106 protein-coding genes, 1 tRNA gene and 1 pseudogene are annotated in these 114,313 nt (G+C 55.9%); 71 read left to right on the top strand and 37 right to left on the bottom strand.

Annotated elements, in window-relative coordinates:
• Positions 1-45 precede the first annotated feature (45 nt).
• Positions 46-822: a TSUP family transporter gene (locus tag L991_RS02115; protein WP_047391713.1), complete on the bottom strand. Its 777-nt coding sequence runs from the start codon at positions 820-822 to the stop codon at positions 46-48.
• Between the two features lie 117 nt (positions 823-939).
• Here L991_RS02115 and L991_RS02120 point away from each other — a divergent pair, with 117 nt between their 5' ends.
• On the top strand, positions 940-1,359 hold the full coding sequence (locus L991_RS02120) for a hypothetical protein (protein ID WP_047391716.1): 420 nt from the start codon (positions 940-942) through the stop codon (positions 1,357-1,359).
• A gap of 177 nt (positions 1,360-1,536) precedes the next feature.
• Here L991_RS02120 and L991_RS02125 read toward each other — a convergent pair whose 3' ends face one another.
• From L991_RS02125 to L991_RS02165, 9 genes are all read right to left on the bottom strand, one after another.
• Entirely contained in the window at positions 1,537-2,154 is a 618-nt protein-coding gene (locus L991_RS02125) for a glutathione S-transferase C-terminal domain-containing protein (protein ID WP_047391719.1), read from the bottom strand.
• A gap of 16 nt (positions 2,155-2,170) precedes the next feature.
• Positions 2,171-2,980 carry a class I SAM-dependent methyltransferase gene (locus L991_RS02130; RefSeq protein WP_034619168.1) on the bottom strand — a complete coding sequence of 270 codons (810 nt, stop codon included), beginning with the start codon at positions 2,978-2,980 and terminating at the stop codon, positions 2,171-2,173.
• A gap of 11 nt (positions 2,981-2,991) precedes the next feature.
• Complete coding sequence (locus L991_RS02135; protein ID WP_047391722.1) at positions 2,992-4,605, bottom strand: arylsulfatase; 1,614 nt, start codon at positions 4,603-4,605, stop codon at positions 2,992-2,994.
• A gap of 6 nt (positions 4,606-4,611) precedes the next feature.
• Entirely contained in the window at positions 4,612-5,430 is an 819-nt protein-coding gene (locus tag L991_RS02140; protein WP_052190514.1) for an ABC transporter ATP-binding protein, read from the bottom strand.
• A gap of 69 nt (positions 5,431-5,499) precedes the next feature.
• On the bottom strand, positions 5,500-6,288 hold the full coding sequence (locus L991_RS02145) for an ABC transporter permease (protein ID WP_047391725.1): 789 nt from the start codon (positions 6,286-6,288) through the stop codon (positions 5,500-5,502).
• An 18-nt stretch (positions 6,289-6,306) separates the two neighbouring features.
• Positions 6,307-7,152, bottom strand: coding sequence for an ABC transporter permease (locus tag L991_RS02150; RefSeq protein ID WP_081986437.1), 846 nt, complete (start codon positions 7,150-7,152; stop codon positions 6,307-6,309).
• Complete coding sequence (locus tag L991_RS02155) at positions 7,149-8,396, bottom strand: MFS transporter (protein ID WP_052190515.1); 1,248 nt, start codon at positions 8,394-8,396, stop codon at positions 7,149-7,151. The genes L991_RS02150 and L991_RS02155 overlap by 4 nt, the downstream gene beginning before the upstream one ends.
• Entirely contained in the window at positions 8,396-9,466 is a 1,071-nt protein-coding gene (locus L991_RS02160; RefSeq protein ID WP_047391732.1) for an ABC transporter substrate-binding protein, read from the bottom strand. The genes L991_RS02155 and L991_RS02160 overlap by 1 nt, the downstream gene beginning before the upstream one ends.
• Before the next feature lie 34 nt (positions 9,467-9,500).
• Entirely contained in the window at positions 9,501-10,892 is a 1,392-nt protein-coding gene (locus L991_RS02165; protein ID WP_047391733.1) for a hypothetical protein, read from the bottom strand.
• Positions 10,893-11,285: 393 nt separating this feature from the next.
• Between L991_RS02165 and L991_RS02170 the strand changes: the two genes are divergently transcribed.
• The 7 genes from L991_RS02170 to L991_RS02200 all read left to right on the top strand — a co-directional run bounded on the left by L991_RS02170 (position 11,286) and on the right by L991_RS02200 (position 18,759).
• Entirely contained in the window at positions 11,286-12,260 is a 975-nt protein-coding gene (locus tag L991_RS02170; RefSeq protein ID WP_081986441.1) for a TauD/TfdA family dioxygenase, read from the top strand.
• A gap of 53 nt (positions 12,261-12,313) precedes the next feature.
• The gene (locus tag L991_RS16255) at positions 12,314-12,766 is read left to right on the top strand and encodes an OsmC family protein (RefSeq protein WP_052190516.1); all 453 of its coding nucleotides are present in this window, start codon (positions 12,314-12,316) and stop codon (positions 12,764-12,766) included.
• Positions 12,763-14,109: an LLM class flavin-dependent oxidoreductase gene (locus L991_RS02180; RefSeq protein ID WP_047391736.1), complete on the top strand. Its 1,347-nt coding sequence runs from the start codon at positions 12,763-12,765 to the stop codon at positions 14,107-14,109. The genes L991_RS16255 and L991_RS02180 overlap by 4 nt, the downstream gene beginning before the upstream one ends.
• 62 nt (positions 14,110-14,171) lie before the next feature.
• Positions 14,172-15,986: an ABC transporter ATP-binding protein gene (locus L991_RS02185; RefSeq protein WP_047391738.1), complete on the top strand. Its 1,815-nt coding sequence runs from the start codon at positions 14,172-14,174 to the stop codon at positions 15,984-15,986.
• A gap of 176 nt (positions 15,987-16,162) precedes the next feature.
• A complete protein-coding gene (locus tag L991_RS02190) occupies positions 16,163-17,113 on the top strand; it encodes a TauD/TfdA family dioxygenase (RefSeq protein WP_047391741.1) in 951 nt (316 codons plus the stop codon).
• Positions 17,114-17,205: 92 nt separating this feature from the next.
• Positions 17,206-18,024: a TauD/TfdA family dioxygenase gene (locus tag L991_RS02195; RefSeq protein ID WP_197053769.1), complete on the top strand. Its 819-nt coding sequence runs from the start codon at positions 17,206-17,208 to the stop codon at positions 18,022-18,024.
• 96 nt (positions 18,025-18,120) lie between these two features.
• Positions 18,121-18,759, top strand: a complete 639-nt coding sequence (locus L991_RS02200) for a peroxiredoxin (protein WP_047391746.1) — start codon at positions 18,121-18,123, stop codon at positions 18,757-18,759.
• Between the two features lie 248 nt (positions 18,760-19,007).
• Here L991_RS02200 and katG read toward each other — a convergent pair whose 3' ends face one another.
• Together katG and L991_RS02210 are read right to left on the bottom strand one after the other, a co-directional pair.
• Positions 19,008-21,215 (bottom strand): catalase/peroxidase HPI, encoded by a 2,208-nt coding sequence (gene katG, locus L991_RS02205; RefSeq protein ID WP_047391750.1) that lies wholly within the window; start codon positions 21,213-21,215, stop codon positions 19,008-19,010.
• 211 nt (positions 21,216-21,426) lie between these two features.
• Positions 21,427-22,245 (bottom strand): type 1 glutamine amidotransferase, encoded by an 819-nt coding sequence (locus L991_RS02210; RefSeq protein ID WP_052190518.1) that lies wholly within the window; start codon positions 22,243-22,245, stop codon positions 21,427-21,429.
• Positions 22,246-22,588: 343 nt separating this feature from the next.
• On the opposite strand from L991_RS02210, the gene L991_RS17165 reads away from it, so the two are divergent.
• The 6 genes from L991_RS17165 (at position 22,589) to L991_RS02235 (ending at position 30,740) form a co-directional block, all read left to right on the top strand.
• Complete coding sequence (locus tag L991_RS17165; protein ID WP_156128955.1) at positions 22,589-22,678, top strand: potassium-transporting ATPase subunit F; 90 nt, start codon at positions 22,589-22,591, stop codon at positions 22,676-22,678.
• Positions 22,679-24,469 (top strand): potassium-transporting ATPase subunit KdpA, encoded by a 1,791-nt coding sequence (gene kdpA / locus L991_RS02215; protein WP_047391754.1) that lies wholly within the window; start codon positions 22,679-22,681, stop codon positions 24,467-24,469. It abuts the gene before it with no gap.
• Between the two features lie 102 nt (positions 24,470-24,571).
• Positions 24,572-26,635, top strand: coding sequence for a potassium-transporting ATPase subunit KdpB (gene kdpB / locus L991_RS02220; RefSeq protein ID WP_047391757.1), 2,064 nt, complete (start codon positions 24,572-24,574; stop codon positions 26,633-26,635).
• Positions 26,636-26,685: 50 nt separating this feature from the next.
• Entirely contained in the window at positions 26,686-27,273 is a 588-nt protein-coding gene (kdpC, locus tag L991_RS02225; protein ID WP_197053770.1) for a potassium-transporting ATPase subunit KdpC, read from the top strand.
• Positions 27,270-30,038: a sensor histidine kinase KdpD gene (locus L991_RS02230; RefSeq protein ID WP_047391761.1), complete on the top strand. Its 2,769-nt coding sequence runs from the start codon at positions 27,270-27,272 to the stop codon at positions 30,036-30,038. Before kdpC ends, L991_RS02230 begins: the two co-directional genes overlap by 4 nt.
• A gap of 9 nt (positions 30,039-30,047) precedes the next feature.
• Complete coding sequence (locus L991_RS02235) at positions 30,048-30,740, top strand: response regulator (RefSeq protein WP_047391765.1); 693 nt, start codon at positions 30,048-30,050, stop codon at positions 30,738-30,740.
• 69 nt (positions 30,741-30,809) lie between these two features.
• Here L991_RS02235 and L991_RS02240 read toward each other — a convergent pair whose 3' ends face one another.
• Both L991_RS02240 and L991_RS02245 read right to left on the bottom strand, forming a co-directional pair.
• On the bottom strand, positions 30,810-31,478 hold the full coding sequence (locus L991_RS02240) for a hypothetical protein (protein WP_156128956.1): 669 nt from the start codon (positions 31,476-31,478) through the stop codon (positions 30,810-30,812).
• 14 nt (positions 31,479-31,492) lie between these two features.
• Positions 31,493-32,482 (bottom strand): 5'/3'-nucleotidase SurE, encoded by a 990-nt coding sequence (locus tag L991_RS02245; RefSeq protein ID WP_047391770.1) that lies wholly within the window; start codon positions 32,480-32,482, stop codon positions 31,493-31,495.
• 133 nt (positions 32,483-32,615) lie between these two features.
• Here L991_RS02245 and L991_RS02250 point away from each other — a divergent pair, with 133 nt between their 5' ends.
• The 6 genes from L991_RS02250 to L991_RS02275 all read left to right on the top strand — a co-directional run bounded on the left by L991_RS02250 (position 32,616) and on the right by L991_RS02275 (position 38,713).
• On the top strand, positions 32,616-33,239 hold the full coding sequence (locus L991_RS02250) for a TetR/AcrR family transcriptional regulator (RefSeq protein WP_028449443.1): 624 nt from the start codon (positions 32,616-32,618) through the stop codon (positions 33,237-33,239).
• A gap of 49 nt (positions 33,240-33,288) precedes the next feature.
• Entirely contained in the window at positions 33,289-33,765 is a 477-nt protein-coding gene (locus L991_RS02255) for a LexA family transcriptional regulator (protein ID WP_047391774.1), read from the top strand.
• On the top strand, positions 33,740-35,011 hold the full coding sequence (locus tag L991_RS02260; RefSeq protein ID WP_047391777.1) for a Y-family DNA polymerase: 1,272 nt from the start codon (positions 33,740-33,742) through the stop codon (positions 35,009-35,011). Before L991_RS02255 ends, L991_RS02260 begins: the two co-directional genes overlap by 26 nt.
• Positions 35,012-35,115: 104 nt before the next feature.
• Positions 35,116-36,696 carry an ABC transporter substrate-binding protein gene (locus L991_RS02265; protein WP_047391780.1) on the top strand — a complete coding sequence of 527 codons (1,581 nt, stop codon included), beginning with the start codon at positions 35,116-35,118 and terminating at the stop codon, positions 36,694-36,696.
• 33 nt (positions 36,697-36,729) lie between these two features.
• Positions 36,730-37,890, top strand: a complete 1,161-nt coding sequence (locus L991_RS02270; protein WP_047391783.1) for a MalY/PatB family protein — start codon at positions 36,730-36,732, stop codon at positions 37,888-37,890.
• 121 nt (positions 37,891-38,011) lie between these two features.
• Positions 38,012-38,713, top strand: a complete 702-nt coding sequence (locus L991_RS02275; protein ID WP_047391918.1) for a DUF3313 domain-containing protein — start codon at positions 38,012-38,014, stop codon at positions 38,711-38,713.
• 91 nt (positions 38,714-38,804) lie between these two features.
• On the opposite strand, the gene L991_RS02280 is transcribed toward L991_RS02275, so the two are convergent.
• A complete protein-coding gene (locus L991_RS02280; protein ID WP_047391786.1) occupies positions 38,805-39,986 on the bottom strand; it encodes a winged helix-turn-helix domain-containing protein in 1,182 nt (393 codons plus the stop codon).
• A 228-nt stretch (positions 39,987-40,214) separates the two neighbouring features.
• On the opposite strand from L991_RS02280, the gene L991_RS02285 reads away from it, so the two are divergent.
• A complete protein-coding gene (locus tag L991_RS02285) occupies positions 40,215-40,661 on the top strand; it encodes a hypothetical protein (protein WP_047391788.1) in 447 nt (148 codons plus the stop codon).
• 126 nt (positions 40,662-40,787) lie between these two features.
• Here L991_RS02285 and L991_RS02290 read toward each other — a convergent pair whose 3' ends face one another.
• From L991_RS02290 to dcd, 3 genes are all read right to left on the bottom strand, one after another.
• Complete coding sequence (locus L991_RS02290) at positions 40,788-41,504, bottom strand: SDR family oxidoreductase (protein WP_047391790.1); 717 nt, start codon at positions 41,502-41,504, stop codon at positions 40,788-40,790.
• A gap of 246 nt (positions 41,505-41,750) precedes the next feature.
• Positions 41,751-41,824 (bottom strand) — tRNA-Gly (locus L991_RS02295).
• Positions 41,825-41,848: 24 nt separating this feature from the next.
• Positions 41,849-42,424, bottom strand: a complete 576-nt coding sequence (dcd, locus tag L991_RS02300; protein ID WP_028449421.1) for a dCTP deaminase — start codon at positions 42,422-42,424, stop codon at positions 41,849-41,851.
• Positions 42,425-42,589: 165 nt separating this feature from the next.
• On the opposite strand from dcd, the gene L991_RS02305 reads away from it, so the two are divergent.
• The 3 genes from L991_RS02305 to L991_RS02315 all read left to right on the top strand — a co-directional run bounded on the left by L991_RS02305 (position 42,590) and on the right by L991_RS02315 (position 45,156).
• Positions 42,590-43,048: a peroxiredoxin gene (locus L991_RS02305; protein ID WP_028449420.1), complete on the top strand. Its 459-nt coding sequence runs from the start codon at positions 42,590-42,592 to the stop codon at positions 43,046-43,048.
• A 57-nt stretch (positions 43,049-43,105) separates the two neighbouring features.
• The gene (locus L991_RS02310) at positions 43,106-44,509 is read left to right on the top strand and encodes a PhoH family protein (RefSeq protein ID WP_047391793.1); all 1,404 of its coding nucleotides are present in this window, start codon (positions 43,106-43,108) and stop codon (positions 44,507-44,509) included.
• Between the two features lie 287 nt (positions 44,510-44,796).
• Complete coding sequence (locus L991_RS02315) at positions 44,797-45,156, top strand: carboxymuconolactone decarboxylase family protein (RefSeq protein ID WP_047391796.1); 360 nt, start codon at positions 44,797-44,799, stop codon at positions 45,154-45,156.
• Between the two features lie 83 nt (positions 45,157-45,239).
• Here L991_RS02315 and L991_RS02320 read toward each other — a convergent pair whose 3' ends face one another.
• Positions 45,240-46,022, bottom strand: a complete 783-nt coding sequence (locus L991_RS02320) for an RNA methyltransferase (RefSeq protein WP_052190520.1) — start codon at positions 46,020-46,022, stop codon at positions 45,240-45,242.
• 71 nt (positions 46,023-46,093) lie between these two features.
• On the opposite strand from L991_RS02320, the gene L991_RS02325 reads away from it, so the two are divergent.
• Both L991_RS02325 and L991_RS02330 read left to right on the top strand, forming a co-directional pair.
• Positions 46,094-46,876 carry an inositol monophosphatase family protein gene (locus L991_RS02325; RefSeq protein ID WP_028449416.1) on the top strand — a complete coding sequence of 261 codons (783 nt, stop codon included), beginning with the start codon at positions 46,094-46,096 and terminating at the stop codon, positions 46,874-46,876.
• 119 nt (positions 46,877-46,995) lie between these two features.
• A complete protein-coding gene (locus tag L991_RS02330) occupies positions 46,996-47,754 on the top strand; it encodes a pyridoxine 5'-phosphate synthase (RefSeq protein ID WP_047391800.1) in 759 nt (252 codons plus the stop codon).
• A 76-nt stretch (positions 47,755-47,830) separates the two neighbouring features.
• Here the strand turns inward: L991_RS02330 and L991_RS02335 are convergent, their stop codons facing one another.
• From L991_RS02335 to L991_RS02345, 3 genes are all read right to left on the bottom strand, one after another.
• Entirely contained in the window at positions 47,831-48,175 is a 345-nt protein-coding gene (locus tag L991_RS02335) for an ArsC family reductase (protein ID WP_047391802.1), read from the bottom strand.
• Positions 48,176-48,264: 89 nt separating this feature from the next.
• Positions 48,265-49,410 carry a PilT/PilU family type 4a pilus ATPase gene (locus L991_RS02340; protein ID WP_028449413.1) on the bottom strand — a complete coding sequence of 382 codons (1,146 nt, stop codon included), beginning with the start codon at positions 49,408-49,410 and terminating at the stop codon, positions 48,265-48,267.
• Between the two features lie 26 nt (positions 49,411-49,436).
• Positions 49,437-51,098 (bottom strand): AMP-binding protein, encoded by a 1,662-nt coding sequence (locus L991_RS02345; protein ID WP_047391807.1) that lies wholly within the window; start codon positions 51,096-51,098, stop codon positions 49,437-49,439.
• Between the two features lie 220 nt (positions 51,099-51,318).
• On the opposite strand from L991_RS02345, the gene rimP reads away from it, so the two are divergent.
• The 8 genes and pseudogenes from rimP (at position 51,319) to pnp (ending at position 60,106) form a co-directional block, all read left to right on the top strand.
• Positions 51,319-51,753: a ribosome maturation factor RimP gene (rimP, locus tag L991_RS02350; protein WP_047391810.1), complete on the top strand. Its 435-nt coding sequence runs from the start codon at positions 51,319-51,321 to the stop codon at positions 51,751-51,753.
• Between the two features lie 48 nt (positions 51,754-51,801).
• Positions 51,802-53,274 carry a transcription termination factor NusA gene (gene nusA / locus L991_RS02355; RefSeq protein ID WP_028449410.1) on the top strand — a complete coding sequence of 491 codons (1,473 nt, stop codon included), beginning with the start codon at positions 51,802-51,804 and terminating at the stop codon, positions 53,272-53,274.
• A gap of 22 nt (positions 53,275-53,296) precedes the next feature.
• Positions 53,297-56,005, top strand: a complete 2,709-nt coding sequence (gene infB / locus L991_RS02360) for a translation initiation factor IF-2 (protein ID WP_047391813.1) — start codon at positions 53,297-53,299, stop codon at positions 56,003-56,005.
• A 97-nt stretch (positions 56,006-56,102) separates the two neighbouring features.
• The gene (rbfA, locus tag L991_RS02365) at positions 56,103-56,486 is read left to right on the top strand and encodes a 30S ribosome-binding factor RbfA (RefSeq protein ID WP_028449408.1); all 384 of its coding nucleotides are present in this window, start codon (positions 56,103-56,105) and stop codon (positions 56,484-56,486) included.
• A pseudogene (truB, locus tag L991_RS02370) lies at positions 56,473-57,065 on the top strand (tRNA pseudouridine(55) synthase TruB); the annotation flags it as partial. The gene rbfA and the pseudogene truB, both read left to right, overlap by 14 nt.
• Positions 57,066-57,125: 60 nt before the next feature.
• Positions 57,126-57,377: a tRNA pseudouridine(55) synthase TruB gene (locus L991_RS17975; protein WP_374749635.1), complete on the top strand. Its 252-nt coding sequence runs from the start codon at positions 57,126-57,128 to the stop codon at positions 57,375-57,377.
• A gap of 86 nt (positions 57,378-57,463) precedes the next feature.
• On the top strand, positions 57,464-57,733 hold the full coding sequence (gene rpsO / locus L991_RS02375) for a 30S ribosomal protein S15 (RefSeq protein WP_028449406.1): 270 nt from the start codon (positions 57,464-57,466) through the stop codon (positions 57,731-57,733).
• 222 nt (positions 57,734-57,955) lie between these two features.
• A complete protein-coding gene (gene pnp / locus L991_RS02380) occupies positions 57,956-60,106 on the top strand; it encodes a polyribonucleotide nucleotidyltransferase (protein ID WP_028449405.1) in 2,151 nt (716 codons plus the stop codon).
• An 82-nt stretch (positions 60,107-60,188) separates the two neighbouring features.
• Here the strand turns inward: pnp and L991_RS02385 are convergent, their stop codons facing one another.
• Positions 60,189-60,755 (bottom strand): phasin family protein, encoded by a 567-nt coding sequence (locus L991_RS02385; protein ID WP_047391816.1) that lies wholly within the window; start codon positions 60,753-60,755, stop codon positions 60,189-60,191.
• Between the two features lie 203 nt (positions 60,756-60,958).
• Here L991_RS02385 and phaR point away from each other — a divergent pair, with 203 nt between their 5' ends.
• Positions 60,959-61,615, top strand: coding sequence for a polyhydroxyalkanoate synthesis repressor PhaR (gene phaR, locus L991_RS02390; protein WP_231550467.1), 657 nt, complete (start codon positions 60,959-60,961; stop codon positions 61,613-61,615).
• Between the two features lie 90 nt (positions 61,616-61,705).
• Complete coding sequence (tcdA, locus tag L991_RS02395) at positions 61,706-62,506, top strand: tRNA cyclic N6-threonylcarbamoyladenosine(37) synthase TcdA (protein ID WP_231550468.1); 801 nt, start codon at positions 61,706-61,708, stop codon at positions 62,504-62,506.
• 68 nt (positions 62,507-62,574) lie between these two features.
• Here the strand turns inward: tcdA and rplI are convergent, their stop codons facing one another.
• The 5 genes from rplI to fdxA form a co-directional block, all read right to left on the bottom strand.
• Positions 62,575-63,024, bottom strand: coding sequence for a 50S ribosomal protein L9 (gene rplI, locus L991_RS02400; RefSeq protein ID WP_047391826.1), 450 nt, complete (start codon positions 63,022-63,024; stop codon positions 62,575-62,577).
• Between the two features lie 20 nt (positions 63,025-63,044).
• Positions 63,045-63,272 (bottom strand): 30S ribosomal protein S18, encoded by a 228-nt coding sequence (gene rpsR, locus L991_RS02405; RefSeq protein WP_028449400.1) that lies wholly within the window; start codon positions 63,270-63,272, stop codon positions 63,045-63,047.
• Positions 63,273-63,282: 10 nt separating this feature from the next.
• Positions 63,283-63,585, bottom strand: coding sequence for a primosomal replication protein N (priB, locus tag L991_RS17980; protein ID WP_081986448.1), 303 nt, complete (start codon positions 63,583-63,585; stop codon positions 63,283-63,285).
• A 14-nt stretch (positions 63,586-63,599) separates the two neighbouring features.
• Positions 63,600-63,965, bottom strand: a complete 366-nt coding sequence (gene rpsF, locus L991_RS02410) for a 30S ribosomal protein S6 (protein WP_028449399.1) — start codon at positions 63,963-63,965, stop codon at positions 63,600-63,602.
• Between the two features lie 103 nt (positions 63,966-64,068).
• On the bottom strand, positions 64,069-64,392 hold the full coding sequence (gene fdxA, locus L991_RS02415; protein ID WP_047391829.1) for a ferredoxin FdxA: 324 nt from the start codon (positions 64,390-64,392) through the stop codon (positions 64,069-64,071).
• 88 nt (positions 64,393-64,480) lie between these two features.
• On the opposite strand from fdxA, the gene gluQRS reads away from it, so the two are divergent.
• The 13 genes from gluQRS (at position 64,481) to L991_RS02480 (ending at position 78,831) form a co-directional block, all read left to right on the top strand.
• Entirely contained in the window at positions 64,481-65,419 is a 939-nt protein-coding gene (gluQRS, locus tag L991_RS02420; protein ID WP_047391832.1) for a tRNA glutamyl-Q(34) synthetase GluQRS, read from the top strand.
• 221 nt (positions 65,420-65,640) lie between these two features.
• Entirely contained in the window at positions 65,641-68,412 is a 2,772-nt protein-coding gene (locus tag L991_RS02425; RefSeq protein ID WP_052190521.1) for a FimV/HubP family polar landmark protein, read from the top strand.
• An 88-nt stretch (positions 68,413-68,500) separates the two neighbouring features.
• The gene (locus L991_RS16260) at positions 68,501-69,043 is read left to right on the top strand and encodes a hypothetical protein (RefSeq protein WP_052190522.1); all 543 of its coding nucleotides are present in this window, start codon (positions 68,501-68,503) and stop codon (positions 69,041-69,043) included.
• Positions 69,044-69,052: 9 nt separating this feature from the next.
• Positions 69,053-69,838 (top strand): tRNA pseudouridine(38-40) synthase TruA, encoded by a 786-nt coding sequence (gene truA / locus L991_RS02435; RefSeq protein ID WP_047391838.1) that lies wholly within the window; start codon positions 69,053-69,055, stop codon positions 69,836-69,838.
• Between the two features lie 10 nt (positions 69,839-69,848).
• Positions 69,849-70,481: a phosphoribosylanthranilate isomerase gene (locus L991_RS02440; RefSeq protein ID WP_047391840.1), complete on the top strand. Its 633-nt coding sequence runs from the start codon at positions 69,849-69,851 to the stop codon at positions 70,479-70,481.
• Positions 70,478-71,683: a tryptophan synthase subunit beta gene (gene trpB, locus L991_RS02445; protein WP_047391842.1), complete on the top strand. Its 1,206-nt coding sequence runs from the start codon at positions 70,478-70,480 to the stop codon at positions 71,681-71,683. The genes L991_RS02440 and trpB overlap by 4 nt, the downstream gene beginning before the upstream one ends.
• A 57-nt stretch (positions 71,684-71,740) precedes the next feature.
• Positions 71,741-72,544 carry a tryptophan synthase subunit alpha gene (trpA, locus tag L991_RS02450; protein WP_028449392.1) on the top strand — a complete coding sequence of 268 codons (804 nt, stop codon included), beginning with the start codon at positions 71,741-71,743 and terminating at the stop codon, positions 72,542-72,544.
• Positions 72,545-72,561: 17 nt separating this feature from the next.
• Positions 72,562-73,428: an acetyl-CoA carboxylase, carboxyltransferase subunit beta gene (gene accD / locus L991_RS02455; RefSeq protein WP_047391844.1), complete on the top strand. Its 867-nt coding sequence runs from the start codon at positions 72,562-72,564 to the stop codon at positions 73,426-73,428.
• The gene (folC, locus tag L991_RS02460) at positions 73,428-74,714 is read left to right on the top strand and encodes a bifunctional tetrahydrofolate synthase/dihydrofolate synthase (RefSeq protein WP_047391848.1); all 1,287 of its coding nucleotides are present in this window, start codon (positions 73,428-73,430) and stop codon (positions 74,712-74,714) included. The genes accD and folC overlap by 1 nt, the downstream gene beginning before the upstream one ends.
• A gap of 4 nt (positions 74,715-74,718) precedes the next feature.
• On the top strand, positions 74,719-75,522 hold the full coding sequence (locus L991_RS02465) for an SPOR domain-containing protein (RefSeq protein ID WP_047391850.1): 804 nt from the start codon (positions 74,719-74,721) through the stop codon (positions 75,520-75,522).
• Complete coding sequence (locus L991_RS02470) at positions 75,519-76,010, top strand: CvpA family protein (RefSeq protein WP_047391852.1); 492 nt, start codon at positions 75,519-75,521, stop codon at positions 76,008-76,010. The genes L991_RS02465 and L991_RS02470 overlap by 4 nt, the downstream gene beginning before the upstream one ends.
• A gap of 29 nt (positions 76,011-76,039) precedes the next feature.
• Entirely contained in the window at positions 76,040-77,575 is a 1,536-nt protein-coding gene (gene purF / locus L991_RS02475) for an amidophosphoribosyltransferase (RefSeq protein ID WP_028449387.1), read from the top strand.
• An 83-nt stretch (positions 77,576-77,658) separates the two neighbouring features.
• The gene (locus L991_RS02480; RefSeq protein WP_047391855.1) at positions 77,659-78,831 is read left to right on the top strand and encodes an O-succinylhomoserine sulfhydrylase; all 1,173 of its coding nucleotides are present in this window, start codon (positions 77,659-77,661) and stop codon (positions 78,829-78,831) included.
• A gap of 100 nt (positions 78,832-78,931) precedes the next feature.
• Here the strand turns inward: L991_RS02480 and serB are convergent, their stop codons facing one another.
• The 4 genes from serB to L991_RS02500 are packed head-to-tail and all read right to left on the bottom strand — an operon-like array spanning position 78,932 to position 82,004.
• On the bottom strand, positions 78,932-79,771 hold the full coding sequence (serB, locus tag L991_RS02485) for a phosphoserine phosphatase SerB (protein WP_047391858.1): 840 nt from the start codon (positions 79,769-79,771) through the stop codon (positions 78,932-78,934).
• 17 nt (positions 79,772-79,788) lie between these two features.
• Positions 79,789-80,823: an FUSC family protein gene (locus tag L991_RS02490; RefSeq protein WP_028449384.1), complete on the bottom strand. Its 1,035-nt coding sequence runs from the start codon at positions 80,821-80,823 to the stop codon at positions 79,789-79,791.
• Positions 80,824-80,833: 10 nt separating this feature from the next.
• On the bottom strand, positions 80,834-81,541 hold the full coding sequence (locus L991_RS02495; RefSeq protein ID WP_047391861.1) for a UPF0149 family protein: 708 nt from the start codon (positions 81,539-81,541) through the stop codon (positions 80,834-80,836).
• Positions 81,519-82,004, bottom strand: coding sequence for a GNAT family N-acetyltransferase (locus L991_RS02500; RefSeq protein WP_047391864.1), 486 nt, complete (start codon positions 82,002-82,004; stop codon positions 81,519-81,521). Before L991_RS02500 ends, L991_RS02495 begins: the two co-directional genes overlap by 23 nt.
• 129 nt (positions 82,005-82,133) lie before the next feature.
• Between L991_RS02500 and L991_RS02505 the strand changes: the two genes are divergently transcribed.
• Positions 82,134-83,318: a L,D-transpeptidase family protein gene (locus L991_RS02505; RefSeq protein ID WP_197053771.1), complete on the top strand. Its 1,185-nt coding sequence runs from the start codon at positions 82,134-82,136 to the stop codon at positions 83,316-83,318.
• Here the strand turns inward: L991_RS02505 and L991_RS02510 are convergent.
• The gene (locus L991_RS02510) at positions 83,315-84,223 is read right to left on the bottom strand and encodes a LysR family transcriptional regulator (RefSeq protein WP_028449381.1); all 909 of its coding nucleotides are present in this window, start codon (positions 84,221-84,223) and stop codon (positions 83,315-83,317) included. The genes L991_RS02505 and L991_RS02510 overlap by 4 nt on opposite strands.
• Before the next feature lie 106 nt (positions 84,224-84,329).
• Between L991_RS02510 and L991_RS17170 the strand changes: the two genes are divergently transcribed.
• Complete coding sequence (locus tag L991_RS17170) at positions 84,330-84,515, top strand: hypothetical protein (protein WP_028449380.1); 186 nt, start codon at positions 84,330-84,332, stop codon at positions 84,513-84,515.
• Positions 84,516-84,636: 121 nt separating this feature from the next.
• Here the strand turns inward: L991_RS17170 and L991_RS02515 are convergent, their stop codons facing one another.
• Positions 84,637-85,806, bottom strand: coding sequence for a two-component system response regulator (locus L991_RS02515; protein WP_047391869.1), 1,170 nt, complete (start codon positions 85,804-85,806; stop codon positions 84,637-84,639).
• A gap of 28 nt (positions 85,807-85,834) precedes the next feature.
• Positions 85,835-91,996, bottom strand: coding sequence for a PAS domain S-box protein (locus L991_RS16265; RefSeq protein ID WP_197053772.1), 6,162 nt, complete (start codon positions 91,994-91,996; stop codon positions 85,835-85,837).
• 277 nt (positions 91,997-92,273) lie between these two features.
• On the opposite strand from L991_RS16265, the gene L991_RS17985 reads away from it, so the two are divergent.
• The 19 genes from L991_RS17985 to L991_RS02610 all read left to right on the top strand — a co-directional run bounded on the left by L991_RS17985 (position 92,274) and on the right by L991_RS02610 (position 110,662).
• Positions 92,274-94,814: a methyl-accepting chemotaxis protein gene (locus L991_RS17985; RefSeq protein ID WP_081986443.1), complete on the top strand. Its 2,541-nt coding sequence runs from the start codon at positions 92,274-92,276 to the stop codon at positions 94,812-94,814.
• Positions 94,815-94,997: 183 nt separating this feature from the next.
• Positions 94,998-95,495, top strand: a complete 498-nt coding sequence (locus tag L991_RS02530; RefSeq protein ID WP_047391870.1) for a low molecular weight protein-tyrosine-phosphatase — start codon at positions 94,998-95,000, stop codon at positions 95,493-95,495.
• A gap of 238 nt (positions 95,496-95,733) precedes the next feature.
• The gene (locus tag L991_RS02535) at positions 95,734-96,303 is read left to right on the top strand and encodes a TMEM165/GDT1 family protein (protein ID WP_034619136.1); all 570 of its coding nucleotides are present in this window, start codon (positions 95,734-95,736) and stop codon (positions 96,301-96,303) included.
• An 86-nt stretch (positions 96,304-96,389) separates the two neighbouring features.
• On the top strand, positions 96,390-97,736 hold the full coding sequence (locus L991_RS02540) for an NCS2 family permease (RefSeq protein ID WP_197053773.1): 1,347 nt from the start codon (positions 96,390-96,392) through the stop codon (positions 97,734-97,736).
• A 15-nt stretch (positions 97,737-97,751) separates the two neighbouring features.
• Positions 97,752-98,312 carry an adenine phosphoribosyltransferase gene (locus L991_RS02545; RefSeq protein ID WP_034619134.1) on the top strand — a complete coding sequence of 187 codons (561 nt, stop codon included), beginning with the start codon at positions 97,752-97,754 and terminating at the stop codon, positions 98,310-98,312.
• A gap of 27 nt (positions 98,313-98,339) precedes the next feature.
• On the top strand, positions 98,340-98,888 hold the full coding sequence (locus tag L991_RS02550; protein WP_197053778.1) for a hypoxanthine-guanine phosphoribosyltransferase: 549 nt from the start codon (positions 98,340-98,342) through the stop codon (positions 98,886-98,888).
• 39 nt (positions 98,889-98,927) lie between these two features.
• The gene (locus L991_RS02555; RefSeq protein WP_047391875.1) at positions 98,928-100,601 is read left to right on the top strand and encodes a CorA family divalent cation transporter; all 1,674 of its coding nucleotides are present in this window, start codon (positions 98,928-98,930) and stop codon (positions 100,599-100,601) included.
• Between the two features lie 96 nt (positions 100,602-100,697).
• Positions 100,698-101,945 (top strand): serine hydroxymethyltransferase, encoded by a 1,248-nt coding sequence (gene glyA, locus L991_RS02560; RefSeq protein ID WP_047391877.1) that lies wholly within the window; start codon positions 100,698-100,700, stop codon positions 101,943-101,945.
• A 220-nt stretch (positions 101,946-102,165) separates the two neighbouring features.
• Positions 102,166-102,618, top strand: coding sequence for a transcriptional regulator NrdR (nrdR, locus tag L991_RS02565; protein WP_028449369.1), 453 nt, complete (start codon positions 102,166-102,168; stop codon positions 102,616-102,618).
• A complete protein-coding gene (ribD, locus tag L991_RS02570; RefSeq protein WP_047391879.1) occupies positions 102,618-103,754 on the top strand; it encodes a bifunctional diaminohydroxyphosphoribosylaminopyrimidine deaminase/5-amino-6-(5-phosphoribosylamino)uracil reductase RibD in 1,137 nt (378 codons plus the stop codon). The genes nrdR and ribD overlap by 1 nt, the downstream gene beginning before the upstream one ends.
• Before the next feature lie 14 nt (positions 103,755-103,768).
• A complete protein-coding gene (locus tag L991_RS17990; protein ID WP_081986445.1) occupies positions 103,769-103,933 on the top strand; it encodes a zinc-ribbon domain-containing protein in 165 nt (54 codons plus the stop codon).
• Between the two features lie 2 nt (positions 103,934-103,935).
• Complete coding sequence (locus tag L991_RS02575; RefSeq protein WP_047391882.1) at positions 103,936-104,556, top strand: riboflavin synthase; 621 nt, start codon at positions 103,936-103,938, stop codon at positions 104,554-104,556.
• A complete protein-coding gene (ribBA, locus tag L991_RS02580; protein ID WP_047391886.1) occupies positions 104,553-105,650 on the top strand; it encodes a bifunctional 3,4-dihydroxy-2-butanone-4-phosphate synthase/GTP cyclohydrolase II in 1,098 nt (365 codons plus the stop codon). Before L991_RS02575 ends, ribBA begins: the two co-directional genes overlap by 4 nt.
• An 18-nt stretch (positions 105,651-105,668) precedes the next feature.
• A complete protein-coding gene (gene ribH / locus L991_RS02585; protein WP_047391888.1) occupies positions 105,669-106,139 on the top strand; it encodes a 6,7-dimethyl-8-ribityllumazine synthase in 471 nt (156 codons plus the stop codon).
• A gap of 35 nt (positions 106,140-106,174) precedes the next feature.
• A complete protein-coding gene (gene nusB, locus L991_RS02590) occupies positions 106,175-106,621 on the top strand; it encodes a transcription antitermination factor NusB (RefSeq protein ID WP_034619224.1) in 447 nt (148 codons plus the stop codon).
• A 12-nt stretch (positions 106,622-106,633) separates the two neighbouring features.
• Entirely contained in the window at positions 106,634-107,590 is a 957-nt protein-coding gene (thiL, locus tag L991_RS02595) for a thiamine-phosphate kinase (RefSeq protein WP_047391890.1), read from the top strand.
• 27 nt (positions 107,591-107,617) lie between these two features.
• On the top strand, positions 107,618-108,127 hold the full coding sequence (locus L991_RS02600; protein ID WP_197053774.1) for a phosphatidylglycerophosphatase A: 510 nt from the start codon (positions 107,618-107,620) through the stop codon (positions 108,125-108,127).
• A 63-nt stretch (positions 108,128-108,190) separates the two neighbouring features.
• Positions 108,191-110,089, top strand: coding sequence for an ATP-binding cassette domain-containing protein (locus tag L991_RS02605; protein WP_047391894.1), 1,899 nt, complete (start codon positions 108,191-108,193; stop codon positions 110,087-110,089).
• 69 nt (positions 110,090-110,158) lie between these two features.
• Positions 110,159-110,662 carry a TIGR02281 family clan AA aspartic protease gene (locus L991_RS02610; protein WP_052190525.1) on the top strand — a complete coding sequence of 168 codons (504 nt, stop codon included), beginning with the start codon at positions 110,159-110,161 and terminating at the stop codon, positions 110,660-110,662.
• A 42-nt stretch (positions 110,663-110,704) separates the two neighbouring features.
• Here the strand turns inward: L991_RS02610 and L991_RS17175 are convergent, their stop codons facing one another.
• Both L991_RS17175 and adhE read right to left on the bottom strand, forming a co-directional pair.
• A complete protein-coding gene (locus tag L991_RS17175) occupies positions 110,705-110,899 on the bottom strand; it encodes a hypothetical protein (RefSeq protein ID WP_156128958.1) in 195 nt (64 codons plus the stop codon).
• A gap of 128 nt (positions 110,900-111,027) precedes the next feature.
• Positions 111,028-113,640, bottom strand: coding sequence for a bifunctional acetaldehyde-CoA/alcohol dehydrogenase (gene adhE / locus L991_RS02615; protein ID WP_051258800.1), 2,613 nt, complete (start codon positions 113,638-113,640; stop codon positions 111,028-111,030).
• Positions 113,641-114,065: 425 nt separating this feature from the next.
• On the opposite strand from adhE, the gene L991_RS02620 reads away from it, so the two are divergent.
• Positions 114,066-114,269, top strand: coding sequence for a hypothetical protein (locus L991_RS02620; RefSeq protein WP_197053775.1), 204 nt, complete (start codon positions 114,066-114,068; stop codon positions 114,267-114,269).
• Positions 114,270-114,313: the final 44 nt, after the last annotated feature.

A 114,313-nucleotide genomic window follows, 5' to 3' on the forward strand; every position in this document is an offset into this window, starting at 1 on the left:
CTGGGCTGGGCTGGGCTGGGCTGGGCTGGGCTGGGCTGAAGAGGGCTAGCGCCAGTCGGCGAAAATTTGCCACGCTAACCGGATGAGCAGCCCGCTCGCCAAAGCGATAAATAAATGGCGGATTAAGCGATTGCCAAAGCGCAGTACCAGCCGTGTGCCCACCCAGCTACCGAGCAAATTGGCCACGGCCAACGGGAAGGCTAAGCCCCACAAGACGGCTTGCTGCGGTACGAAAATCAGTAAGGCCGCCGCATTGGTGCTTAGATTCACCACTTTGGCCATCGCCGCCGCCCGCAAAAATTGCTGCCCTTCATAACGCACCAGCCAGAACAGCAAGAAGGCCCCGGTGCCCGGCCCAAAGAAACCATCGTAAAAGCCAATCCCAATCCCAAATAGCAGCCCCGCTGCCATCGGCCTTGGGGTGGCTAGGGTTTGGTCACGCTGGCCCAGCTCGGGTTTGCGCAAGGTATAGAGCAAAATCGCCAGCAGCAGCACCGCCACGACGGGACGCAATAGTGCCGCAGGGAATAAGCCGATCGAATGTGCCCCCAGCAAACTTCCCAAGGCCGCCGTGCTGGCCAGCAGCAGGGTGCGCTGCAGTGGCACCTTTACTTGCCGCAGGTATTGCCGGGTCGCGAGCAAAGTGCCCCAAATCGCGGTCATTTTATTGGTGCCTAAGAGATGCAGTGGTAGCTCTTTGGGTAGGGCGGTGAACAAGGCTGGCAATAAAATCAGGCCGCCACCCCCAATGGCCGCATCTATTAAGCCGGCCATAAAGGAGAGCGGGATCAGCTGGCTGGCCAGTGTCAAACTTAAGCTCATTTTTTATTTCTTATGGTTATATTGAAATGAATATATATTCTTAATGTTTTTATTTTGGCTCGGCGATAATGCCGGCAACTGACGAAATACATGCGCTTAGCGCAAAGGAATGGCTCAATGTCGCTGACAGAGTCTTTCATGGCTACGGGGGCTGACAAAACTGGCCCTCAACGCCCGGCCGCAGACGGTGACCCCGCGGCAACGCTCAGCCACAGCGTGCCGGCGCTGGATGATTATGCGCCGCTAACCCGTCGGCAAGTCAATGCGCTGCTGTCGTTTACCCAGCAAGATGTGCTCTTGCCTCATCAAATCGCCAAACTTAGTTATCGCAAATTATTGGCCGTGCCGGGTTTGGGTGATAAAGGCATTGCCTTGGTCCGCGCATGGCTGCAGCGGCACCAATTACCGGTGAACCATATTCCGCTCGAAAAACCACGATTGCGCCGTGTTAGCCGGCAACTGGATCAGGCCTATCGACTGCTGCATGAGCATGGCTATCAGATCCTTGGTCCCGATGTGGATGACTATGTGATCTAGCCGCCAAGGCGGTTAGATCAGTAGCGCTTCTGGTAACACTTCTGGCCGCGCACTTTGCCGATGGTCCTGATTATCAAATCGCCCTTCCCAAACCTCCACAAACCTCCACACACCAGCACTAACAGCCCGCACCGGGCGGGCTGTTAGTGCATGGGCGAGGATTGACTTACCGCCGCTTTAGGCCTGTTCAAAGGCCAGGCTCTGCTGCACGCTCGGGCGCTGGGTAAACTGCGTATAGGCGCGCTGCAGTCCCGGATATTGGCTGAGCAAATCGTTAAAGCGACTGATCCAGCCGAGAAACACCCCCAGATAGGCATCGGCAATCGTAAAGCGCTGGCCGACCAGATACGGGCCATCTTGCAGATGTTTTTCCAGATGCTGCAAGGCGCTCTCGATTTGGGTGCGCGCCTGCGCCTTGATGGCTGGATGCTGCTCGCTATCCGCTAAATAGCGCTCGGGTCGGTTGAAGGGGCGGAACGCCCCCACATGCAACTCGCTACTGAGATAACCGATCCACGATTGAATCTTGGCTCTTTCGCTACTGCCAACCGGGGCGAAGAGCTGATGGTCACTGGTCTGATCGGCCAGAAAGGGCAGGATGGCGCTGTTTTCGGTAATCACTTCACCATTATCCAGCTGCAAGGCGGGTACGCGACCAAGCGGATTGATGTGGTGAATCGGTGAATCCGGCGTGCGCAACGGCACTTTGACGATCTCGATCGGCAGTTGCAGTTCTCGCGCCACCACATGGGTGCCAAACGAGCAAGCGCCAGCGGCAATGAATAATTTAGGCATGTCAGTCTTCCTTGGTTTAGGGTTTGATGGCTACGGCAAAATGCAGATAACGGTGCAGGCGTACGCCGCTAAGCTGTTGGCGTGTGCTGAGCTCGGTGCGTAATTCACGCAGGATTTCGCTGCGGATATCCGGCAGGAACTCACTGAGGAAATTGCCAAACGAGCTGGCATTACTGAAGTCAATCACTGCCTCGGCATTGGGGAATAGATCCGCAAAACGGCGCAGCAGAATTTCTTCGATGATGAAACCGGCCCCTTCCAGCTGACTGGCGAGCTGAGCATGGCTAACCCGGAAAGGCGTACTCCCCACTTCGGCATTGCGGCGCAAATTGAGCTTGGCCACACTGCGCTGAACCAATTGCTGGATATCGTGCGGCCTTTCGCGCGACGCCGTGCTGATGGCAATCCGGCCTCCGGGTTTGAGTACGCGAAAAGCTTCGGCCAGGGCTTGATCTTTATCTGGCAGCCAGTGATAGACGCTATTGAGGAGCACGGCATCAAATTGGGCATCGGCAAACTGGCGCAGATTTTCTGCCCGACCCACGCTGAAATCTAAATGCGCGAGCTGCAGGCTACTGGCCCGCTGGCGGGCGATGTCGATGCGTAAAGGCAGCGGATCGATCCCCACGACCTGGCCATGGCGGTGGATATAGCGCTGCGCTGCGAGGGCGGCGAGGCGCCCGGTGCCGGTGCCAATATCGAGCAGGCGGGCATCGGGTTTCAGTTGCAAGGCCGCCAGCAAATGCTGGCCATGCTCATATTGCAGATCACTGATCTGATCATACTGCTCAGCCAGCTGCTGGGTATCAAGCTGTAGGTTAGACATTCCGTGACCTCTCAAAGTAAAGGGGGGGTGGGTATGTTTTCAAGTACGCCAGTTTCGGCCACATAGTCGCGCCAGTCGGTCAGCAACTGGTTCAAGATATCGGGCCGGGCCTCGGCAAGGTCATACAGTTCGGCTTTATCGGTGCTCAGGTCGTAGAGTTGCCAGCGCGAAGGCCCGTGCGGCTCGGGAATAAACACGGCCTTCCAGTCGCCACGGCGGATGGCTTTGCGCCCAAAGAGCTCCCAGCCTGTGACCTGATTGTGCGGGTGAATATGATCTTGCTCGCCTTGCAGATAGGCTTGCAGCGAGCGCCCGCGCAGCGGCAGTACGTCGCGGCCATGAAAGACGGGATGTGGGTGATTCACGCCTGCGAGTGACAGCAAGGTCGGCGTGATGTCCATCACGGTGGCAAAACGGTGAGAGATTTCGCCTTGCCGTGCCAGCGGCGGATAATGCAGCAGCGCCGGTACACGGATGCCACCCTCAGTGGTAAAGGCCTTGTACAGCCGAGCAGGTGCCGTACCGGCTTGTGCCCAGCGTGGGCCATACCAGACATACGAATTACCGCGGCCGATATTTTCAAGGCTGTTGTCGTAATAGTCGGCGATGACTTGGGCCAGATTGGGGCCAAACGCCGGTAGTGCTTCCAGCAGTGCACCTTCGGCGCCGTTATCCGACAAAAAGAGAATGACGGTATTGTCAAACTGTCCTGTGGCTTTGAGCTGGGCAATCACGCGGCCAATATTCCAGTCCATCCGCTCAACCATCGCGGCATACACGGCCATGGTGCGTGCCGAGATCGCGCGCTCTTCTTGGCTTAAGGCTTCCCATTCGGCATTGCTGGCCACCACCGGATGCGCTTCAACGCCTGCATCGACTAAGCCCAGCGCTTTGAGTCGGCTGAGCCGCTCCTGGCGCAAGGCCTCAGGGCCCGCGTGGTAGTAATCGGCATATTTGGCGATCAGCTCATCAGGCGCCTGCAAGGGCCAGTGTGGGGCCGAGTAGGGCAGATAGGCGAAAAACGGGCGCTCGTCGGGGGCTTCGGCGAAATACTGCAGCAGTTTGTCAGTGAAGTAATCGCTGGAGTAATAATCATCGGGCAGCGTGTCGACAAAAGCGCCGTCTTCGGCATATAAGCCGCGGGTGCTTTTCAGGAGGCGCGGAATCTCTTCCTCGCCTATCGGCGCCTCAAATCCATAATGATTTGCCGCCCCTGGCAGCAGCGCAAACGAGCGCTCAAACCCGCGTGCCGCCGGGGTGCGATCCAGCGTTTTCCCTAGATGCCATTTGCCTGACATGATGGTGTAGTAACCGGCATCGTGCAAAATTTGCGGCAAGGGCGCAATGCGGTCATTTAAATAGCCTTCATAGCCAGGCTGGCCCGCATGGGCGGGCGTGAGGATCTCGGCGAAAGTACCCAAGCCTGCCAGGTGATGATCGGTGCCACTCAGGATCATCGCCCGGGTGGGCGAGCATGCCGAGGCGGCATGAAAATCGGTAAAGCGCACGCCGGCCAGCGCCAAGGCATCCAGATTCGGGGTGCTAATTTCGCTGCCAAAAGCCCCCAGATCCGAAAAGCCTAGGTCATCGGCCACAATCAGTAAAAAGTTCGGTTGTTGAGCCACGCTATATCACCACGCAAACAGATAATCTTTAAAACCGAAGCCTTCCGCTGCGGGCTGCAGGGCGGTGTCATGCTCATGGCCAAATTCGCTGAGCACATCGTCTTTAATGGCGGCCAGCCGCAAATCAGCGCGCTGGCGCGGATGCGGGACATCTACCTCGACCGTGCGTTTAATCCGGCCCGGACGCGGCTCCATGATCACCACCCGATCGCCGAGCAGGACTGCCTCTTCCACGTCATGCGTCACCAAAATCATGGTGATGCCTTCGGTTTGCCAAATGCGTTGCAATTCGTTTTGCAGATTGGCGCGGGTCAAGGCATCCAGCGCGCCAAATGGCTCATCCAGTAGCAGGATTTCCGGGCGATTCACCAGCCCGCGGGCGATGGCCACCCGTTGGCTCATCCCGCCCGAAAGTTGATACGGGTAGGCTTTCTCAAAGCCTTTCAGGCCCACCAATTCCAGATGTTCGGCAATGGTTTTTGCCCGTTCACTGCTGCTGAGCGTTGAGTTTTCCAAAGCCAGGCCAACGTTTTGCTCGACCGTGAGCCAAGGAAAGAGCCGGTGCTCTTGAAATACAATCCCGCGCTTGAGGCTGGTGCCCTTGATGCGGGCGCCATCGAGCAAAATATCGCCCTGATAATCATCATCCAGACCGATCGCCAGGCGCAGCAGGGTCGATTTGCCGCAACCGGAGCTACCCACAATGCTGACAAATTCACCGGGTTTGATGTGCAGATTAATACCATCCAGCACGTCCAGCGTTTCGCCTTTTACGTGATATTGTTTTTTGACGTTTTTAAAATCGAGGGTGCCCAAGGCGCTCATGAGGTTATTCCTTATTCAATGCAAAGTTTCAAAGCCAATGCGGATTCAGCAAGGGGCGTACGGCGCCAATCAGGCGGTACGGTTACGCCAGCCCAGCAGGTGTTTTTCTAATTTGAAAGCCAGTTGGTTGACGATGGCGCCCACTACGCCGACCACCACCACACCAAACAGCACCGAGCCCATATTGAAATGCTCGCGGCCATCAATCATCGAGTTGGCAATCCCGTGGCCGGATTTGAGGAAATACTCGGCGCCAATCGTGGCCAGCCAGCTATAAATCAGCGCCAGTTGGATGCCGGTAATGATTTGCGGCGAAGCCGACGGCAAAATCACTTTGCGAAACAGCTGCCAGCGGCTGAATTCAAACACCCGCGCCACCTCAACATGATCGCGATGCACGCTGCGGATGCCTTCGTAGGTATTGATCGTGGTGGGATAAAAGGCCGCAATCGCGATGAAAATGATCTTGGCCGGCTCGCCCATGCCAAACCACACCGAAATCAGTGGAATCCAGGCAAAAATGGCAATCGACTTGATGGTGTTAAAGCTCGGGCTAATCAGGCGATCGGCCCAGCGAGATACGCCCAGCAAACTACCCAAAACCAGCCCGGCAGTGCCCCCCACCACAAAGCCACCCAGATTGCGGGATACGCTATAGACCAGATCAAGGGCAAATGCCCCGCTGCTGATCTGGCCATAGCCTTCTTTCCAGACTTCATACGGTGAAGCCAGAATCGCGCTGTTGGCCAGATTAAATTTACTGATCAAATACCAAGCCAGGATCAGCCCCAACGGCAGGACGAGCCCGCGAAAATCACGCTGGCCCAGCGCCTGTAAACGGGTTTTAAATGCAGACATCACACACCTCACTCAAACTTAAAACGCAACGCGACGCCATTTCAGAAAATGGGTTTCCAGCCATTGCAGCGACTGGTCGATTAACAAACCCACTGCGCCAATGATCACCACCGTGGCCAGTACCAGATCCAGCTGGAACAACTGCCGGCCCCAGACCATCAAAAAGCCAATGCCTTCACTTGAGGCCAAGAGCTCAACAGTCACCAGTGCCAGCCAGGCATGGGTGAGGCCATAGCGAATACCGGTAAACAACGAGGGCAAGGCCGCTGGGATTACCACCTTGGCCAGTAATTGGCGGGTGTTAAAGCGATAAACCTTCGCCACCTCGGCAAACTGGGGTGGGATATTGCGGATACCTTGCAGGGTATTGACCGTGACCGGCACCAGTGCCGCTTTGGCAATCACCAAAATCTTCATGGATTCACCAATGCCCACCACCATAATCAGCAGCGGAATCCAGCCCAGCGCCGGAATCTGGCTCAGGGCTTTAAAGGTGGGGAATAAATACGCTTCCACCGTTTTCGATAGCCCCATCAAGGTGCCCAGCAGCAAGCCCACCACTGTGCCCACCCCAAAGCCATAGGCCACGCGCTCGACACTGATTTGCAAATTGCTGGTCAGATCGCCGCTTTGCCACAGCTCGGTCAGGGTTTGCCACACCAAAGAGGGCGGTGGCAGGATTTGTGGGGATACCCATTCGTGAGCGCTGGTGATTTGCCATAAGCCCAGAACGAGCAGCGGCAAGACCAATGCCCACAAAATTTGCTGCAGTTTTTGCGCCGTTTTTTGTCGCCACTGGCTCGGGCGTTTGGCGGATACCTCGGCGGGTATATCGCTCTGATTTAATGTAATCGCTGTGCTCATTGCGATACTCCTTGATAATTAAGTTCGTGCTCCGTCTCTGTGCTGGCTGCAGGGCGCAAACTGAAGCCCGCCGCCAGCACAAAACAGCCGGCAAAAAACAAAAACAACCATTGCAGATGAATCAGCTGGCCAAATAGCCCGCCTATCACCGTGCCGCTAAAACCACCCAAGGGGCCAATGAGGGCCATTAATCCGGCCACTTGGCCTTGCCCAAGGTCCTCACCCAGTTGAGCTACCCGGGTCATATTCGCCGCCTGTAGCCAGCCCAGAGCCAGCCCAAGCAGTAAGCCGCCCACCCACAGCGCAGCGCCCCAGGGGGCGAGGCCTAGCAGACATAAACTCAGCGCACCGCCGCTAAAGCCCAGCCGATACACGGCCCGCCGTCCCAGCTTTTGCGCTACGCCACCCAGCAGCATCAGCGCCAAGATAAAGCTCAAGCCCTGACTGGTGATCAGGCTGGCGGCGGCACTGGCCGATAGGCCAAAATCACGGACCGCAATCGCGACGATGAAGGCGGTGTAAAACATCATGCTGCTGTTGACCAACACCTCAATCGCGCCACATTGCTGCAAGGCGCGATGCCGGCGCAGCAGGCCAAATTGGCTGCGCACCCGCGGCCAGATGGCGCCACCTTGGTGGCTGACGGCTTTGGGTTGATAAATACGCAGCACCCGTGGCGCGATCAGCAAAGTGAGGACAAAGCTGATGCCAATCAGCTGATACACCCAGCCAAAGGGCAAAGCAGCAATCAAGGCGGTGGCAATAGCGGGCCCCAGTAAAAACATGCCGATCATGTGGCAGCCACGAAACCAGCCGGCTTTGGTTTCACCGACCTGATTCAGTTGCTGCATAAACACGGCATTCAGGGCAATAAAACGGCAGGGCATGCAAAAGCTCACCAGCGCCGTGCACAGCAGCAAAAACCACGCTTCGCCAATGCTGGGCGTCAGGCAATACAGCAGGGCCGCAATCAGCGTGCCGCTGAAATACATCTTCATGGCACCCACCTGATCCAGCAGCAAACCGACCGGGATACTCATAAACAGCATGCCCACCATCTGCGCCGCGCTGATCAGGCCGATCTCGGCATTGCTGGCGTGCAGATGCAAGGCATAGAGCGCAGTGCTCACCTTGGCAATCCCCACCCCGACCCCGGCCAGTAAAGAGAGCGCCACGAAATTCAGCAGAAACCAGCGGGCCGAAACCGCTGGCACCGCGGCGGTCTGCTCGGTGCCAGCTGTCATTACTTACCGCCTTTGGGGTTGCCCTTGGCGTCGTAAGCAGTCCAGAAGTTCTCCAGCTTTTGCTCTTTCAGGGCCTGATTCAGGTATTTGGGCTCAAACCACTGATTGACGTCGAAATCCTTGCGAATCAGCTTGAATTTCAAAGAGGCCTGTACGGCATCTTTGTAGTGGTTGTAGAAAAACTCATCCAGCAGCGGGCTAGAGCGGCGTTTGATATCAGCGCCACCGTTGTAGTCTTTCTTGAATGACGCATACGGCACACCTGACTTGGACCATTCTTGCAGCACTTTCTCGGCATTTTCCGGTTTGGAAATATCCGCGGCCGTGCGGACCAGCACATTCACTACCCGCTGGGTGATTTCCGGATTGGCCTTTTCAAAGTCTTCGGTCACCAGGAAATGCGTTTGGCGGGTAAGTGATAATGGACCTTCTTTATTCGACCAAATCACTTTTGCCACACCGCGATCTACCAATTGGAAAACGTCATAGCCAAACCATGCGCCATCGACATCCTTGGTGGCGATTGCCGCTTGCGTGGTCGCCGTATCCATATTGATCAGCTTGAAGTCTTTTTCGGTGAGGCCGTATTGATCGAGCACCTTATTCACTACCAGCTGGCCATTGGTGCCTTTAAAGAGGGCTACTTTTTTGCCTTTCAGGTCTTCCAGCTTTTTCGCTGGTGAATCTGCGGGGACCGCGAGATAGGTGGTGCCCAGCGTGCCGTTCGCGAGCAAGATTTTGGTTTTCAAGCCACTGGCTTTGGCCACAATCGCGGGTAAGTCACCTTGCCATGCAAAATCCAGCAGCTTGTTGGCCAGTGCTTCATTTACTGCTGGGCCGGCACCTTTGAAGTAATTCCATTCCACCTTGATGCCGTCTTTTTTGAATTCTTCTTCAATCAGGCCGCGTGTCGCGGCCGTGGCTGCGGAAGAGCCACCAAAGACCGGTTTGCCACCAGTGCCGACGGTGGCCACCCCAATACGGATGACTTTGGCTGGGTCAGCCCAAGCCGGGCTGGCTGCGATCAGGGCGAGGGTCAGGGTGCTTAGTGCAAAAATTTTATTTTTCATCGTGTATCTCTCAGTGTTCGGGGGCGTGCAAGGCTTAGAAGCCGTATTGGAATTGGGCGAGCCACTCGTTCGATTTCACCTTGGTGGCCTGATCGTCGCGGCGGTTGTAGTTGAGCTGGAACTTGGTCGTTTCGGCGAAGAAAATATTCAGACCCGCTGTGGTGATATTGACCTTGTCGTTCTGCTTGCTGGTATTGGGGTCAAAGCTGTCGTAGCGGACAAAGGGCTGGTATGACACGGGCCACCAGTCGTCGTAGCGACCCTGTGCGCGATAGCCTTTAACGAATTGCTCGCCAAAGTTGTAGAAGAAGGTGGCGGTGTGGGCCTGGCTTTTCAGCTCGCCAAAGACAGGTTTGGCTTTGGTGCCGCTGACCGTGCCATCAGTCCCTTTCACAAACTCATAAGTGAAGCCAAATGGGTGATGGTTGTAGCTAACATCAATGCCATAGCGATCTTTCGCGCCTTGGCCTACACGGTCTGCACCAATGGCCAGATTCTGTTTGCCCAGGTACACCGAGGCGCCGATGGTCAGCTGGCGCAGCCATGAGTTGTATTCTGCTGGCGCGGTGAAGGCCACCCGACCAATAAAGTCTTTGTGGTCGTTGTTGTCCGATTTATTCGGGCCATTACCGTTAACTAGACCCACGATGTATTGGAATACCGGGGCGCGGTAGTTGTAGCCGTAATCCACCTCGGGCCACAGGTCGCCGCTTAAGCCAATCCCGATCTGCCGCTGGCCAAAGCCCAAGCGGCCTACAAACTGCGCGTTATTGATGACCGGTTTCAAATCTTCGGTGGCGGCCGCCTCTAGGCCGAATGGCACCAGCTGCTGGCCAAAGGTGACGGCCAGACGGCCGGTGTCAGGTGAGATGGTCGGTAAAATTTGATAGGTCAGGTTGGCATCCAGCAAGTTGAAGTTACTGGTATCCAGCAGCTGGGTGGCGGTACTTTGGGGTGAGTAACCAAAGCGCAGGGCATAAGTCAGATTGCGACCTTCGTCGTAATCTTTATACGCATTACCGGTAAAGGTCAGCACCGCGGTAGGGATATCAAAGCTGGTTTTGCGGTTGTCAGTCACCGCATTATTAGTAGCCAGACTGTTATAGCCGGCCCGAGCTTGTACGGTGCCGCCCACGACCAGCGCACGCGTAGATTTGGCGGTTTTGGTGTCTTGATCACGCTGAACTTGGTATTTGTAGTTTTCCAAGTCAGCCGTCAGACCTTGCAGCTCATCCTTGGTGGCGTATTCGGTGGCGGCTTCGCCACTGGCTTTGGCCGCCGCTTGCTCTTTCACCTGGGCCTGCAGGGCTTCGAGGCTTTTTTGCAATTCATTGATCTGCTTTTGTAGGGCATCGGCATCGGCCGCATGGGCCATGGTGCTCAGCAGCAGTAGGCTGGCCGCGATGGGGGTCAGTCTTTTGATCATCTGTTTGTTCTCCGTTTCATTTCCGAATGAGGTCAGCCAATTTCGGGGCATCGCACTCCCTGCACGATGCGCTGGCGATTTGATATGAGCAAAATGTGTGCCAGCGTGTTTTTATAGAAAAAACAGTTATAACTGAGCAGAACGCAACAGCGGCCGCTGCGCGCTGTCAGCAATCTGTTGAAAAATCAACAGTGCAGTCAGATGGGGCGAAATAAGGCGGGTTGGCGCCGGTTTTGGGTGGGTGGTGATATCGCAGCAGTTTGCTGCGTAGCGCAGCGCAAAACACAGCAGTTACGCGGTTAATAACAGCGGAAACCTTTGGAATAAAAGGCTTGAGCGCTCTGGCATGGATTCTGCTGAATGCGACTAGTCACTCACCAAGGAGAATTCCGTATGACCAATCTGGCTGATGTAAAAAACCTGACCAATGATGTTTCGCGTGCGCTATTGCCACAGGGGCCGGTTACCGCGACTGTGCAATGGCAAAACCCGGCCGATATCGTAATCACGCCGGTTGACGGCGCCTTGGGCGCAACGGTGACGGGGATCGATGCCAACCAGCCGCAACATCCAAGCACTATCTTGCGCTTGAAAAAGGCGCTGCATGAGCACTTTATTCTGATCTTTAAGCGCCAAGAGCTCGATGACTCGGCCTTACTGCGCTTTGCCACGTATTTTGGTTCGGTCTTTGTGCCTCCAGAAGATGTGCCCGTATTGGCCTCCAACACCGCTGGTAAAGCGCCGGATGTAGTACGCGTGGCGAATGTCGATGGCGGTTATACCGGTAATGGCGAGTTAACCCCGCATGCCGACCATCAATGGACCCCGATCCCATCGGCAGGGTCATTGCTGTATGCCGTTGAGCTGCCATCAGTCGGGGGTGATACCTCGTGGTACAACATTCATCAAGCCTATCTGGATCTGGACGAAGCCACCAAAGCTCAATTGGAAGGCTTGCAACACATTACCTACAACCCATTCTTGCGCCATGTGCTTAATGCCCAGCGTAAAGCGGAAGGGCTTGAGGCGGAATATCCGAAATATCGCAGCCCAGCCCGGCCAATCCTTGGCCCGGGTTTCCCGCATCCGCTGGTGCGCACTCATCCTGACAGTGCCAAGAAAGTACTGTTTTTGTCGACCCATACCGAGTCAGAAATTCTTGGCATCGATCAGGCTGAAGCCGAGGCGCTGATTGCGCGCTTACGGGCCCATATTCAGCAAGATAAATACCGCTATGAGCATCGCTGGGCTTTGGGTGACATCGTGTACTGGGATAACCAGGCGACATTGCACTCGCGGACGGCGTTTCCCGAAACTGAGCGCCGCGTATTAAAGCGGGTCAGCCTAGCGGGTAGTCGTCCATTCTAATCCTGGCGCCGGGGGAGCTGGCTAAGCAGGCCACCCCAACGAGGAGTAACAGTATGAGTAATGATGTGATTCAAGTGCGTGTGCGCCAAGATAGCGATGCGTATCTGCATATCGAAACACGCGCCGCCCATGTGGCCGTTGGCAGGGCGAGTAATGGTGAGAATGCGCCCGACGCTTTTCGAGCGGGTGAGCTGATTTTGGGGGCATTGGGGGCGTGCACTGCCGGTACGATTCGCCATTTTGCACAAACCCATGGCATTAGCCAGTTGCAGGATGTCACTGTTGATGTGACCGGCTATGAAAGTTCGGCTCCCAGTCGGATTGGGGCCATTGTGGTGAGGGTGACATTGCATGGCCCACTGGCGGCACATGATCGGGTGCGACTGGAAAAAGCAGCCCGGCAGTGCAAAATTCATCACACCCTGCAGCACCCGCCCGAGATCGAGTTAGCGTTTGAACACCACGCTGCGCCAATCGTAGCCCATCAAGAGGAGCTGGCCGCATGAGTCAACGCCAATTACGCTTAGGTGCGTTTATACCGGCTTATGGCCATCATGTGGCGGCATGGCGCCACCCCGCAACGCCAGCTAATGCTGGCCAAGATTTTCAACACTATAAACGTCTAGCGCAAACGGCCGAGCGCGGCTTGTTTGATGCTGTCTTTCTGGCCGATGGGCTCGCGGCCCGCGGTGAGGGTGAGGCGGGCGAGCGTTCGGCCTATTCAGATCATTTCGAGCCGCTTACCTTATTATCTGCCTTGTCGGCCGTCACCGAGCATATTGGTCTGATCGCCACCGTTTCGACTACCTACAACGAGCCTTATCATCTGGCTCGCAAATTTGCCTCACTGGATCATTTGTCGGGTGGGCGGGCTGGCTGGAACTTGGTGACTTCGGCCACGGAGGAAGAGGCGCGAAATTTTAATCTGCGCGAGCAATTGCCGCATGCCTTGCGCTATCAGCGTGCACGTGAGTATGTGCAGGTGGTGAAAAAGCTCTGGAATAGCTGGGAAGACGATACTTTTGTGCGGGATAAAGCCAGCGGTGTCTATCTGCAGGGCAATAAACGCCATGTTCCCAATCACGTGGGTGAGTTTTTCCAGGTGCGGGGGCCATTGAATGTTGCCCGGACAGTGCAGGGTCAGCCTGTATTGGTGCAAGCCGGTGCATCAGAAGATGGGCGCGAGTTAGCGGCGGAATCAGCCGAGGTGATCTTTACCGCATGGCAAGAGCTGGCAGATGCACAGGCCTTCTACCGCGATATCAAGACCAGAGCCGCACGCTATGGCCGTAAGCCGGAAGAGATTTTGATCATGCCGGGCGTTTTCCCGGTGGTGGGGCGTACCGAGGAAGAAGCGCAGGCCAAATACCAAGCCTTGCAAGATCTCATTCACCCCACGGTGGGGGTGGGGCTTTTGTCCGCCTTGATTGGCGCAGATTTGAGTGCCTACGAGATTGATGGGCCGCTGCCTGATCTACCGGAAACCAATGGCATGAAGAGCCGGCAGGCACTGATGTATTCGATTGCTCAGCGTGAAGGCTTAACGATTCGGCAGCTGTATCAGCGGATTGCCGGTGCGCGCGGTCACCGTACGATTGTGGGTACACCTGAATCGATTGCCGATCAGTTGGCTGAGTGGTTTGAGGCCGGCGCGGCAGATGGCTTTAACATCATGCCGCCAGTACTGCCTACTGGGCTAGATGATTTTGTCGAATTGGTGATCCCGGTATTGCAGGCTAGAGGGCTGTTCCGCACGCAATATAGTGGCCACACTTTGCGAGAAAACCTCGGTCTGGCGCGCCCAGCGCATCCGGCCGCAGCAACAGTCGCGCAAACTATCGCGGTGTAATTAGCACCAACCCAATAGCCACGGCAAGCCGTGGCTATTGTTATTTCTGGATGACCTTTCCCATGCTGACTGATATTTTCCCAAGCCCACTGCCCAACCGGCCGCGGGCTTTTGTCTTGGCAATGATTAAACCATTTCTGGCCTGGTATGCCTTAATGCTGGTGCTAGAAGCTGGGGCGGCCACCTGCACGATGTTGCTGCCTTATATTCTGGGTAAAACGGTCGCGCAAGTGACCGGTGCGCAGGCCGCCGGCCCTGATTGGCACGGCTTAGTGCAGCTGGTGCTGGTCTTTGCCGCTTTGAATGTGGCCGAGCTGGTGCTGAGCCGGGCGGCAGGAGCGGTGCAAATGCATGTTGGCCCCCGGCAGCGCCATCGGATCACTGCGCGCCTATTTGCTTGGCTGCAATATCATTCCCATCGCTATTTTGCCCAGCAATTTTCCGGAGCACTGGCGCATCGGGTGACTGAAACTGCCATGAGTGTGAATCAGACCATCTGGGCCGTGCACACCGAATTCTGGCCCATTTTGGTGACTTTCTGTGTGGCGAGTTTTTTACTCTGGGGCGCTTCGCCAGTCCTGGCTGGCGTACTACTGAGCTGGATCACCCTGTATGTGACAATGAGCTATGTGCTGGCCCGCAAAGCCCAGCCACTAGCACAGCGTTTTGCGGCAGCCCGTAGTTTTACGGCGGGTAAGATTGTTGATTCGGTGAGTAATCTGGCCAATGTGCGCCTGTTTGCGCAGGAAGCTTTTGAGCGCGATTATTTACAGCGGCATCTGGATGAAGAGCTCATCCATGCGAACCGCAGCAATTGGTACACCGAGCGGGTACGCTGGTATCAATTTGGCTCGGCGATGTTGCTAAAAATCGGCATGCTGGCATTTGCCCTGTATCTGTGGGCGCAAGGGCAGATTGGGGTGGCGGCATTTGTGATGAGTACCAGTATGTCTTTGCTGATTATCGGTGAGGCTCGCAATCTATCTCGACGCTTTCTCGAGGTATTTGAGTATTTAGGCAATATCGAGCATGGGGTGCATACTATCGTGCGGCCGCATGAGATTACTGATCAGCACGATGCTCGCCCGCATCCGATCCGCGATGGGCAAATTGAATTTCGCCAGGTGGAATTTGCCTACCAGCCTGGGCGGCCGGTATTCCAGGGGCTGAACCTGACGATTGCGCCGGGCCAGCGGGTAGGGGTAGTTGGCTATTCTGGCTCAGGTAAATCCACCTTGATTAGCTTGCTGTTGCGCTGGTATGACGTGCAGCGGGGCGATATTTTGCTGGATGGCGTACCCATTACCCAGATGCAATTGGCCACGCTGCACCAGCAAATCAGCATGATTCCGCAAGAGCCTAGTTTATTTCACCGCTCTCTGAAGGAAAACATCCGCTATGCGCGCCCGGAGGCGAGCGACGCGGAAGTTATCGAGGCCGCCCGTCAGGCGCATGCGCATGAGTTTATTGCTCGCTTGCCACAGGGCTATGACACGATGGTGGGCGAACGTGGTGTATCTCTTTCGGGGGGGCAGCGCCAGCGCATTGCGATTGCCCGCGCCATGCTGCAAAACGCACCCGTGCTGATTTTGGATGAAGCGACCTCGGCGCTGGATTCACAAACCGAGCGGTGGATTCAACACAGCCTGGATAATCTGATGGCGAATAAAACGGTGCTGGTGGTGGCGCATCGGCTTTCGACCATTGCCCATCTTGATCGCATTTTGGTCTTTGCGCAGGGTGAGATTGTTGAAGATGGCGCCCATGCTGAGCTGCTGGCCCAAGGCGGGGTCTATGCTCAGCTCTGGGCGCATCAGTCCGGCGGCCTATTGCCCGATCAAGCCCCAACTGGTGAGCTGGCCTTGGCGCATGATTAATGCCTGCAATTACCACACCCTGTTGCGTGACTGTTGGGAACGCAACAGGGTGGCGGCGCTAAAGCTTTATTTGTTCTAATAAATCCATTGATATTTCTGGTGGAAATATTGGCACGCAGTTTGCTACAGAGTGGGTGACTGCAATTTCGCAGCCTTATTCAATCTGGAGATCAAACATGAGCGATATTCTGGCTAATCCTCCTCAGGGCCTCAGCGTGCATCCGATTGCAGGCCGCATCGGCGCAGAAATTCGAGGTATTCAACTCGGCGCAGACCTGCCGGCAGAAGTACAAAACTTTATTCGTGCTGCCTGGCTGAAATACAAGGTGATTTTCTTCCGTGGCCAACAGCATCTGGATGATGAGCAGCAAGAAGGCCTGGTGAGCCTATTTGGTCAGGCTGGGGTGCAGCACCCGACGGCACATACCAAGGCCGGCACCAAACTAATTTTGGAGCTTGATTCCAAGCGTGGCGGCCGGGCCAATTCTTGGCATACCGATGTTACTTTTGTGGATGCCTACCCGAAAGCGTCGATCCTGCGTGGGGTGACCATTCCGGCCGCGGGGGGCGATACCGTTTGGGCAAATACGCATACGGCCTATCAGGATTTAAGCCCTGAGCTGCAGCAGTTGGCCGAAAATCTATGGGCGGTGCATACCAATGAATACGACTATGCAGCCTACAAACCCAAAGCCACCGCCGAGGCGCTCAAGCAATATCAAGAAGTGTTCACTTCTACCGTGTATGAAACCGAACATCCCGTGGTGCATGTTCATCCCGAAACCGGCGAAAAGCATTTGCTCCTGGGGCATTTCTTCAAGAATTTTGTCGGCATCCCTGCCGGCGAAGGCCGCCGGATTTTTGAAGTGCTGCAAAACCATGTGATCCGACTGGAAAACACCGTACGCTGGCGCTGGCAGGAAGGTGATGTGGCCATTTGGGATAATCGCGCTACGCAGCATTACGCGATTGATGATTATGGCGATGCCCATCGCGTGGTGCGCCGGGTGACGGTCGACGGTGAAGCGCCATTTGCCGTCGATGGCTGCCGCAGCCATACCCGCTCGAAGGTCAGCAAAGGCCAGGCGGTGAATGACGAGTCTGCCGCTAACCAAACTGCGGCGTAATCGCGCGCGGGGTAACAGGGCCCCACACTGCAGAGTGTGGGGTAATTTTTATGTACCAGACCTATCCGCTTGAACCGCCCGCAGGTGTGCAATTGCAACTTCTAAGTCCGCAGATCGGCGCCCAGATCAGCGGCCTAGACCTAAGTCGGCTCGATCAGTACCAAATGACCTGGCTGCGTGGGGCTTTGTTGCGTCATCAGGTTTTGTTTTTCCGCGCCCAAGCACTTAGCTCCATTAGTTTGCAGCAGCTCGGGTTGGGCCTGGCTGGTGCACCCTATCGCCACCCCTTATTCAGCCCGAATACGAGTGAGGGTGTTGGCTACGAGTTAGACAGCCGGCAGGGCGTGCATCAATCTGCGCATTGGCATCCTGATGTACCCTTTGCTGCAACTCTGCCTGCTGTATCGATAGTGCAGGGGGTATCTGTTCCAGATCTTGGTGGCGATGGTGTTTGGGTTAATACGGCAGGGGGGTATTTAAGCTTGCCACTCAAATGGCAGTATCTGGTGCAGCAATTAGCCGGGATTCACCGCCGCGAGTTTGTCCAGGCAGGCCGCATACATAGCGCGCTGCACCCGCTGGTGCACCAGCACCCCGAAACGGGGGCTTACCATTTATTGCTGGGTGAATTCCTCACCAGCCTGCATGGGCTGGAGAGTACCACTGCCGCCAGTCTGCTCAATGAGTTGCAGGCCAGTGTCTTATTGCCCGAGTATCAAGTGCGCTGGCAGTGGCGTAATGATGATTTAGTGATTTGTGATAATCGCGCGACCATGCACCGCACCGAGGCGGACTACGGCGGGGCGATTCGCCATCTGCGCTGGCTGCCTTGCGGGCACTATCAACCCCAAGCGCTTAAGCCGAAAGCCAGTGGTTTTGAGGCTTTGCTGGCCTTCAAACCCGCCCATTAGTTTTATATCAAATAGATATAATTGATACATTTAATATTATTTATGGTTTGTTTTGGCCTTTGATAAGCTCATTGCGTCCACCACCGGAGACCCAACATGACCCTCAGACTTGGCGACATCGCCCCCGACTTTACGCAGCAATCAACCATTGGTGAAATTCGCTTCCACGAATGGGCTGGCCCGCACTGGGTCGTGCTGTTTTCACACCCGGCCGACTTCACCCCGGTCTGCACCACCGAGCTTGGCAAAACGGCCAAACTGGCGGGCGAATTTGCCCGGCGCAATGTAAAACCACTGGCGGTGAGTGTCGATCCGCTGGAATCACACCAGCAGTGGATTCAAGACATTAACGACACGCAATCCACGACGGTGAATTTTCCGATTCTGGCCGACGCTGACCGCAAAGTGGCTGAGCTGTACGACATGATTCATCCCAATTCATTGGTCAATGCCACCGTCAGAAGTGTGTTTATCATCGACCCTGAAAAGAAGATTCGCCTCACGCTGACCTATCCGGCGAGCACCGGGCGCAATTTCACTGAAATCTTGCGGGTCATTGATTCCTTGCAGCTGACCGATAGCCACAAAGTGGCTACTCCGGCCGACTGGCAAGAGGGTGATGAGGTAGTGATCGTGCCGTCTTTGCAAGATCCAGAAGAGATAGCCCGTCGTTTCCCGCAAGGCTATCGCGTCATCCGCCCCTATCTGCGCCTGACCCCGCAGCCAAATCGTTAATAGTGGAGCGGCTAGCTGAGTTGATACTACTGGCCGATATTGGGGCGTTGCCCTGGAGGTCAGCTAATCCGACCAGATGATCAACCAAATCGTAGTCATCAAACAGCCACATCGCTTGCATGCTTTGTCTCACTTTTGGTCTGGTCAGATGATTCCTGGCCATCACCTAAAGGCCTAGGCGCAGCACACAAAAACAAACCCCGGCGCTAGGCCGGGGTAGTTTTTCTATCTAACTACTGCTCAAACGCTTATCGCAAATCAAAGCGATCCAGTTCCATTACTTTGACCCAAGCAGCGGCGAAATCGTGCACGAATTTTTCCTGCGCGTCGGCGGCGGCATAGACTTCGGCGAGGGCCCGTAGCTGCGAATTTGAGCCAAACACCAGATCAACCACGGTGCCCGTCCATTTCAGTGCGCCGGTGCGGCGATCTTTGCCTTCCAGTACACCCGCGGTAGCGCTTGGCTGCCATTGGGTGCGCATATCGAGCAGGTTGACAAAGAAATCGGTGCTCAATACACCCGGCCGCGTGGTAAATACGCCATGCTGGCTGCCGCCGGTGTTGGCGTTCAGCACTCGCATGCCGCCTACCAATACCGTCATTTCCGGCGCGCTGAGCGTAAGCAATTGCGCTTTATCGATCAGCAATTCGGCCGCGACGTTTTCTAGCCCTGGCTGGGTGAAATTACGGAAACCATCGGCGCGTGGCTCTAGCACGGCGAAAGACTCCACATCGGTCTGCTCGGCGCTGGCGTCGGTCCGGCCCGGGGTGAACGGTACGCTGATGGTTACGCCGGCTTTGGCTGCGGCGGCTTCTACGGCAGCGGAGCCCGCCAGCACGATTAAATCGGCCAGCGAGATCTGCTTGCCACTGCTTTGCGCGGCGTTAAAGCGGTTGCGGATGTCTTCCAGTTGCGCCAACACTTGCGCCAGCTCTGGTGGGTTATTCACGGCCCAGTCTTTTTGCGGGGCGAGGCGAATCCGTGCGCCATTGGCGCCACCGCGCTTATCGCTGCCGCGGAATGTGGCGGCGGCGGCCCAGGCGGTGTTCACCAGCTGGCTAATGCTCAAATTATTGGCCAGCACTTGGGTTTTCAGCACGGCAATATCGGCGGCGTCGACCAGTGGATGATTGACGGCAGGTACAGGGTCTTGCCAGATTAGCTCTTCTTGCGGCACCAATTTACCCAAATATCGGCTGCGCGGGCCCAAATCGCGGTGGGTGAGCTTAAACCACGCGCGGGCAAAGGCATCGGCAAAGGCGGCTGGGTCTTGATGGAAACGGCGCGAGATTTTTTCGTAAGCCGGATCAAAGCGTAGCGACAAATCAGCCGTGGTCATCATCGGCGGATGCTTGATGCTTGGATCATGCGCGTCGGGAATCAGATGTTCCGGTTTACAGTTTTTCGGCGTCCATTGATGCGCGCCGGCGGGGCTCTTGGTTAGCTCCCACTCGTAGCCAAACAGCATGTCAAAGTAGCCGTTATCCCAGGTAGTTGGGTTTGGTTTCCAGGCGCCTTCAATGCCACTGGTGGTGGTATGGATGCCTTTGCCGCTGCCCAGCTGATTAATCCAGCCCAAGCCTTGTGCTTCTAGTGGTGCGGCTTCGGGCTCTGGGCCGACAAGTTTCGGGTCGCCCGCGCCATGGGCTTTACCAAAGGTGTGGCCACCGGCCACCAGCGCCACGGTTTCTTCATCATTCATCGCCATGCGGCCAAAGGTTTCGCGCACATCGCGGCCCGAGGCCACAGGGTCTGGCTTGCCATCCGGGCCTTCAGGGTTAACATAAATCAGGCCCATCTGGACTGCGGCGAGTGGGTTTTCGAGTTGGCGTTCGCCCGAGTAGCGGCTATTGGGCTGATCGCTGGTGGCAAGCCAGGCTTTTTCCATCCCCCAATAAATATCTTCTTCCGGCGCCCAGATATCGGCGCGGCCACCGGCAAAGCCAAAGGTTTTAAAGCCCATCGATTCCAGCGCCACATTACCGGCCAAGATCATCAGATCGGCCCACGATAATTTGCGCCCGTATTTTTGTTTGATTGGCCATAGCAGGCGGCGAGCTTTATCCAGATTGCCGTTATCCGGCCAGCTATTGAGTGGCGCAAAGCGCTGGTTGCCGGTGCCGGCACCACCGCGACCATCATGAATGCGATAAGTGCCGGCTGAGTGCCAGGCCATGCGGATCATCAGCCCGCCATAGTGGCCCCAATCGGCAGGCCACCAATCTTGTGAATCGGTCATCAGGGCTTTCAGATCGGCCACGACGGCATCTAGATCCAGGGTTTTAAATTCGGCCGCGTAGTCAAAATCAGCGCCCATCGGGTCTGATTCGGCGCCGTGCTGATGCAGGATGCTCAGGCGCAGTTGTTCAGGCCACCAGCTGGCATTGGTCGGGGCTGCAACTTTGGCTTGTGGCGCGGCGGCAGCGGCAAACGGGCATTTGCTAACAGAAGACATGGTGACACTCCTTGTGGGTGAAATTCAGGATGGCTTTACTGTAGTCCTCGGCAATCGATTGATCTAATTGCATTTCATAATGGAATCGATAGCTATTCTCGCAAGGCGGGATGACAACTGACTTGCAGCAGCCTGCCATCGCGATGGGCGCAATCCATTTCGCTGGACTACGCCCCGCGGCAAAAGTGCCCATGGTGTCGCTGGTTTTTTTCTATTGCATGGCGCGCTGCGGTGCTGCTTCGCGCGCGAGCCAACTGCCAACGCTCTCGCCACCGCGCGGCCGGGCCGTTAGTGGGGTGTGGCTTAATTGTGATTCGGGCGGGCAGCCAGCCACCTGCGTGAGCCAGCTGCGATAGCAATACTCGGCCACCCGATGCAGGCGGGCGACTTTTTCATCGAGCTTAAACTGCATTTCAGCCCAGCTTTGCACCGAGGGCAGATGCTGATAGGCGCGAATTTGCTCTGCGCCTTCTTCGCACCAGGCGGCGATACTCTCGGCGGTGACTTCCAGATGCGATTGCAAAGCCAGATGCGGGCCGTAGGCAAAGCCTTTATTCATGCAATGCGTGCCAAATAGCACCCGTTTGGCGCCACGCGGAATGGCAAAAGTCTCGAAATGCCAGTGGAAAATCTCGATTTCCCGCTGTGGCCCCAACCAGTGGTGCGCCTCGCTAAAACGGGTGAGCAATACCTTGCCCCAGCCAATCTGCGGCACGCTATTGCGCCGCACGCTGGCGCCCAGCGCCCGGGCCAGCATCTGGCCGCCAAAACAATGCCCCAGAATCGGGCATTGCCGCGCCAGCGCATCTTGCAGTAATTGATCTTCGCGGCGTAGCCAGCTGTAGCCGTCATTGGCGCTGGCATTGCTGCCCAAGAGCACAATGCCGCTAAATTCGGCCGCTTTGCTAGGCGGGGTATCGCCCTCATCGATAGCAAATATGCGGTATGGCAGCGCATACCGGTCGAGGTATTGCTGTAAAAAACCTGGGCCTTGGTTGCGCTCGTGTTGGCAGATGGCGATGGGTCGCATCGGTTTGCTCCGTGGTTGAACACCTCGGCAGCCTAGGCCGCGCCCTGCAAAAGCGGTGCAAAAAAACCGTCTTGCCCCATTAAGAGCGCATAAAAATCGCCATCCGCCGTCGCAATACGGGGTGTGGCGGGCGATTTTTATACTTTTTTTATATCGCGCAACTGCCTTTTTGCACCGATTTTACCCGCCGATTCTTACAGTGACAGCGTCCGCAGTGCCGTGGGGGTGCTGCGTTTTGCAAGGTGATTCTGATGTCTGATCTTGATTGTCTGTTGCTGGCCTTTGCCTTGAATCTGGCGATTTACGGGCTGCTGCAGTTGTGCCGACGCACGGGAGGTACCGCATGTTAAGCATGTTGTGGGTGGCCGCAGGCCTCGCGCTGGCCTTGCTGGGGCTGTTGTTGTATGTGCTATTTAACCCGGAGCGTTTTTAAATGACCGCCAATGCTTTTTTTCAGCTGGCGCTGTATCTGGGCGTCTTGATTTTACTGGCGATGCCGCTCAGCCGCTGGCTGACGCGGGTTATGGCCGGCGATATTCCCCGCGTGTTGCGGCCGGTGCAATGGCTGGAGCACGGGCTGTATCGGCTGGCTGGGGTAGAGCCTAAACAAGAGCAACACTGGCTGGCCTATGCGCTGGGGCTGCTGCTATTCAATGTACTGGGTTTTCTGGCTCTGTATGCCTTGCAGCGTGCGCAGGGCGTGCTGCCGCTCAACCCACAGGCCTTTGGCGCGGTGAGTAGCGATTCGGCCCTCAATACCGCGATTTCCTTTGTCACCAATACCAACTGGCAGGGCTATGGCGGCGAAAGCACCATGAGCTACCTCACCCAGATGCTGGGGCTGGCGGTGCAGAATTTCGTGTCGGCCGCCACGGGGCTGGCGGTGGCGGTGGCGCTGATTCGGGGTTTTGCCCGCAAATCGGTGCGCACGATTGGCAATTTCTGGGTCGATTTGACCCGCAGTACTTTGTATATCTTGCTGCCGCTGTCGCTGCTGCTGTCGCTGGCGCTGGTGAGCCAGGGCGTAATCCAGAACTTCAAGCCTTACCAAAGTGCCCGCCTGCTCGAAGCGCAAAGCTATAGCCAGCCTAAGCTCGATGCCGCTGGCCAGGCCATGAAAGACGCGCAAGGCCAAGCGGTACTGGAAAGCGTGTCAACCCAGACTCAAACCCTGCCGATGGGCCCGGTGGCCTCGCAAGAAGCGATCAAGCTGCTGGGCACCAATGGCGGTGGTTTTTTCAATGCCAACTCGGCCCACCCCTACGAAAACCCAACGCCGTTGAGTAATTTCCTGCAAATGCTGGCGATTTTCCTGATTCCGGCGGCGCTGGTGCTCAGTTTTGGCCAGCAGGTGGGCGATCGCCGGCAGGGCTGGACGATCTTGGCTGCGATGACGGTGCTGTTTGTGCTGGCCTATGGCGTGCTGGTGGCGGCGGAGCAGGCCGGTAATCCGCGCTGGGCCACGCTGGGCCTTGATCAGCTGGTGAATCTGGAAGGCAAGGAAGCGCGCTTTGGCATTGTGGCCAGTAGCCTGTTTGCCACCATCACGACCGCCGCGTCTTGCGGGGCGGTGAATGCCATGCACGCCTCATTCACGCCGCTGGGCGGCATGATCCCCACGCTGTTGATGCAGCTGGGCGAGGTGGTGTTTGGCGGGGTGGGCGCGGGTTTGTACGGCATGCTGGTGTTTGCCTTGCTGGCGGTGTTTATCGCCGGGCTGATGGTGGGCCGCACGCCGGAATACCTGGGCAAAAAAATCGAAAGCTTCGAGATGAAAATGACCGCGCTGGTGATTCTGGTCACGCCGCTGTTGGTGCTCTTGGGCACCGCGCTGGCGGTATCGCTGGCCAGTGGCCGGGCCGGCATTTTCAACCCCGGCGCGCATGGCTTTAGCGAAGTGCTGTATGCGCTCTCGAGTGCGGCCAATAACAATGGCTCGGCCTTTGCCGGCCTCTCGGCCAATACCCCGTTTTATAACTTCCTGCTTGGGGCGGCGATGTGGCTGGGGCGCTTTGCGGTGATCGTGCCGGTGCTGGCCATGGCCGGCGCGCTGGCCGCCAAGCCGCGACTGCCGGTGAATGCCGGCACGCTGCCCACGCATGGCCCGCTGTTTGTCGGGTTGTTGGTGGGGGCGGTGTTGCTGGTGGGCTTGCTCAATTACATCCCGGCCTTGGCGCTGGGGCCGATTGTGGAGCATCTGCAGCTGTGGCAGGTGGCGCACTAAGCTGCTTGTTAAGAATACCTAGGTGGGTATGGCTATCAAAATCTCATCAATATTGAGCTTGATGGCTATACCCCGAGAAAGAATCAGAAAAAGGATTTGACGATGTCACAAAGTCAATCACTGCTGGACCCCGCGCTGGTCAAGCCTGCGCTGTGGGCTGCTGTGACCAAACTCGCACCACAAGTACAGTGGCGCAATCCGGTGATGCTGGTGGTGTATGTGGGCGCGTGGTTCACCAGCGCGCTGTGGGTGCAAGCCTGCTTGGGTCAGGGCGATGCGCCGGCCGGACTGATTGCCGCCATTAGCCTGTGGCTGTGGTTTACCGTGCTGTTTGCCAATTTTGCTGAAGCACTGGCCGAAGGACGCAGTAAAGCGCAGGCCGCCAGCCTGCGCAGCACCAAGAAAAACGTGCTGGCACGCAAGCTGAAAACCCCTGATCCCGATGCCAGCCCCGAAATCACCGATAGCGCCAGCCTGCGCAAAGGCGATCTCTTGCTGATTTTGGCTGGGGATGTGGTGCCGGCCGATGGCGAAGTGCTGGTCGGGGTGGCCTCGGTCGATGAATCTGCCATTACCGGTGAATCGGCTCCCGTAATCCGCGAAGCGGGGGGGGATTTTTCGGCGATTACTGGCGGTACGCGGGTGCTTTCCGATTGGGTGGTGGCGCGCGTCACGGCCAACCCCGGCGAGGCCTTTCTCGATCGGATGATCGCCATGGTGGAAGGCGCCAAACGCCAGAAAACCCCGAATGAAATCGCCCTCACCATCTTGCTGGTGGCGCTGACGATTGTGTTTCTGGTGGTGACCATCACGCTGCTGCCGTTTTCGCAATTTAGCGTGGCGGCGGCGGGCAGTGGCCAGCCGGTGTCGCTCACCGTGCTGGTGGCGCTGTTGGTGTGTCTGATCCCGACCACGATTGGCGGCTTGCTGTCGGCGATTGGTGTGGCCGGGATGAGCCGGATGCTGGGCGCCAATGTGATTGCCACCTCGGGCCGCGCGGTGGAAGCGGCGGGCGATGTGGATGTCTTGCTGCTGGATAAAACCGGCACCATCACGCTGGGTAATCGCCAGGCGGTGCAGTTTATCCCTGCGGCTGGGGTGAGCGAAGAAGCGCTGGCCGATGCGGCGCAATTTGCTTCGCTAGCCGATGAGACGCCAGAAGGGCGCAGCATCGTGGTCTTGGCCAAACAGCGCTTTAATCTGCGCGAGCGGCAGCTGGAGCAACATCAGGTCAGCTTTATTCCGTTCACCGCACAAACGCGCATGAGTGGCGTGGATGTGGATGAGCGGGAAATCCGCAAGGGCGCGGTGGATGCGATTCGTCAGTATGTGCTGGCCGCTGGGCAGGATTTTCCGGCCAGCGTCGCCAAACAGGCTGACGAAGTGGCGCGCCGTGGTGCCACCCCGCTCTTGGTGGCAGAAAACCAGCGCGTGCTGGGCGTGATTGAGCTCAAAGACATCGTGAAAGGCGGCATTAAAGAGCGCTTTGCCGAGCTGCGGGCGATGGGGATCAAAACGGTGATGATCACCGGGGATAACCCGCTCACCGCCGCGGCCATTGCCGCCGAAGCCGGCGTGGATGATTTTCTGGCCGAAGCCACGCCGGAGGCCAAGCTGGCGCTGATTCGCCAGACGCAGGCCGAAGGCAAACTGGTGGCGATGACCGGCGATGGCACCAATGATGCGCCCGCCTTGGCGCAGGCCGATGTGGCGGTGGCGATGAATACCGGTACGCAGGCGGCCAAAGAGGCCGGGAATATGGTGGATCTGGATTCCAACCCGACCAAGCTGATCGAGATTGTGGAGATCGGCAAGCAGATGCTGATGACCCGCGGCGCGCTGACCACTTTCTCGGTCTCGAACGACGTGGCCAAGTATTTCGCGATTATTCCGGCTGCCTTTGCCAGCACTTATCCGCAATTGAATGCGCTCAATGTCATGGGGCTCACCAGCCCAGCCTCGGCGATTTTGTCGGCGGTGATTTTCAATGCGCTGATTATCGTGGTGCTGATTCCGCTGGCGCTGCGTGGCGTGCGTTATCAGGCGCAAAGCGCGGCGCAGCTCCTGCGCAGCAATCTGCTGATTTATGGTCTGGGCGGTTTGCTAGTGCCGTTTGTTGGGATCAAGCTCATTGATGTATTGCTCACCGTGCTTGGTCTGGTTTGATTTATAGCGTTATACCGGGGTGGGGTATCTGCCCCGCAAGGAGTTCACAGATGTCGCAATCATTGTCGCAACAATTTCGCCCTGCGCTGGCGCTGTTGCTGGGTCTCACGATCATCACCGGCGTGGTGTACCCGGCGCTGACCACGGGCCTGGCGCAAGCCATTTGGCCATGGCAAGCCAATGGCAGCTTGCTGCAGCGCGATGGCCAGGTGGCGGGCTCGGCGCTGATCGGGCAGGCTTTTAGCGGGCCACGGTATTTCTGGTCGCGCCCTTCGGCCACGGCCACCTTGGCCTACAACGGGCTGGCTTCGGGCGGCTCGAATCTGGGCCCGACGAATCCGGCCTTGCAACAACAAGTGAGCGAGCGCGCCGCCGCGCTGCGGGCCGCACATCCGGGGCAAAGCGCACCGGTACCGCTGGATTTGGTGACCACTTCGGCCTCTGGCCTGGATCCGCACATTAGCCCGGCGGCGGCGACCTATCAGCTGGAACGGGTGGCGGCGGCGCGGCATCTGCCGGTGGAGACGGTAGCGCGGCTGGTCAAACAGCATACCCGCAGCGCACAATGGGGCATTCTGGGCGAGCCGGTGGTAAATGTGCTGGCCCTTAATTTAGCTTTGGATGAATTGCCGCAATGAGTAACCCGGCCCGCCCTGATCCCGATGCCTTGCTGGCGCAGCTGCAGCGTGAAGAAGCCCACGCGGCCCGCGGCCGGCTGAAGATTTTTTTTGGGGCCTGCGCCGGCGTGGGCAAAACTTTTGCCATGCTCAATGCCGCACGCGCCCGCCAGCAGGCCGGCGTGTCGGTGCTGATTGGTGTGGTAGAAACCCATGGCCGGCAGGAAACCGAAGCCCAGCTCCTGGATTTGCCGCTGCTGCCGCGGCGGGTGGTTGAGTATCAGGGCCGGCAGCTGAGCGAGTTTGATCTGGATGCGGCTTTGCAGGCCGCGCCACAGCTGATGCTGATTGATGAATTCGCCCACGCCAATCTGCCCGGCAGCCGCCATGCCAAGCGCTGGCAAGATGTGGAAGAGCTGCTGGCGGCGGGGATTGATGTCTACACCACGCTCAATGTGCAGCATCTGGAAAGCCTCAATGACATCGTGGGGCAGATTACCGGCATTGTGGTGCGTGAAACAGTACCCGATAAGGTGTTTGACGCCGCCAACGAAGTCACGCTGGTGGATTTACCGCCCGAAGAGCTGCTGGATCGGCTGGCGGCCGGCAAAGTGTACCTAGGCGCACAGGCCGAGCGTGCCGCGCAGCATTTTTTCCGCAAAGGCAATCTGCTAGCGCTACGCGAGCTGGCCTTGCGCCGCACCGCGGATCGGGTGGATGCGCAAATGCGCGCTTATCGCGCCGATCAGGCGATTCAGCCGGTGTGGCAGGCGCGCGAACGGCTCTTGGTCTGCGTAGGCCCGGGCGCGGCGGGGGAAAAACTGGTGCGCAGCGCTGCCCGGCTCGCTGCCAGCCTGCATGCCGATTGGCTGGCCGTGTATGTCGAAACCCCGGCGCTCTTGCAGCACAGCAAAGGTCAGCGCGAGCGCGTGCTGGCCAGCTTGCGCTTGGCGCAGGAATTAGGCGCCGAAACCTCGGTCTTGGCCGGCTCCAGCTTAGTGACCACGCTGCTGGCGTATGCGCGTAGCCGCAATGTGTCCAAGCTGGTGCTGGGGCGGCCCCATGCGCGCCATTGGCGTACGCTGTGGCGGCGCTCGCTCTCCGAGCGTTTGGCCGAGGCCACGCCGGATATTGATGTGTATGTGGTGGCCGAAGACCCACTGCGGCCGGGCGAGCGTCCGCAAGCGCCGCAGCCGTTTTATGCCCCAGTGCCCACCCGTTCACGCTGGACTGGCTACGCTGGCGCGCTGGGCGCGTGTTGCCTGACGACATTGCTGAGCTTGCCCTTATTGCATGTGTTTGATCCGGCCAATGTCGTCATCGTTTTTTTGCTGGCGGTGGTGCTGGTGGCCATCCGCTGGGGGCGCGGGCCGGGAATGGCTGCGTCGATCTTGAGTGTTTTGACCTTTGATTTCTTTTTTGTGGCGCCCAAGCTCTCGTTCACGGTTAGCGATACCCAGTATCTGTTTACCTTTGTGTTGATGCTGGTGGTGGCGCTGGTAATTAGCCAGCTGGCGGCGCGGCTGCGCTTTGAAGCGCAAGTGGCCACTTATCGCGAGCGTCGGACTCGGGCGCTGTATGAGCTGGGGCGTGAGCTGGCTTCGGCGCTGACCAGTGCCAGCGTGGTGGAAATTGGCCAGCGTAAATTGGCCGAATTATTCGGCGGGCAAAGCCTCTTGCTGCTGCCAGATGCCAGCGATGAGCTGCAGGCAGCGGGCGAGCTGGGCGAGTTTGATCCGGGCTTGGCCGATTGGGTGTTTCGGCAGGGCGAGCCCGCCGGCTGGAGTACCCGCACCTTGCCGGCGGCCAAAGCGCTGTATCTGCCGCTCAAAGCGCCGATGCGCTTGCGTGGCGTGTTGGCCCTGCAGCCGGGTGAGGCCGAATTATTAGCCAGCCCCGAGCAGCAGCGCTTGCTGGAAACCTGCGCTAGCCAGATCGCGGTGTCGCTCGAGCGTGTGCATTATGTGGAAGTAGCGCAGGATGCGATTGTAGCGATGGAGGGCGAGCGCTTGCGCAATAGCGTGCTGGCGGCCGTGTCGCATGATTTGCGTACGCCGCTTACGCGCTTGTCGGGTTTGGTGAGCCTATTGCAGGCAGGAGAAGGGCTGCAGGCGGGGGACGGCGCGCCAGCAGGGGGCGGCATTCACTCTGCCGCTGCCGAGCCCGCCTTGCGGCTCAGCGCCGAGCAACAGCGGCAGACCTTGGCCACGCTGGCCGATGAAGTACAGCGCATGAATCAGCTGGTGCTCAATCTGCTTGAAATGGCGCGGCTGCAATCGGGCGTGGTGCTGCAGCTGGAATGGCATGTGCTCGAAGAAGTGATCGGCAGTGCGGTGCGTGCTTGTGCCAGCCAACTGGCCGGGCACCAGCTGCAGATTCAGCTGCCTCCGGATTTGCCGCTGGTGGAGTACGATGTGGTGCTGATCGAGCGGGTGCTGGTCAATTGGCTGGAAAATGCCGCCAAATACACGCCGGCCGGCAGCACGCTGCTGCTCAGCGCTCACACCGATGCGGACACTTTATGCGTGCGTTTGCGCGATAATGGCCCCGGCTTACCGCCCGGCGCGGCCGAACGCTTGTTTGATAAATTTACCCGTGGCCATGCCGAATCGGCCACGCCCGGCGTGGGGCTGGGGCTAGCGATTTGTCGGGCGATTATTGAGGCCCACCATGGTCAGATCAGCGCGCGCAATGTCAGCCCGCAGGGCGCCGAATTTGAATTTCGTCTGCCGCGGCGGCCGCCACCGGCGCTGACCCTTGAGCCGCCGCTCCCGCTACAACCTTGAGAATCAGGCATGACCGAATTAAGTCCCAGCATTGTGCTGGTGGAAGACGATCCGCCGATCCGGCGTTTTTTGCAAACCACGCTGGAGCTGGCGGGCTGGCAGGTGCATGTGGCCGAAACTGGCCAGCGCGCGCTGATCACCATCGCTAGCCGGCAGCCGGATCTGGTGATTCTGGATTTGGGTCTACCCGATCTGGATGGGCTGGAAGTGATCCGCCGCGTGCGTGAATGGTCGTCGATCCCTTTGCTGGTGCTATCGGCGCGGGCGCAAGAGGGCGAAAAAGTCGCCGCGCTGGATGCCGGCGCCGATGATTATCTGACCAAGCCATTTGGCGTGGATGAATGTCTGGCCCGCATTCGGGTTTTGTTGCGCCGTCATGCCGGGCAAAGCGCCAAAGCGGCGCAGATTTTTCAGTTTGGTGATGTCAGTGTGGATCTGGTGCAGCGGCAAGTGAGCAAAGCCGGGCAGGCCATCCACCTCACCCCGATTGAATACCGGCTGCTCAGTACCTTGATTCGCCATGCCGGCAAAGTGCTGACTCACCGCGAACTACTGCGCGAGGTGTGGGGGCCCAATCACAGCGAATCCAGCCAGTATCTGCGCGTGTATATGGGGCATTTACGGCAAAAGCTGGAGCATGATCCGGCTCTGCCAACTTATCTACTTACCGAAACCGGTGTCGGCTATCGCTTGCTGGTTTGACTGGTGGTGCTTGGGTATTGCTCTGTAGCCATTTATTTTATTGATCTGCAGAGCAATACCTCGCTTAGCTTAACGATCGTCGCTGATCGCTAGCCATTCATACAGCGTACGGCCATCGTGCAACACCCAGCGCTGCTGCGCCGGCTGATCTTCCGGATCGCTCACAACCCAGCCCGTAAGCTCTGCTGGCAAGCCTGTACATTGCGCCAGTTTGAGCTGCAAGGCGCGCAAACCATTGGCCGCGGGGGCTGCCACTTTGCCGCTGAGGGCGCAGCTGCTGCCGCTGGCCGCGCTAATCTCACCTTGCACATTCAGCTGCCACGCCAGATTTTGCCCCTTGTATTGAGCGATATATCGCCCGGCAGCCAGATCGCTGGCGGGTAGGCTTGCCCCTTGCTCTAGGCTGAACTGCAGCGCAGCCGTACCGCTGGTGGCCGGAATACGTTGCCATTGCCCCGCCTGCTGCTGGTACAGCGCCGTGGTATTAGCTGCGGCATCTTGCAACAGTAGCGCGCGGCTGCCATCGCTAAGGCTGAAATACAGCCCCATTTGCAGCTGTTCATCCTCACCCACGCTCACCCGGTATTGACCGGCTGGCAGATTGGGTACGGTGAGTTGCGGGGCTGGGCTAGCAGTGGCACTCGGGGTGCTGCTACTGCCGCCACACGCGCTTAGTAATAAGCTGAGTGCGGTTAGCCCGAGCATGAGCGGGGTACGATAGGGCTGCAATTTCCACATCGGCTGGCCCCCGCTCATTGGAATAACTCGCGCAGACGCAAGCGCAACCAGGTTTGCGCTTGGGGGCGATGCTCAAAACCCACCTGCATGGCGGTGACGGCAATCTGGTTTTGTACCACGGCCGATTCGTCTTCCTGCTGCTGGGCGCTGGCTGGCGTGCTGACCGGGCTGATGGTAACGCCAGGGAAATGATAGTTGCCCAGACCGTAGGCTTTGGCCGCCGGATCATTGCCAAGGTCTTCCACAAATTTGAGCGCATACAGGTTGTAGCTGCCAAATTTGGCAAAACGCCAGCTAGGTTTGCTGAGCTCTTTAGGGAAATTCACATTCAGCGCCAGACCCGCGGGCAACAGTGGGCCGCTACCGGCCTTGGCTTGCAGCTGGTTGAGCAGGGTGAGGCTCAGTTGCGCGACGGTGCTCGAGAGTGGGTTGGCCAGATTGGTGTTGTCGGTGGTGTTGCTATCGGCGCTTAGTGCAATCGCGGCAAGGCCACGGGCAGCGGCAAACTGGGCATTGCTAACCGTGCCCGAGCTATTAACGATGCTGCCTACGTTCTGGCCTTCATTCGGGCCGGAGAGCACCAGATCCGGGGCTTTATTCCAGCGTTTCATTGCCAGCACATCCAGCCCATACATGGTGGCCATAATCGGCGTTCCATTCACATAGTGGTAGTCGCCATTGGTAAAGCCCGCCTTGCTCATTTTCCCTACGGCTGGCTCACCGGCGCTGGCGGCGCCATTGAGGCAGCCACCGGTTTTCGGATCGGCATTGCTGGTCGAGAGCGGGGTGAGCGGGGTGAGGAATTTTGCCGCCGCCCCCATGCCGCTTTGGCCGGTACATGGTACCGAGACGATGACATCATGGCCTTTGGCTTTGAGCGCTTCATACAGCGCTTTCAGATTGCTGGTGAGGCCATCGTCATTGGTTAAGACAATATTGAGGGCAAAGCTGGGGCTGGCCAACGCTATGGCGAGGCTGCCTAGCAGCAAGGAAGAGCGAGTCATGCAAGTGTCTCCGTGGAAAAGTGTCGCCATGAAAACATACGAAGATGTATGTTTTGTGACCATGGCATAAATTCGCCGCGACCAAGGCTGACTCGTGGTTGACGCGGCGTAGGTGGGTTGTAACAATGCCGCCATGTCTAGTCTGCAACCTCGCGCGCAAGCCACTCAGCTGGCGCTACTGCGCGCTACCGAAACCCTCCTGGCCACCGAAGGCTATGCGGCCTGGAGCGAAGATGCGATTTGCCAGCGCACGCAACTGAGCCGTGGCGCTTTGCGCTATCACTTTCCGGCTGGCCGCTATCAACTCTTAACCGCCTTTGCCCGCTGGGTGGTGGATGGCCAGGCTGAGCGCCTCGCGCCACTGGCTGGGCTGGATGTGCGCAGCCGGTTGTATCTGGTGCTGTATAGCCTCAGCAGCCAAGCGCCTTCGAATGCCACCCGCGCTTTGCTGGAGCTGTGGATGGCCGCCCGCGGCGATGCCCAGCTGCAGGCCGCGCTGGCGCCGCTGATGCAGGAAGCCGAGCAGCAATTACTGGCCGAACAGCCGGCCGATGAGCCCGAATTATTAGCGCTGCGCTTGCTGATGCATGGCGCTGCGCTGCAGGCTTTTCAGCCCGAAACGCGGCCCGAGGCGGTGATGGCGGCGCTGCGCTGGCTGTTGGCGCAATTGCCGGTGCCGCTGGGCTTGAGCGAAATTTTGCAGGCGCTCAATCAGCAGCGGCAGGGCGGCGACGCGGCGAGTGACTCGCGCAAATAGAACAATCGTTCTATAATGGTGGCATTGCTTGCTGTGATGAGGTTTTGCCATGTTCAGTCGTTTGCTGGGCCCTTGGCCCTGTTCGCCCGAGATGCCGCCGCAGCCGGTGCCCCTGATGGGGGTGCGGGTGCCGGCCGGTTTTCCGTCGCCGGCCGAAGATTGGGCCGAAGAGCGGGTCGATTTCAATCAGCGCTTTATCCGCCATCCGGAAGCGACGTTTTTCTTTACCGTGGATGGCGACAGTATGCAGGGGCCGGATCCGGCGCGCAGCATTGCCCACGGCGCCTTGCTGGTGGTGGATCGGGCGCTGGAAGCTCGCCACGGCGATGTGGTGGTGGCGGTGCTGGATGGCGATTTCACCGTCAAGCGGCTCTTTATGCGCAATGGCCATCTGGCGCTGGTGCCGGAAAACCCCGCTTATCCTTCGCTGGTGCTGCAAGAAGGGCAAAGCCTGGAAGTCTGGGGTGTGGTGATTGGCTGCTATCAGGCGTTTCGCCAAGATGTTCGCCCTCGTCGACGTCAATAATTTTTATGTGAGCTGCCAGCGGGTTTTTCAGCCCGAGCTGGAAGGCCGCCCGGTGGTGGTGCTGTCGAATAACGACGGCTGCATTGTCTCGCGCAGCAATGAAGTGAAAGCGCTGGGCCTGAATATGGCCGCGCCCTGGCACGAATTGCAGGCGCTGGCTCGCCAGCATGGCATTGTGGCCCTTAGCAGCAATTACGCTCTGTATGCTGATATGAGCGCGCGGGTGATGCAGCTGTTGGGGCAGATGGCGCCGCAGCAGGAAATCTACAGCATCGATGAGTGTTTTCTGGGCTTGCAGGGCATGGCGATCGATAGCGCGGCCTTTGGTCAGCAGATTCGCCAGCGGGTGCGCCAGTATACCGGACTGCCGGTCTGCGTGGGCTTTGCCCCTAGCAAAACGCTGGCCAAGCTCTGCAATGCCTGGGCCAAACGGCGGCCCGAGCTCAATGGCGTGTGCGATTGGCGCACATTGGCACCCGCGCAGCGGCAGGCGTGGCTGGCGGCCACGCCGGTGGATGAAGTCTGGGGTATTGGTCGCCAGCTCTCGCAGCGATTGGCTTTGCGGCATATACACACCGTGCTGGATTTGCAGCAAGCCAGTGCCAGCAAGCTGCGGGCCGAGTTTGGCCTGCCGGTGGCGCGCACGGTGCAAGAGCTGAATGGCCTCAGTTGCCTGCCCTTAAGCGCGGTGGCCGATAAGCAGCAAATCCTTTGCAGCCGCTCCTTTGGCCGGCCGGTATATAGCCAGCAGGAATTAGCCGAGGCGATTAGCACTTATCTGGCCCGCGCGGCCGAAAAACTGCGCCGGCAGCAGTCGGCCGCGGGCAGCATCGGGCTGTTTATCCGCACGAATCCCTTTCGCGCCGAGGCGCCGCAGTATCGCCGGCATCTGGTGTTTCCGTTGGCGCAGGCCAGCGATGACACCGTGCAGCTAACGCGGGTGGCGCTGTGGCTGCTGGCGCGGCTGTATCAGCCCGGCTATGCCTACGCTAAGGCGGGGGTGATTTTGAGCGATTTGTGCCCGCGCCAGGCGGTGCAGGGGCATTTGTTTGCCGCCAGCGCCGATCCGCTGCGCCGCGCGGGGCTCAATGCCACGCTGGATCAGATTAACCAGCGCTTTGGCCGTGGCCGCATCCGGCTGGCCAGCTGTGGTGGCCAGCAGCCGGGCTGGAGTATGCGCCAGCTGCGCCGCTCGCCCAGCTGGACCACCCGCTGGGAAGATTTGCCCACCGCCTATGCGCGTTAAGCTGAAATGAGACTGACATTGCCGCGATAAATCGTTAAGATCAATCCCTGTGCCGGCCACGGCTGGATCTGCCGTAGTGTTCAAAAATCAACAGGGGTATCGCGATGCAAGCAAAATTGATGATGGGTTTGCTAGGTATACTGGCTACCGGTATGACACTAGCCAAGCCTTTGGTGGTGTGTACCGAAGCCAGCCCTGATGGCTTTGATGTGGTGCAATACAACTCGCTGACCAACACCAATGCGGCAGCCGATCCGATCTTTAACCGGCTGCTGGAATTTGACCCGGCCAGCGGCAAATTACTGCCGAGCCTGGCGCAAAGCTGGCAGGTGAGCAGCGATAACCGCCAATACACCTTCAAGCTGCGCCGCAATGTGGCGTTTCAGCGCACCGATTATTTCAGCCCCAGCCGGCCGCTGAATGCCGATGATGTGCTGTTTAGTTTTCAGCGCATGCTCGACCCCAATCACCCCTGGTATGGTACGGCGGTCAGTGGCTATCCGCACGCCAAATCGTTTCAGCTCGATAAGCTGATTAGCGAGATCCGCAAGCTCGACGATTACACCGTGCAATTTACCTTGAGCGAGCCCAATGCCACCTTCTTGCCGCTCTTGAGCATGGGCTTTGCCTCGATCTACTCGGCGCAATACGCCGCCCAGCTCGAAGCCGCTGGCGCGCAAAAAGACCTCAATAGCAAACCGATCGGCACCGGCCCATTTGCACTGAAAAGCTATCAAAAAGACGCGGTGATCCGCTATGACGCGCATCCGGCCTACTGGGCCGGTAAACCCAAGGCCGACAAGCTGATTTACGCCATCACCCCCGATCCGGTGGTACGGGTGCAAAAAGTAAAAGCGGGTGAGTGTGATCTGGCGCTGGGGCCCAAGCCGCAAGAGCTGATTGCCGCCAAGAATGATCCCAAGCTCAAAGTACTGAGCACGCCGATGTTTGGCACTGGCTTTGTCGCCATCAATACCAGCCACCCGCCGCTGGATAAAGTTGCCGTGCGGCAAGCGCTGAATCTGGCGTTTGATCGCAATACCTATCTGGCCCGTGTCTTTGAAGGCACCGCCACCGCCGCGCTGGGCGTGTATCCGCCTACCACCTGGAGCTATCTGCCGCCCAAACAAAGCGGCCGCAACGTTGCCAAGGCGCGCCAGCTGTTAAAACAGGCCGGCCTGCCCAATGGCTTTAGCACCACGATTTGGGTACGCCCCAATGGCAGCACGCTCAATCCCAACCCCAAAGCGGGCGCCGAGCTGCTGCAAGCCGATCTGGCGCAAATCGGGGTGAAAGCCGAGATCAAAACCATCGAATGGGGTGAGCTCATCAAGCGCGCCAAGGCCGGCGAACACGATCTGCTGTTTATGGGCTGGAGTGGTGACAACGGCGACCCGGATAACTTCCTCACCCCGCAATTTGCCTGCGCCTCGGTCGAATCGGGCCTCAATTTTGCCCGCTATTGCGATAAGGCCCTCGATGGCGCCATTCAGGCGGGGCGGGCCACCGCCGATCAGGCCAAGCGCAGCCAGTATTATCAGCAAGCGCAGCGACTGATTGCCGAGCAAGCCTTGTGGATTCCGCTGGCGCACCCGCTGGCCGCAGTGATTAGCTCGCCGAAAGTGAATGGCTATGTGGTTAACCCGTTTGGCCGGCAAAGCTGGGCGAATGTACATGTGCGTTAAGCCGGCACACAACGAGATAGGGAAGGAGAGAGCATGAGCGAAGTATTGCCGACCGCGTTTACGCAACCCCCGAGCCGCGCGCACACCGCCAGCCTGAAATGGGATAAATACGCCGGCCAGAATATTTTGCCGCTCTGGGTGGCGGATATGGATTTTGCTGCGCCGCCCGAAGTATTGGCCGCGCTGGCCGCCCGCTTGCAGCATGGGGTGCTGGGCTATACCAACCCGCCGGCATCGTTGGTCGAGGCGGTGCAGGATTACGCTGCGCGGGTCTACCACTGGCAGATCGAGGCCGATTGGCTGGTGTGGTTGCCGGGGCTGGTGCAAGGGCTGAATCTGGCGTGCCGCGCCGTGGGGCAGCTCGGTGATGCTGTGCTCACCATGACCCCGGTCTACCCGCCGTTTTTGCGCGCGCCGGGCTTGGCGCAGCGCGAGCTGATTACCGTGCCGCTGCAGCAAGTGGCGGGGCGCTGGCAGTTTGATTTTGCGGCCCTGACGGCGGCGATCACCCCGCACACCCGGCTCTTGCTCTTGTGCCATCCGCATAATCCGGTCGGGCGGGCCTGGCAGCGCGATGAGCTCGATACCCTGCTGGGTATTGCCCGCCAACACAATCTGATTGTGTGCTCTGACGAGATACATTGCGATTTATTGCTGGATGAAGGCCTGCAGCATCAGCCGTTTGCCGCGCTGGCCACCGATTTCGCTCCGCGCACGATCACGCTATTGGCACCCTCGAAAACCTGGAATATCCCCGGGTTGGGCTGCGCGCTGGCGGTGATTCCCGATCCGGCCTTGCGAGCGCGCTTTCGCCGCGAAATGGCGGGGCTGGTGCCGTCCGTGAATGTGCTGGGTTATCTGGGCGCTGAAGCGGCGTACCGCACCGATGGCGCCTGGCATGCGCAATTACTGCATACCTTGCGGCAAAATCGGGCCGCGCTGGCGGCGCTGTTTGCGCGCTATCCGGCCAGTGGCCTCAAGTTGACCGTGCCCGAGGCCACTTATCTGGCCTGGATTGATGCCCGCGCTATTGACACGCGCCAGCCTTTGCCGGTGTTTGAGGCCCATGGGCTGGGTTTATCGGATGGTGCTGATTTTGGTTTTCCGGGCTGGGTGCGCTTAAATTTTGGCTGCAGCCCCACTACGCTGGCGCTGGCCTTGCAACGGCTGGAGGGACTGTTGCAACAATACTGACGCCGGCGGCCCGGGTGCTTGGGTAAAATTGACAATGAACTTAAAACCCATCATACCGACTTACGTGCGTGCCACTCTGGCGCTGACCATCATCTTGTTTGAAAACTACAGGGATACCACGATGAAACCGATCTTCACCGCCGCCATGCTGGCCGCAGCCTTATTGACCACCCCAGCGGTATGGGCCGAAAACACGGCCGCCGCTAGCAGTGCCACCAGCGCCGTTCGCGATAATCTGTTTACTATTCCGCTCTCGGCTTATCAGCTTGATGCCAAAGACCCCAGCCAGCGCGTATATCTCAAGCCCGGCGTGAGCCTGCCGAGCTATCAGCAAGTGATTGTGGAAGCGCCCCTGTTTTTGCGTCAGGGCGATAATCAGGAATGGGAGCTGCTGCAACCGAATGAGGCCAGCAAGATTGCCAATTACTTCAAAGCCAAACTTAGCGTCGAATTACAAAAGCAGGGCATTAAAGTGGTAGAAACCGCCGATGCCAACACCCTGCGCCTGCGTTTTGCGGTAACAGGGCTGGCGCAAACCCGCCCGGGGCTGGATCTGATTGATGTGCTACCCGCCAAAGCCGCCATCAATATCGCCAAAATGGCGGTCGGCAAAGAGCCGTATCTGGTGCGCGTGGGGACCATGGCGCAGCTGGAAGACGCCAGCAGCGGTGAGCTGTTGGCCGGCACGGTGCATCTGAAAGAAACCCGCAAAACCAAGGTGAAAGACAAAGCCATTACGCTGGATTATCTGGAGCGTGAAATCGATAAACTCACCAAAAAATCCGCTGCGCAGCTGGCCAAAGCCATGGGCAAAGCAGCGTAAGCGGCCAACATCTAAAGCGGCGAACCCATCGCCCGCGGTACGCAGCAGGCCAAGCTCACGCTTGGCCTTTTTTATCCGCACTGCAGGTGGGCTAATTGCGCGGTAACTGGGCAGTAATCGCCCGCTCGTCCACCACTTGGCACTGATTAAATACCGCCAAATCCTGCAGGCGCGCGCGCAGCGCTTGGCTAAATGCAGCGTCGGCTTTGAAGTCGGCGCTCAGATGCAGGCTCAGTATTTCCAGTCGGGCTTCACGCCGATGCGCCTTGCAATCCAGCCGGCCGACAAAATCGTGGCCATACAAAATCGGCAAACAAAAATACCCAAACTGCCGCTTGGGCGCGGGCACATAGCATTCCAGGGTGTACTGAAAGCCAAACAGCTGCTGCAGGCGTTCGCGGTGAATAATGGCGTTATCAAATGGCGAGAGTAGATGAAGCTGGGGTGGGGTATTGCTGGCAGATTCTTGATAATGATGCGCAGTATTAACATACCCCCATGGGGTCTTTGCCTGGGTTGAGTGGGTATCGTTGAGCGGCTGCACCCGGCCGTCGTGAACGGCGGCGGCCAGCTGTTCTTGCAGCAAGGCCTTGATGTGTCGATCGGCTTGCAGGTGAGTCAGTTGCTTGAGCGTGATCACCGCCTGATTACGCAGATACAGCGCAAACAGATACTCGGCATATTCTGCCCGGCTGGGCGCCCGGGTATCCACACCCGCAGGGAGCACGCGCTCTGTGAGGTCATAGATCTTTTCCATGCCTTGCCGCTCGCGCACCATCACTTCGCCGCGCAGAAACAGCTTTTCAATCGCGCGCTTGGCCGGACCCCAATCCCACCAGCCCTGGCTTTTGCCGTGCCCCTGATTCAGCGCTCGGGTGCTTAGCGGCCCGGCTAGCGCGATTTTCTGGCGTATTTCCTGCAATAGCGCGGTGGGGACATCGCGGTAGGCCTGCCACAGGCCATCGCGCACCAGCCCCATCCGATGCTGGGCAAAGCGGTAATCGCGCATCGGCAGATAGGCCGCCGCGTGAAACCAGTATTCAAAAATCTGGCCGCTCGCTACCAGCTGATTAAGCCATTGTGGCGAGTAATCGGCCACGCGTGTCCATAGCACGTGATGGTGCGCGCGCTCAATCACGGCAATCGTGTCGATCTGCACATAGCCCAGGTGCTCAATCGCCGCCTGCGTGCCGGCCAGACCCGTGCCGAATTGATTGGGCGAGCTCAGCCCTTGGGCGCTGAGCGCCAGTTGCCGCAGATGGGGTGTAGGCATGATGGCAAAAGGTAGTGAACGAATGTTCTATATCATACGCTCGGCAAACACGCTTGGGAAAGAATTATCACCTGGCACTTTGCTTTGCGCCGGCAATTGATTACCATACGCATGGGCTGACTGGACGCCCAACTCGCGAAAGTGCAAACACCTGCTTTTTTGCGCAAGCCTTTAGCTTGCATACCCTCCGTGGCTCACAGCGAGATGGCCACTCTCTAAGGAGCTGGTATGCCCAATACAGATTTAACCCCTTCATCCCCCGACTCGGCCGCCGTGCAATTTTATTTGCGTCAGGCCCGGCAATATCAGCGCGCGGCGCAGTCCGATTCACCGGCGCTAGCCTTACCGATTTTGCGCCGGATTTTGCACACTGGCGTGTGCGGTCAGCTGTCATTGCCGCAGCTATTTCAGCAGCGCCACACGGTGCAGCGCAAGCATGTGCTGCGCATGCTCGCGCTGGAAGCCGGTTTTGCCAGCTGGGAAGCTTTTCGCCCCGTTTTGCAGCAGGGCGCCGCGCCGCAATTGCAGGCGGCCCAATTTATGGCCAGCGGGGCTGGCCAGCTCAAACTCTGGTTTGCGGATCACCACAGCGCAGCGCAATATGTGGCTGAGCAGGGTGGCACGGTACTGGGGCAGGGTACGCAAGCGGTAGTGATGCCGGCTGTTCGCAGTTAACACCAAGCTCAATGACGCCACTGGCGCAGTGCACCTGTGAGGGTGCGCTACGCTGGCGGCGGTTTAGTGCCGTGAACGGTGGTAAACCGAATGCTTGCTGCATATAAACCACAGCATAGGGCCAATTCATACCCAGGCTGCGCCGCCATTCAGCTGAATAGTACTGCCGTTCAGGTAAGGATTGCTGAGCGCAAACAGGGCCGCCTGAGCGTAGTCGTTACTATCGCCGATGCGTTGCAAGGGCTGTTGCTGTGCCAGCTGCTTGAGCTGGGCTGTATTCATGGCGCTTTGTAGCAAAGGGGTTTGCATGGGGCCTGGGCTAATCACATTAATGCGCCGCGGAGCGAGCTCGGCGACCAAGGATTGCGCCAAACTTTCCACTGCGCTGGCGGCCGCGGCCACGATGGCCATGCCGGGGCGTGGGCGTTGGTTGATCATGCCTGAGGTCAGCACAATCGAGCCATGCGCGGGCATTTTGGGCGCAGCAGCCTGAATAGCGCGCACCGCGCCCCAAAAACGCGTATCCATGCTAATGCGCAGCTGCTCGACTGGGGTATCCAACAGTAAGCCCGGCGCATTATTGGCTGCAGTAATGACCAGATGATCAAGCTGGGTGAGCTTGGCAAAGAAAGCTTTGATTGAAGCTTCATCAGCTATCTCCAAGACATCGCCGCTGGCCTGTGGGCCAAGTTGCTTTAGTGCTGTTTGCAATTGTTCTGCATTGCGCGCGCCGATATGCACGCTAGCCCCCTGAGCAATCGCACGCTGCGCAGTGGCCAGACCCAAACCTGAGCTGCCCCCTAAAATCACGATCTGTTGCCCAGCTAAATTAACGTTGTTCATGATTTGCTCCTTTGCACCAATCAATCATCAAGTCATTATTCTATTAGACCAGTCGTCTAGTTTGGCGTAGATATGATGCCGCTTGAATGTGTAATTAGACATTGTAGGTAAATAGCTAAGTGGAGGGCGAATGATGTACGGCGGGCTAATGGCAGCTAGCCGAGCTTTGGAACCAGTCGTATGGAAGAGTGCTAGAAACAAACGGCAAACAAAAAGCCCATGCGAGCATGGGCTTTTTGTTTAATCTGGAGCGGGCGATGGGAATCGAACCCACGGCACAAGCTTGGGAAGCTTGGGTATTACCATTATACGACGCCCGCGAAAGCAAGCATTATAGCAGCATTTCAGGTTTTGGGTAGCGTTACGCCGTGTTGACCCTGATATTTGCCACCACGATCGCGGTAACTGGTTTCGCAGATGTCATCGGCATCCGCTTCAAAGAACAGCACTTGTGCCACACCTTCATTGGCATAGATCTTGGCCGGCAGCGGGGTGGTGTTGGAGAATTCCAGTGTCACATAGCCTTCCCATTCCGGCTCGAACGGGGTTACGTTCACAATGATGCCGCAGCGGGCGTAGGTGGATTTACCCAAGCACACCGTGAGCACATTGCGTGGAATGCGGAAGTATTCCACCGTGCGCGCCAGTGCGAATGAATTTGGCGGGATAATGCAATAACCCTTGCCAGATACATCCACAAAGCTATTTTGGTCGAAATTTTTCGGGTCAACGATGGTGGAATTCAGATTGGTAAAAACTTTGAATTCGTCGGCGCAGCGGATGTCATAGCCATAGCTAGAGGTGCCATAAGAGACAATCCGCTCGCCATTGATTTCTTTCACCTGGCCCGGCACAAAGGGCTCGATCATGCCGTGCTCTTGCGCCATGCGGCGGATCCACTTGTCAGATTTGATGCTCATGCTGTCACACGCCTGTAAATATTTAGCCCGTATTGTATCTGCATCTTGTATTCGATACTACGCCACCCCAGATAAGCACTACGGGCTGTTGTGTTCCTTGCCTTGGCAGGGCCAATTGCCGAGAATGAAAGAAAGCTAAAACAACATCACGGAGTATGCGTTTACATGTCTTCTGCCACTTGTGCAGCACTGGCTTTACCCACGACCAATGCCGGCCAGTTTGATCTGGCTGCCCTGACCACCCCGCTGGCGGTGATTTATTTTTACCCGAAAGACAATACCCCTGGTTGCACCACCGAAACCGCCGATTTTCGTGATCTGCACGCCCAGTTTCTGGCGGCGGGTGCGGCGGTATTTGGCGTGTCGCGCGATAGCCTGAAAAGCCACGAAAACTTCAAAGCCAAACTGGGCTTGCCATTTGAATTGATTTCCGATCCTGAAGAGCAAGCCTGCGAAGCCTTTGGGGTGATGAAACTCAAAAACATGTATGGCAAACAAGTGCGGGGTATTGAGCGCAGCACCTTTGTGATCAACGCCTCGGGCGAGATACTCCGCGAATGGCGCGGGGTGAAAGTCCCCAATCACGCAGCCGAAGTGCTCAGCTTCGTGCAGTCTCTCAAGTAGTCATTCCTTAGCGGCCTTCTGGCCGCTTTTTTGTGCCCACCTCAGGAGGAACGCAGCATGGCGACCAAAAAAACACAGAAAGTCAGCAAGCTGTTTGTGCTGGACACCAATGTGCTGATGCATGATCCAACCTCGCTGTATCGGTTTCAGGAACATGATCTGTTTATTCCGATGATGACGCTGGAGGAACTCGATTCCAATAAAAAAGGCATGACTGAGGTGGCGCGTAATGCCCGGCAGGCCAGCCGCTTTATGGAAGAGCTGGTGGCCGGCATGGAGCACAAGCTGCAAGAGGGCGTGCCGCTGGAAGAAGTGAGTAAAGGACAGGCCACCGGGCGCTTATTCTTGCAATCCGAAGCCATTACCAGCGTGTTGCCATCGCAATTGCCGATGGGTAAGGCCGATAACCAGATTCTGGGCGTGGTGCATCATCTGCAGGCCATGCAGCCCAAGCGGCAGGTAATTCTGGTTTCCAAAGACATCAATATGCGCATCAAGGCGCGCACGATGGGCTTGGCGGCGGAAGACTACACCAACGACAAGGTGCTGGAAGACACTGATCTGCTCTACACCGGCATGCGGGAAATCGACCAGAATTTCTGGGAGCGCAACGGCAAAGACCTGGAAAGCTGGCAAGAAGGGGGGCGCAGCTACTGGCGCATTCAGGGGCCGGATGTGACCGAGCTGTATGTGAACCAGATGCTGTTTCAAATTGGCGAACAACCCTTGCAGGCGCGGGTGCTCTCGATTGATGGCAAAAAAGCCGTAATCGAAAGCCTGAAAGACTACAGCCACAGCAAAAACGCCATTTGGGGCATTACCGCACGCAATCGCGAGCAAAATTTTGCGCTCAATCTCTTGATGAACCCCGATGTCGATTTTGTGTCGCTCTTGGGGCAGGCCGGGACGGGTAAAACGCTGCTCACGCTGGCCGCGTGTTTGGCACAAACGCTGGAAATGAAGATTTACTCCGAAATCATCATGACCCGGGTGACGGTGCCGGTGGGGGAAGATATCGGTTTCTTGCCCGGTACCGAGGAAGAAAAAATGCTGCCGTGGATGGGGGCGCTGGAAGACAATCTGGATGTGCTCAACCAAACCGACAGCGAAGCCGGTGATTGGGGCCGCGCAGCCACGCGGGATCTGATCCGCAGCCGCATTAAAGTCAAATCGCTGAACTTTATGCGTGGGCGCACCTTCCTGAATAAATTTTTGATCATCGACGAGGCGCAAAATCTGACTTCCAAGCAGATGAAAACGCTGATTACCCGTGCGGGGCCGGGCACCAAGGTGGTCTGTTTGGGTAATATCAGCCAGATTGATACGCCGTACCTCACCGAAGGTTCATCGGGCCTTACCTATGTAGTGGATCGCTTTAAAGGCTGGCAGCATTCGGGCCATATCACGCTCACCCGTGGCGAGCGTTCGCGCTTGGCGGATTACGCCGCGGATGTGCTGTAAGTCGGTGAGTAGGTACAAAGCCGCGCGCAAGCGCGGTCAGATTGATGACAAACCCCACTCGCAAAGCGAGGCTCCCCTCAAGGAGGGGACGGGAGGGTGGGAATAAAACATAAAGGCTGCAAATTCAAGTCTTTATTTCCTAGGCTCGGCTTTGCCGAGACTTGAAAATCGTGGCTCCCACTTTGTCAGCAGCCTGGCCGCGCGCAAGCGCGGCTTTGTTTTGGCGCAAGGCCGGCGGCTAGCCGTGGATTTACACTGACTAAGCTGATAAAAACAGGAGAAACAGCATGAGCGAACAACATTATCACCAGATCGTGCGCGAGATCAGTGGCAAGCTGCGCGAGTTTAATCAGGAAATCCCCGATACCGCGCAAGCGTTTGGCGCGCTGACCAAGGCCACCCATACCGACGGGGCGATCAGCAAAAAACACAAAGAACTGATGGCCATGGCGATCGCAATTGCGGCGCGCTGCCAGGGCTGCTTGGGCTTTCATGCCCAGGCCTGCGTAAAACTCGGGGTAACTCGCGCCGAGTTTCTGGAAATGCTGCAGGTGGCGGTGTATATGGGCGGTGGCCCCAGCATGATGACAGCCGCCGAGGCGATGCTGGCATATGAGGAGTATGGCGGCGAAGTGGCGGCCAAATAAGGTTTGCAAGGCAATACCCGGTTGGGTATCTGCAGGGGGGCATAAAAAAGGGGCTTGCAGCCCCTTTCTCAATTTTTTGCCACTTAAAATTTGCGATCAAACTCGGTGGTGGCTTTCAAAATGCCGCGCATGATGTCGACCTCTTCGCGCTCCATCCGCGCGCGAACAAACAGCCGGCGCAGGCGTGGCATCAGCCGTTTCGGCGCATGCGGCCGCAAAAAGCCGATGCGTAGCAGCACTTCTTCGAGGTGTTCAAAGAATTTTTCCAGTGCTTCGTGGCTCGCCAGCTCGCGCTCTTCGTCCAGATGTTGCACATCCAGATAATCCTGTTCAAAGCAGCTGGTGCGCAGCTCGTAGGTTAGCACCTGTACCGCTTGCGATAGATTCAGGCTGGAATAATGCGGATTGGTCGGTATCGATACCCGATGGCTGCAAAGGTTAAGCTCATCAATGGTCAGGCCGCTGGTCTCGGCGCCAAACACCAATGCGACTTGTTTATCACTGCGCGCGGTGTGGATGATCTCCGGCGCGATTTGCCGTGGGGTTTGCAAAGCTTGTGAGAGCTCGCGCCGGCGGGCTGTGAGCGCCACCTGCATGGTGGTGCCGGTCAGCGCTTCCGCTAGGCTACCGACTACTTTGGCATTGGCAAGGATGTCATCCGCGCTGGACGCCAGCGCGGTGGCTACTTCGGAAGGGAATTCTTTCGGGTTGACCAGATACAGATCGGTTAGCCCCATGGTTTTCATGGCGCGGGCGGTGGAGCCAATGTTGCCGGGGTGGCTGGTATGGGAAAGCACCACACGAATCTGTGGCAAACAGGCGGTTTCGTCGCCAGCGTGGAGATTTTTATTGATTTCTTTATTCATGGCTGGGTTTATTCTGCGGGCCAAGGCAGGTAGAATATATCCTTAATAACGTTCTTTTAAATCGAGAAACCATGCATCCAATGCTGAACACTGCGGTGCGCGCTGCGCGCCGTGCGGCAACCGTTATCCAACGGGCGTCCAACAATCTGGATTTGATTACCCCTGAAAAGAAAGGCCACAACGATTTCGTATCGGAAGTTGATCGCGCTGCTGAGCAGGCGATTATCGATACCATTCTTGAGGCGTATCCGAATCACGCGATTCTAGCAGAGGAGTCGGGCGCGCGCGGCAACTCCGAGTACGTCTGGATTATCGATCCTCTGGATGGCACCACCAATTTCTTGCATGGTTTCCCACAATACGCGATCTCTATCGCGCTGGAACACAAAGGCGTAATCACTCAGGCCGTGGTGTATGACCCGAACCGCAATGATTTGTTCACCGCCACACGTGGCGTGGGCGCATTCCTGAATGATCGCCGGATTCGCGTTTCAAAAGTACGCGAGTTGTCTGATGCGCTGGTGGGCACCGGTTTTCCGTATACCCGCTTTGAAAACCTGGAAACCTATCTGAATATCTTCCGCGATATGGCGCAAAAAGCCGCTGGTGTGCGTCGCCCAGGCGCGGCTTCGCTGGATCTGGCGTATGTGGCTTGCGGTCGCTTCGATGGCTTCTTTGAGTTTGATCTGAAATTGCACGATATCGCCGCCGGTACGCTGATTGTGCAAGAAGCTGGTGGTCTGGTGACTGACCTGAATGGCGAAGAGAAATACCTTGAGTCTGGCGATGTGCTGTGTGGTACGCCGCGGGTCTTTGGGCAAATGCTGCAAGTGATTCGCAGTCACCGCCAATAAGCGGGCCTTGCCTCTGCCGGCTCTGGCCGGAACCCAAGCCGACGCAAGTCGGCTTTTTTGTCGCTGCTTTTTGATTGTGCCGGGGCCGGCTCTTGGGGCGGTTTCGGGCTGGAGTGTTTATGTCTGCAACAAAACATCCGCGCTGCGCCTTGTCGGTGAATGTGAACAAGGTGGCCTTGGTGCGTAATACCCGCCATTTGGGGATTCCGAGCGTGACCCGTGCGGCGGAGCTGTGCCTAGCCGCTGGCGCGCAAGGCATTACCGTGCATCCGCGCCCGGATGAGCGGCATATTCGCGCTAGCGATGTGGCTGAGCTTGCCGCCCTGATGCAAAACTGGCCGCAAGCCGAGTTCAATATTGAGGGCAACCCCACGCATAATCTGATGGACTTTATCCGCCAATATCGTCCGCATCAGGCGACCTTTGTGCCCGATACGGTGGATCAGTTCACGTCCAATGCAGGCTGGACTTTGCCGCAGGATATGGCGGTGCTGCGCCCCTTGATTGCGGAATGTCACGCGCTTGGTGTGCGGGTCAGTCTATTTATGGACCCACGTCCGGAAATGATGGCCTATGTGGCCGAGTTGGGGGCCGACCGGATCGAGCTGTACACCGAAACCTATGCCATCGCCTACGGCACGCCCGAGCAAGAGCCCGTGCTGGCGGGCTTTGTGGCGGCGGCGCAAGCGGCTCAGGCCGCTGGCCTGGGCATTAACGCGGGTCACGATCTGAATCAGGACAATCTCACCCGCTTTGTTGCCGCGGTACCGGGGCTGCAAGAAGTCTCGATTGGCCACGCGCTGATTGCTGACGCACTGGAGGTCGGTTATGCGCAAACGGTGCAGGGCTATTTGGCCGCGATTGCGCGCGCAGCGTAATTGATGACGGGTATGTGCTTGCAGCCTTTTTAAATCAAAGTCTACAAGCATATACCCTTGATTTTGGAACTTGAGTTTAGCCTATGTGCGCGGCATAGAGCTCAGGTTTGAAACCCACTAGGGTGAGCCCGTCACGCTCCAGCACTGGCCGTTTGATCATCGATGGATTGGCCTGCAGTACTGCAATGGCACTGGCCTGATCGACGATGCTGGCCTTGGTGGCTTCATCCAGTTTGCGCCAAGTGGTGCCTTGCCGATTCAGTACGCTCTCCCAGCCCACTGCGTTGCACCAGCGCGTGAGCTCTTCAATGCGTACACCTTCCTTTTTGAAATCATGCCAGTGGTAGTCATGGCCTTGCTCGGCGAGCCAGGTGCGGGCTTTTTTAACGGTATCGCAGTTCGGAATTCCGTAAAGATGCATGGGTTATGTTCCTGATGGCGCGCGCAGATGGCGGCGGTAGAAATAGTTGCGGCGCGAACAAGTCGCGCCGCGGATAAATTGCAGCTGGCTTAGTGCAGCGGCATATCGAAGCTGAGGTTGTCTTCGTCTTCGACGGGTTTGTTTTTATTGCTGCGCGCGGCTTCCTGCTCGGCGACGGTTTGTGCGTTATTCACCATCCACGACAGGTTGGTGGCCGAGTCGGCATTACGCAGCGCTTCGTCCAATTCAATCTCGCCAGCGCGGTACATGCGATACAGCGATTGCTCGAAGGTTTGCGAGCCTTCGGCCAGCGTTTGCTCCATCGCCTCTTTAATATCGGAGAGCTCACCATTGCGAATCAGCTCGGCGATCCGGTTGGTGTTGAGCATGACCTCGACCGCGGGTTTGAGTTTGCCCGTTTTGGTGCGCACTAGCCGTTGCGAAATAATAGCTTTCAGTGAAGTCGACATATCGTAGAGCAGCGATTCGCGCGCTTCTTGCGGATAAAAATTCACGATCCGGCTCAGCGAATGGTAGCTGTTATTGGCGTGCAGGGTAGAAATGCACAAATGCCCGGCCTGTGCGTATTGCATGGCGTAGGTCATGGTTTCCTGGTCGCGGATTTCGCCCAGCATCAGCACATTAGGTGCTTCGCGCATCGCATTGCGTAGCGCGTCGTGATAGCTGTGCGTATCAGTACCAATTTCGCGCTGATTCACCAGCGATTTTTTGTGCGAATAGATAAATTCGATCGGATCTTCCAGCGTTAGAATGTGGCCGCTGTGGTTTTCATTGCGGTGCTCCAGCATGGCGGATACCGTCGACGATTTACCCGAGCCAGTGGCGCCCACCACCAGGATGATCCCGCGTTTTTCCATCACCAAGTCTTTGAGCAGCAGCGGCATGCTGAGCTCTTCAAGGGTGTCGGCGCGCGGTTTGATGTAGCGGGCCACCAGCGCTACGGTGCCGCGTGATTTAAAGACGTTGATCCGGAAATTGCCGATCTCGGGCACGGGATAGGCCATATTCATTTCCAGCTCACGCTCGAACACAGCCACCCGCTCGGGGCCCATGAGCTGGTAAGCCAGCTGTTTGACGTGTTCGGCGCTGAGCACCTGATTGTTCACGGGGTGGCAAGCACCCTGAATCTTGATCACAATCGGGGAGCCAGCGGCCAGAAATAAATCTGACGCGCTGCGCTCAGCCATCAACTTAAAAAAAGGCAAAAGATTCATATTGCTCTCAACGCGGGCAGCGCAGGTTAGGGTTGGCGTAATTCTCGCCGCAATATTTTACCGACATTTGATTTCGGCAGGCTATCGCGAAACTCTACGATGCGCGGTACTTTATAGTTAGTGAGGTGCTGGCGGCAATGCGCGATCACCGCTTCGCTGGTGAGCTCGGGGTCTTTTTTCACGATCACCAGTTTGACGGCTTCACCGGTTTTTTCATCGGCAACGCCGATGCAGGCCACTTCCAGCACGCCCGCCATCTCGGCGACGACGTTTTCCACTTCATTCGGGTAAACATTAAACCCAGATACCAGCACCATGTCTTTCTTGCGATCCACGATCTGGAAATAACCGCTCGGCTGCATCACCGCAATATCACCGGTGGCCAGAAACCCATCGGCCCCCAAAACGGCGGCAGTTTCTTCCGGGCGTTGCCAGTAGCCTTTCATGACCTGCGGGCCGCGCAGGAATAATTCGCCCGCTTGCCCGGCCGGTAAAGGCTGGCCATTTTCATCGCGAATCTCGGCGTCGGTTTGCGAAATCGGCAGCCCGATCATGCCATTGTATTCTTTGATATTAATCGGGTTGATCACCGCGGCGGGTGAGGTTTCGGTGAGGCCATAGGCCTCCGCCAAAGGTACGCCAGTGATGCGTTTCCACTTTTCGGCGACCGCATGCTGGACCGCCATGCCGCCACCCAGGGCTAATTTCCAAGTCGAGAAATCCAGCTTGGCGAACTCAGCATTATTCAGTAGAGCATTAAATAGCGTATTCACACCAGTCATGCAGGTCACAGGATATTGCGCCATGGTTTTAACGAGGGCGGGAATATCGCGCGGATTGGTGATCAGCAAGTTGGTCGCGCCAATTTTGCTGAACACCATGCAGTTCGCGGTAAGCGAAAAGATGTGATAGAGCGGCAGAGCGGTTACAATGATCTCTTCGCCTTCCTTTACGGCGGGTTTAATCCAGGCGTGCGCTTGCTGCATATTGGCGACGATATTGCCGTGGGTGAGCATGGCGCCTTTGGCCACGCCAGTAGTGCCACCGGTGTATTGCAAAAAGGCTAGATCGTCGTGGGTGAGTTTGGGCTCTTGCAGGGTATGTTGCTGGCCGCCTGATAAGGTATCGTTAAAACGAATATGCCCAGGCAGGGTATAGGGCGGCACCATTTTCTTTAGGTATTTCACCGCCGCGTTGATCAGCCAGCGTTTCGGCCAATCGAGTAAATCGCCGATTTCGGTGACGATCACGTGCTTCACGGTGGTGCGCGCAATCACGGCTTCGAGGGTGTGGGCGAAATTGGCCAAAATCACAATTGCCGCTGCATCGGCGTCTTTCAGTTGGTGTTCCAGCTCGCGCGGGGTGTAGAGCGGGTTCACATTCACCACCACATAACCGGCGCGCAAAATCCCGAAAATGGCGACGGGGTATTGCAATAAATTAGGTGACATCACCGCCACGCGGCTACCTGCGGGCAATTTCAGGACATTTTGCAAATAGCTGGCAAATTGACGCGATAGCGTATCAAGGTCTTGATAGCTCAGTACTTTGCCCATGTTCACAAATGCGGGGCGCTGGGAGAATTTGCGGACACTACTGGCCATGACTTCGGGGATCGACCCAAATTCATCCAGATTAATCTGATCGCTAACCCCGTCTTGGTAGTTGGCTAGCCATACCTTTTCCATGGTGCTTCTCCTTACAAGTTGGTTGTACTGTAGGGTTAAATCGCGTTTGAATTCAACTCATTTGCTCACCAGTGGTATTTCGTTGACAAAGACTTTCTGATAGAATTCCCCAAAATCTTCATTGTGGCAGGTGCTTAGCGGCGCCCGCTGTGGTGGGAGTGCTTACGAATGGGCGCAAGTATTGCAGCCCATTTTTTGTTTCTGGAGCAAAAATACGGTCATGGCGGTTAATTTACAGTCAGTCTTGGATAACACATTGCCCGCAATGGGTTACGAGCTGGTCGATTTCGAGTTGGGTGCGAATGGTTTAATGCGCATCTTTATCGATAAGGAAGGCGGGGTCACCATCGATGATTGCGTTGAGGTCAGTAATCACCTCACGCGTCTGTTTATGGTGGAAGAGATTCCTTACGAGCGGCTGGAGGTGTCTTCTCCTGGGCTGGATCGCCTGATCAAAAAGCCGGCCGATTTTGAACGGTTTGCCGGCCAGAAGGTGCGCGTAAAGCTGCGGTTGCCGCTGCCCGATCGCCGCCGCAACCTCGTGGGGTTGCTGAAAGGTTTTATCGACGAATGCGTGGTGGTCGATGTGGATGGCGAGGTGCTGAATCTGCCGTTGTCACAGATTGATCGTGTACGCCTTGAGCCGCAGTTTTAATATCTTGCCCGACTATTTGGCAAAGCATTTCGCCGGAGGAAATAATCAATGAATCGTGAAATTCTGGTGCTGGTAGAAGCACTTGCCCACGAAAAAAATGTTGCGAAGGATGTGGTGTTTACCGCGCTGGAAATGGCGCTGGCTTCAGCAACCAAAAAACGTTACGAAGACGAAGTTGAGATTCGTGTTTCGATTGATCGTCAATCCGGCGAACATCGTAGTTTCCGTGTATGGGAAGTGGTTGAAGATAACGATCACGAAGAGCCGTCACGCCAAATCGCCATCACCGATGCGCCTGATTACAGCGCCGACCTGAAAGTGGGTGATGTGTGGGAAGTTGAGCTCGAGCCAATCGAATTTGGCCGTATTGGTGCGCAAGCCGCCAAGCAAGTGATTTTGCAAAAAATCCGTGATGCTGAGCGCGAGCAAAATCTGAATGATTTCCTGCAGCGTCGCGAGCACATTGTGACTGGCACTATCAAACGCATCGAGCGTGGTAATGCCATCATCGAGATGGGCAAACTGGAAGCCGTGCTGCCACGCGATCAAATGATCCCGAAAGAAAACCTGCGCGTGGGCGACCGGGCGAAGGCGTTCCTGTTGCGTATCGATCGCCTGGGCCGTGGCCCGCAACTGGTGCTGAGCCGGGTTGCGCCTGAATTTATGGCCAAGCTGTTTGAGCTGGAAGTGCCGGAAATCGAAAACAACCTGATCGAGCTGAAAGGCGTGGCCCGTGACCCAGGGATGCGCGCGAAAATCGCCGTGAAATCGAACGATCAACGTGTTGACCCACAAGGCACATGTATCGGTGTGCGTGGTACCCGCGTGAATGCCGTGAGCAATGAGCTGGCCGGTGAGCGTGTAGACATCGTGCTGTGGTCACCGGATGCGGCGCAATTTGCGATCAATGCACTGGCGCCCGCTGAAGTTAATTCCATCATTGTTGATGAAGACAACCACAGCATGGATGTGGTGGTGGATGAAGACAATCTGGCGATGGCCATCGGCCGCGGAGGTCAGAACGTGAAGCTGGCTTCCGAGCTGACTGGCTGGAAACTCAACATCATGACCGTTGATCAAGCTGAGCAAAAACATGAAGAGGAATACACGAAAGTGCGTGAACTCTTTATGCAGGCGCTGGATATCGACGAAGATGTCGCCAACGTGTTGGTGCAAGAAGGCTTTAATACGCTGGAAGAAGTGGCCTATGTGCCACTAAATGAAATGCTGGAAATCGAAGCATTTGATGAAGAGACCGTGAACGAACTGCGCTCACGCGCTCGTGACGCTCTGTTGACGCAAGCCATTGCGCGCGAAGAGAAACTCGAGCATCAAAGCGAAGACCTGAAATCGCTGGACGGCATGACCGCCGAACTGGCTGCAAAACTGGCCGAGAACGACGTACATACCCGTGATGATTTGGCTGAGCTGGCAGTCGATGAATTGACCGAGATGACCGGAATCGATGAAGAAGCGGCCAAACAACTAATCATGAAAGCGCGCGAACACTGGTTCGCTTAATCGAGGCGCGGGAGAGTAATCAATGAGTGAACCCAAAGTCAGTCAATTTGCAGCAGAACTAAAAATGCCCACGCAGGAGCTCATCGAGCAACTGCGTGCGGCGGGTGTACAAAAAAGCAGCGCGGACGATACCCTGAGTGCCAACGACAAAGCACGTCTGCTTGAGCATTTGAAACAAAAGCATGGTCAGGCTGGCGACAAGCCAAAGATCACCATCGCACGCAAAGAAACCACCGAAATCCGCAAAACGGATGCCACGGGCAAAGCCAAGACAATCCAGGTTGAAGTGCGCAAAAAGCGCGTAGTGTCACCGGATGTGATCGCGGCTGCGACTGCGGCGGCACCAGCTGGCAATGCTGCGCCGGTGATTGATGAAGCCGAGCGCCAAAATCGTGAGGCGCAAGCCAAACGCCAGGCCGAATTGGCGGCGATTCAAGCGGCGGAAATGCAGGCGAAGCAAAACCGTGAAGCCAAGGCTGCTGAAGCGGCGGTTAAACCGGCGGCTGAGCCGGTGGCGCCAGCGGCTGTTGAGCCTGCGGTGGCTGAAAAAGTGGCCACCCCAGTGGAGCCTGTAGCTGAAGTCGTGGCGGCAGCCCCGGTGGTTGAAGCCGCGCCTGCGCCAGTTGCTGCGCCAGCACCGGCGGCCAAGCCTGCGGTTAAACCGCATGTGAAGCCAGGTCATGAAGCTGATCGCCCACGTATTGGTGCCCGTGTTGATTTCCGTCGCCCGCGCGATACACCGCTGGAAGCACCGGAAAAACCGGCGCCAGCCGCAGCGCCTGCGAAATCGGCCGATAAAAAACCGGCCGGTGCGAAGAAAGATGAAAAAGGCGGCTGGAATGATGGCCGCAACAAGAAAGCGCTGAAAACCCGTGGTGGCGATGCTGGTAGCAATGACTGGAAATCGCGCAAAGTGGGTGGCAAAAAACAGAACAACAACGACAATGCACACGGCTTCCAGGCGCCAACTGAGCCAGTAACGCATGAAGTTGAAGTGCCAGAAACCATTTCCGTGGCTGATCTGGCACACAAAATGGCGGTGAAAGGCGTTGAAGTTGTTAAGACGCTGATGAAGATGGGCATGATGGTGACCATCAACCAGGTGCTGGACCAAGAAACCGCGATGATCGTGGTGGAGGAAATGGGTCACGTGGCCAAAGCTGCCAAGCTGGATGATCCGGAAACTTATCTGGGCGATACCGAGAAAGCCGAACACGATCTGATGCCACGCGCACCAGTGGTCACGGTGATGGGGCACGTTGACCACGGTAAAACCTCGCTGCTGGACTATATTCGTCGCGCCAAAGTGGCGGCCGGCGAGGCCGGTGGGATTACCCAGCATATCGGTGCCTACCACGTTGAAACCGGTAAGGGCATGATTACCTTCCTGGATACCCCAGGTCACGAGGCGTTTACCGCCATGCGTGCCCGTGGTGCCAAGCTGACCGATATCGTGGTGCTGGTGGTAGCGGCGGATGATGGCGTGATGCCGCAAACCATCGAAGCGATTCACCATGCCAAAGCCGCCGGTGTGCCGATTGTGGTAGCGGTGAACAAGATCGATAAGCCAGAAGCCAATCTGGAGCGCATTCAGCAAGAGCTGGTAGCGCAAGAAGTCGTGCCAGAAGAATGGGGTGGTGATACCCAGTTTATCCCTGTCTCTGCCAAGAAAGGCATGGGGATTGACGAGCTGCTGGATGCGATCTTGCTGCAAGCTGAGGTATTGGAGCTGACCGCCGCAGTTGATGGCCCAGCTAAAGGGATTATCATCGAGGCACGTCTGGATAAAGGTCGTGGTCCGGTGGCTTCACTGCTGGTGCAATCGGGTACGCTGCGCAAGGGCGATACCATCCTGGCCGGCCAGGTGTACGGTCGTATTCGTGCGATGCTGGATGAAAACGGCAAGCAGATTAACGAAGCCGGCCCTTCAATTCCGGTTGAGATTCTCGGTCTGTCGGAAGTGCCCGCCGCAGGTGAAGATGCGATGGTCCTGGCGGATGAGAAAAAAGCCCGTGAGATCGCGCTGTTCCGTCAGGGCAAATTCCGTGATGTGAAATTTGCCCGCCAGCAAGCCGCGAAACTGGAAAACATGTTTGCGCAGATGGCCGAAGGCGAAGTGCAAAACCTGCCAATCATCATCAAGGCCGACGTACAAGGTTCGAGCGAGGCTCTGTCGCAGAGCCTGCAAAAACTGTCGACCAGCGAAGTGCGCGTGCAGATTCTGCACAGTGCGGTGGGTGGTATTTCCGAGTCGGATGTTAACTTGGCCTTGGCGTCAAAAGCCGTGGTGATTGGCTTTAACGTGCGCGCTGATGCTGCGGCCCGCAAGCTGGCTGAAGCGGATGGCGTAGATATCCGTTACTACAACATCATTTACGACGCTGTCGATGATGTGAAAGCTGCGCTGTCTGGCATGTTGGCACCAGAGAAACGCGAACAAGTGATCGGTCTGGTAGAAGTTCGTCAGGTATTTACCGTGTCGAAAGTTGGCACGATCGCCGGTTGTTTGGTGATGGATGGTTTGGTGAAACGCACTGCAGGCGTCCGTCTGTTACGCAACAACACCGTGATCCATCAAGGCGAGCTGGAAAACCTGAAGCGTTTCAAAGATGAAGCCAAAGAAGTGAAAGCTGGTTTCGAGTGTGGTTTGCAGCTGAAGAACTACAACGACCTGCAGGTAGGCGACCAGCTGGAAGTCTTCGAGGTGATCGAAGTGGCGCGGACGCTGTAATTGCCGCACCTGCTTTATGTAGCCTGATGGCAGCGCAAGTCCGCAGGGGCTTGCGCTGTTTGCATTTGTAATCAAGCCCTGTCCAAGGAGGAAAACCATGGCTGGCAAACAATTTACCCGTGCTGATCGTGTCGCTCAGCAAATCCAGCGTGATCTGGCAACGGTGATCCGTGCTGAGCTCGATCATCCGCAAGCATCACTGATCACCATTACCGATGTGGAAGTGACGCGCGATTATTCGCACGCCAAGATTTTTTATACCTTCTTGGGTGACGCGGCGGAGCGCGATGAGATCGCCGCGGTACTGGAGCGGGCCAAAGGCTTTTTGCGCGCACAAATTGCCCGCACCATTACGCTGTTCAAAATGCCTGAGCTGCATTTTCATTACGATGTCTCGATTGAATACGGGATGAATCTGGCGCAGAAAATCCGCGAAGCCAACGAGTTGCCCAAGGCCAAAGACGAAGATGGCCAAGCGTAAGCTCGATGGCGTGTTGCTGCTGGATAAGCCGTTTGGCATCAGTAGCACCGCAGCGCTGAATAAATGCCGCTGGCTATTGCAGGCCGAAAAAGGGGGGCATACCGGCGTCCTAGATCCTTACGCCACCGGCTTGTTGCCGCTGTGTTTTGGTGAGGCAACCAAGTTTGCCCAGCGCATGCTGGACGCGGATAAAGGCTATCGCGCACATATCCGGTTTGGTGAGGTATCCACGACGCTGGATGGCGAGGGTGAGATCACGGTAACGGGCGTGGCGCCCGCCTCCGAAGCGGAGGTTGCCGCGGTGCTGACGCAGTTTATGGGCGAGATCGAACAACCCCCCCCCTGTATTCGGCGCTAAAGGTTGATGGTAAAGCGTTGTATGAATATGCCCGCCAGGGGGTGGAGCTGGAACGCAAAGCGCGGCCAATCCGGATTGATGAGCTGACGATTGTGTCGTACAAGGCGCCCGATCTGGTGTTGGATGTACGGTGCTCCAAAGGCACTTACATCAGGGTATTGGCTCAGGATCTAGGTAATGCCTTGGGTTGCGGCGCATACCTCACTGGTTTACGCCGAACTCTAACCGGCGGCTTTCGCTTGGAAGATGCAGTTAGCCTTGATGATTTCATTGCGCTGGAGATGCCGGCGCGTGAAGCGTTATTGCTGTCGGCAGATCAATTGCTATCCAATTTGCCGGCGCTTTATCTCGAGGCCGAGCAAAGTACGGCCATTCGGCATGGCATGCCGGTGCGGGGTTTGCCGACCAGCGAGCGGGGTGAAGTTAAGCTTTACGATCAAGGGCAAAAGCCGGATAATGCACGGTTTATCGGTTTGGGCGAAGTGGGCGCTGATGGCGTGCTGCGGTCCAAACGTCTGCTGGCAACCGCTTAGGCGCGCGCCAGTTAATGGAGCCACACCGGGCGTTTGCTCAGGTCTGGCTTGTCTAGTGGCTCTGCCACTTTTTATGGAGTAGTAAAATGACTGTAACTGTTGCTCAAAAAGCTGACATCGTTAAAGAATTCCAACACGCCCCAGGCGATACCGGTTCTTCTGAAGTCCAAATCGCATTGTTGACTGCACGCATCAACGATCTGACCCCTCACTTCAAAGAGCACAAAAAAGATCACCACTCACGTCGTGGTCTGCTGAAACTGGTTTCTCGTCGTCGTCGTCTGCTGGACTACCTGAAACGCACTAACGTAGACAGCTACCGCAACGTGATTGCTAAGCTGGGTCTGCGCAAGTAATTCAGCTAAAAGTCGCAGCTTAGGCTGCGACTTTTTTCATTTTATCCCTCCTCGAATTTCCCAATTCCCTGTTACTGCCCAATAGCGATTCCGGCGGTAGAACAGGGTCAAGTTGTGCCGGAGTCGGCGGTAAACTGCCGTGGCATCAGCCCCAGCAGGCGCCTTTACCGCAGCGGAATCTCCTTTATCCAGGTCGCGGATAAATTGTTAAAAGGACAGAACGTGTTCAATAAAATCAGCAAATCATTCACCTTCGGTAAACACAATGTCACGATCGAAACAGGTGAAATTGCCCGTCAGGCCACTGGCGCGGTAATGGTGAATATGGACGACACCGTGGTTCTGGTGTCTGTCGTGGCGGCACGCGATGTAAAAGCCGGCCAAGACTTTTTCCCGTTGACTGTTGATTACTTCGAGCGGACTTATGCCGCCGGTAAAATCCCGGGCGGTTTCTTCAAACGTGAAGGCAAGCCGAGCGAAAAAGAAGTACTGACCAGCCGTCTGATCGATCGTCCGATCCGTCCGCTGTTCCCAGAGGGTTTCTACAACGACATCCAGATCGTTGCGACCGTGATGTCGATCAACCCAGAAATCGACTCTGATATCCCAGCCATGATCGGTGCATCTGCCGCGCTGGCGATCTCTGGTGTGCCATTTGATGGCCCAATTGGTGCGGCCCGCGTGGGTTACATCAATGGCGAATATGTACTGTGCCCAACTCTGACCGAAATGAAAGACAGCCAGATGGATCTGGTGGTGGCCGGTACTAATCAAGCCGTACTGATGGTTGAATCAGAAGCCAACGAATTGCCAGAAAGCGTGATGTTGGGCGCAGTGGTATTTGGTCACGAGCAAATGCAAGTAGCGATCAATGCCATCAACGAATTGGCCGATGAAGTGAATCCAGAGCTGCTGGAATGGAATGAGCCAGTTAAAAACGAAGCGCTGATCGCCCAAATTCGCGGCATTGCAGCTGAAGGTCTGGCACAAGCATTCAAACTGCGTCAGAAGCAACTGCGCACGCAAAAAATCAATGAAACTTGGGCGCTGGTTAAATCAGCACTGATCACCGAAGAGACCGATACACTGGCCGCCAATGAAATCAAATCGATTTTCAAAGGTCTGGAAGCAGAAATCGTGCGTGGTCAGATTCTGGCCGGCGAGCCACGGATTGACGGTCGTGATACCCGCACTGTGCGCCCAATCAGCATTCGCACTGGCGTATTGCCACGCGTACACGGCTCGGTGCTGTTTACGCGCGGTGAAACTCAGGCCATCGTTGCGGCAACGCTGGGTACCAAGCTGGATGAGCAGAAGATTGATGCGCTGCACGGTGAGTATTCTGATCACTTCATGCTGCACTACAACTTCCCTCCGTACTCAACTGGTGAGGTTGGCCGTGTAGGCGTGCCAAAACGTCGCGAAATCGGTCACGGCCGCTTGGCGAAACGTGCGCTGGTCGCGATGTTGCCAGCCAAAGAAGATTTCGCCTACTCAATGCGCGTGGTGTCTGAAATTACCGAATCGAATGGTTCGTCATCAATGGCTTCGGTATGTGGTGGCTGCTTGGCGCTGATGGATGCTGGCGTACCACTGAAAAACCACGTGGCCGGTATTGCCATGGGTCTGATCAAAGAAGGTAATTCTTTTGCCGTCTTGACCGACATCCTGGGTGATGAAGATCATCTTGGCGATATGGACTTCAAAGTAGCCGGTACCGAGAATGGTGTGACTGCGCTGCAGATGGACATCAAGATCAACGGCATTACCAAAGAAATCATGGCTGTGGCGCTGGATCAGGCTAAAGAAGGTCGCCAGCACATTCTGGGCATCATGAAAGGCGCGCTGGATGGCGCTCGTGAAGAAGTGAGCGCCCATGCGCCGCGTCTGTACACCATGAAGATCAATCCAGAGAAAATCCGTGATGTGATTGGTAAAGGTGGTTCGGTGATCCGGGCGCTGACCGAAGAAACTGGCACCCAGATTGATATCGCTGAAGACGGCACCATCACCATTGCTTCAATCTCAGGTGCAGGCGCGGAAGAAGCGCGTCGCCGGATCGAAGAAATCACCGCTGAAGTTGAAATCGGTCGCGTGTATGAAGGCCCGGTGGTGAAGATCCTCGACAAGAATGTCGGCGCGATCGTATCGATCATGCCAGGCAAAGACGGTCTGGTGCACATCAGCCAAATCGCCAACGAGCGCATCGCTAATGTGGCTGACCATCTGCAAGAAGGTCAGATCGTACGCGTGAAAGTGATCGAGCAAGACGAAAAAGGCCGTATCCGTCTGTCGATCAAAGCCGTGCTGAACGATGAAGCCAATGCAGCTGCGCCAGCCGCTGAAGCAGAGCAAGCACCTGCGGCGGAGTAATGTTGAAGGCCCCTCGTAAAGCGAGGAGCTGCAAACGAAAAAGGCACCTTGCGGTGCCTTTTTTATTGTGCTGCAGCTTTAATTAAGCGTTGGCGCCATTGGCGTTGGCTTTTTTGGCTGCAGTTTTAACCGCATCAGCCGTAGCAGTTGAAGCTGCTTTTACCGATGCATCGGCAAACTCGGCCACTTGTTTGGCTGCTTTGGTCATGCTGTCTACTGCGGCAGCAGTGGCTTGAACGGTCGATTTAACGGCGGCTACGGCAGCATCCGCGCCGGCTGGAGCGTTTTTCACAAAGCGATCCAGGCCAGCAACCACTGATTTATTGAACTCGACATTGCGCTCGTCGATCAGTTTTGAAAATTCGGCTTGCGCTTGTGAAGAGATTTCGTACAGATTGCGTGAGTAAGTGGTAGCTTGCTCAATCGCGGCATCGGTCAGTTTTTGGCGCAGGCTCATTGCTTCTTGCAGATCTTTAACGCCGCTCAGCTGTTTGACAGCTTTAGCGTTGTCTTCCAGCGCTGTTTTAGCAGTTTCGATTTGCAGTTTGGCCAGACGGTCAAATGAATCCAGGGAAATACGGGCAAAGCGCAGGGCGGTTTCGACTTGTTCGGTTGCAAAATTGCTGTATTGTTGCTGTGCGGTAGTCATGACGAGGTCTCCACGATTCGGTTTACTGGGCCACATCGCAAAGGCGATGCTGCGATGCACAATCCGTTGTCATTGTGGAACACGGGTTTGCTGTTGTCAAATATTAATTGCTGCGTTGCACAATGTGGTAAAACTGGCAATTACGTGGCGCTCGCAGGATAATAGAACTCTGCCAAAAAGCATGAGAACAAAGGAAGATGAGCATGGAAAAACGGGTCATCAAGAAGTACCCCAACCGTCGTTTATATGACACGACCACCAGCTGCTACATCACGCTTAATGACGTTAAACAACTGGTGCTCGATGGCATCGATATTCTGATTCAAGATGCCAAGACGGGGGAAGACCTGACCCGCAGTGTGCTATTGCAGATCATTCTGGAAGAAGAAGCCGGCGGCATGCCGATGTTCTCGTATGATGTGCTGACCCAAATCATCCGCTTCTATGGCCATGCCATGCAGGGCTTGATGGGGAACTACCTTGAAAAGAATATGCAGCTCTTTGCCGAGATGCAGCGCCGGCTGCAAGATCAGGCCAAATCGACCATGTCGGCCGACAACCCGATGTTCAGTAATGCCAATCTCTGGGGCGAGTTTATGAAATTCCAGGGCCCGGCTATTCAGAACATGATGGGCAATTACTTGGAAAGCAGTACCAATATGTTTGTGGAAATGCAGCAGCAGCTGCAAGAGCGCGCTAAGCATTTATTTACCGGATTTGGCATGCCCGGCGGTCCGAAAGCGGCGGCTAGCGATGATTTGCATCCCACTACGCCGCCGTCGGCAGTTCCCGCAGAAACACCGGTGGCTGAACCTAAACCAGCGGCTACGCGCAAGCGGGCACCACGTAAAGTTGAGTAGGGTATTGCTCTCTAGCGCTTAGATTGATTGGTTTGTATGGATATACCCCTCAGCCCCGTTTGGGGCTGATTTGTTTTAAGTGAAAATATGGTGATTGAAGATTCTGCGTTTGAAACGCCTTTGAGTGATGACTATTTGCGCCGCTTTGCTGGCATCGGCCGTTTGTATGGCCAGGCCGCTTTACGCCGGTTTGCGCAGGCCAAGGTATGCGTGATCGGTATTGGCGGGGTTGGATCGTGGGCGGCGGAAGCGTTGGCGCGCTCTGGGATCGGGCAAATTACGTTGATCGATTTGGATGATATTTGCGTTTCCAATACCAATCGGCAGTTGCCGGCGTTAGAGGGGCAGTTTGGCCGGATGAAAGTGGCGGCGGTGGCAGAGCGTTTACTGGCGATTAACCCGCAGCTAAAGGTGCGCTGCATTGAAGATTTCATTGCGGCACAGAATTTTGCTGAATATCTGGCTGGGCATGATTATGTGCTCGACTGTATTGATAGCGTCAAGACGAAGGCGGCCTTGCTAGCCTATTGCCGGCGCAATAAATTACCGGTGATTACGGTGGGTGGTGCGGGTGGCCAAATCGATCCGACGCAAATTAAAGTGGATGATTTAAGCCGAACGATCCAGGACCCGCTGGCGGCCAAGGTGCGGAATTTATTGCGCCGTGAGTATGGCTTTGCCAAAAATGGCAAAAAAATGGGCGTGGAATGTGTTTATTCAACTGAACAACTGATGTATCCGCAGGCCGATGGCTCGGTGTGTGCGGCTAAGCCACAGGCGGGAGAGGGTGTGCGCCTGGATTGCGCGGGTGGCTTTGGTGCTGCCATGACGGTGACCGCGACATTTGGTCTGGTGGCGGTATCGCGTGTGTTAGCGAAATTGGCGAAATAGATTTTTCGCTGCGGAAAAAAGAAAAGCCACGCTAAGCGTGGCTTTTCTACTGCTGCTGTGGGCCGAGATTAAGCGGCGCCAACAACTTGCAGAGTAACGTTCACAACAACGTCGTGGTGCAGAGCCAGAGCAACTTCGTACTCGCCAATTGCCTTGAATGGGCCGTTTGGCAGACGTACTTCGAATTTCTTCACTGCAACACCTGAAGCGCTGATGGCTTCGGCGATGTCGTGGTTGGTTACTGAACCGAACAGACGGCCATCAACACCGGCTTTTTGCGCGATGGTGAATGAAGCGCCTTCCAGTTTGGCGGCACGGGCTTGAGCTTCAGCCAGGATTTCAGCTTGCTTAGCTTCCAGTTCAACGCGGCGAGCTTCGAAGTCAGCCAGATTGGCTGCATTCGCGCGTTTCGCTTTGCCTTGAGGGATCAGGAAGTTACGAGCGAAGCCGTCTTTCACTTTAACTACGTCACCCAGTTGGCCCAGGTTAGCCACTTTTTCGAGCAGGATAATTTGCATGTTGATATCTCCTTTCCCGATTAGTGTTGGTCAGTGTAAGGCAGCAGAGCCAGGAAGCGAGCCAGTTTGATGGCAGTCGACAGTTGGCGCTGATATTTGGCTTTAGTACCGGTGATGCGGGCAGGAATGATCTTGCCGTTTTCAGCGATAAAATCTTTCAGGATGGCTACGTCTTTGTAGTCAACTTGAGCGATGCCTTCAGTGGTAAAGCGGCAGAACTTTCTGCGCTTGAAGAGTTGGCGGGACATGGTTTAATCCTCAATTCAAAAAATCAAAAGCTTCGAGATGGAAAATCAGGCTTTGTCGAAATTTCATACTGCGAGCGGCGAGAAACCCTTTGCTTTTAATTGCAGTACCAATCGGTACTTGAGCAATTTGCTGTGCGATGTTGCCGAGGGCAACAAAGAGAATTTCACAATCGACTTTACGTTTTTGCCCGGCTTCGGTTTGCTCTGATTGATGACTAATTGTGCCCTCAATAATTGCAACGCCAGCTGGGGTAGTGCGTAAAGCTTGCCGGTTGAGTAGAACTCCTTCGATTAAAACGTGATTACGCAGAATTCAAAGTCCGAAAATTAAGCGGCTTGACCTTCACCAGCTGATTGAGTCAGAGATTTTGATTTCTCTTCCTTCATCATTGGTGATGCTTCGGTGATGGCAGCTTCAGTTTTCAGAGTCAGGTGACGCAGTACGGCGTCATTGAATTTGAATGCGTGTTCCAGTTCAGCCAAAGTGTCTTGGCCGCACTCGATGTTCATCAGAACATAGTGTGCTTTGTGGATTTTCTGGATTGGGTAAGCCAGTTGACGGCGGCCCCAGTCTTCCAGGCGATGAATCTGACCGTTACCAGTCGTAATCAGTGATTTGTAGCGCTCGATCATTGCAGGCACTTGCTCGCTTTGATCTGGGTGCACGATAAACACGATTTCATAATGTCGCATGTGTTGCTCCTTGTGGTTTGCAGCCTGCCGTTAGCGACCACGGTCAGGCAAGGGATAAGAACCAAAGAGTATAACGCTTTGATTCTGCTTGGGCAAGGTAAGTTTATTTGTCGATTTGATCGATCTTGCCTTGAACTGCCGCCCATTCAGCATGATCAGGGAGTGGCTCTTTCTTTTGCACGATGGCTGGCCAGCGTTGGGCAAGCTCTGCATTCAGGCTGATGTATTCTTGCATTTCGGCGGGCACATCATCTTCGGGGTAGATGGCTTCGACTGGGCATTCGGCCACGCAGAGCGAGCAATCAATGCATTCGTCTGGGTCAATCACTAGGAAATTAGGCCCTTCCCGAAAACAGTCCACTGGACAGACATCTACGCAATCAGTGTATTTGCACTTTACACAGGCGTCGGTCACTACATAGGTCATGGCTTGGTCCTTGAGGGCGAAGATTAGTAAACTAGGCGCATATTTTAACAGAGCTTGGATTGCCCTTGCGCGATCTGGTTCGCGGTAGATGGAGTCGATATTGTCTCAGGAGTATGTTGGGCGTTTTGCACCAAGTCCAACGGGGTTGTTGCATATGGGCTCGTTGATGGCTGCGGTGGCGAGCTTTTTGGAGGCGCGCACTCGTGGTGGGCGCTGGTTGTTGCGGATTGAAGATTTAGATCCGCCACGAGAAATGCCGGGGGCGGCAGAGACTTTTTCGCGGGAAATGCTGCGGTTCGGTATGCATTGGGATGGCGAAATTATCAAGCAAAGCCAGCGTCATGATCGATACCAGCAGGTGTTGGACGAGCTACTCGCCAGTCAGCTGGCGTACCGCTGTAGTTGCAGTCGGAAATTATTGCAGGCTGATGGGCAGTTCGGAATCGATGGCTTTCGCTATGTAGGGCGCTGCCGCTACAAGCTGGTGCCCATGGATGTGCAGCATGCCATTCGCGTGAAAGTGCCAGATGAAGTGACCTCGGTGCAAGACGCGGTGCAAGGGCTTATTGCGCATAACCTCTGGCGTGAACTTGGTGATTTTACGGTGCTACGCGCGGATGGTTTTTGGGCCTATCAATTGGCGGTGGTAGTGGATGATGCCGATTGTGGGGTGACTCATATTGTTCGTGGTGCTGATTTGCTAGACTCGACAACGCGACAATGTTATTTGCAGCAAATTCTCGGTTTTTCTACGCCTGCCTATCTGCATATCCCAGTGATTACAAATTCTAGTGGTGAAAAATTAAGCAAGCAGACATTAGCGCCGGCGCTGCAGGCGGAGAACGAGGTCTTGCAGCTGTGGCAGGCTTTGTATTTGCTTTGGCAAGAGCCGCCTGAATACTTGCGTAAAGTTTCTTTGCCGGAGTTGTGGGCGTGGGCATTTGCGCATTGGCATGCAGGCAAAATGCCGCAAAAACGTAGCGTAGCTGTTACGTTTGACGAGAAAAACGAATATAAATTTCAATAGATGATTGAAATGTCCGTATTATTTATTTAAAGCTGATTTACTGTGCCCAGACTGTCGATGCTTGATGGATGGTCTGAAGGCTGTTTTTAGTAAAATTTGTAGACTGACAGGGACGCCTGTTGCCACAAGTGTGCTGCTCGACGCAACTTGTGGTTTGCCCGCTTCGGAGATTGCTCGTGCATAAATCACCTCGATTCAAAGCTTGTGTGTTGGCCGTTGCCATGGCCACGTTGCCAATCATGAGTCATGCCGCTGGTTTGGGGCGTTTGAATGTCATGTCCGGACTGGGGCAGCCGCTGCGTGGCGAAATCGATCTGGTTTCTGTGCAGCCAAATGAAGCTGATTCTTTGGTTGTGAGTTTGGCCCCGCCTGAGAGCTACTCCAACGCCCAGATTCCTTATCCACCTGCATCGCTGGGGCTGCGTTTTAATATCGAAAAGCGGGCCAATGGCCAGTATTATGTGGTGGTTAATTCCTCACAGCCGATTACTGAGCCCTTTATTGATCTTCTGGTTGAGCTCAACTGGGCTGCTGGCCGGATTCAACGTGAATACACGGCTTTAATCGATCCGGCTGATTACACCGGCGGTGCTAATGCCGAGCGCGCGGCGCGTTATGCCAGTAGCGATCTGCCAGGCACGCAAACAAAGGGTGCGATTAAAGGGGCAAAGGCAAAGAAAGCTCGCGTAGCAGACAACTCGGCTGAAACGAAAGCGCCAGGTGAGGCACCCAAGAAAGAACCGCGCGCTGCTGACAGTGATGCAGGTGCAGCAGCTTCTGGCCAGCATAAAGTGAAAAGTGGCGAAACCCTGGGTGCGATCGCACGCGAGGTGCAGCCGGCTGGCGTGAGTCTCGAGCAAGTGCTGGTTAGTCTCTACAAAAACAATCCAAATGCGTTCGATGGCAATTTGAACCGCCTAAAAAGCGGCAAAATTCTGAATGTGCCTGCTGCTGAGCAAATGCAGCAAATCTCAAAGCAAGAAGCCAGTAAAGAAGTGGCAGTGCAAGCGGCTGACTGGAAGTCGTATCGAACAAAGCTAGCTGAATCTGCGGCGAAAGCGCCGGCGAAAGAGCTGGGCGAGCAGGCGAGTGGCGGCAAGATCACGGCTAAAGTGCAGGATCAAGGCCAGACCGCTGCAGATGCGAACAAAGATGTGCTGAAACTCTCCAAAGCAGCTGATGCGGCCAAAAAAGCCGGTGATCAGGCCAAGGTGAAGGCGCTGGAAGAAGAAATTGCCGCACGGCAAAAGGCGCTCGACGAGGCGAATCAGCGCGTCGCGATGCTGCAAAAGAATGTCACGGACATGGAAAAGCTCGCCGCGATGAAGGCTTCTGCGGCTGCCGCAGTCACTGCGGCGCCAACCTCGGCCCCGACTGCAGCAGCTTCGGCTGCGGCGGTGGCGGCAAGTGAGGTCGCAGCCAGCGAACCGGTGGCTGCTTCAGGCGTGGCCAGCGCTGTGGCGACGGCTAAGCCAAAGCGCCGCGTGCAAATTGAAGCGCCAGTTGAAGAAGAAACGAGCTTGGTTGACGACTTGCTCGGTAACCCGCTAGTGTTGGGTGGCGGCGCATTGGCGCTGGCATTGGGTCTAGGTGGGGTGTGGTACTCGCGCCGCCGCAAGCAGCCAAGTGTTTTTGAAGACAGCATCATTACTGGCGGCGATTTAAAGGCCAACACTGTGCTGGGAAGTACCGGTGGTGGCGTAATTAGCACGCAGGCAACCGAAAATTCTTTTCTGACTGACTTTAGTCGCCAAGGGCTGGGCACAATTGATACCGATGAGGTTGATCCTATTGCCGAGGCCGAAGTGTATATGGCCTATGGTCGTGATGCGCAAGCTGAAGAAATCTTGAAAGATGCGCTGCAAAAAGATCCATCGCGGCTTGAAATTCGGATGAAGTTGTTGGATATCTATGCTGCGCGCAAAGATACTTCGTCTTACGAAGAGCATGCCTCGACCTTGTTTGCGATTACCAATGGTCAGGGCGAGTTCTGGCGTGATGCGGCGATGAATGGCCGCGCAATTGATTCGGAAAATCCACTGTATCAAAAAGAACCTGCAGGCATGGTGGATACCAGCAAACTAGCCGCTGTGGCAGCGCCTGCTGCAGTTGCTGCGGCCGCGGTTGCGCTGAGCGAGCCTGCGGTAGCGCTGGATGAACCTACCGCACCCGATGCACAGTTGTTTGCCAATAACGACCTGGATTTTGAGCTGGATCTGGACAAGGAAGTCGCAGCCGTCGCCGAGCCAATTGCCGCTGCGGCAGTGGTTGAGCCTGCTAGCGCGCTAGATTTGTCGCCGACTGACAATGCGGTTGCCGATTTTGATCTGGATCTGGATGCGGAGCAGAATGTAGAGGCTGCGATTGACTCACTGATTGAAAGTGATTTTGCTGCAGAAACTGCGTTCGAGCCGCAAGCGGCGGTTGAGCCAAGCGCTATGGATGATGGCATGCTGTCGCTCGATTTGCCGATCGATTTGGGTGCGGATTTGTCTGAGACCGCATTGGCCGATGCTAAAGACGATCTCTCGTTTGAGTTGCCGGCCGTTGAGGCGCCGCTTGAATCTGCGCTGGATATCGCGGCTCCGGCTGTCGAGGAAATTGAATCCTTCGATTTGGATCTGCCAGCAGCCGGTGCGCCGGAAACTGCACTTGAGGCTGCGGCTTTGGATGATGCCTCCGCATTGGATCTGGATTTTGATTTTGATCTGGGTTCATCCGCGGCCGAAGCTGCGCCTGAGCTTGGCGCTGTGGCTACGTCGCTGGAAGCGGATACCACGTTCGGTGATATTAGCTTGGATCTTTCTCAGGCGGCGGCCGCGGGCGAGCTTGATTTTGCGGCGGATGATCCGGTGCAAACTAAAATCGACCTAGCTAAAGCCTATATCGATATGGGTGACGTTGAGGGCGCGCGTGAAATCTTGCAAGAAGCACTGCAAGAAGGTAATGGCGAGCAGCAAGCAACCGCCAAAGGTTTGCTGGACGAACTCTAAGCGCTACGGTTAATTTTTGCCTGCAGTACATTCAATCACGCTCTGGCTTTGGCTGCTTTGTTGCTTGCCAAATTCAGGGCGTTCTTTATTGCTAGCCTTGCTGGCACTGCTATTGCCTGCGGCCTGGTGCTTGGCGCGTGAGCGTGTCAGGCGCAGCCTGCCGCGTATCAAGTGGTTGCTGTTGGCTACGGCGCTGATTTACGGCTGGACCACGCCGGGCGAGTACATCTGGGCAAGTAGCTGGTCACCTACGCAAGAAGGTATTGAGCTGGCGCTGGATCAAATCTTGCGTTTGTCGGCGGTGATCCTCAGCTTGCAGATCGTTTTGCATTACTTGACGCGTCGTGACTTGGTGATTGGCTTGGTGCATTTACTTTGGCCGCTGTCGTTTTTATGTGTGCCGATTGAGCGTTTTGCAGTGCGCTTGGCGCTGACCATAGAAGCTGCAGAGCAGTTGCTCGAAACACGACACACTTTTGCGCAGTTACTTGCGCAGCTCCATGCGCCTACCGAAGCGCCGGCAACGGAAAATCAGCCTTTGCCCGTGCTTCCATCGTTAAAGCCGTGGCAATGGGGTGTACAATGCCTGCTGTTAAGCGCTTGTGTCTTAACGTTGCTGAAATGGAATTAAAAAGTGGGTATGAAACGATTTGCACTGGCGGTCGAGTATGACGGGCAGGCATTCAATGGCTGGCAAATCCAGCCTGATCGCCAGACGGTACAGGGCGTCATGGAGCAGGCTGTTGGCAAAATGGCCGGACATCCATTGCGGGTCCATGCAGCTGGCCGTACTGACGCAGGGGTGCATGCCACGCGGCAAATTGTCCACTTTGATACCGATGCCAAGCGTCCAGTTACCGCTTGGGTGCGAGGGGTAAATAGCTTCCTGCCGGCTGGGGTTTCGGTCTTGTGGGCGCAGGAAGTGCCCGAGCACTTTCACTCGCGTTTTGTCGCCACTGCTCGGCATTATCGCTATCTCTTGTTGCAACACCCCATTCGCCCAAGCCTACTGGCGGGCAAGGTGGGCTGGCTGCATCAGCCGGTGAGCTTAGAGGCGATGCAAGCCGCGGCGGCTTATCTGTTGGGCGAGCATGATTTTTCCAGTTTTCGTGCGGCTGAATGTCAGGCCCTCTCGCCTGTGAAGCAGATGCTGCGGGTCGAAATCGGCCAGCAGGCGAATATGTTGTATTTCGATTTCTCAGCGACGGCGTTCCTGCACCATATGGTGCGCAACATCATGGGAGCCTTACTGCATATTGGCAAAGGCAATGAATCGCCAGACTGGATGGCATGGCTGCTCGCTCAGCAAAATCGCGCGGTCGCGCCGCCGACTTTTATGCCGGATGGTCTGTATCTGACCGGGGTTTCTTATCCCGCCGAGTTTGGTTTGGCAACCGAGCCAGACCGCCGCTATGGCTTGATCTGATGGGGTGCCAATGAAGACCCGAATTAAAATCTGTGGTTTGCGCGATCGCGAGACCTTGTTGCAGACCATTGCGCAGGGCGCAGATGCAATTGGCCTAGTGTTTTATCCGCCTAGTCCTCGTTGTGTCACAGTCGAGGAGGCTGCGGCGCTGTGCTCGGGCTTGCCGGCATTTGTGAGTTTAGTGGGCTTATTTGTTAACCCTGCTCCAGTCGAGGTGCAGGCCGTGCTGGAGAAAGTGCCGCTCGATTTGCTGCAATTTCATGGCGATGAGTGCTTGGCCGAGTGTGTGCAATACGGGCGCGCATTTATCAAGGCAGTCAGGGTTAAACCTGACATAAATTTGGTAGAATACGCCCAGCAATATGCGCATCCCTTGTGTCGTGGCCTCTTGGTCGATGCTTGGGTGGATGGTGTGCCGGGGGGGACCGGTGAAGCATTTGACTGGCAGTTACTGCCCGCCGATTTGCCGCTGCCGTTGATTTTGTCTGGCGGATTGTATCCAGATAACGTCGCGATGGCCATCGAGCGGGTTAGCCCTTGGGCGGTCGATGTGTCCAGCGGGGTGGAGCGCAGTAAGGGAATCAAGGATTTGGATCGGGTTCAGGCATTTATTGATGCCGTACATAGTGTGAGAAAAAAATGAACGACAGATATCAGCAGCCGGATGCACGTGGTCACTTTGGTCAACATGGCGGTATCTATGTCGCCGAAACCTTGATGCCTGCGTTGGAAGAACTCAAGCGCGAGTTCGAAGCCGCCATTCAAGATCCGGCGTTTATGGCCGAATATCGCCATGATTTGAAGCATTATGTGGGTCGTCCAAGCCCGATTTATCATGCCCAGCGCTGGTCGGAAGCACTGGGCGGCGCGCAGATTTATCTGAAACGCGAAGATTTGAATCATACGGGCGCGCATAAGGTTAACAACACCATTGGTCAGGCCTTGCTGGCGCGGCGGATGGGTAAAAAACGGGTAATTGCTGAAACTGGCGCTGGCCAGCATGGCGTAGCCTCGGCGACCGTTGCCGCGCGCTATGGCATGGAGTGCGTGGTGTATATGGGGGCCGAAGACGTGGCCCGTCAGGCGCCGAATGTTTTCCGCATGAAGCTCTTGGGCGCCACAGTGGTTGCGGTTGAATCTGGTACGCGCACGCTCAAAGACGCTATGAATGAAGCGATGCGGGATTGGGTAACCAACGTCGATTCTACTTACTACATTATCGGTACTGCTGCCGGCCCGCACCCGTATCCACAGCTGGTGCGCGATTTCCAGGTAGTGATTGGCGAAGAATGTAAGGTGCAAATGCAGGAAATGCTCGGCCGCCAACCGGATGCGGTGATCGCCTGCGTAGGTGGTGGCTCGAACGCGATTGGTATTTTCCATCCGTATATCCAAGTACCTGGCGTGCGCCTGATTGGCGTAGAGGCGGGCGGTGATGGGGTGGAAACCGGCCGGCACGCGGCGCCGCTGACTTCCAACGCCAAAGTGGGTGTGCTGCACGGCCAGCGTTCGTATCTGATGCACGATGCCGATGGCCAGATCAGCGAAACTCACTCGATTTCTGCCGGCCTTGACTATCCAGGCGTTGGTCCTGAGCACAGCCATTTGAAAGACATTGGTCGCGCCGAATATGTGGCGATCAATGACGATGAAGCCATGCAGGGCTTCCATGATCTGTGTAAGTACGAAGGGATTATCCCAGCGCTGGAATCGAGCCACGCGCTGGCGCAAGCAGCCAAAATGGCCAAGACCATGAGTAAAGACCAAGTGCTGCTGGTGAACTTGTCTGGTCGTGGCGATAAAGACATCCCAACCATTGCCCGCAAATTGGGGATTCAACTCTAATCGCCAGGGTATTGCCCTGTAGGCTAATTAATTTATAGGTTTGGTAGATATACCCTCATGTCACGTATTAATTCAGTAATGCAGCAACTGCAGGCGCAGCAGCGTCAGGCCCTGATTCCATTTATTACCGCTGGTGATCCTAAGCCCGGCCTGACCGTAGAGCTGATGCACGCTCTGGTCGCCGGTGGCGCCGACATCCTCGAGCTGGGTGTGCCGTTTTCCGATCCGATGGCCGATGGCCCAGTTATTCAGCGTGCTTCTGAGCGAGCGCTAGCGCACAAAGTCTCACTGCGCACGGTGCTGGAATTGGTGGCGCAATTTCGCCAAACCAATACCACGACCCCTGTAGTTTTGATGGGTTATGCCAATCCGGTTGAGGCGATGGGCTATGAAGTTTTTGCCCAAGCGGCGGTCGCCGCCGGCGTGGATGGTGTATTAACAGTTGACATGCCCCCCGAAGAAGCGGAAGAATCCGTCGCCGTTTACAAACGACACGGTCTAGACCCGATTTTCCTCTTGGCGCCCACGACGCCAGAAGAGCGGGTAAAAGAAGTTGCACGCATGGCCAGCGGCTATGTGTACTACGTGTCGCTGAAAGGCGTAACAGGCTCGGCCAATCTGGACGTTGCCAATGTGGCTGAGAAATTGGCCTTTTTGAAACAATATCTGCAGATTCCGATTGGCGTTGGCTTCGGGATTCGTGATCCGCAATCCGCCCAGCAGGTGGCCCGAGTGGCCGATGCGGTGGTGATTGGCTCACGCTTGGTGCAGGAAGTTGAACAGGGTGAGGCGGGGCTTGCGCAACGTCTGACCGAATTTTTGTCCGCAGTGCGTGCGGCGATGGATAGCGCGCGCGTCTGAGGGCGCAGGAGTACACAATGAGCTGGTTGCAGAAACTTTTACCCCCCAAGATCAAGAGCCGTACCACGCCGAATACCTCGGCTGTGCCAGAAGGCCTGTGGAGCAAATGCTCGGCCTGCAGTGCGGTGCTGTATCGCTCTGATCTGGAAAACAACCTGGAAGTGTGCCCGAAGTGCGGCTTTCACAATGCCGTTTCCGCGCGAGCGCGGCTCAACCAGCTGCTGGATGCCGAAGGCCGCTATGAAATCGCCTCGGAAGTCAAGCCGATCGATATTCTGAAATTCAAGGCCAACAAGCGCTATAGCGACCAGCTGACCGCATCGGCCGCCAGTACGGGTGAAGATGATGCGCTGGTGGTGATGCAGGGCAGTATTCTGACCGTGCCAGTGGTAGTGGCGGCGTTTGAATACAAGTTCATCGGCGGCTCAATGGGCTCGGTGGTGGGCGAGCGTTTTGTGCGTGGCGTAAAAGTGGCGCTGGAAAACGATCTGCCGTTTATTTGTGTGGCCGCTTCCGGTGGCGCGCGGATGATGGAAGGCTTGAATTCCCTGATGCAGATGGCCAAAACCAATGCCATTCTCACCAAACTGTCAGAGAAAAACCTGCCGTTTGTATCCTTGCTCACCGACCCGACTATGGGTGGGGTATCGGCCTCATTTGCCTTCCTGGGTGATGTGGTGATGGCCGAGCCGGGCGCGCTGATTGGCTTTGCCGGGCCGCGTGTGATCGAGCAAACCGTGCGCGAAAAACTGCCGGAAGGCTTTCAGCGCTCGGAATTCCTGCTGGAAAAAGGCGCTATCGATATGATCGTTGATCGGCGCGAGCTGCGTCAGCGTCTGGCTGACGTGCTGACCCTCTTGAACAATCAGGCTGCTGTGAATTAATGACTGCTGCAAGGTTAAGTGAGGCCAATTCGCTGGCCGAATGGCTGAGCTACCTTGAAGGTTTGCACCCCATGGCCATCGATATGGGGCTGGCGCGGGTGCAAGCGGTACAGCAGCAAATGGCCTTGCTGCCAACTTGTCCGGTCATCACCGTGGCGGGCACCAATGGCAAGGGCTCGGTCTGCGCCATGCTCAGTAAAATTCTGAGCTTGGCGGGCTACAAGGTGGGTACTTACACCTCACCACATCTGCTGCATTACAACGAGCGGATTACCATCAATGGCCAGCCCGCGGCTGATCACGACATCGTGGCCATCTTTGCCCAGATTGAAGCCGCCCGTGGCGATGTATCCCTGAGCTATTTCGAATTTGGCACCTTGGCCGCCGTGCACCACTTTATGCAGTCGGCAGTGGATGTCATGGTGCTGGAAGTGGGCTTGGGTGGTCGCTTGGATGCCGTGAATATCTTTGAGCCCACCGCTTCGGCGGTGGTGACCATCGGGATTGATCATCAAGCCTATTTGGGTGACACGCGCGAAGCGATTGCGCTAGAAAAAGCCGGCGTCTATCGCGCGGCAGTGCCAGCCTTTTGCGCTGATCCGCAGCCACCCCACACCTTACTTGAACATGCTGCGCAGATCGGCGCGCCATTGCAGCTGATTGGCCGTGATTTTGGCTACGCACTGCAGGCAGAAGGTCAGCAGTGGAGCTGGCAAGGGGCCAATGGTACGCGTAAAAATGCCTTGCCCATTCCGGCTTTGCGCGGCAAATATCAACTGGCAAACGCCAGCTTGGTCATCGCCTTGCTCGAGGCGCTCAAGCCGCAGCTTCCTGTGAGCTTAAACGACATCAAACGTGGCCTGCTTGAAGTCGAGTGGCCGGCTCGTTTCCAGGTATTGCCCGGCAGGCCAGTTGTGGTGCTGGATGTAGCGCATAACCCCCATGCGGCATTGGTTTTTAAAAGCTGCCTTGACCAGATGGCGTATCACCCGGTGACACATGCTGTGCTGGGTATGATGCAGGATAAAGATGTCGCGGGTGTGCTCGACATTGTGGCCGACCGGATTGATGTTTGGCATGTGGCTGCCCCGCAATTGCCGCGTGCGCTGCCAGCCGCGCAGCTGGCCGAGCTTATCCTGCAACGGGCACCACGGGCACGGGTAGTGCAATACGAAAGTGTTGAAAAAGCTTACCGTGCCGCCTGTGAGAGCGCTGCCGAAGCTGATAGAATCTTGGTCTTTGGATCTTTCTTCACCGTGTCGGAAGTGCTGCAGGCACGCGGATAATTTTATGGCGAATGTAAGCGACGAATTGTTGCAGCTGCGTAAACGAGCGCGGCGACGTTTGGTTGGGGCGATCGCCTTGGTGGTTTTTGCATTAACCGTGCTGTGGACGGCACTGGATGGCGAGCCACCTAAATCCTTACTTGAGCAACAAACCGTCGAAATCATTTCCAGCGCACCGGCGTTATCGTCGGTCGTCAGTCTCAATTCACCACAGCCCGCTAGCAGTCAGGCCGCCAGTGCCGTAGTCGCAGAGGCAAGTACTGCCATTGAAGCCGAGCCATTGCCAGTCGAGCCGATTGCGGATGCCTCACGTGTCGCGCCAGTGGCTTTGCCAGGTAAATTGGTAACACATCAGGAAAATGCGCCTAAAGCGGTTGAGCCTGCCCAGCCCGTGGAAGTTGTCAAAGCGCCAAGCCCTAAACCAAGTGCTAAACCTGCGCCAACCCCCAAACCCACTGCTAAGCCCACACCGCTGAGCACCAAAAAGCCGCAAGCTACCAAAGCCCCGGCGGCCGATCCCAAAGCAATTCTCGAAGGCGGCGGTTTGCCACCTGCAAGCAGTAGTAGCGACAAAATCTATTACATTCAGATTGGTGCGTTTGCTGACGCTGAAAAAGCCGCGCAAACCGTGAAAAAACTGAAAGACGCTGGTATTCCGGCACGCAGCGAAGTTGTAACGACCAGCAAAGGCGAGCTAACCCGCGTGCGCATTGGCCCGGGTAATGATGAGGCCAAGGCCAAAGTCTGGCTCAAGCGGCTGGAGTCGCTGGGTGTGCAAGGTACTCTGGTTAGCAAACCTGCCCCATGACCCAGTTTGATTACATTGTGCTTAGCGTGCTTGGTTTATCCATGCTGCTATCGGTGTTACGCGGTTTAACGCAAGAGATCATGGCGCTGCTGGCTTGGGTGCTGGCTTTCTGGGCAGCTAGTCATTTTGCCGAGACGGTTGCCGCTTGGCTGCCAGCAAGCTTGCAGATGGAGAGCCTGCGCTATATTGCGGCTTTCGTGGTGGTGTTTTTTGTGACGTGGCTGCTGTCGGCGATTGTGCGCATCACCTTGAATCAGTTTATTACGGCCACTGGCCTCAAGCCGGTGGATCGCCTGCTTGGGGCTTTGTTTGGCATTGCGCGTGGCTTTTTGCTGTTGCTCACCTTAGTGATGCTGGCGGGACTAACGAGCTATCCGCGCTCGCCCGAGTGGCGAAATGCCATGTTTAGCCCGCTGTTTGAGCGTAGCGCCGAATTAGTCAAACCATTGCTGCCGCCAGTGCTGGCCAGCAAGGTCAAATTTGAATGAATTTTTGCAAGTCGAAGGGGCTCTGACCAATGTGTGGCATTCTAGGTGTGGTCGCCAAAACGCCGGTTAATCAAATGTTGTACGATGGCCTTCTGGTGCTTCAGCACCGCGGCCAAGATGCAGCCGGTATCGTAACCGCCGAGCAGCATGTGCTGCATATGCATAAAGGGCAGGGTCTGGTGCGCGATGTATTTCGCACCCGCAATATGCGCTCTTTGCAAGGCAATGCGGGGATTGGCCATGTACGCTATCCGACCGCTGGTTCTGCCTCTAGCCTGGCAGAGGCGCAGCCGTTTTACGTCAATAGCCCGTTCGGGATTGTGTTGGCCCACAACGGCAATCTGACCAACGACAAGCAGCTGAAAGAAGAGATGTATCGCACCGACCTGCGCCACATCAACACCAATTCAGATTCCGAAGCGCTCTGTAATGTATTCGCCCACGAAATTTCACGTCGCGTGAGTGGCCCGCAAGTGGATGCTGCGACCATCTTCGAGGCAATTAAAGCCGTACACGGCCGCGTGAAAGGCGCTTATGCCGTGGTGGCCATCATTGCCGGCTTTGGTATGGTGGCCTTCCGTGATCCGCATGGCATCCGCCCGCTGACACTGGGCGTGCATGAAACGCCGGAAGGGCGCGAATATATGGTCGCCAGCGAATCGGTGGCCTTGGATGTCTTGGGCTTTAAATTTGAGCGCGATATTGCCCCCGGCGAGGCGATTTATGTGACTTTTGATGGCGAGTTTTATAGCCAGCAATGCCACAGCAGCCCGCAACTGATTCCATGTATTTTCGAGCATGTGTACTTTGCCCGACCCGATACCATCATCGATGGCATCTCTGTGCACGAAGCACGCCTGAAAATGGGCGAGCAGCTGGCCGAGAAAGTACGCCAGCAAGTGCCGGCGCTGGATATCGATGTGGTAATCCCGATTCCGGATACCAGCCGTGATGCCGCACTGCAATTGGCCGATGCGCTGGGCCTGCCGTATCGCGAAGGTTTTATGAAGAACCGCTATATCGGCCGTACCTTCATCATGCCGGGGCAGGCAAGCCGTAAAAAATCGGTACGCCAGAAATTGAACCCGATTGCAGTCGAATTCCGTGGCAAAAACGTGCTGCTGGTGGATGACTCGATCGTGCGCGGTACCACCTCGAAAGAAATTGTGCAGATGGTGCGCGATTCGGGGGCGAAAAAGGTGTACCTGGCTTCAGCTGCGCCACCGGTGAAATTCCCTCACGTGTATGGCATTGATATGCCAACCCGCAATGAGCTGATTGCCACTGGCCGTGATGAAGTACAAATTGCCGCCGAAATCGGCGCTGATGGCGTGATTTATCAAGACCTCAGCGCGCTGATTCAAGCCTGTAGTGATGCCAGCGGTGGCAAAATTAGCGTGTTTGAAACTTCCTGCTTTGATGGCCGCTATATCACCGGCGACATCACCGATGCTTATCTGGATGAACTGGAAGCCAAGCGCCTGTCGCCGCTCTCGACCAAAGCCGATAACACTGGCTCGGTAGTCGACCTCAATATTGGTGTTGGTGAGCAAAATTTGATTTAATGGCCTGAGAACGCCATGCAACGGGAGCTTTGGCTCCCGTTTTTCTTGGCGCCGCAGTTGAATAAAAAGACAAAGGAATACTGATGTTTGACCTGGATGATCTGCACCCCGAAACCCTGGCCGTGCGCGCGGGCACACTGCGTACCGAGTTTGGCGAACACTCAGATGCCATGCATCTGACTTCAAGTTTTGTGGTGGGCTCGGCTGAAGAAGCCGCGCTCAAATTCACCGGGCAAATGCCAGGCTACATCTATTCACGCTTTACCAATCCGACCGTGAGCGCCTTTGAGCAACGCTTGGCGGCGCTGGAAGGGGGCGAGCGCGCAGTGGCGACCGCGTCCGGTATGAGCGCGATTTTGGCGCTGTGCATGGGGCTTTTGAAGGCGGGCGATCATATCGTGTCGTCCAATAGTCTATTTGGCGCGACGATTCAGCTGTTTAATGCCTACCTGGGTAAATTTGGGGTTACGGTGAGCTATGTGTCACCCACCGAGCCCGCAGCGTGGGCAGCTGCCGTTACGCCGAACACCAAGCTGTTTTTCCTCGAAACGCCGTCCAATCCGCTGACTGAAATTGCCGATTTAGCCGCGATTAGTGCGATTGCCCATCAGCATGGTGCTTTACTGGTGGTGGACAATTGTTTCTGCTCGCCGGCCTTGCAGCAGCCTTTGAAATTGGGGGCGGATATCGTTGTGCATTCGGCCACCAAATACATCGACGGGCAAGGGCGTGTGCTGGGTGGCGCGGTAGTGGGCAGTCATGCGGTGCTGGAGCCGATTTATCTATTCCTGCGCACTGCCGGCCCGACTTTGTCGCCATTTAATGCCTGGGTGCTACTCAAAGGACTAGAAACCTTGGGTATTCGCATGAAAGCGCATTGCGAAAACGCACTCAAATTGGCTACGTGGCTAGAGGCGCAGCCGCAAGTGAGCAAGGTCTACTATCCGGGGCTGACCAGCCATCCGCAATACGAGCTAGCGCAGCGCCAGCAAACCGGCGGCGGCGGGGTAGTATCTTTTGATCTGGTGGGGGGCAAAGCGGCCGCTTGGGCCTTGATTGATTGTGTGCAACTGATGAGCCGCACCGCCAATCTGGGCGACACGCGCACCACCATCACGCATCCGGCGACCACCTCGCATGGCCGCCTGACACCGGAAGCCCGCGCTGCTGCGGGTATTGGCGATGGCTTGGTGCGTATTTCGGTGGGCTTGGAACACGTGGATGATCTGATTCGCGATTTGCAGCAGGGCTTCTAATCGGCGGCCAGATGCTAGGCAGTCCATGTAAAAAAACGGCACCTTGGGTGCCGTTTTTCTTGCGGCCTTGCAATATACCCTTGGTGGGTATTGTTCCCAATTAAAGGAAGTAATTGAGTACGCCATCCATGCCCACGGTATTGATCACGTACGGGGCTTCAGCCTGAACTTTGGGCTTGGCATGCAGCGCCACGCCAAAGCCAGCGGCGTGCAGCATCGGCAAGTCATTGGCCCCATCGCCCATGGCCACCACCTGTTCGGGGCGCAGACCCAGCGCTTCGCGGTGGGCAATCAGCTCGGTTTTCTTGCGCTCGGCATTGATAATATCGCCCACCACGCGGCCAGTGAGCTTGCCGTTTTCGACTTCCAGCACATTGGCAATGGTGGTCGTTAGGCCCAGCCGAGCCTGTAGTTTTTCAGTAAAGAAAGTAAAGCCGCCCGAGATCAGCAAGGTTTTGGCGCCGGCCGCCTGAAAGCCTTTCAGCATGGCCTCGGCACCTGGCATCAGGCGCAAGCGCTCGCTGTACACGCGCTCCAAGGCGCTTTCTTCTAGCCCGGCTAATAGGGCCACCCGACGGGTGAGGCTGGCATTGAAATCCAGCTCGCCGCGCATCGCAGCGGCGGTAATAGCGGCAACTTCTGGCTTGATGCCGACCATGTCGGCAATTTCATCAATGCACTCGATGGTGATCAGGGTGGAATCCATATCCATCACCACCAGACCAATGTCAGTGACGCGGATGTCTTCGGGAATAAACGCAAAATCCAGCGCATTGGATTGGCAAAAATCAGCCACCGCTTCTTCATTGGCGATGTCGGCGCCCTGCAGGCGAAAGGCTTGCTGATGGATGGCCTCGATGCTGTGCGCGCCAGCAAGGCGGGCCAATTGCTTGAGATGCTGGGTTTCAATGTGCGGAGCCTGAATAACAAGACGGTGCATGCGGATCTTCTCGTGGATTAAAAAGGCGCCTCAGGCGGATTGGCCGGTTTGAGGCTTTGAAAAATCATGGCAAAAATCGCGGCCACCAGCACCCCGAGCAGGGTTTCGAGTAGGCGATTTTCTGCGGCCTGCTTTGCGAGTTGCCCATGCAGGCCAAAAAAGGCCAGCAAGATATAAATCAGCAGGGTACTGACGGCGGCGATGTACATCAGCCCATTGGCAAAGGCGATCGGCAGTAGGGCGGCCACCAGCGAAATGAGCGCCAGCAGCAGCCACAAATTATGTAACGGGAAAATCAGCCACCAGGCTAGCAATGAAGCTAGCAACACCCCCACGATCCGCAGCCAGATATTAGTCATGGTTTGGGCGTGTTCGGGTTTGAAGACCATCAAGGTGGTAATCGCCGCGATGCTGGGCACCGATAGGCCCGCTTGATGGGCAATAAAAAAGCTAAAGGTGCAGGCAAAGGCCAGCAAAATGCCAAAAGTTAGCCCAGCCCGTTCGCCTTTGCGCAGTGAATGATACTCACGCCGCCAATTCGGTGGCTTTACTAGATTGAGCGGGTTATTCATCCGCGGCGCAAACGCCATACTCAGCGCCATGGTTAGCACCGCGCCCAGCACATACATCGGTAAAAAATCCGCAGTGATAAAGGAGCCCGGATACCCCACCAGATATGCGCTGGCCATCGAGCGCAGGGTGATATCTAGCGTAAAACCCGCTGCCATATTGGCGCCAATGAGGCTAATGAGTACCACAATTCCGCTGAGCCACCAGCCCCAGTGCTCATTGAGGCTCATACTGAGTGTGGCAGCGGCAAGAATGGCCAGATTGCCCAGTAGCATGCTTTCCAGCCGCACTCGGCGGCGATGGCCAATATCGCTAATCAGCGTATAAAAAACGGCAAAGCCCAGCATGCCGGCTTGCATCGGCTGTCCCAGCCACAATAAAACCCCGAGTGGCAAAGCAAAGGCCATTGCCCCTAGCAGCATGCGCGAGGGGTGAAAGGCTTTGAGCTGGGGTTTAAGCGGGGCCAGCAGCTGGGCAAGCATTAGGCGAGGCTCAAGCGCCGTGGCACTTTTTGAATTTTTTACCCGAGCCGCAATGGCAAGGGTCGTTGCGGCCCACTTTCGGCTCTTCGCGGACCACTTGCTCGACCTTGCCGAATTTATTTTCCAGCACGTAGTACATCACGTCTTCGATGTGCCATGGCAGCTCGGAAATCCGCTCTTCGCGCTCTTTGATGCTTAGCAGGCTCTGGCCTTCTTCAAGGTCTTCTTCATCGGTCAGGGCCAGTGCCAGAATTTTATCTACGGCGCTATCGAGCTCTTCGCTCTGGCTTAAAAGCTTATCCCACGCCTCGGCGCGCGCTTCAATCCCGGCATAAAAACCGGACGCCCAGTAGGCCCCCATGGTTTTTTGCCAGCGCTCGTCTTGTTCTTCATCCGACAAAATCACCGGCACATACAGTGGATTTTCGCCCGGATTATCGCGCCGGCTGATGGAAAATGCAGCTTTGATGCTGGCCATATGCTGGCGAATCAGGCTAAAGATCTCGTCCGCTTCGGCGTGCGAGTCAAATTCGGGTGGCGTACCGGCAAAAACGGCGGGCAGCCATTCGTCTTCGGCGACTTCGTCCGGGCCGATGGCGAGGGCCACCAGAAAGCCATCGAGCATTTCCACGTCCATGGTTTCGCCCGGCGTACGGGGCGACATCAGAAAGCCATCGAGTGCTTCGAGCTGATCGTTAGTGAGTAAGGTGTTGCTCATGATTGAATTTCCATTGATGAAGATCGGCGATCAGCCATTCGTTAAATTCCCGACTGCCGGGGCGAAAGCCATAGCGATAAAAAAAGCCATAGGCGGTATGAGTGCTGTGCACTTGCAATTGCGCCAGCTGCGCGCAATGACCATGCAGGGCGATTTCTTGCAACAGCGCGGCGCCAATGCCCTGATCTTGCCAGGCGGGGGCAACCAGGAGCACATTGATTTCGCCATCGTTATTCAGTTGCGCCACTCCCTGCAGCACACCCGCCTGCGTCGCGACGAGGCTCACCAATTGGGCAGCCGGCGGATGGGTGAGCAGATACAAAATCTCCTCTTGCCAGTGGGCCATGTCTTCGGCGCTTAAATCCTGTAAATCCAGCTCATCGCAGGCGAGCAAGCTATCGCGCACGATCTCGGCGAGTGGGGCTAAATCGCTGCTTTGCAGCGGGCGTATCAGCGTATGCATTGGCAAATTATACCGGTTTCGGCGCAGTGCCGGCAGCAACGCTGCTTGAGCGGCGAATTGTTGTATTTGATTTCGATATGCTTACGCATTGATGAACGAGCGTGCAGACAATGGCATGATGAAAAGCTGATGACGAATAAGGCGGGTAAGAGCGTGTTTAAAATCAGGCTGTTGGCGTTAGGGGGCTTAGGGCTGGTTGGGGTGCAATCGGCTAGCGCGGTGACGGCGCAGGAATACGCCGCCTTGCAGCACTATGCCCAACAGCTTAACCCGGCCGCCGCCAGCATGGCGACGCTGGTGCCTGGCGAGCGGCCATTACGCCGTGGCATGCAGGGCGAAGACGTGAAATTGGCCAAGCAGCGGCTGACCGAGTTGGGTTTTCCGCTGCCGCTGGATGAGCAATTTGGCCCCGAGCTGGATGCCACTTTGCGTGAGTTTCAGCTGGGCCTGAGCATGAAAGAAGATGGGGTGCTGGATAAACAAACCCGCTTTAATCTCAATCTCACCGATGCCAAGCGGGCCGCCTTGCTGCAATGGCAATTACCGCAAATGTATACCCTGCTACAGCATGCGCCCGAACGCTATGTAGTGATTAATATTCCAGCCTATACCCTCACGGCCTATCAGGGCGGGCAGCAAGTTTTAAGCTCGCGGATTGTCATTGGCAAAACCGATCGCGAAACGCCGCTGCTGGCCACCCAGATTGCCGCGATTAAATACAACCCCAACTGGAGTGTGCCGCCGGTGGTGATCAAACATGATCTGCAGCAGGGCGGCAAACTGAATCTGGCCAAAATCCAGAAGCATAAATTGCGCATGCTCGATGCGGACGGCAATGCCGTCGATCCGGCCACCGTGTCGGCCGAAGGCGGCTTGGGGCGCTATCGCTTTGTGCAAGACCCGGGCGCGAATAATGCCTTGGGCCGTCTCAAATTCGAGCTAACCGCCAGCAATGGCATTTACCTGCACGATACACCCAGCAAGGGGCTATTCGGCCGGGAAAACCGCGCAGCTTCGTCGGGCTGCGTGCGAGTACAGCAATGGCAGCAGCTGGCGGCTTGGGTGCTGGGGGTGAATGCCGGCACCATAGGCCAGCGGGTGGCGAGCAAAAAAACCTACACCGAAGCGGTGGCCGCGCCGGTGAAAGTGTATTTTGTGTATTGGCCCGCCCAGCTGGAGGGCGAGAAAGTGCGCTGGTATGCCGATATTTATCAGCAATACCAAACCAGCCGTGGGATTAATGCCGCGCTCAAACTGCCCGACAATCCGGCGCCCAGCGCGATTGGCCAGGTCGCCACCGCACCCAAACCTTAGCCAGGGGCTAAGCGCTCGCGTAGCGCCTCGACAATAAAATCAATAAATACCCGGTATTTGCGTGGAACCGAAGCACGAAAAGGGTAGACGAGATATACCGGGGTTGGGTTTGCATGCCACTCAGGCAGTAAGGGCTCCAGTAGCCCTAGCTCGCAATAGGTTTGCCCCACAAACTGTGGCAACAACGCAATGCCATAGCCACAGATCGCGCTGACTGCCAGTGTGGGGTTGGTGTCGCTACATAAAATCGGCTGCAGTGGGGCGGTCAGCTCTTGCTCGCCATTGAGCAAGCGCCATGCGCGCGAATGCTGGTAATCATCGTTAATTAGCGTGGTGTGCTGCAATAACTGATCCGGATGCGTCAGCGGTGGCGCGCTGGCCAGATAGCGGGGCGAGGCATACAGCTTATCGTGGGCATAGCCTAGCGTTTTGGCCACCAGTCGTTCATCACCCACCCGGCCGACCCGAATACAAAAATCCACCCCGTCCGCCCCCGGCGAAATCAGCCGGTTATTGGAATCCACCCGAATCCGCAAGCCCGGGTGCAAACGCGCCAGCTCGGCCATCAAAGGGCCAACTGCATACTGCGATAGTGATGGCGTGGTGCTGATCCATAAATCGCCATCCAGGCCTTGCTGGGTGTCTTCAATATCCAGCCGGACCTGACCGAGCAGTTCGCGCAAGGCCACCGCATGAGGTAAGAGTTTTTGCCCGCTCTCGGTCAGCGTCATGCGCCGGGTACTACGCAGCACCAGCACGGTGGCGAGCTCTTGCTCTAATTCACGGATTAATTGGCTGATATGACTTTTGGCACACCCACGTTCGGCTGCGGCGGCGGTAAAGCTGCCAAGACGGGCCAGTGCTTCAAAGGCAAGTAAGGAATCGGGTGGCAGGATTGTTTTCATGAGAGAACGGAGTGTTTGTTTTTAAACGCTTATCGGCGGATTAGCGCCCGTCTATGATGAGTGCATCGAGACATTAACGCAATATCAAAAACAAAAGGAGCTGATCATGCTACGGTTTCTTACTGAGCTTGTTCGTCGCTTACGAGAAGGCGCGCGTACCCCCGCTTACGATGCTTTTTCGCACTCACCTTTCTATTTAAATAGCCACTGGCAACAGCCACAACGCCGGCGGCCGCTGTGCTGCGAGGAAGAAACCCTGGAGCGTTTGCGCGATCGTTGGCGGATTATGTAATCGAGACCGTACGTAAAGGCAGTCGCCGCTGAAGTCAGCGTCAGTGATTGAACGTGCCAGCGGTAGTCCCCCAAAAACAATGCCCCGTTAATCCGGGGCATTGTTTTATGCTGGGCAGCGCTTATTGCTGCTGTTTATGTAGCGCCGTGGTGGGGTATGTGCCCACCGCCTTTTGCAAATCACGAATAGCGGCACTGAGCTGATCTTGAAAATGCGCTTCCACCAGCAGGGTACTCGAGACATCTTCCATCCCATCGTGAATGATGCTCATCAGGGCGTTTTCTTGGCTATCGGTGAGCTGCAGCCCCACCAGTGCGACCTCCACCCGCATGATGATGTTATTCAGAATCAGCGAAGCCGACGCCCGGCCTGTGCGTTGTAGCTCATCAATATTGGCCAGCGTTTCGGTCAGCTGCTGGATGGTTTGCTCAATGACCGAGCCGCGTGACTCGGATTCGGCGGAGGTGTTAAGCGAATCCAGCCGTACTTCGGCGGCCTCCACCAGCATGGCAAGGTGATCGCGTAGCCGCCCGCAACGCTCGGGGTCGTCTTGCGGTAAATTGGTAATCAGGGTGCGGGTATGCGGGTAGGTGATGGCGAGGCGATTGCGGTATTGGGTGATCCGGTCCATGCCCGCCATATGCTGCAAGATGGAGGATTCAAGCTCTGAAGCCGGCCCATGCTGATTCACAATCAAAGAGTCACCATTGGGCAGCAGCAACTGCACCACGCTATTGACCTCAAACATCGCTTGGGCGTTAACCAGCTCGCTGGCCAGGGCCAGCGGTGTTTGGCATAAATTAAAGCGCTTGATTGCTTCAATCACCATGCCGGTTTCGCTCATGCTGGTCATGGCCACCATGGCGGTATTGGTGGCGTATTGACTTTGGGATTTGAGCTGCTGGCGCTCTTGCACCCGGCGCAAAGTCTGGATCACCTTGGCTTCCAGTACCTTGGGATTGATCGGCTTGAGCAGGTAGTCTTCACCACCAATTTCAAATCCTTGTAGCCGATCATCGATACTATCGAGCGCTGATAAAAAAATCACCGGAATATCGCAGGTATCAAAATCGTCTTTAAGCTCCCGGCATAGCGTATAGCCATCCATACCGGGCATTTGCACATCGGCAATAATGAGCTGCGGATGCTGTTGCCGCGCTTTATCGAGCGCTTCCTGCCCGGATTCGGCGGTAATCAGCTGGCAGCTTTCGCTCAGGGCATCATGCAGAAAATCCAGCATGAAGAGGTCATCATCAACGATCAGTACACTTGGTTGCTCTGCTTGCGACATGGTGTGATCCTATTTTTCGTTAATGCGCTTAATGGTGCGCTTCCCAGTTTTGCTTCCAGACCAAAAAGTCGGCAGCCGCCATCGGCTCGGCCACCAGATAGCCTTGCACCTCATGGCAACCTGCTGAGACCACTAAATCCCAATCTTCTTGGGTTTCCACCCCTTCGGCGACAAGATTGAGGTTGAATTTACTGCCCAAGGTGACGCTGTGTTCCAGAATGGTGCGGGCAGATTGATCTTGGCTGGCGCCGCGCACAAAGGCCCGATCAATCTTCAATTCAGTAAAGGGGGTTTGCATCAAATGTTCCATGGTGGAAAACCCTGTCCCGAAATCATCAATCGATAGCCCAAACCCTTTGATCCGCAGCCGGGTCAGGATATCGAGGCTCAATACATAATCATGCGAGAGCTGAGTTTCGGTGATTTCCAGCGTGATGGATTCCGGGGCGATGTCATTGTCGTCCAACACTTGGCAAAAGAGCTCAGGCAGCTCCAAGCGGTGTAGATTGTCCATTGACACATTGACCGATAATTTGATCTGCATGCCGGCGGCTTGCCATTGCCGCAGCTGGCTCACGGCCAGACGCAAGACTTGAAAGGTCAGTTCATCCACCAAGCCATGTTGCTCCAGCGCGGGCACAAAGGTATAGGGTCCCAGCAGGCCACGCTGCGGATGGCGCCAGCGGGCCAAACATTCCGCCCCCACGACGGTATGCGTGCGAGTACTGACTTTAGGTTGATAAAACAACTCAATCGCGCCATGCGCCAGCCCCCATTCCAGCTCGCTGCGCTCAAGCTGCATGGTTTGCGAGCCGGCTGCATGCTGCAGCCGTGGCTGTATTTGCGCTGATTCACTGAGCAAGCGCGCCAGATCCTCTTTGCGGATCGGTTTACTCAGCGCACCATGAATATTCAGGCGGAACGAATGAGCGAGCTTCTCGGTGGCTTTGAGGACGTTGTCATCCAGCCCCGACAAAATCGCCACCTGGCCGGTAAAGGCCTGTTGGCCCAGTTGGCGCAAAAATGCAATGCCATCCATATCCGGCATTTGCAAATCACATAAAATCCAGTCTGGTGTTTCCATCTGCTCCAGCTGAGCTAGGGCGGCATGGGCATCTAGGCAGCGGGTAATGTGCACCAGGCCAAGGTCTTGCAGATGCTGGGCGAGTAAATCCAGCATAAATACATCGTCATCCAGCAGCATGACCCGCAATTCGGGATCAACATTATGGATGGCCAGCTGCGGCTCCGCTTCGCAGCTGGCTGCAAGCAGCCCTTGCGTTTGCAGATGGGCACAGGTTTGCGTAAACAGGCGCTGTAATTCAGCGATTTTTTCGCGCACTACCTCCAGCGGTAGCGTGGTTTGGTGGGTATCCAGGTCGGCCAAACGTTCGCCCAAGGCCATAGCGCCCACGGTGCGGGCTACAGATTTCAGCCGATGACATTCGGCGCTGATTTTATGCAGATTGCCGGCGGCCAGCTCTGGTGCCAGGTTCGCCAAGCCCTCGCGCAGCGTATCAGCAAATTTCTGCAGATATTTGTGCTGCCGCTGCGGGTCAGCTCCAAACATGGCGTTTAAAACGGTCGGATCAAACAATGGATGTCGATCTGTGGGGCTAGGGGTATAGCTTGGCAGGTCAGTCACAGTATTGCTTTGCAGCCAATACATCAGGGTCTGGTAGAGTTTGTCTGGCTGGACCGGTTTGCCAAGAAAGTCATTCATCCCCGCTTCCCGACACAGCTGGCGATCTTCGGTTGAGACATTCGCCGTCATTGCGATGATGGGCAAATCTTTAAAGCGCGGATTCTGGCGTAGGATTTTGCACGCGGTGTAACCATCCATTTCGGGCATCTGGATGTCGAGCAAAATCGCATCAAATAGCTCGGCCTCGGCGAGGCGTATGGCTTCGCGACCATCGTTGGCAATCACCACCTGAATGCCCACCTGGCTAAGTAGATCGGCCCCCACTTGCTGGTTAAACGGATGATCATCCGCCAAGAGTATGCGCTTGCCAGCCAGCTTGGGCAAGGTTTGCTGTGCAGAACCATGCTTGGCGCTGGTGGGGAGTTGCTCGGCACTGATGGGCAGGCGAATAGCAAAACTAAATTCGCTGCCCAGATGCAGCTGGCTGCGCAGCTTGAGCTCCCCCCCCATCAGCCCCACTAGCTGGCGACTAATCGCCAGCCCAAGCCCGGTGCCCCCATATTTACGGGTGGTCGAGCTATCGGCCTGATCAAAGGGCTCAAACAGGCGTTGTTGAGCATGCTGCGGGATACCGATACCGGTATCGCAGACTTTGAACTCCAACCGTTCTGGCTCGGCCGGATCGCTAGCGAGACAAAGGCTAACCCGGCCATGCTCGGTAAATTTAATGGCATTGCTTAAAAGATTGAGCAACACCTGTTTCAGGCGCAGCGCATCACCTTCCACCGTGCGTAGTTCAAGCTGATCGTGAAAAAGATCAAAACCTAGGTGTTTTTCGCTGGCGCGCGGCTCCATAATGTCGCGAATTTCCGCCAGCATATCGGCTAGGTTAAACGGGCAATGTTCGATTTCCAGCTTGCCAGCCTCGATCTTGGAAAAGTCGAGAATGTCATTAATCAGCCCGAGCAAATGCTGGCCTGAGGCGGTGATTTTTTGCAGATAATCACGTTGTTTCGGATTAAGTTCGGTTTGCAGCGCCAGATGCGCCATGCCCAACACGCTATTGAGCGGGGTGCGGATTTCATGGCTCATATTGGCGACGAAAGCGCTTTTCGCCCGATTGGCACTTTCGGCCAGGTGGCGGGCGGCATCTAGCTCACGCGTACGTTCAATCACCCGCTCTTCGAGTTTGACATTGAGCTCAACCATATTGTGTTCGTGCTCAATGCGTTCAGTGATATCCCGCACCATGGCGGTGTAGATCGGGTTGCCGTAATTATCCGAATACGAAATCGACACTTCGACCGGAAATTCTTCGCCATTGGCGCGGCGGCCGTGCACTTGGCGCACGTTGTAGCTGCGCATTTTGCGGGTGTGGTCCCCTTCGCGGGCAAATTGGTGCATGTATTCGCGGTGGGTGAGGGTATGCCGCACCGGAATCAAAGCCTCGATCGGGCAGCCTAAGATCTGGCTCGCTGGAAAGCCAAACATCTGCTCGGCCGCGCGGTTAAACAAAATAATATTGAATTCGGTATCGGTGGTCACGATGGCATCCATGGCGCCATCAATCATGCCCGCCAGCTGCGCCCGATTGGCCAGTAATTGCTCTTCGGTAGCTTTACGCTGTGTGATGTCGGTACTGGTGCCGATCATGCGTAGTGGCTGGCCTTGCTCATCACGCTGCACAATCGTGCCGCGCCCCAAAATCCACACATACTGGCCCGCTTTGCCACGCAGGCGATATTCACTAGCGTAGGCCTGGCTGCGGCCTTGCAGGTAATCGTTCAGTTGTTCCAGCGCCTGCCGACGATCATCCGGATGCAGGCGCTGCTCCCACTCACTAAAGGTATTGGCCAGCTCATTAATATGCAGGCCCAAGAGATTGGCCCAGGTTTCGGTGAAGGTCATTTGCTGATTGCGCAAATCCCAATCCCAAACGCCATGCCCGGAGCCTTCGATCGCGGCTTTCCAGAGCTGGTCACGTTGAAACAAAGCCTCGTTCGCCCGGCGAAATTCACGCTTGCTCTGCATTGCTGTCAGCAGCTGACTGTAGGTCAGCAGCAGCGGTTCCAGTGTGGCTAATACCTGCAGGCCGCCGGCGGGCAGGTCGCCCAAAATCACCAGGCCATTAACCCGATTGCCATAATGAATGGGAATGAGCCAGCTCGCACCCAAGGCTGGCAGCCCCAGTTGCTCTCCGGTCTTGCCCAAGAGGGCGGGGATGTGCGGCAAGAACTGAGCCATCCCCTGTTGCACCACCTCGGCTGCACTTGGGCAGAGCGCGCAGTCAAACTCCCAGCCTGAGCTGATATTTTGTTCAAACAGTGCCACAGTGGCGGCATCCCACAGCTGGTGGCGGATGGCGTTTATTTTGAGTTGTCGTTGTTCGCCTTGCCCCAAGACTTCGGCGATCAGGGTAAAGCCGCTCTGGCTTAAGCGCTGAAGCTCAAGCAGGATAAGGTTAAAGGCTTGTCGCTCATTCTGACTACTAATAAAGTCGCCCTGAATATCAACAATCGCGTTGAGCTGCAGATTGCGCAGATCAAGTTCTTCACGGGCATGGCGTTCTTCGGTGATGTCGCGCTGCACGCTCACCCAGACCGGCCCGTAGTGCATATGTTCGAAGCTGCTGCTACTTAAGCGGCTCCAGAATTGGCTGCCGTCTTTGCGGCGATTCAGTAGCTCACCTTCCCAATGCCCCTGTTCTTGTAACAGTTGCAGCAGGCGCTGACTGTTATGTGGGCTGGCGGATTGATCACTCGCGATGAGCTCGGTCACCGAAACCCCCAGCATTTCTTCCGCAGCAAAACCAAACATCGCTTCAGCGGTGGGGTTGGCATACACCACGCGGCCATCACGGGCAGAAATAAGATGCACGGCTTGCTGCAGGTTTTCGACAATCTCTGCATGCAGGGCCAGCTCGTTTTTAAGCTCCAGCGGGTTGCTTAAATCCTGTACTGTCACCGGGACATATTTAGCCGTGCTCACGTTGGCCGGAATCGGGAAGGCCAGAATCGCCTTGAATGGTTTGCCGGTGGCGGTGATTAAATTGACTTCCGAGCGAAAGCGCTCTTCCTTGCGCCAGAAGGCCCGGATTTCCTCGCGCGCCACATCCAGTGCGCCCTCACCAAACAGCTGGCTAAATCCTTGCAAGAGCGCTTCTTTGCTGGTTTCAAACAAGATGAGCGTGGCCGGATTGACATCGGTGACCTTCATGCCGCTCAGTAAGCTGTAAAGCGCTTCGGGTTTGTCGCGCAGATAGGCGTCGATATCGCTAATGCCGCTTAAGCGCAATTCGTCCAGCATGGCCACCAGCTCGGACATATCCTCATGCCAGATCGACAAATGTGCGGCATCAAACAGCGAGCGGTAGCGTAATTCCCGCTCCACCAGCTCGTTTTGCTGTGCCAGCTGCGCGCCCAGATCGGTGAAGGTCAGTACGATTTCATCTTGCCAATCGTCTTCGAGTGGCGCGCAATGCAGCGCCACGCTCTTGTATTGACCATTTTTAGCGCAAACATGCGCCACAAAACGGCTAAAGGCACTTTGGCCTTGTTGTGCCTGCTGGATGCGCTGATTCCATTCCTGCTCAACGTGGGTACGGTAGTGTGGATCAGGAAATGCTTGCTGCCACCACTGAGTGAGATCGATTAAATCCACACTGCTATAACCAAACAGCTCGATAAAAGCCGGGTTGAGATAATTAATACCGCGTAAACCACTGCAGATCATGGTGGGTACGGCGCTGCTTTCCAGTAGGGCGCCCAACCTTTGTTCGCTACGGGCTAATTCATGCAGGGTGTTTTTTAGTTTGCTGATGTCGCGCCAAGTGACTGACAGGATGGGCGTGGTTTCTTGTTCTGGTGTGGCAAAGTGCGCATGCAATAAAACATTGATTACCCGCTGCTGTTTGCTGCGTAAATCCAGCGCAACATCCTGTAATTCCTGCTTGCTTAAGAGCAAGGGCTGCCAGCTTTCGGTAAATAGGGCGGCAGATTCGGGGGTATAGAGCTGCAGCCAATTCTGGCCAATGATTTCGTGCTTATAGTACCCCAGGGTATTGAGTAGAGTCTGATTGCAGTCGAGGATGATTTGCTGCTGCCAGTCGATGGTCAGTAATAAATCCGGCGATTGGTCGTACAGCGCTTGCAGATGATGCTGATGACTCAGTAAATGCTGCTCGCGCTCTTTGCGCGCAGCAATATCGAGCACCAGCGCCTCAATACCAATTAATTGGCCGGCTTCGTCGTAAATCCCATAACCCTGATCTTGCACCCATACCGTCGCCCCATCGCTGCGGACCAAGCGGTATTCCAGTTGATAGCCTTGCTGTGCTTGCAGCCGGTCCTGACTTTGTTGCGCAAAAGTGGGGCGATCTTCCGGGTGAATCAGGCTTAACCAACCGCCGGGGAGTTCTTGGCATAGCGTGCTTGCGGGGTAGCCTGTCAGGCGAAGCGCAGCTTCAGCCGCAAAATCGACAGTGCGCACCGAATCTAGGCGACAGCGATACACCATGCCGCTAACTTGCCCCAATAGTCGCAACAAAGCCGCGCTGCATAACGGTGCCGCGCTGACAGTGTTGAGCATTGGATCGCTGGAGGCTGACATGACTCTCGTCAGGAGTTAGTAATACAGCTTAAAGATAGGCGATGCTCGCTGACGATGCCAAATTGCTTGCGTGTGGCCCAGTTGCCAGATGTCGGAATCAGACAGCTAAAAACATGATCTATGTCAACTTTTGGCGGCGATGCCCAAGAGGGCGGTCTAGCATGCAAACGTGCAGCCGCCTGACTGCGCTGAATGCTGCTTTGGGGAGATACTCATGTCACCGTCTCGAACACTGCGTGTGCGCACGCAACTAGGCCTTGGATTTGGCGTGGTTTTGCTGCTGATGGTTGTGATCGGCGCGATTGCCTTTAGCCGGCTGGATTTGCTGGATAACAGCATTAATAAAATGGTCAATGATCGCTATCCAAAAACGGTACAGGCCAACGCCATTATTAATAATGTGAACCTCGTTGCCCGTTCGACGCGCAATCTGATGCTGATGTCTGACCCGGCCGAGCTGAAAAAGCAGCTGGAACAAATTGCCGAGGCGCGCAAAGCCATTAGCGAAAATATCGACCAACTCGAGCAAACCGTCAAAAGTGATCAAGGCCGACTGTTGATGAAAGAGCTCGGTCTTGCGCGTGGTGAATATGTGCAGGAGCTGGAAAAGTTTATGCGGCTGTATCAGGCGCAACAGATCGACGAGGCAAAGGCCTTGCTGATTGGTCCAATGCGGGCTACCCAGCTGCATTACATCAAGAAAGTTGAGGCCATGATCGACTTTCAGTCGGAGATGATGAAAAAAGAAGGTAGTAGCGCTGAAGCATTGGCCGAAAGTGCCAAAAATCAGATTCTGTATTTGTCCCTAGCCGCCATCGTGCTTGGCCTCGTGATTACCTTGCAGATCGTTAAGCGCTTGATGGCGCAGTTGGGCGGCGAGCCTAGTGATGCTGCGGCCATCGCCCTAGCTGTGGCGGAAGGTAAGATTGATAACCCGATTCAATTGCAACCCGGCGATCAGCGCAGCGTGATGTTTGCAATGCAGCAAATGCAGCAAACGATACAGGCCTTTATTGCCGAGCAAGCACGTATGGCTAGCGAGCATGACAAAGGGTGGATTAAGGAGCAAATGAATGCGGAAGCCTTCAAAGGCCGTTTCGGGCAAATGGCGACCGAGATCAACCAGCTGGTGAATTCGCACATTAGTGTGAAAATGCAAATTGTTGAAATCGTCTCCGCCTATTCACGCGGTGATTTCAGCCAAGATATGGCCCGCCTGCCCGGCGACAAAGCCAAGATCACGGCGGCGCTGGATCAAGTGAAAAGCGCATTGCTGAGCATCAGCAGCGATATCAAAAAACTGGCAGCAGCCGGTGCGCAAGGCGATTTCAGCCAGCGGGCGAATGCCGAGCAATATCAGTTTATGTTCCGCGAGATGATCACCGATCTGAACTTACTGATTGAGACCTGCGAGGTTGGGTTTAACGATGTGCTGCGCGTATCCAGCGCACTGGCGGCGGGGGATCTGAGCCAGACGATTACCAAAGACTATCCGGGTATGTTTGGGGCGACCAAAGCTGGCGTGAATCAAACTGTCGCCTCGCTGAATGCGATTGTGCAAGAAATCGAGCAAATGGTCGAAGCTGCCGCCGAGCGGGGCGACTTTAGCCGGCGGCTTAGTCTTGAGCAAAAACAGGGCTATACCCGTCGCTTGAGTGAATTACTGAATCAGCTCTCTACCGTGACCGAAACCGGGTTGCGCGATGTAATGCGGGTGGCCAATGCCTTGGCGGGCGGCGATCTCACCCAGACCATTAGTAAAGATTATCCGGGGCTGTTTGGCGAAACCAAGCAGGGGGTAAATACCACGGTCGAAAATCTGCAGCAGCTGGTGAGTGAGATTCAGGATGCCGGCATGGCCATTAATGCGGCGGCCAGTGAAATTGCCCAAGGTAATAGTGACTTGTCACGCCGTACCGAAGGTCAGGCCGCCAGCCTGGAAGAAACCGCCTCCAGCATGGAAGAAATTACCGGCACGGTGAAACAGAATGCCGATAATGCGCAAGTTGCCAGCAAGCTCGCGCGCTCGTCGTCCGAAGTTGCCACTAAAGGCGCGCAAGTAGTCGGGCGAGTGGTGGAAACCATGAGCTCGATTAACGAATCGTCGCGTAAAATTGTCGACATCATTAGCGTAATTGATGGCATTGCATTCCAGACCAATATCTTGGCGCTGAATGCCGCGGTAGAGGCTGCTCGCGCTGGTGAGCAAGGCCGTGGCTTTGCCGTGGTGGCGGCCGAGGTGCGCAATCTGGCGCAGCGCTCAGCTTCGGCAGCCAAAGAGATCAAGCATCTGATCAATGATTCGGTCAGCAAAGTGGATGATGGTGCCAAATTGGTGGCCGAAGCTGGCAGCACCATGAGTGAAATTGAGTCGAGTATTCAGCGGGTTACCGACATCATGAGCGAGATCTCGGCCGCGTCTGTTGAGCAAAGTGCCGGGATCGCCCAAATCAATCAGGCCGTGATTCAAATGGACGAAACCACTCAGCAAAATGCGGCGCTGGTGGAAGAAGCTTCGGCGGCCGCCGAAGCCTTGCAAGAGCAGGCGCAAACCATGGCGCAGGCGATTGGCTCGTTTAAACTGAATCGCACTTCGCATATGCTGCTCAGCCGCAAACCGGTGGAGCCGGTACATAAACCGGTTCCGACCGCAACGAGCGCTAAGGCTAGCAAACCGGTGAAACTGGCCAGCAAAAAGCCGGCCGCAATCAGCGTGCCGCAAGCCAGCGAGGATGCAGATTGGGCTGAGTTTTAAGCAAAGTACGACATCAGCGTGACTTGATCTGGCGCTAGGCAAGTGTGGGTCAGATTAGTTAAGCTCATGTTCGGGGTGCAAAAAAGCCGCCTTGGTGCGGCTTTTCTATTTTAGGTATTGGGTATTGCTCTGTGATTATTTGTTTGTATTGATTTCAAGCTCATACATGAAGGGGGTATATTGATGGATCAAGCTTATTCTGTGCTGATGGTTTGCACTGGCAATATTTGTCGCAGCCCCACTGCCGATGGCGTGCTCCGGCAACTGGTGGCAGCGCAAGGGCTGCAAGATGTGGTCGAGGTCGATTCGGCCGGCACGTATGATTATCACGTGGGTGAGGCGCCGGACCGCCGAGCGCAGCAGCATGCGCGCAAGCGTGGCTATGATCTGTCTGATTTGCGGGCGCGGCAGGTAGCCGCCTGCGATTTTAGTCGTTTTGATCTGATCTTGGCGATGGATAAAGGCCATTTTGCGGCTTTACGGCAGCGTTGCCCGGCTGAGTTTCATAGCAAGATCCAGCTCTTTCTGGACTATGCCGCAGCGTTTCAGGAAGACGAGGTGCCCGATCCCTACTATGGCGGGGCCGAAGGCTTTGAACACGTGCTGGATTTAGTGGAGGACGGTTGCCGCGGGGTCTTGGTGCATGTGCAGCAACAATTGGCCGCCCGTTCGCCAAGCTAATCGCGGCAAACCCCTACTTGTAAGGGGGCGGCGAAGGCTTTAAAATTCGATCTTCCTTCGGGGGAGTAATCGTCGGCCGATGCAATGAGCCGAGCCTGAATCAACAAACTTGAAGCCCTGCGGCTTTATGGTTCAGGCAGTGACCCAGTGTCACCTGATGAGACCCGAGGTTATGCGCATGCTCAGAGGGTGGGCCGTGCGCCTAGCCTCGTGTCTTGCGCCTGCCCTGGAGATGATGATGTTTGATGCTTTGTTAATTTCGACTGGAGTCGTAGCGATTGCAGAAATGGGTGACAAAACCCAGCTGCTGTCCTTGATTCTGGCGGCCAAATTCCGACGCCCGCTACCGATTGTTGCGGGCATTTTTGTTGCTACCGTGCTGAATCACTTTGCAGCGGGTTGGATCGGGCAGCAGGTGGCCGGGCTCATTTCGGCGGATGTGCTACGCTGGGTCGTCGGGATCGGCTTTTTGGCGATTGCTGCCTGGGCGCTTATCCCGGACGAAATGGATGAAGAGGAGGCGACGGTGAAACCGTATGGCGCCTTCTTGGCAACCTGTGTGGCCTTCTTTTTGGCCGAAATGGGTGATAAAACGCAAATTGCCACCGTTGCGCTGGCCGTAAAATATCAGCCGCTGTGGCAGGTGGTGTTTGGCACCACCATTGGCATGATGCTGGCCAATGTGCCAGCCGTGTATCTGGGCGATTGGATTGCCAAGCGCATGCATGTGCTGCGTATGGTGCGCTTTGTGGCCGCCGCGATTTTTGCGCTGATTGGTGTGTTGGCACTGGTCGGCTTCGGGCAGTAAAGCCCGGTTTGCAGTGAGATGCCGATACGAGCCGGCAGGTGTGGTTACACCTGCCGGCTCGTATTTGTATTTAAAGCAACGTGCGTATGCACGATAACATCAACTTAGTTTGGGGAAGAGTCATGCTGGATGCTTTTTTTAAGCTCAAAGAGCATGGGACGAGTGTTAAAACCGAGGTGATTGCCGGGTTTACGACATTCCTGACCATGGCCTACATCGTATTTGTTAATCCGGCGATCTTGTCGATTACCGGGATGGACTTTAATGCGGTGTTTGTCGCCACGTGTTTGGCGGCAGCGCTGGGTACGGCGATTATGGGTCTGGTGGCCAATTATCCTATCGCTCTGGCGCCAGGCATGGGTCTGAATGCCTATTTCACTTTTACCGTGGTAAAAGGCATGGGCATGAGCTGGCAAACCGCGCTGGGTGCCGTGTTTGTGTCTGGCCTGATTTTCCTCGTGGTGAGTTTGTTTAAAGTGCGGGAAGCCCTGGTTAATGCCATTCCGCATTCGCTCAAGCTGGCGATTTCGGCCGGTGTGGGTATGTTTCTCGCCATTATCGCGCTGAAAAACGCCGGTGTGGTGGTGGATCATCCGGCCACTTTGGTTACGCTGGGCAACCTAGCTGATCCCAAAGTGTTGCTGGCGATCTTAGGTTTCTTCCTGATTGTGGCGCTGGAATATCGCCGTGTACCAGGCTCGATCATCATTGGTGTACTGGCGGTTACCGTGCTGGCCATTGCCATGGGCCTGCAAGAATTCAAAGGCGTGTTCGCCCCAATTCCATCGCTGGCCCCTACCTTTATGCAGATGGACTTCAGTGCCTTGATGACGCCGGCTGGCATCTTTAATGGCGCGCTGCTGGGGGTGATTTTTGTCTTCTTCTTCGTTGATCTGTTTGACACTACCGGTACACTGGTTGGTGTATCGCACCGCGCCGGCTTGCTGGATAAAGATGGCAAATTGCCGCGCCTGAAAAAAGCGCTGCTGGCTGATTCAGTAGCCATCACTGCGGGTGCCGCTTTGGGTACTTCTTCAACCACGGCCTATATCGAATCTGCCGCAGGTACGGCGGTAGGTGGCCGCACTGGTCTGACTGCTGTTGTCGTGGCTGTACTGTTTATGCTGGCGCTGTTCCTGTCGCCACTGGCTGCGTCAGTACCAGCATATGCGACTGCGCCTGCGTTGTGCTACGTAGCCGTGCTGATGAGTCGTGGCCTGGCTGAAATCAACTGGGATGATCTGACTGAATCTGCGCCGGCTGTCATGACTGCACTGGCGATGCCGTTCACGTTCTCGATTGCCGATGGTATCGCGTTCGGCTTTATTAGCTATGTGGCCATCAAAGCATTGGCCGGCCGCTTTAAAGATTTGAGCCTGGCGGTAGTGATTATTGCTGCATTGTGGGTGGTGAAGTTCGCCCTGTTCCACTAAAACGGAGTCTAAGCCATGACTAAACCCGTGTCTGAGCTGCCATACGCCGACTACATCCGTGAGCGGATTCGTACGGTGCCGAACTGGCCGCAAGAAGGGGTGATGTTTCGCGACATTACGCCCTTGCTGCAAGATCCGAAAACCTTTCGCCTGCTGGTTGATATCTTTGTGCATCGCTACATGGATCAGCAGCTGGATGTGGTCGCCGGGGTTGATGCGCGCGGGTTTATCTTGGGGGCGGTGGTGGCTTATGAGCTGAATCTGGGCTTTGTGCCCGTTCGCAAGAAGGGTAAGTTGCCATTTGACACAATTGCCGAGGAATACGAGCTGGAGTATGGTTCTGCCACCGTAGAACTACACGCTGACGCTTGTAAAGCCGGTGATCGCGTGTTGTTGATTGATGATCTGGTCGCCACTGGCGGCACCATGATTGCGGCGGCCAATTTGCTGCGGCGGATTGGTGCCAATGTGGTTGAGGCCGCGGCCATTGTTGACCTGCCCGAGCTGGGCGGATCGCAATTGGTGCGCCAGCAAGGGATCGAGTTGTTTACTGTGTGTGATTTTGCCGGGCATTAAGCCTGGGTAGAGGAAAGAATTGTGACGATGGAATTGCCAGAGGCACGTACGATTTTAGATAACGCCGATTGTCTGCATCCAGAGGGCGAAGTAGTGGCTGCCCTGGATCGCATGGGGCAAGAGATGTGTGCCGCTTTGGCGCACACCAATCCGGTGGTGTATACCGTATTGAACGGTGGTTTGATTGTGGCTGGGCATTTGCTGCCACGATTGAAGTTTCCGCTGGAAATGGCGTATCTGCATGCCACCCGTTATCGTCACGAAACTTCCGGTGGCGAGCTGGACTGGAAAGTGAAGCCGCGCGAAGACATGCGTGGCCGCACGGTGGTCATCGTTGACGATATTCTGGATGAAGGTCACACACTGGCTGCCATCGTTGACTACTGCAAGCAGCAGGGCGCGAGTGCCGTGCACGTGGCTGTGCTGATCGATAAAAAACACAATCGCAAAGCCGAAGGCATCAAGGCTGATTTTGTGGGCCTAGAGGTGGAAGATCGCTTCCTCTTCGGTTGCGGGATGGATTACCAGGGTTACTGGCGCAATACGCTGGCCATCTACGCCGTGAAAGGCTTGTAAGCCAGCTGCCATGCCGGTTCCCCGTGCGGGAGAATTGGCATGGCCCCAACTAGCGATATTCTCGTCCGGCATTTTCGCCAGATTCTGATCTGGCCCCTGCAATTAATGCCGATGTCCCACCTGCCTGGCGAACTCAAGGCCATGGGGCGGCAGTGGGAAATCTTGCAGCGCGCCGCTAGCGAAGGCTCGCCGTGGCAACCTCGCGCCACCGAATTCGATACTTCCCCTGAACAATTTGAAGAGCGGCACTACCGCGAATTCATCACCTTTCTGCCTTATGTGCAGCGGTTTTTGTATGGCGAACAGGTGAGTATGGCTGGCGATATTGCCAGCTATGGCCGCTCTCCCTTGCATGTTTTTCGCCGTAGCGATATTCAGCAGGTGCTAATGGTGTTTAAAGATGGCGCTACGCATCATTTCAAAGTGGCGCACATCGATCTGTATTTCTTTTATGACGTCGATGTCGTGATTCTAGCGTTTGAGATCATGGGCAATGACCTGCCGCTGCGCCGGGTGCAAGATGCCTTGTTCCGCTTTGGTCGCGCCTATCCGGCGCAATGGGATGGGCCGCGCGAGGCGGCCAATTGCTTGCGTAAAGTCGCCTGGCTAGATGCGGATGGCGAAGTGCTGGCGGAATCCGACTATGAAGAGCGGCAGGCCTATCTGAGCCATATGGGTCAATATCGTGCGCCGCGTATGGCCGAGCATTGGGCGTATTTACTCAACCCCTTGGTGCCGCATCATTCTGGCCTTGAGGGAGAAGTGCGCTACCGCCAGATCGAATACCATCGTATGCCGCTGATGGCGTATATCGCGGTGGATGATCCGTTTGCGCTGCGGGATGAAGATTTTTATGCGCTAGGAACGGTCGGCAAACCTGGCGAAGATCAGATTCTGCCTCTTACACCGAAACTGCTGGCTGATTTTGAAGCTGACTGCTGCTTTGATCGCTTCTGGGCGCCCGAGCAGCGCCATCGCTCAGCCTCTACCCGCATGATGTGCTCTGGGCATGCCTTTATTATGGTGGGGCAGCATGGCAACGAGTTTTACAGTAATCCGTATACCGGTGTACTGGGGCAGTTTCGACACCAGCATTTTCTGTTGGTGCTCATCGCGCATTTTCATAAATCAGCGTTACTATTGTTTTCAGATCGGATGGCGGCGGCGCTGTCGGCGCTCAATTTAAAAGACCCGCTGTCGATTCGGCACTTTAAGCGTGAAATCCGCTTGTTGCTGGAGAGTTTTTTGCGCTTTAACCAGCGCTACTGGTTTCGCGAGGTCTCGCATCAAATCGTTTCCAGCCAGTTGTTTGGCATGATGAATCGCCACCTTGATACTGTGCGACAACATGAAGAAGTCCGTGAATCGGTGCAGAGTATGAATCAGTACCTTGAAAACGATGATTTGCGCCGGCAGGCCGATACCGTGGTGCGCCTCACGGTGGTGACTATCTTTGGTTTGTTGGGTACCACCATCACCGGATTTCTTGGCATGAATCTATTTGATTTGGCCGCCGAATCGGGGTGGATGAAATTGCTGTATTTTGCCGCGGTGTCGCTGCCAACCGCAGGGCTGATTTTTTATACCGTAGCGCGCTCAAAGAGTTTGTCCGAGTTTCTGGATGCTATGTCCGATGAGCGGGTGAGCAATAAGCAAGCTTTCGTCGCGCTGCGCAACGTCTGGCGCAAAAAGAAAGCCCAGCCACCGGTATGAAAATCTTGCATGGCAGCCTGACTGGAGCGCATCTCGCTTTGCGCTAAGTCATGGTAGAATTACCTATCTTTTAACGGCCACGGATGCTTCCCGCTCATGTTCTCGAAGTCACAAACCATTGCCCAGTATGATCCAGAACTCGCTGCTGCCATTGCCGGCGAAGTCGTGCGTCAGCACGAACACATCGAGCTGATCGCTTCGGAAAACTACACCAGCCCAGCCGTGATGGAAGCGCAGGGTTCGCAGCTGACCAATAAATACGCGGAAGGCTATCCTGGCAAACGTTTCTACGGCGGTTGCGAACACGTGGACGTGATCGAGCAACTGGCCATTGATCGCATCAAAGCTCTGTTTGGTGCTGAATACGCCAACGTACAGCCACACTCTGGCTCGCAAGCCAACCAAGCTGTGTATTTCTCGATCCTGAAACCGGGCGACACCGTAATGGGTATGAACCTCGGTCATGGCGGTCACCTGACGCATGGTTCGCCAGCTAATCTTTCCGGCAAATTGTTCAATATCGTGGCCTACGGTCTGAACGAAAACGAAGAAATCGATTACGACGATATGGAGCGCGTAGCGCTGGAAACCAAGCCAAAACTGCTGATCGGTGGTGCTTCGGCTTATGCACTGCGTTTTGACTGGGCGCGTATGCGTGAAATCGCCGACAAAGTCGGTGCCTACTTCATGGTGGATATGGCCCACTACGCCGGTCTGATCGCGGCGGGTGTATATCCAAACCCTGTGCCACACGCGCACTTCGTTACTTCAACCACCCACAAAACCCTGCGTGGTCCACGTGGCGGTATCATTCTGGCGAAAGCTGAATTTGAAAAGAGCCTGAATTCAAACGTGTTCCCAACACTGCAAGGCGGCCCGCTGATGCACGTGATTGCAGCCAAAGCCGTGGCCTTTAAAGAAGCTGCGACGCCTGAATTCAAAGCTTACCAAGCGCAAGTGCTGAAAAACGCTGCAGCAATGGCCAAAACTCTGGCTGAGCGTGGTCTGCGCATTATTTCTGGTCGCACCGAGTCGCACGTATTCCTGGTTGATCTGCGTCCGAAAAACCTGACTGGTAAAGCTGCTGACGCCTTCCTGGGCAAAGCGCACATTACTGTGAACAAAAACGCGATCCCGAATGACCCAGAAAGCCCATTCGTGACTTCAGGTATCCGTATCGGTGCGCCAGCGATCACCACGCGTGGCTTTAAGGAAGAAGAAGCGATTCAAGTCGCTAATCTGATCGCTGATGTGCTGGATAATCCAGAAGACGAAGCAAATATCGCAGCAGTGGCCGCGAAAGTAAAAGCGCTGACCGCGCGCTTCCCGGTTTACGGCGACTAAGTTTTAGCGGTACTCAGAAGACAGGTGGCGCCGCTGCGCCACCTTTTTCTATTTACAGAGCAAACAATTCACTTTTTGCGTGCTCTAGGGTATATCCCGAATCTTGTTTTGTCACAAGCTTTGGCACCATATACCTACTCGGTGTATTTGGGGTGCTTGTATTTTGCGCCGCAGCACTGATCTAATTGATGTTCTTTGTTGATCTTTACGGGGTTCGTGCATGAAGTGCCCATTTTGTGGTTCACCTGATACGCAGGTGGTTGATTCGCGAGTATCCGACGAAGGGGATGTCGTGCGTCGCCGGCGTCGCTGCGCGATCTGCGATAAGCGCTTTACCACCTACGAAACCGCCGAAGTCCGTATGCCGCAGGTGGTGAAACAAACCGGCCAGCGGGTTGAGTTTGATCGCGAAAAAGTACGCACCAGTTTCCTGCGCGCCCTGCATAAACGTCCGGTACCCACGCCGCTGGTGGACGAAGCCATTTCCCGCATCATTCAACGTGTCCTCACCATCGGTGAGCGTGAAATCATGTCCCGTCAGATCGGTGAGATGGTGATTGCCGAGCTCGCCAAGTTGGATAAAGTCGCCTATATCCGCTTCGCCTCGGTCTATCGTTCCTTCCAGGATGTGGAAGACTTCCGCGATGTGATTCGCGAAGTGAGCAAGCAATAATGAGTTTTTCCGCCTTTGATCAGGCCATGATGGCCAAAGCGCTGCAAGTGGCAGCGCAAGGTGCTGCACTCACGAGCCCAAACCCTTGTGTGGGCGCGGTGATTGTGGCCGGTGAAGACATCATCGGCTACGGTCATAGCCAGGCAGCGGGCGGCGCGCATGCCGAAATCATGGCGTTGAAAATGGCCAAGGCCAAAGCGCCGGGCCAATTAGTCGGCGCAACGGCCTATGTCACCCTGGAGCCTTGCAGCCATTTTGGCCGCACCCCGCCGTGCGCCAATGCGCTGATTGGGGCTGGCATCGACCGCGTCATCGCCGCTTTACGCGACCCTAATCCTTTGGTGGCCGGGCAGGGTTTGGCACGACTGGCCAACCATGGCATCGAAGTGGCCCATGGCTTGCTGGCCGAGCAGGCGCGCGAGCTACACAAGGGTTTTCTCAGCCGCATGATCCGCCAGCGCCCGTGGGTTACGGTTAAATTGGCCGCGAGCTTAGACGGCCGCATTGCCCTAGAAAACGGACAATCCCAATGGATTACCGGCGCCGAGGCGCGGCTGGATGTACAGCGTTTGCGCGCGCAAGCCTGTGCCGTGCTCACTGGGGTGGGCACGGTGCTGGCCGATGATCCGCAACTGAATGTACGCGAGCTGGCAGTAAGCCGGCAGCCACAGCGGGTGGTACTCGATAGCCGAGGTCGTACGCCGCATGCCGCGAAGGTGCTCACCAGTAGCGGTGGTTACACCCATGTGCTCAGTGGCGCCGGCCCCGCTGAACTGCAGCATTTTCACAGTGAGCAATCCTGTGCCGTGCAGTTGCCGCTGTGCGATGGCGAGCTCGACCTGCATGCCGCCATGGCATATCTGGGGCAGCAAGGCTTTAATCAGGTCTTGGTCGAGGCCGGCGGAACGCTAGTGGGCGCTTTGCTGCAGGCAGGTTTGGTGGATGAGATCATCCTTTATCAGGCGATGACCTTGCTGGGCAAAGGGCGCGGCATGGCCGACTTTTCCTTAAGCGACCTGGCCGATCAGCACCGCCTGACGCTACTGGAACAACGCCGCGTGGGCGCCGATCAGCGCCTGACCTTGCGTTTAACAAAGCCGCACATCGCCTTTGCCCAAGCCACCGCGGTGGCTTAAGCCGGAGCCTCAACATGACTGAATCAACGACCCTGCGTTGCCCCGATTGTGGCCAAGCCCTTGAGGTTCTCGCTGCCTGTGGCGCGAAAAGTTATTTCTGCAATCACTGTAATGAACTGAAATCTTCGCAACGGGTGAAAGAGGCTAATCCGGCCCAATTCACCGCACCTAAGGACTAAACATGTTTACCGGCATTATTCAGGCCATCGGGCAGATCGAAGCAGTGGACGCCTTTGAAGGGGGCGTACGCCTCACCGTAGATGCAGGCGAATTAGACCTTTCCAATGTAGTACTGGGGGATAGTATTGCTCACAACGGCGCATGCATGACTGTGATTGAGCAGATACCCCCACGCAAATACAAAATTGATGTTTCCAATGAATCGCTGCGCTGTACCGTTGGCCTAGATCGGCCGGGCCCAGTGAACCTGGAAAAAGCCATGCGCTTAGGCGACATGTTGGGTGGGCATATGGTGTCCGGTCACGTGGATGGTGTTGGCACCGTGCTGGCGTTTGATCCGGTCGGCGAAAATCGCCTGCTGCGCATTGCTGCTCCGGCCACGCTGGCGCGTTATCTTGCCGCGAAGGGCTCGGTGGTGGTCAATGGCGTCTCGCTTACCACCAATACCGTGCGTGACACAGCGGCGGGTTGCGAATTTGAAATCAATCTAATCCCGCACACCTTGTCGGTGACCACGCTTGGCCAGCTGCAAGCTGGCGCGCAGGTAAATCTCGAAATCGACCTGATTGCCCGCTATGTTGAACGGATGGTATCGCTAGAGCAGCAAGGGAGCGCCGTATGAGTCAGATTGCCCCAGTACAGGAAATCATCGCCGAGCTAAAAGCCGGCCGCATGGTGGTGTTGGTGGATGAAGAAGATCGCGAAAATGAAGGCGATCTGGTTTTGGCCGCCGATTTTGTGACGCCCGAGGCGATCAACTTCATGGCCAAATATGGCCGTGGTTTGGTTTGCCTAACGCTAACTCCCGAGCGCTGCAAACTGCTAAATCTCACCACCATGGTGCAGAGCAATGGCTCGTCGTTTGGTACTAATTTTACCGCCTCGATTGAAGCCGCCGAAGGCGTCAGCACGGGCATTTCCGCGCATGATCGCGCGCTAACGATCCGCAAAGCGGTGGCATTTGATGCCAAGGCTGCCGATGTGGTTTCACCCGGGCATGTGTTCCCGGTGATGGCGCAGCCCGGCGGGGTTTTGGTGCGTGCTGGGCACACCGAAGCTGGCTGTGATCTGGCCATGATGGCGGGCCTAACGCCTGCGTCGGTGATCTGCGAGATTATGAACGACGATGGCACCATGGCGCGCCTGCCGGAGCTATTGGAGTTCGCGGCGCAGCATGGACTGAAAATCGGCACCATCGCCGATCTGATCAATTACCGCAGCCGCACCGAATCCTTAGTTGAATGCGTGGGCCGTCGCCCCGTGCGCACCTTTGCCGGTGAATTCGAGCTGGCCGTGTACCGCGATAAACTCACCAAATCGACGCATCTGGCGCTGGTTAAAGGTCAGCCTTGCCCCACAGAAGAAACCTTGGTGCGGGTGCATGAGCCTGCCTCGCTCATGGATTGGCTGGATCTGGATGGGCGCCGGCATTCTTGGTCGGTGGAGGCGAGCTTGCAGGCCATCAATCAGGCCGGTAAAGGCGTGATGATCTTGCTGCACCGGACTGAATCTGGCGAAGACCTGCTGGCCCGCGCTTTGCCCGAACTGCAGCTGAATAAAGCCCAGAAATGGGATATGCGCACCTACGGGATTGGCGCACAAATGTTGAAAGACTTAGGCGTGGGCGCCATGCGCCTGATGTCGCCTGAGCGCAAAATTCCGAGCATGACCGGTTTTGGTTTGGAAATCACCGGTTTTGCCCAACCGAATCAATAAAAGACTAAAGGATCAATCATGAGTGTACCTGCAGGTATCCAGCAAATTGCCCCGAATCTAAATGGCCAAGGCATGAAAATTGGCGTGGTAATGAGCCGTTTTAATACGCCGGTGTGCGAAGGCTTGCGCGACAACTGCCTGGATGAGCTGGTGAAACTGGGCGTAGCGCCCGGCGATATCGTGCTGGGCACTGTGGCCGGCGCGCTGGAAATTCCGGTGGTATTGCAAAAGATGGCCAATAGCGGTCGTTACGATGCGCTAATCGCGCTGGGTGCGATTATTCGCGGTGAAACCTACCATTTTGAACTGGTGGCCAATGAATCCGGTGCGGGTGTAACGCGCATTACGCTAGACAGCAAAATGCCGATCGCCAACTGCATTCTGACCACCGAAAACGACGAACAGGCCGAAGTGCGTGTTGTAGAAAAAGCGCGCGAAGCCGCGCGTGTTGCGGTAGAAACCGCTAATTTGTTAAAGGCAGTAGCATGAGCGAAGAACAAAAAGCCCCGGCCAAAAAAGGCCCAATGAAATCCGCCCGCCGCCGGGCGCGCGAGTTTGCGGTGCAAGGGGTATATCAATACCTGATGAGTCACGAAACCGTGAACAACATCGACCTGTATCTGCGCTCGAGCAGCACCTATTTTGGCAAAGCCGATGCCAATCTGTATCGCGCGATTTTGTTCGGCGTGATTAAAGATGCTGCCAGCCTGACCAAGGCCATTGAGCCACATGTGGATCGCCCACTGGAAGAAGTCAGCACCGTGGAGCTGGCCGTGTTGTATACCGGCGCGTTCGAAATTATCTCGATGCCAGAAACCCCATATCCGGTCATCATCAACGAAGCCATTGAGCTCACCAAAACTTACGGCGGTTCAGATGGCCACCGTTTTGTGAATGGCGTGCTGGATAAAGTGGCCGAGCAAGTGCGCGCCGAAGAGTTTGCCGCGATTCGTGCCAAACGTCAGGGCTAACGAGGGCGCGGTTTGAACGAGTTTGATCTGATTCGCCAGTATTTCACCCGCCCCACACCGCGGGCGGTGGTGGGGATTGGCGATGATGCCGCGCTACTTAGCCTCAGCCCCGGACATCAGCTGGCCGTGTCAGCTGATATGCTGGTGGCCGGCCGGCATTTTTTTGCCGATGCCGACCCCGAGCGGCTTGGGCACAAAGCCTTGGCGGTCAATCTATCAGACCTCGCTGCCATGGGGGCCAAGCCCAGCTGGTTTACGCTCTCGCTGGCCTTGCCCAACGTCGATGCCGACTGGCTGGCGGCCTTTAGTCGCGGCATGTTTGCCTTGGCCGATGCGCATGGGATCGAGCTGGTGGGGGGGGACACCACCAAGGGCCCGTTGACGATTGCGATCCAGATTGCTGGCGAAGTAGAAACTGGCTCTCGCATGCTGCGCTCACAGGCGCAGCTAGGGGATGATATCTGGGTGAGTGGCCCATTGGGCGCGGCCGCTGCGGCGGTGATGTATCGCACTGGGCGAGTTACCCTCGCCGCTGAGATCGCGGCGCGCTGTGATCTGCGGCTGGATTTACCGCAACCCCGTGTGGCCTTAGGCCGGGCGATCCGCCCCCTGGTGCATGCAGCGATGGATATCTCAGATGGCCTAGCGGGTGATCTGCGGCATATATGCCAGCGCTCGCAGTGCGGGGCCAGAATTGAAGTTGACGCAGTGCCTGCCGCACCCGAGTTGGCTGCTTTACCTGCCGAGCTGGCTTTGGAAGCCAAGCTGGCCGGTGGCGATGATTACGAGTTACTCTTTACCGCGCCCGCCAGCGCCCGCGCGCAATTGGCCGCTATTGGCCAGGACCTGGGCTTGGCGCTTAGCCAGATCGGGCAGATTACCGCGGCCTCAGGCGTGCAGTTTGTGGATGCCGCTGGGGAAACTCTGGATTTGGGCTTGGGTGGCTTTGATCATTTTCGCGCCCCCTAAAGCCGCTGAGCACAGTTTGAGATGACGATGACGCAGGATAAAAAACAGCCGCCATTACTAACGCCCGATTGGGCGTTTTTAATGCGCCATCCCGCCCACTGGCTGGCCTTTGGCTTTGGCGCTGGTCTGGCTCGGCGCGCGCCGGGCACGTGGGGCACGCTGGTGGCCTTGCCGCTGTTTGCGCTTTTGCATATCTGGCTGCCAGCACCGATTATTTTTGCCCTATGTTGGCCCTTGTTTGCGGCAGGTATCTGGTTTTGTGAGGTCACTGGGCGGGCCCTTGGCGTCAGTGATTATGGCGGCATCGTCTGGGACGAGATCGTCGCTATGTTGATGGTGCTGTGTTTTGCGCCGGAGAGCTGGCTGGGCTGGCTGATGGCTTTTGCGCTGTTTCGCTTATTTGATATCGTCAAACCCTGGCCCATACGCTGGTGTGATCGCCAGATCAAAGGTGGCTTAGGCGTGATGGTGGACGACATTTTGGCCGCCGTGATGGCGATAGCCGTTTTGCTGATGATTAGCCCCTGGATTTCTTAATGGGTATGGCTCTGTAGCTGTTTTCTAATAATGGCTGTGGCTTAATACCCTCTTGGTGTATACATGATTCGATTAAAGTCACTCACGCTGCGGCGTGGGGTGAAAGTACTGCTAGATAGCGTAGATCTAACCCTTAATCCCGGCAGTAAAACCGGCGTGGTCGGTGCCAATGGCGCCGGTAAATCCAGCTTTTTTGCCTTGCTGCGCGATGAAATCCACCCAGATACCGGCGATCTCTTAATGCCGCCGCGGGCGGCGATTGCCCATGTGGCGCAAGAAACGCCGGCCTTGCCCTGCACGGCGCTGGATTATGTGCTGGATGGCGATGTAGAGTTGCGTCGGGTGGAGGCTGAGCTTGCCGCTGTAGCAGGGGATGGCGTGCGCCATGGTGAGTTGCTGGCCCAGCTGGAAGCGATTGATGGCTACGCCGCACCTGCGCGGGCTGGCAAATTGCTGGCTGGGCTAGGCTTTAGTAGCGATGAAATGCAACGGCCCGTGAGTAGCTTCTCGGGGGGCTGGCGTATGCGCTTGAATCTGGCGCAGGCGCTAATGTGCCGCTCGGATCTGCTGCTCTTGGATGAGCCGACCAATCACTTGGATCTGGAGACCGTAGTCTGGCTGGAAGGCTGGCTTAAATCCTATCGCGGTATGTTGCTGGTGATCTCGCATGATCGTGATTTTCTCGATGCGACCGTGGGGCAGATCTTACATATCGAGCAGCAAGGGATGCAGCTCTACACCGGTAACTATGCCGATTTCGAAGCCCAGCGCGCCGAGAAACTGGCCCAGCAAAACCAGGCTTTTGAAAAGCAGCAACGGCAAATCGCCCACCTAGAAAGCTTTATTACCCGCTTTAAGGCCAAGGCCAGCAAGGCCAAACAGGCGCAAAGCCGGGTGAAGGCCTTGGAAAAAATGGAGCGGATCGCCGCCGCGCATGTCGATTCGCCATTTAGTTTTGCTTTCCGCGAGCCCGAATCGTCACCTAGCCCCTTGGTACGGCTGGAAAATGGCGTGGCAGGCTATCAGGCCGCTGCGCCGGTGTTGCAAGGGCTGAACCTCAGCCTCGAAAACAAAGCCCGCTTGGGCTTATTGGGCGTGAACGGGGCAGGGAAGTCGACCTTTATTCGTTCGCTGGCCGGCGAGCAGCCCCTGCTGGCAGGTATTCGCACCGAAGGCAAAGGCCTGCGTGTGGGTTACTTTGCCCAGCATCAGCTCGAATATCTGCGGCTGGAAGAATCCGCGTTGTGGCACTTGCAAAAGCTCGACCCGACCACGCGTGAGCAAGAGCACCGCAACTTCTTGGGCGGCTTTAATTTTGTCGGCGATATGGCCACTTGCCCGGTGGCGCCGTTCTCTGGGGGCGAGAAAGCCCGTCTCGCGTTGGCGCTGCTGATCTGGCAAAAACCGAATTTATTGCTGCTCGATGAGCCTACCAACCACTTGGACATCGAAATGCGCGAGGCGCTGACCTTTGCGCTACAGGATTTCGAAGGCGCTTTATTGGTGGTCTCGCATGATCGGCATTTATTACGCGCCACCGTAGATGATTTCTGGCTGATTGAAGGTGGCCGCGTGCGGCCATTTGATGGCGATCTGGACGATTACAGCCGATACAGCCAGGAAAAACGTGGTGAGCAGGCGGCAAGCGCCCAGCCGGCAGCTTCAGGTGAGAGCAATAATCGCAAAGAGCAAAAGCGGCAAGAGGCGCAAGAGCGGCAACGCTTGGCCGCGCTGCGCAAACCCCTCGAGCAAAAGCTCGCCAAAGTTGAAAAAAGCCTGGCACAGCTACAAGCGCAGCAAAGTGAGCTGAATACTTTGCTGGCCGAGGAAAGCATCTATAGCGCTGAGCGTAAAGACGAACTGCAAACAGCGTTGCGGCAAGATGCCGAAGTTAAAGCGCAGTTGGAAGAGTTGGAGCTGCAATGGTTGGAGCTGAGTAGCGAGCTGGAAGAAATCTTGTAGTGATTCAAATAAAGGCTAGGGTATATTGCTCTAGCCTTTTTTATATCTACCTTTGAGGGTAATACCCCTGTGAATTTTCTGCGTAGCAATCTGGGCTTATGGCTATTTTGGCTGTTAGTTTTGGTCTGTGTGTACGGGGCGTTTGAGCATTTTGTATTTAGCCGCCAGCCGGCCGCCACGACGCTAGAAGCCACGGGTGGCCAAGTACTGCAGGTGCGCAAAGGGCGGGATGGGCATTTTCGCCTGCCCGGTACCCTGAATGGTGCTCCGGCCATTTTAATGGTGGATACCGGTGCCAGTAGCGTGACGCTCGATGAAGATCTGGCCCGGCAGCTGAATTTACCGATAGGCGAGCGCTTTACCACCCAAACGGCCAATGGCCCCGTTGAGGCCTATGCCACTGTACTGGCCGAATTGCGCCTGGGGCCATTTACCTTGCGGCAGGTATCGGCGGCAGTGGTGCCACGTTTGGGGGATGAGATCTTGCTGGGGATGAATGTACTGCGGCGTTTTAAACTGGAGATACAGGGTGAACAGCTGCAGTTAAGTCCACTCGAACAGACCAGCCACTAGCCGGCTTGCGACTCACGATGAGGTGTGGATGACTACGGGTAATTAGCCGCGTACTGGGTGATGGGGCGGGTTGACCTGGCTTTTGAGCTCGACGGCCAGTAGGCTGTCCACGCGTTTGAGTACTTCGCTGGCATTGGCGAGATACTGGGCAATCGCGGTGCTCAAATCATCAGCGTAGTTAATCGGGCGGATCGGCATGGTCTGGCTCTGGGTTGTCATCACAGGTGGCAAGTGCATTAGCCACTAATGATGTTATCGGCATAGCAGGCACTAACTTGAGCACATTACTGAACAAAACGCGCCAATAAATTGATCTAGAACAAAAAAAGCCCCGCTAGTGCGGGGCTTTGTGTTGCGAGCCTAACTTAGGCTTGGCCGTAGGTTTCTTTGTATTCGCGACCGTAGAAGCTATCGAGCAACAGCTGTTTCAGCTCGCTGATCAGCGGGAAGCGTGGGTTGGCGCCGGTACACTGATCGTCGAAGGCTTCTTCAGCGATCCGATCTACTTTAGCCAGGAAGTCTGCTTCGTTCACGCCGGCATCTTTGATCGATTGCGGAATGTTCAGCGCAGCTTTCAACTCGTCCACCCAAGCCACCAGTGCGGCGACTTTCTGATCATCGTTTTTGCCTGGCAAGCCCAGATGCTCGGCGATATCGGCATAGCGGCATTTCGCTTGTGGACGGTCGTACTGACTAAAGGCCGTTTGTTTAGTCGGAATATCCACCGCGTTGTAACGAATCACATTGCTGATCAGCAGGGCATTGGCCAAACCGTGGGCGAGGTGGAACTCGGCACCGATTTTGTGCGCCATTGAGTGACAAACACCCAGGAAGGCATTGGCAAAGGCTACACCGGCGATGGTGGCGGCGTTGTGTACGCCTTCACGTGCCGCAGGGTCATTCGCGCCGTTGCTGTAGGCTGATGGTAAGTGCTGTTTCAACAGTTTCAGCGCTTGCAGTGCTTGTGGGTCGCTAAACTCGTTAGCCAGTACCGATACATAAGCTTCCAGTGCGTGAGTCACCGCATCGATACCACCGAAGGCAGTCAGCGATTTTGGCATATTCATTACCAAGTTCGCATCGACAATCGCCATATTCGGGGTCAGCTCATAGTCGGCGATTGGGTATTTCATGCCGGTTTTTTCATCGGTTACCACCGCGAATGGGGTTACTTCCGAACCAGTACCTGAAGTGGTTGGGATCGCGATCAGTTCGGCTTTAACACCCATTTTCGGGAATTTATAAATCCGCTTACGGATATCCATAAAGCGCAGGGCCAGATCTTCGAAGTGTACTTCTGGGTGCTCGTACATAACCCACATGATTTTCGCTGCATCCATGGGCGAACCACCACCCAAGGCTACGATCACGTCAGGTTTGAAGCTATTGAGCATCGCCACACCTTTGCGCACGACGGCCAGAGTTGGGTCAGCTTCAACTTCATAAAACACTTCAACTTCCAGGCCATTCTGTTTCAGGATGCGGATGGTTTCATCTACATAGCCGTTGTTGAACAGATAGCGGTCAGTCACGATGGCTGCGCGTTTTTTGTTCGACAACTCTTCCAAGGCTACAGACAGACTACCGCGACGGAAGTAAATGCTTTTCGGAAGTTTATGCCACAACATATTTTCAGCTCGCTTCGCCACAGTTTTCTTGTTGATCAAGTGTTTCGGGCCCACGTTCTCGGAAATCGAGTTCCCACCCCAAGAGCCGCAACCCAGGGTCAGCGATGGCGCCAGCTTGAAGTTGTACAGGTCACCGATACCACCTTGTGATGAAGGGGTATTGATCAGAATCCGGGCGGTTTTCATTTTGTCGCCGAAGTAGACAATGCGTTCTTTCTGCAAGTCTTGATCGGTGTACAGCGATGAGGTGTGGCCAATCCCGCCCAATGCCACCAGTGCTTCCGCTTTATGCACGGCATCGAAGAAATCTTTGGCGCGATACATGGCCAGAGTAGGGGAGAGTTTCTCGTGCGCGAAGGCTTCTTCTTCACCCACAGATGCCACTTCACCGATCAACACTTTGGTATACGGCGGTACTTTGATGCCGGCCATTTCAGCGATTTTCAGCGCCGATTGTCCTACGATACCTGCATTCAGGTTGCCATCGATCAGGATGACTTTGCGTACCGCTTCGGTTTCTTTCTTGTTCAGAATGTAGCCGCCATTGCTGTTAAAGCGCTCTTTGACTTGCTCGTAGATGCTGTCAACGATGATGACGGATTGCTCAGACGCACAGACCACGCCGTTGTCGAAGGTTTTTGACATCAGGATCGAGGCTACTGCACGTTTGATGTCGGCGGTTTCATCAATCACCACCGGGGTATTACCCGCACCCACACCAATGGCTGGTTTACCCGAGCTATAAGCTGCCCGCACCATGCCTGGGCCACCGGTTGCCAGAATCAGATTCAGGTCTGGGTGTTTCATCAGGTGGTTAGAAAGCTCTACAGTGGGCTCATCAATCCAGCCAATAATGTCGCGTGGCGCGCCAGCTGAAACTGCGGCTTCCAGAACGATGCGGGCCGCTTCGCAAGTTGATTTGCGAGCACGTGGGTGTGGGCTGAAGATAATACCGTTACGCGTTTTCAGCGAAATCAGGGCTTTGAAAATAGCGGTTGAGGTTGGATTGGTTGTTGGCACAATCCCGCAAATCAGGCCAATTGGCTCGGCGATGGTGATGGTACCGAAAGCTTCGTCTTCTTCGAGTACGCCACAAGTTTTTTCGGTTTTGTAGGCGTTGTAGATATATTCAGAAGCAAAGTGATTTTTGATTACTTTGTCTTCGACGATCCCCATGCCGGTTTCGGCTACGGCCATTTTTGAGAGTGGCAAACGGGCATCAGCAGCCGCGAGTGCAGCTACACGGAAAATCTCGTCCACTTGTTGCTGGGTGAAAGTTGAGAACAGTTGCTGAGCTTTTTTTACTCGAGCGACCAGTGCATCCAGTTCTTGAACATTGGTAACAGCCATTTTGTGCTCCTGACTTGCTAAGTGGATTTCTGTGGTAATCATCTTATGTCTGACAACTAATCTTGTCTGTGCTTTATTTACGCGTCATGAAACGGTGTAAAAAAGACCAAACTTGCTGAGTGATGCCAACATCTTCAGGTGATGGAAGCATGGTAGATGCAGTATGGATATGAAAAGTTGATATTTCTCATGTTTTCAAACGCCCTTCATCTAAAATTCGCATAATGTATATTATGTAAAGTAATATCGGGGAATATGAGCTGGTGTGCTCCATGTCGAGCCCACTTAAGCCTGAAATCCATGAATCCCCGCCAAACTAGCTGCGATGACTGTTATTATCGCGACTTGTCACGATGACTTGGTGCAGCATGGAGCAAACCAAAGATAAAAAACCGCGCGGCCGGCGCCCTTTGCATGGGCAAGCGATGAGCGTTGCAGAACGCAAGCGCCGCTCGCGGGCGCTGCAGATTAAGCGCGCCACGCAAAACCATCAGTTGCGCCTACCGAAAGCGTTGTCAGTAGAAATCGATGCTAGCTTGCATCAGAAGTTCCGCACCTATTGCCAGCAACAGCAGCTCACGCAAGCTGAAGCACTCGAGAAAATTCTCGCTGCATTGGTTTTGGATTAAAAATTGGGCAGCATTATTTTGGCCCCAAGACCAATGCGGGATAC

Source organism: Chitinibacter sp. ZOR0017, assembly GCF_000799095.1.
Classification (GTDB): Bacteria; Pseudomonadota; Gammaproteobacteria; order Burkholderiales; family Chitinibacteraceae; genus Chitinibacter; species Chitinibacter tainanensis.

What these genes read in the sequence shown, in the direction of transcription:
- L991_RS02115 (WP_047391713.1), bottom strand. Translation starts at nt 822, where the DNA reads ATGAGCTTAAGTTTGACACTGGCCAGCCAGCTGATCCCGCTCTCCTTT.
- L991_RS02120 (WP_047391716.1), top strand. Translation starts at nt 940, where the DNA reads ATGTCGCTGACAGAGTCTTTCATGGCTACGGGGGCTGACAAAACTGGC.
- L991_RS02125 (WP_047391719.1), bottom strand. Translation starts at nt 2,154, where the DNA reads ATGCCTAAATTATTCATTGCCGCTGGCGCTTGCTCGTTTGGCACCCAT.
- L991_RS02130 (WP_034619168.1), bottom strand. Translation starts at nt 2,980, where the DNA reads ATGTCTAACCTACAGCTTGATACCCAGCAGCTGGCTGAGCAGTATGAT.
- L991_RS02140 (WP_052190514.1), bottom strand. Translation starts at nt 5,430, where the DNA reads ATGAGCGCCTTGGGCACCCTCGATTTTAAAAACGTCAAAAAACAATAT.
- L991_RS02145 (WP_047391725.1), bottom strand. Translation starts at nt 6,288, where the DNA reads ATGTCTGCATTTAAAACCCGTTTACAGGCGCTGGGCCAGCGTGATTTT.
- L991_RS02150 (WP_081986437.1), bottom strand. Translation starts at nt 7,152, where the DNA reads ATGAGCACAGCGATTACATTAAATCAGAGCGATATACCCGCCGAGGTA.
- L991_RS02155 (WP_052190515.1), bottom strand. Translation starts at nt 8,396, where the DNA reads ATGACAGCTGGCACCGAGCAGACCGCCGCGGTGCCAGCGGTTTCGGCC.
- L991_RS02160 (WP_047391732.1), bottom strand. Translation starts at nt 9,466, where the DNA reads ATGAAAAATAAAATTTTTGCACTAAGCACCCTGACCCTCGCCCTGATC.
- L991_RS02165 (WP_047391733.1), bottom strand. Translation starts at nt 10,892, where the DNA reads ATGATCAAAAGACTGACCCCCATCGCGGCCAGCCTACTGCTGCTGAGC.
- L991_RS02170 (WP_081986441.1), top strand. Translation starts at nt 11,286, where the DNA reads ATGACCAATCTGGCTGATGTAAAAAACCTGACCAATGATGTTTCGCGT.
- L991_RS16255 (WP_052190516.1), top strand. Translation starts at nt 12,314, where the DNA reads ATGAGTAATGATGTGATTCAAGTGCGTGTGCGCCAAGATAGCGATGCG.
- L991_RS02180 (WP_047391736.1), top strand. Translation starts at nt 12,763, where the DNA reads ATGAGTCAACGCCAATTACGCTTAGGTGCGTTTATACCGGCTTATGGC.
- L991_RS02185 (WP_047391738.1), top strand. Translation starts at nt 14,172, where the DNA reads ATGCTGACTGATATTTTCCCAAGCCCACTGCCCAACCGGCCGCGGGCT.
- L991_RS02190 (WP_047391741.1), top strand. Translation starts at nt 16,163, where the DNA reads ATGAGCGATATTCTGGCTAATCCTCCTCAGGGCCTCAGCGTGCATCCG.
- L991_RS02200 (WP_047391746.1), top strand. Translation starts at nt 18,121, where the DNA reads ATGACCCTCAGACTTGGCGACATCGCCCCCGACTTTACGCAGCAATCA.
- katG (WP_047391750.1), bottom strand. Translation starts at nt 21,215, where the DNA reads ATGTCTTCTGTTAGCAAATGCCCGTTTGCCGCTGCCGCCGCGCCACAA.
- L991_RS02210 (WP_052190518.1), bottom strand. Translation starts at nt 22,245, where the DNA reads ATGCGACCCATCGCCATCTGCCAACACGAGCGCAACCAAGGCCCAGGT.
- L991_RS17165 (WP_156128955.1), top strand. Translation starts at nt 22,589, where the DNA reads ATGTTAAGCATGTTGTGGGTGGCCGCAGGCCTCGCGCTGGCCTTGCTG.
- kdpA (WP_047391754.1), top strand. Translation starts at nt 22,679, where the DNA reads ATGACCGCCAATGCTTTTTTTCAGCTGGCGCTGTATCTGGGCGTCTTG.
- kdpB (WP_047391757.1), top strand. Translation starts at nt 24,572, where the DNA reads ATGTCACAAAGTCAATCACTGCTGGACCCCGCGCTGGTCAAGCCTGCG.
- kdpC (WP_197053770.1), top strand. Translation starts at nt 26,686, where the DNA reads ATGTCGCAATCATTGTCGCAACAATTTCGCCCTGCGCTGGCGCTGTTG.
- L991_RS02230 (WP_047391761.1), top strand. Translation starts at nt 27,270, where the DNA reads ATGAGTAACCCGGCCCGCCCTGATCCCGATGCCTTGCTGGCGCAGCTG.
- L991_RS02235 (WP_047391765.1), top strand. Translation starts at nt 30,048, where the DNA reads ATGACCGAATTAAGTCCCAGCATTGTGCTGGTGGAAGACGATCCGCCG.
- L991_RS02240 (WP_156128956.1), bottom strand. Translation starts at nt 31,478, where the DNA reads ATGTGGAAATTGCAGCCCTATCGTACCCCGCTCATGCTCGGGCTAACC.
- L991_RS02245 (WP_047391770.1), bottom strand. Translation starts at nt 32,482, where the DNA reads ATGACTCGCTCTTCCTTGCTGCTAGGCAGCCTCGCCATAGCGTTGGCC.
- L991_RS02250 (WP_028449443.1), top strand. Translation starts at nt 32,616, where the DNA reads ATGTCTAGTCTGCAACCTCGCGCGCAAGCCACTCAGCTGGCGCTACTG.
- L991_RS02255 (WP_047391774.1), top strand. Translation starts at nt 33,289, where the DNA reads ATGTTCAGTCGTTTGCTGGGCCCTTGGCCCTGTTCGCCCGAGATGCCG.
- L991_RS02260 (WP_047391777.1), top strand. Translation starts at nt 33,740, where the DNA reads ATGTTCGCCCTCGTCGACGTCAATAATTTTTATGTGAGCTGCCAGCGG.
- L991_RS02265 (WP_047391780.1), top strand. Translation starts at nt 35,116, where the DNA reads ATGCAAGCAAAATTGATGATGGGTTTGCTAGGTATACTGGCTACCGGT.
- L991_RS02270 (WP_047391783.1), top strand. Translation starts at nt 36,730, where the DNA reads ATGAGCGAAGTATTGCCGACCGCGTTTACGCAACCCCCGAGCCGCGCG.
- L991_RS02275 (WP_047391918.1), top strand. Translation starts at nt 38,012, where the DNA reads ATGAAACCGATCTTCACCGCCGCCATGCTGGCCGCAGCCTTATTGACC.
- L991_RS02280 (WP_047391786.1), bottom strand. Translation starts at nt 39,986, where the DNA reads ATGCCTACACCCCATCTGCGGCAACTGGCGCTCAGCGCCCAAGGGCTG.
- L991_RS02285 (WP_047391788.1), top strand. Translation starts at nt 40,215, where the DNA reads ATGCCCAATACAGATTTAACCCCTTCATCCCCCGACTCGGCCGCCGTG.
- L991_RS02290 (WP_047391790.1), bottom strand. Translation starts at nt 41,504, where the DNA reads ATGAACAACGTTAATTTAGCTGGGCAACAGATCGTGATTTTAGGGGGC.
- dcd (WP_028449421.1), bottom strand. Translation starts at nt 42,424, where the DNA reads ATGAGCATCAAATCTGACAAGTGGATCCGCCGCATGGCGCAAGAGCAC.
- L991_RS02305 (WP_028449420.1), top strand. Translation starts at nt 42,590, where the DNA reads ATGTCTTCTGCCACTTGTGCAGCACTGGCTTTACCCACGACCAATGCC.
- L991_RS02310 (WP_047391793.1), top strand. Translation starts at nt 43,106, where the DNA reads ATGGCGACCAAAAAAACACAGAAAGTCAGCAAGCTGTTTGTGCTGGAC.
- L991_RS02315 (WP_047391796.1), top strand. Translation starts at nt 44,797, where the DNA reads ATGAGCGAACAACATTATCACCAGATCGTGCGCGAGATCAGTGGCAAG.
- L991_RS02320 (WP_052190520.1), bottom strand. Translation starts at nt 46,022, where the DNA reads ATGAATAAAGAAATCAATAAAAATCTCCACGCTGGCGACGAAACCGCC.
- L991_RS02325 (WP_028449416.1), top strand. Translation starts at nt 46,094, where the DNA reads ATGCATCCAATGCTGAACACTGCGGTGCGCGCTGCGCGCCGTGCGGCA.
- L991_RS02330 (WP_047391800.1), top strand. Translation starts at nt 46,996, where the DNA reads ATGTCTGCAACAAAACATCCGCGCTGCGCCTTGTCGGTGAATGTGAAC.
- L991_RS02335 (WP_047391802.1), bottom strand. Translation starts at nt 48,175, where the DNA reads ATGCATCTTTACGGAATTCCGAACTGCGATACCGTTAAAAAAGCCCGC.
- L991_RS02340 (WP_028449413.1), bottom strand. Translation starts at nt 49,410, where the DNA reads ATGAATCTTTTGCCTTTTTTTAAGTTGATGGCTGAGCGCAGCGCGTCA.
- L991_RS02345 (WP_047391807.1), bottom strand. Translation starts at nt 51,098, where the DNA reads ATGGAAAAGGTATGGCTAGCCAACTACCAAGACGGGGTTAGCGATCAG.
- rimP (WP_047391810.1), top strand. Translation starts at nt 51,319, where the DNA reads ATGGCGGTTAATTTACAGTCAGTCTTGGATAACACATTGCCCGCAATG.
- nusA (WP_028449410.1), top strand. Translation starts at nt 51,802, where the DNA reads ATGAATCGTGAAATTCTGGTGCTGGTAGAAGCACTTGCCCACGAAAAA.
- infB (WP_047391813.1), top strand. Translation starts at nt 53,297, where the DNA reads ATGAGTGAACCCAAAGTCAGTCAATTTGCAGCAGAACTAAAAATGCCC.
- rbfA (WP_028449408.1), top strand. Translation starts at nt 56,103, where the DNA reads ATGGCTGGCAAACAATTTACCCGTGCTGATCGTGTCGCTCAGCAAATC.
- L991_RS17975 (WP_374749635.1), top strand. Translation starts at nt 57,126, where the DNA reads ATGCCGGCGCGTGAAGCGTTATTGCTGTCGGCAGATCAATTGCTATCC.
- rpsO (WP_028449406.1), top strand. Translation starts at nt 57,464, where the DNA reads ATGACTGTAACTGTTGCTCAAAAAGCTGACATCGTTAAAGAATTCCAA.
- L991_RS02385 (WP_047391816.1), bottom strand. Translation starts at nt 60,755, where the DNA reads ATGACTACCGCACAGCAACAATACAGCAATTTTGCAACCGAACAAGTC.
- phaR (WP_231550467.1), top strand. Translation starts at nt 60,959, where the DNA reads ATGGAAAAACGGGTCATCAAGAAGTACCCCAACCGTCGTTTATATGAC.
- rplI (WP_047391826.1), bottom strand. Translation starts at nt 63,024, where the DNA reads ATGCAAATTATCCTGCTCGAAAAAGTGGCTAACCTGGGCCAACTGGGT.
- rpsR (WP_028449400.1), bottom strand. Translation starts at nt 63,272, where the DNA reads ATGTCCCGCCAACTCTTCAAGCGCAGAAAGTTCTGCCGCTTTACCACT.
- rpsF (WP_028449399.1), bottom strand. Translation starts at nt 63,965, where the DNA reads ATGCGACATTATGAAATCGTGTTTATCGTGCACCCAGATCAAAGCGAG.
- fdxA (WP_047391829.1), bottom strand. Translation starts at nt 64,392, where the DNA reads ATGACCTATGTAGTGACCGACGCCTGTGTAAAGTGCAAATACACTGAT.
- gluQRS (WP_047391832.1), top strand. Translation starts at nt 64,481, where the DNA reads ATGGAGTCGATATTGTCTCAGGAGTATGTTGGGCGTTTTGCACCAAGT.
- L991_RS02425 (WP_052190521.1), top strand. Translation starts at nt 65,641, where the DNA reads ATGGCCACGTTGCCAATCATGAGTCATGCCGCTGGTTTGGGGCGTTTG.
- truA (WP_047391838.1), top strand. Translation starts at nt 69,053, where the DNA reads ATGAAACGATTTGCACTGGCGGTCGAGTATGACGGGCAGGCATTCAAT.
- L991_RS02440 (WP_047391840.1), top strand. Translation starts at nt 69,849, where the DNA reads ATGAAGACCCGAATTAAAATCTGTGGTTTGCGCGATCGCGAGACCTTG.
- trpB (WP_047391842.1), top strand. Translation starts at nt 70,478, where the DNA reads ATGAACGACAGATATCAGCAGCCGGATGCACGTGGTCACTTTGGTCAA.
- trpA (WP_028449392.1), top strand. Translation starts at nt 71,741, where the DNA reads ATGTCACGTATTAATTCAGTAATGCAGCAACTGCAGGCGCAGCAGCGT.
- accD (WP_047391844.1), top strand. Translation starts at nt 72,562, where the DNA reads ATGAGCTGGTTGCAGAAACTTTTACCCCCCAAGATCAAGAGCCGTACC.
- folC (WP_047391848.1), top strand. Translation starts at nt 73,428, where the DNA reads ATGACTGCTGCAAGGTTAAGTGAGGCCAATTCGCTGGCCGAATGGCTG.
- L991_RS02465 (WP_047391850.1), top strand. Translation starts at nt 74,719, where the DNA reads ATGGCGAATGTAAGCGACGAATTGTTGCAGCTGCGTAAACGAGCGCGG.
- L991_RS02470 (WP_047391852.1), top strand. Translation starts at nt 75,519, where the DNA reads ATGACCCAGTTTGATTACATTGTGCTTAGCGTGCTTGGTTTATCCATG.
- purF (WP_028449387.1), top strand. Translation starts at nt 76,040, where the DNA reads ATGTGTGGCATTCTAGGTGTGGTCGCCAAAACGCCGGTTAATCAAATG.
- L991_RS02480 (WP_047391855.1), top strand. Translation starts at nt 77,659, where the DNA reads ATGTTTGACCTGGATGATCTGCACCCCGAAACCCTGGCCGTGCGCGCG.
- serB (WP_047391858.1), bottom strand. Translation starts at nt 79,771, where the DNA reads ATGCACCGTCTTGTTATTCAGGCTCCGCACATTGAAACCCAGCATCTC.
- L991_RS02490 (WP_028449384.1), bottom strand. Translation starts at nt 80,823, where the DNA reads ATGCTTGCCCAGCTGCTGGCCCCGCTTAAACCCCAGCTCAAAGCCTTT.
- L991_RS02495 (WP_047391861.1), bottom strand. Translation starts at nt 81,541, where the DNA reads ATGAGCAACACCTTACTCACTAACGATCAGCTCGAAGCACTCGATGGC.
- L991_RS02500 (WP_047391864.1), bottom strand. Translation starts at nt 82,004, where the DNA reads ATGCATACGCTGATACGCCCGCTGCAAAGCAGCGATTTAGCCCCACTC.
- L991_RS02505 (WP_197053771.1), top strand. Translation starts at nt 82,134, where the DNA reads ATGACGAATAAGGCGGGTAAGAGCGTGTTTAAAATCAGGCTGTTGGCG.
- L991_RS02510 (WP_028449381.1), bottom strand. Translation starts at nt 84,223, where the DNA reads ATGAAAACAATCCTGCCACCCGATTCCTTACTTGCCTTTGAAGCACTG.
- L991_RS17170 (WP_028449380.1), top strand. Translation starts at nt 84,330, where the DNA reads ATGCTACGGTTTCTTACTGAGCTTGTTCGTCGCTTACGAGAAGGCGCG.
- L991_RS02515 (WP_047391869.1), bottom strand. Translation starts at nt 85,806, where the DNA reads ATGTCGCAAGCAGAGCAACCAAGTGTACTGATCGTTGATGATGACCTC.
- L991_RS17985 (WP_081986443.1), top strand. Translation starts at nt 92,274, where the DNA reads ATGTCACCGTCTCGAACACTGCGTGTGCGCACGCAACTAGGCCTTGGA.
- L991_RS02530 (WP_047391870.1), top strand. Translation starts at nt 94,998, where the DNA reads ATGGATCAAGCTTATTCTGTGCTGATGGTTTGCACTGGCAATATTTGT.
- L991_RS02535 (WP_034619136.1), top strand. Translation starts at nt 95,734, where the DNA reads ATGTTTGATGCTTTGTTAATTTCGACTGGAGTCGTAGCGATTGCAGAA.
- L991_RS02540 (WP_197053773.1), top strand. Translation starts at nt 96,390, where the DNA reads ATGCACGATAACATCAACTTAGTTTGGGGAAGAGTCATGCTGGATGCT.
- L991_RS02545 (WP_034619134.1), top strand. Translation starts at nt 97,752, where the DNA reads ATGACTAAACCCGTGTCTGAGCTGCCATACGCCGACTACATCCGTGAG.
- L991_RS02550 (WP_197053778.1), top strand. Translation starts at nt 98,340, where the DNA reads ATGGAATTGCCAGAGGCACGTACGATTTTAGATAACGCCGATTGTCTG.
- L991_RS02555 (WP_047391875.1), top strand. Translation starts at nt 98,928, where the DNA reads ATGGCCCCAACTAGCGATATTCTCGTCCGGCATTTTCGCCAGATTCTG.
- glyA (WP_047391877.1), top strand. Translation starts at nt 100,698, where the DNA reads ATGTTCTCGAAGTCACAAACCATTGCCCAGTATGATCCAGAACTCGCT.
- nrdR (WP_028449369.1), top strand. Translation starts at nt 102,166, where the DNA reads ATGAAGTGCCCATTTTGTGGTTCACCTGATACGCAGGTGGTTGATTCG.
- ribD (WP_047391879.1), top strand. Translation starts at nt 102,618, where the DNA reads ATGAGTTTTTCCGCCTTTGATCAGGCCATGATGGCCAAAGCGCTGCAA.
- L991_RS17990 (WP_081986445.1), top strand. Translation starts at nt 103,769, where the DNA reads ATGACTGAATCAACGACCCTGCGTTGCCCCGATTGTGGCCAAGCCCTT.
- L991_RS02575 (WP_047391882.1), top strand. Translation starts at nt 103,936, where the DNA reads ATGTTTACCGGCATTATTCAGGCCATCGGGCAGATCGAAGCAGTGGAC.
- ribBA (WP_047391886.1), top strand. Translation starts at nt 104,553, where the DNA reads ATGAGTCAGATTGCCCCAGTACAGGAAATCATCGCCGAGCTAAAAGCC.
- ribH (WP_047391888.1), top strand. Translation starts at nt 105,669, where the DNA reads ATGAGTGTACCTGCAGGTATCCAGCAAATTGCCCCGAATCTAAATGGC.
- nusB (WP_034619224.1), top strand. Translation starts at nt 106,175, where the DNA reads ATGAAATCCGCCCGCCGCCGGGCGCGCGAGTTTGCGGTGCAAGGGGTA.
- L991_RS02600 (WP_197053774.1), top strand. Translation starts at nt 107,618, where the DNA reads ATGACGCAGGATAAAAAACAGCCGCCATTACTAACGCCCGATTGGGCG.
- L991_RS02605 (WP_047391894.1), top strand. Translation starts at nt 108,191, where the DNA reads ATGATTCGATTAAAGTCACTCACGCTGCGGCGTGGGGTGAAAGTACTG.
- L991_RS17175 (WP_156128958.1), bottom strand. Translation starts at nt 110,899, where the DNA reads ATGCACTTGCCACCTGTGATGACAACCCAGAGCCAGACCATGCCGATC.
- adhE (WP_051258800.1), bottom strand. Translation starts at nt 113,640, where the DNA reads ATGGCTGTTACCAATGTTCAAGAACTGGATGCACTGGTCGCTCGAGTA.
- L991_RS02620 (WP_197053775.1), top strand. Translation starts at nt 114,066, where the DNA reads ATGAGCGTTGCAGAACGCAAGCGCCGCTCGCGGGCGCTGCAGATTAAG.